The organism is Blastococcus capsensis (assembly GCF_030165005.1).
In the GTDB taxonomy this organism is placed as follows: domain Bacteria; phylum Actinomycetota; class Actinomycetes; order Mycobacteriales; family Geodermatophilaceae; genus Blastococcus; species Blastococcus capsensis.
In genome coordinates this window covers 1-115,343 of record NZ_JASNNW010000009.1, presented here as the reverse complement: position 1 = coordinate 115,343, position 115,343 = coordinate 1, and the positions used below count along the sequence as shown (strand labels likewise).

The 115,343-nt window shown below is 73.3% G+C and carries 105 protein-coding genes, 2 tRNA genes and 1 pseudogene (1 of these 108 running past the window's edge); 33 read left to right on the top strand and 75 right to left on the bottom strand.

Annotated features, from left to right (window positions below):
• The 18 genes from QOZ86_RS09840 to QOZ86_RS09755 form a co-directional block, all read right to left on the bottom strand.
• Positions 1-872, bottom strand: partial view of a DegV family protein gene (locus QOZ86_RS09840; RefSeq protein ID WP_284491785.1) — the 5' portion only. It extends 31 nt beyond the left edge of the window; 872 of the gene's 903 nt are visible here — the first part of the coding sequence; its start codon is at positions 870-872; the stop codon falls past the left edge of the window.
• Positions 873-933: 61 nt separating this feature from the next.
• Entirely contained in the window at positions 934-1,683 is a 750-nt protein-coding gene (locus QOZ86_RS09835) for a histidine phosphatase family protein (protein ID WP_284491784.1), read from the bottom strand.
• Positions 1,680-2,105, bottom strand: coding sequence for a ribosome silencing factor (gene rsfS / locus QOZ86_RS09830; RefSeq protein WP_284491783.1), 426 nt, complete (start codon positions 2,103-2,105; stop codon positions 1,680-1,682). The genes QOZ86_RS09835 and rsfS overlap by 4 nt, the downstream gene beginning before the upstream one ends.
• A complete protein-coding gene (gene nadD / locus QOZ86_RS09825; RefSeq protein ID WP_284491782.1) occupies positions 2,102-2,842 on the bottom strand; it encodes a nicotinate-nucleotide adenylyltransferase in 741 nt (246 codons plus the stop codon). The genes rsfS and nadD overlap by 4 nt, the downstream gene beginning before the upstream one ends.
• Positions 2,843-3,301: 459 nt before the next feature.
• Positions 3,302-4,921 carry a PQQ-dependent sugar dehydrogenase gene (locus QOZ86_RS09820; RefSeq protein WP_284491781.1) on the bottom strand — a complete coding sequence of 540 codons (1,620 nt, stop codon included), beginning with the start codon at positions 4,919-4,921 and terminating at the stop codon, positions 3,302-3,304.
• A 275-nt stretch (positions 4,922-5,196) separates the two neighbouring features.
• Positions 5,197-6,576 carry an alkaline phosphatase family protein gene (locus QOZ86_RS09815; RefSeq protein ID WP_284491780.1) on the bottom strand — a complete coding sequence of 460 codons (1,380 nt, stop codon included), beginning with the start codon at positions 6,574-6,576 and terminating at the stop codon, positions 5,197-5,199.
• A complete protein-coding gene (gene eboE / locus QOZ86_RS09810) occupies positions 6,573-7,742 on the bottom strand; it encodes a metabolite traffic protein EboE (RefSeq protein WP_284491779.1) in 1,170 nt (389 codons plus the stop codon). Before eboE ends, QOZ86_RS09815 begins: the two co-directional genes overlap by 4 nt.
• Before the next feature lies 1 nt (position 7,743).
• On the bottom strand, positions 7,744-8,610 hold the full coding sequence (locus QOZ86_RS09805; protein WP_284491778.1) for a TatD family hydrolase: 867 nt from the start codon (positions 8,608-8,610) through the stop codon (positions 7,744-7,746).
• Positions 8,610-9,320, bottom strand: coding sequence for an EboA domain-containing protein (locus tag QOZ86_RS09800; protein WP_284491777.1), 711 nt, complete (start codon positions 9,318-9,320; stop codon positions 8,610-8,612). The genes QOZ86_RS09805 and QOZ86_RS09800 overlap by 1 nt, the downstream gene beginning before the upstream one ends.
• Positions 9,317-10,180: a sugar phosphate isomerase/epimerase family protein gene (locus QOZ86_RS09795; RefSeq protein ID WP_284491776.1), complete on the bottom strand. Its 864-nt coding sequence runs from the start codon at positions 10,178-10,180 to the stop codon at positions 9,317-9,319. Before QOZ86_RS09795 ends, QOZ86_RS09800 begins: the two co-directional genes overlap by 4 nt.
• Positions 10,177-11,055 (bottom strand): SCO3242 family prenyltransferase, encoded by an 879-nt coding sequence (locus QOZ86_RS09790; RefSeq protein WP_284491775.1) that lies wholly within the window; start codon positions 11,053-11,055, stop codon positions 10,177-10,179. The genes QOZ86_RS09795 and QOZ86_RS09790 overlap by 4 nt, the downstream gene beginning before the upstream one ends.
• The gene (locus tag QOZ86_RS09785) at positions 11,052-12,230 is read right to left on the bottom strand and encodes an inositol-3-phosphate synthase (protein WP_284491774.1); all 1,179 of its coding nucleotides are present in this window, start codon (positions 12,228-12,230) and stop codon (positions 11,052-11,054) included. Before QOZ86_RS09785 ends, QOZ86_RS09790 begins: the two co-directional genes overlap by 4 nt.
• A gap of 179 nt (positions 12,231-12,409) precedes the next feature.
• Complete coding sequence (locus tag QOZ86_RS09780; protein ID WP_284491773.1) at positions 12,410-13,114, bottom strand: class F sortase; 705 nt, start codon at positions 13,112-13,114, stop codon at positions 12,410-12,412.
• 7 nt (positions 13,115-13,121) lie between these two features.
• Complete coding sequence (locus tag QOZ86_RS09775; RefSeq protein WP_284491772.1) at positions 13,122-14,000, bottom strand: spondin domain-containing protein; 879 nt, start codon at positions 13,998-14,000, stop codon at positions 13,122-13,124.
• Positions 14,001-14,288: 288 nt separating this feature from the next.
• Positions 14,289-15,752 (bottom strand): PQQ-dependent sugar dehydrogenase, encoded by a 1,464-nt coding sequence (locus tag QOZ86_RS09770; protein ID WP_284491771.1) that lies wholly within the window; start codon positions 15,750-15,752, stop codon positions 14,289-14,291.
• 501 nt (positions 15,753-16,253) lie between these two features.
• Positions 16,254-17,672 carry a vWA domain-containing protein gene (locus QOZ86_RS09765; protein WP_284491770.1) on the bottom strand — a complete coding sequence of 473 codons (1,419 nt, stop codon included), beginning with the start codon at positions 17,670-17,672 and terminating at the stop codon, positions 16,254-16,256.
• Positions 17,673-17,757: 85 nt separating this feature from the next.
• Positions 17,758-18,639: an AAA family ATPase gene (locus QOZ86_RS09760; protein WP_284491769.1), complete on the bottom strand. Its 882-nt coding sequence runs from the start codon at positions 18,637-18,639 to the stop codon at positions 17,758-17,760.
• Between the two features lie 49 nt (positions 18,640-18,688).
• The gene (locus QOZ86_RS09755; RefSeq protein WP_284491768.1) at positions 18,689-19,942 is read right to left on the bottom strand and encodes a glutamate-5-semialdehyde dehydrogenase; all 1,254 of its coding nucleotides are present in this window, start codon (positions 19,940-19,942) and stop codon (positions 18,689-18,691) included.
• A gap of 88 nt (positions 19,943-20,030) precedes the next feature.
• Between QOZ86_RS09755 and QOZ86_RS09750 the strand changes: the two genes are divergently transcribed.
• From QOZ86_RS09750 to QOZ86_RS09735, 4 genes are read left to right on the top strand one after another with little or no spacing between them, the layout of a single operon-like run.
• Positions 20,031-20,993 (top strand): metal ABC transporter substrate-binding protein, encoded by a 963-nt coding sequence (locus QOZ86_RS09750; protein WP_284491767.1) that lies wholly within the window; start codon positions 20,031-20,033, stop codon positions 20,991-20,993.
• Positions 20,990-21,820 carry a metal ABC transporter ATP-binding protein gene (locus QOZ86_RS09745; RefSeq protein WP_284491766.1) on the top strand — a complete coding sequence of 277 codons (831 nt, stop codon included), beginning with the start codon at positions 20,990-20,992 and terminating at the stop codon, positions 21,818-21,820. The genes QOZ86_RS09750 and QOZ86_RS09745 overlap by 4 nt, the downstream gene beginning before the upstream one ends.
• A 1-nt stretch (position 21,821) precedes the next feature.
• On the top strand, positions 21,822-22,850 hold the full coding sequence (locus QOZ86_RS09740; protein ID WP_284491765.1) for a metal ABC transporter permease: 1,029 nt from the start codon (positions 21,822-21,824) through the stop codon (positions 22,848-22,850).
• A complete protein-coding gene (locus QOZ86_RS09735) occupies positions 22,847-23,275 on the top strand; it encodes a Fur family transcriptional regulator (protein ID WP_284491764.1) in 429 nt (142 codons plus the stop codon). Before QOZ86_RS09740 ends, QOZ86_RS09735 begins: the two co-directional genes overlap by 4 nt.
• 7 nt (positions 23,276-23,282) lie before the next feature.
• Here QOZ86_RS09735 and QOZ86_RS09730 read toward each other — a convergent pair whose 3' ends face one another.
• The 12 genes from QOZ86_RS09730 to QOZ86_RS09675 all read right to left on the bottom strand — a co-directional run bounded on the left by QOZ86_RS09730 (position 23,283) and on the right by QOZ86_RS09675 (position 36,368).
• Complete coding sequence (locus QOZ86_RS09730; RefSeq protein WP_284491763.1) at positions 23,283-23,765, bottom strand: peptide deformylase; 483 nt, start codon at positions 23,763-23,765, stop codon at positions 23,283-23,285.
• 30 nt (positions 23,766-23,795) lie between these two features.
• Positions 23,796-24,932 carry a glutamate 5-kinase gene (proB, locus tag QOZ86_RS09725; protein ID WP_284491762.1) on the bottom strand — a complete coding sequence of 379 codons (1,137 nt, stop codon included), beginning with the start codon at positions 24,930-24,932 and terminating at the stop codon, positions 23,796-23,798.
• The gene (obgE, locus tag QOZ86_RS09720) at positions 24,929-26,449 is read right to left on the bottom strand and encodes a GTPase ObgE (RefSeq protein WP_284491761.1); all 1,521 of its coding nucleotides are present in this window, start codon (positions 26,447-26,449) and stop codon (positions 24,929-24,931) included. Before obgE ends, proB begins: the two co-directional genes overlap by 4 nt.
• A 127-nt stretch (positions 26,450-26,576) precedes the next feature.
• Positions 26,577-26,834 (bottom strand): 50S ribosomal protein L27, encoded by a 258-nt coding sequence (rpmA, locus tag QOZ86_RS09715; protein WP_014375373.1) that lies wholly within the window; start codon positions 26,832-26,834, stop codon positions 26,577-26,579.
• A gap of 7 nt (positions 26,835-26,841) precedes the next feature.
• Complete coding sequence (gene rplU, locus QOZ86_RS09710; protein WP_041775655.1) at positions 26,842-27,153, bottom strand: 50S ribosomal protein L21; 312 nt, start codon at positions 27,151-27,153, stop codon at positions 26,842-26,844.
• A gap of 213 nt (positions 27,154-27,366) precedes the next feature.
• Positions 27,367-30,564, bottom strand: a complete 3,198-nt coding sequence (locus tag QOZ86_RS09705; RefSeq protein WP_284491760.1) for an Rne/Rng family ribonuclease — start codon at positions 30,562-30,564, stop codon at positions 27,367-27,369.
• A gap of 319 nt (positions 30,565-30,883) precedes the next feature.
• Positions 30,884-31,651, bottom strand: a complete 768-nt coding sequence (locus tag QOZ86_RS09700) for a TIGR03936 family radical SAM-associated protein (protein ID WP_284491759.1) — start codon at positions 31,649-31,651, stop codon at positions 30,884-30,886.
• Entirely contained in the window at positions 31,651-33,573 is a 1,923-nt protein-coding gene (locus tag QOZ86_RS09695; protein ID WP_284491758.1) for a TIGR03960 family B12-binding radical SAM protein, read from the bottom strand. Before QOZ86_RS09695 ends, QOZ86_RS09700 begins: the two co-directional genes overlap by 1 nt.
• Before the next feature lie 144 nt (positions 33,574-33,717).
• Positions 33,718-34,128, bottom strand: a complete 411-nt coding sequence (ndk, locus tag QOZ86_RS09690) for a nucleoside-diphosphate kinase (RefSeq protein WP_284491757.1) — start codon at positions 34,126-34,128, stop codon at positions 33,718-33,720.
• A gap of 11 nt (positions 34,129-34,139) precedes the next feature.
• The gene (locus QOZ86_RS09685; RefSeq protein WP_284491756.1) at positions 34,140-34,547 is read right to left on the bottom strand and encodes a DUF4233 domain-containing protein; all 408 of its coding nucleotides are present in this window, start codon (positions 34,545-34,547) and stop codon (positions 34,140-34,142) included.
• Entirely contained in the window at positions 34,544-35,899 is a 1,356-nt protein-coding gene (locus tag QOZ86_RS09680; protein ID WP_284491755.1) for a bifunctional folylpolyglutamate synthase/dihydrofolate synthase, read from the bottom strand. Before QOZ86_RS09680 ends, QOZ86_RS09685 begins: the two co-directional genes overlap by 4 nt.
• A gap of 22 nt (positions 35,900-35,921) precedes the next feature.
• Positions 35,922-36,368 (bottom strand): YccF domain-containing protein, encoded by a 447-nt coding sequence (locus QOZ86_RS09675; RefSeq protein WP_284491754.1) that lies wholly within the window; start codon positions 36,366-36,368, stop codon positions 35,922-35,924.
• A gap of 113 nt (positions 36,369-36,481) precedes the next feature.
• On the opposite strand from QOZ86_RS09675, the gene valS reads away from it, so the two are divergent.
• Positions 36,482-39,091: a valine--tRNA ligase gene (gene valS, locus QOZ86_RS09670; RefSeq protein ID WP_284491753.1), complete on the top strand. Its 2,610-nt coding sequence runs from the start codon at positions 36,482-36,484 to the stop codon at positions 39,089-39,091.
• Between the two features lie 42 nt (positions 39,092-39,133).
• On the opposite strand, the gene QOZ86_RS09665 is transcribed toward valS, so the two are convergent.
• The 8 genes from QOZ86_RS09665 to QOZ86_RS09630 form a co-directional block, all read right to left on the bottom strand.
• A complete protein-coding gene (locus tag QOZ86_RS09665; RefSeq protein WP_284491752.1) occupies positions 39,134-40,045 on the bottom strand; it encodes a DUF559 domain-containing protein in 912 nt (303 codons plus the stop codon).
• Between the two features lie 201 nt (positions 40,046-40,246).
• Positions 40,247-41,521 (bottom strand): ATP-dependent Clp protease ATP-binding subunit ClpX, encoded by a 1,275-nt coding sequence (gene clpX, locus QOZ86_RS09660; RefSeq protein WP_284491751.1) that lies wholly within the window; start codon positions 41,519-41,521, stop codon positions 40,247-40,249.
• Positions 41,522-41,817: 296 nt separating this feature from the next.
• Positions 41,818-42,444 carry an ATP-dependent Clp protease proteolytic subunit gene (locus QOZ86_RS09655; protein ID WP_284491750.1) on the bottom strand — a complete coding sequence of 209 codons (627 nt, stop codon included), beginning with the start codon at positions 42,442-42,444 and terminating at the stop codon, positions 41,818-41,820.
• A 20-nt stretch (positions 42,445-42,464) separates the two neighbouring features.
• Complete coding sequence (locus QOZ86_RS09650; protein WP_431521210.1) at positions 42,465-43,103, bottom strand: ATP-dependent Clp protease proteolytic subunit; 639 nt, start codon at positions 43,101-43,103, stop codon at positions 42,465-42,467.
• A gap of 296 nt (positions 43,104-43,399) precedes the next feature.
• The gene (gene tig / locus QOZ86_RS09645; protein WP_284491749.1) at positions 43,400-44,860 is read right to left on the bottom strand and encodes a trigger factor; all 1,461 of its coding nucleotides are present in this window, start codon (positions 44,858-44,860) and stop codon (positions 43,400-43,402) included.
• Between the two features lie 133 nt (positions 44,861-44,993).
• Positions 44,994-45,067: transfer RNA gene (locus tag QOZ86_RS09640), tRNA-Pro, on the bottom strand.
• Positions 45,068-45,080: 13 nt separating this feature from the next.
• Positions 45,081-46,055 (bottom strand): UDP-glucose 4-epimerase GalE, encoded by a 975-nt coding sequence (gene galE, locus QOZ86_RS09635; protein ID WP_284491748.1) that lies wholly within the window; start codon positions 46,053-46,055, stop codon positions 45,081-45,083.
• Positions 46,056-46,096: 41 nt separating this feature from the next.
• Complete coding sequence (locus QOZ86_RS09630) at positions 46,097-47,110, bottom strand: glycosyltransferase family 2 protein (protein WP_284491747.1); 1,014 nt, start codon at positions 47,108-47,110, stop codon at positions 46,097-46,099.
• Between the two features lie 73 nt (positions 47,111-47,183).
• Here QOZ86_RS09630 and QOZ86_RS09625 point away from each other — a divergent pair, with 73 nt between their 5' ends.
• The 4 genes and pseudogenes from QOZ86_RS09625 to QOZ86_RS09615 all read left to right on the top strand — a co-directional run bounded on the left by QOZ86_RS09625 (position 47,184) and on the right by QOZ86_RS09615 (position 49,867).
• Positions 47,184-48,020, top strand: coding sequence for an ABC transporter permease (locus QOZ86_RS09625; RefSeq protein ID WP_284491746.1), 837 nt, complete (start codon positions 47,184-47,186; stop codon positions 48,018-48,020).
• A 3-nt stretch (positions 48,021-48,023) separates the two neighbouring features.
• Positions 48,024-48,542, top strand: a pseudogene (locus QOZ86_RS21165) (ABC transporter ATP-binding protein); the annotation flags it as partial.
• Positions 48,540-49,220: a Wzt carbohydrate-binding domain-containing protein gene (locus QOZ86_RS21160; protein ID WP_431521211.1), complete on the top strand. Its 681-nt coding sequence runs from the start codon at positions 48,540-48,542 to the stop codon at positions 49,218-49,220. The pseudogene QOZ86_RS21165 and the gene QOZ86_RS21160, both read left to right, overlap by 3 nt.
• Complete coding sequence (locus tag QOZ86_RS09615) at positions 49,217-49,867, top strand: polysaccharide deacetylase family protein (protein WP_284491744.1); 651 nt, start codon at positions 49,217-49,219, stop codon at positions 49,865-49,867. Before QOZ86_RS21160 ends, QOZ86_RS09615 begins: the two co-directional genes overlap by 4 nt.
• Here QOZ86_RS09615 and QOZ86_RS09610 read toward each other — a convergent pair.
• The 7 genes from QOZ86_RS09610 to QOZ86_RS09580 form a co-directional block, all read right to left on the bottom strand.
• Positions 49,864-50,865, bottom strand: a complete 1,002-nt coding sequence (locus QOZ86_RS09610) for a glycosyltransferase family 2 protein (protein ID WP_284491743.1) — start codon at positions 50,863-50,865, stop codon at positions 49,864-49,866. The genes QOZ86_RS09615 and QOZ86_RS09610 overlap by 4 nt on opposite strands.
• Positions 50,862-51,779: a glycosyltransferase family 2 protein gene (locus tag QOZ86_RS09605; protein WP_284491742.1), complete on the bottom strand. Its 918-nt coding sequence runs from the start codon at positions 51,777-51,779 to the stop codon at positions 50,862-50,864. The genes QOZ86_RS09610 and QOZ86_RS09605 overlap by 4 nt, the downstream gene beginning before the upstream one ends.
• Positions 51,776-52,549 carry a methyltransferase domain-containing protein gene (locus QOZ86_RS09600; protein ID WP_284491741.1) on the bottom strand — a complete coding sequence of 258 codons (774 nt, stop codon included), beginning with the start codon at positions 52,547-52,549 and terminating at the stop codon, positions 51,776-51,778. The genes QOZ86_RS09605 and QOZ86_RS09600 overlap by 4 nt, the downstream gene beginning before the upstream one ends.
• 11 nt (positions 52,550-52,560) lie before the next feature.
• Entirely contained in the window at positions 52,561-53,649 is a 1,089-nt protein-coding gene (locus QOZ86_RS09595; RefSeq protein WP_284491740.1) for a glycosyltransferase family 2 protein, read from the bottom strand.
• A gap of 119 nt (positions 53,650-53,768) precedes the next feature.
• The gene (locus QOZ86_RS09590) at positions 53,769-54,719 is read right to left on the bottom strand and encodes a glycosyltransferase family 2 protein (RefSeq protein WP_284491739.1); all 951 of its coding nucleotides are present in this window, start codon (positions 54,717-54,719) and stop codon (positions 53,769-53,771) included.
• A complete protein-coding gene (locus QOZ86_RS09585; RefSeq protein ID WP_284491738.1) occupies positions 54,716-55,402 on the bottom strand; it encodes a polysaccharide deacetylase family protein in 687 nt (228 codons plus the stop codon). The genes QOZ86_RS09590 and QOZ86_RS09585 overlap by 4 nt, the downstream gene beginning before the upstream one ends.
• Positions 55,396-56,367, bottom strand: a complete 972-nt coding sequence (locus tag QOZ86_RS09580; protein WP_284491737.1) for a UDP-glucuronic acid decarboxylase family protein — start codon at positions 56,365-56,367, stop codon at positions 55,396-55,398. Before QOZ86_RS09580 ends, QOZ86_RS09585 begins: the two co-directional genes overlap by 7 nt.
• Positions 56,368-56,444: 77 nt before the next feature.
• On the opposite strand from QOZ86_RS09580, the gene QOZ86_RS09575 reads away from it, so the two are divergent.
• On the top strand, positions 56,445-57,458 hold the full coding sequence (locus QOZ86_RS09575; protein ID WP_284491736.1) for a glycosyltransferase family 2 protein: 1,014 nt from the start codon (positions 56,445-56,447) through the stop codon (positions 57,456-57,458).
• Positions 57,459-57,619: 161 nt separating this feature from the next.
• Here QOZ86_RS09575 and QOZ86_RS09570 read toward each other — a convergent pair whose 3' ends face one another.
• The gene (locus QOZ86_RS09570) at positions 57,620-59,074 is read right to left on the bottom strand and encodes an amidase (RefSeq protein WP_284491735.1); all 1,455 of its coding nucleotides are present in this window, start codon (positions 59,072-59,074) and stop codon (positions 57,620-57,622) included.
• Between the two features lie 77 nt (positions 59,075-59,151).
• Here QOZ86_RS09570 and QOZ86_RS09565 point away from each other — a divergent pair.
• A tRNA-Gly gene (locus QOZ86_RS09565) sits at positions 59,152-59,225 on the top strand.
• A 103-nt stretch (positions 59,226-59,328) separates the two neighbouring features.
• On the opposite strand, the gene QOZ86_RS09560 is transcribed toward QOZ86_RS09565, so the two are convergent.
• Complete coding sequence (locus tag QOZ86_RS09560; protein WP_284491734.1) at positions 59,329-60,432, bottom strand: PDDEXK family nuclease; 1,104 nt, start codon at positions 60,430-60,432, stop codon at positions 59,329-59,331.
• An 81-nt stretch (positions 60,433-60,513) separates the two neighbouring features.
• Here QOZ86_RS09560 and QOZ86_RS09555 point away from each other — a divergent pair, with 81 nt between their 5' ends.
• Positions 60,514-60,996 carry a PD-(D/E)XK nuclease family protein gene (locus QOZ86_RS09555; RefSeq protein WP_284491733.1) on the top strand — a complete coding sequence of 161 codons (483 nt, stop codon included), beginning with the start codon at positions 60,514-60,516 and terminating at the stop codon, positions 60,994-60,996.
• Positions 60,997-61,015: 19 nt separating this feature from the next.
• Here the strand turns inward: QOZ86_RS09555 and QOZ86_RS09550 are convergent, their stop codons facing one another.
• The 4 genes from QOZ86_RS09550 to QOZ86_RS09535 form a co-directional block, all read right to left on the bottom strand.
• Complete coding sequence (locus QOZ86_RS09550; RefSeq protein ID WP_284491732.1) at positions 61,016-62,071, bottom strand: DUF4268 domain-containing protein; 1,056 nt, start codon at positions 62,069-62,071, stop codon at positions 61,016-61,018.
• A gap of 137 nt (positions 62,072-62,208) precedes the next feature.
• Positions 62,209-63,243 (bottom strand): PDDEXK family nuclease, encoded by a 1,035-nt coding sequence (locus QOZ86_RS09545; protein ID WP_284491731.1) that lies wholly within the window; start codon positions 63,241-63,243, stop codon positions 62,209-62,211.
• 551 nt (positions 63,244-63,794) lie between these two features.
• Positions 63,795-64,364, bottom strand: coding sequence for an IS5 family transposase (locus tag QOZ86_RS09540; protein WP_284491730.1), 570 nt, complete (start codon positions 64,362-64,364; stop codon positions 63,795-63,797).
• Between the two features lie 631 nt (positions 64,365-64,995).
• On the bottom strand, positions 64,996-67,419 hold the full coding sequence (locus QOZ86_RS09535; RefSeq protein ID WP_284491729.1) for a PP2C family protein-serine/threonine phosphatase: 2,424 nt from the start codon (positions 67,417-67,419) through the stop codon (positions 64,996-64,998).
• Between the two features lie 324 nt (positions 67,420-67,743).
• Between QOZ86_RS09535 and QOZ86_RS09530 the strand changes: the two genes are divergently transcribed.
• Entirely contained in the window at positions 67,744-69,120 is a 1,377-nt protein-coding gene (locus tag QOZ86_RS09530; protein WP_284491728.1) for an FAD-dependent oxidoreductase, read from the top strand.
• Positions 69,121-69,135: 15 nt separating this feature from the next.
• On the opposite strand, the gene QOZ86_RS09525 is transcribed toward QOZ86_RS09530, so the two are convergent.
• From QOZ86_RS09525 to QOZ86_RS09485, 9 genes are all read right to left on the bottom strand, one after another.
• Positions 69,136-69,954, bottom strand: coding sequence for a 3-oxoacyl-ACP reductase (locus QOZ86_RS09525; protein WP_284491727.1), 819 nt, complete (start codon positions 69,952-69,954; stop codon positions 69,136-69,138).
• Positions 69,951-71,459 (bottom strand): acyl-CoA reductase, encoded by a 1,509-nt coding sequence (locus tag QOZ86_RS09520; protein WP_284491726.1) that lies wholly within the window; start codon positions 71,457-71,459, stop codon positions 69,951-69,953. The genes QOZ86_RS09525 and QOZ86_RS09520 overlap by 4 nt, the downstream gene beginning before the upstream one ends.
• Complete coding sequence (locus tag QOZ86_RS09515) at positions 71,456-72,637, bottom strand: LuxE/PaaK family acyltransferase (RefSeq protein WP_284491725.1); 1,182 nt, start codon at positions 72,635-72,637, stop codon at positions 71,456-71,458. Before QOZ86_RS09515 ends, QOZ86_RS09520 begins: the two co-directional genes overlap by 4 nt.
• Entirely contained in the window at positions 72,634-74,031 is a 1,398-nt protein-coding gene (locus QOZ86_RS09510) for a sodium:solute symporter family transporter (protein WP_284491724.1), read from the bottom strand. Before QOZ86_RS09510 ends, QOZ86_RS09515 begins: the two co-directional genes overlap by 4 nt.
• A gap of 449 nt (positions 74,032-74,480) precedes the next feature.
• Positions 74,481-75,275 (bottom strand): DUF427 domain-containing protein, encoded by a 795-nt coding sequence (locus tag QOZ86_RS09505; protein WP_284491723.1) that lies wholly within the window; start codon positions 75,273-75,275, stop codon positions 74,481-74,483.
• A 120-nt stretch (positions 75,276-75,395) separates the two neighbouring features.
• Positions 75,396-76,412 (bottom strand): L-histidine N(alpha)-methyltransferase, encoded by a 1,017-nt coding sequence (egtD, locus tag QOZ86_RS09500; RefSeq protein WP_284491722.1) that lies wholly within the window; start codon positions 76,410-76,412, stop codon positions 75,396-75,398.
• Positions 76,413-76,454: 42 nt separating this feature from the next.
• Positions 76,455-77,687 carry an ergothioneine biosynthesis protein EgtB gene (gene egtB / locus QOZ86_RS09495; RefSeq protein WP_284491721.1) on the bottom strand — a complete coding sequence of 411 codons (1,233 nt, stop codon included), beginning with the start codon at positions 77,685-77,687 and terminating at the stop codon, positions 76,455-76,457.
• Positions 77,688-77,772: 85 nt separating this feature from the next.
• Positions 77,773-78,126: an SDR family oxidoreductase gene (locus QOZ86_RS09490; RefSeq protein ID WP_284491720.1), complete on the bottom strand. Its 354-nt coding sequence runs from the start codon at positions 78,124-78,126 to the stop codon at positions 77,773-77,775.
• Positions 78,123-78,788, bottom strand: a complete 666-nt coding sequence (locus tag QOZ86_RS09485; protein WP_284491719.1) for a TetR/AcrR family transcriptional regulator — start codon at positions 78,786-78,788, stop codon at positions 78,123-78,125. The genes QOZ86_RS09490 and QOZ86_RS09485 overlap by 4 nt, the downstream gene beginning before the upstream one ends.
• A gap of 115 nt (positions 78,789-78,903) precedes the next feature.
• Here QOZ86_RS09485 and QOZ86_RS09480 point away from each other — a divergent pair, with 115 nt between their 5' ends.
• On the top strand, positions 78,904-79,980 hold the full coding sequence (locus tag QOZ86_RS09480) for an alkene reductase (protein ID WP_284491718.1): 1,077 nt from the start codon (positions 78,904-78,906) through the stop codon (positions 79,978-79,980).
• Positions 79,981-80,153: 173 nt separating this feature from the next.
• On the opposite strand, the gene QOZ86_RS09475 is transcribed toward QOZ86_RS09480, so the two are convergent.
• Entirely contained in the window at positions 80,154-80,879 is a 726-nt protein-coding gene (locus QOZ86_RS09475; protein WP_284491717.1) for a Crp/Fnr family transcriptional regulator, read from the bottom strand.
• A gap of 252 nt (positions 80,880-81,131) precedes the next feature.
• On the opposite strand from QOZ86_RS09475, the gene QOZ86_RS09470 reads away from it, so the two are divergent.
• From QOZ86_RS09470 to QOZ86_RS09445, 6 genes are all read left to right on the top strand, one after another.
• A complete protein-coding gene (locus tag QOZ86_RS09470) occupies positions 81,132-81,542 on the top strand; it encodes a hypothetical protein (protein WP_284491716.1) in 411 nt (136 codons plus the stop codon).
• A gap of 13 nt (positions 81,543-81,555) precedes the next feature.
• Complete coding sequence (locus QOZ86_RS09465; RefSeq protein WP_284491715.1) at positions 81,556-81,864, top strand: glutaredoxin family protein; 309 nt, start codon at positions 81,556-81,558, stop codon at positions 81,862-81,864.
• A gap of 73 nt (positions 81,865-81,937) precedes the next feature.
• Complete coding sequence (locus QOZ86_RS09460) at positions 81,938-82,492, top strand: TlpA family protein disulfide reductase (protein WP_284491714.1); 555 nt, start codon at positions 81,938-81,940, stop codon at positions 82,490-82,492.
• A 6-nt stretch (positions 82,493-82,498) separates the two neighbouring features.
• A complete protein-coding gene (locus tag QOZ86_RS09455) occupies positions 82,499-83,356 on the top strand; it encodes a cytochrome c biogenesis CcdA family protein (RefSeq protein ID WP_284491713.1) in 858 nt (285 codons plus the stop codon).
• The gene (locus QOZ86_RS09450; protein ID WP_284491712.1) at positions 83,353-84,558 is read left to right on the top strand and encodes a DUF3179 domain-containing protein; all 1,206 of its coding nucleotides are present in this window, start codon (positions 83,353-83,355) and stop codon (positions 84,556-84,558) included. Before QOZ86_RS09455 ends, QOZ86_RS09450 begins: the two co-directional genes overlap by 4 nt.
• A gap of 359 nt (positions 84,559-84,917) precedes the next feature.
• On the top strand, positions 84,918-86,399 hold the full coding sequence (locus QOZ86_RS09445; protein ID WP_284491711.1) for an MFS transporter: 1,482 nt from the start codon (positions 84,918-84,920) through the stop codon (positions 86,397-86,399).
• Positions 86,400-86,839: 440 nt separating this feature from the next.
• Here QOZ86_RS09445 and QOZ86_RS09440 read toward each other — a convergent pair whose 3' ends face one another.
• A complete protein-coding gene (locus QOZ86_RS09440) occupies positions 86,840-87,823 on the bottom strand; it encodes a sigma-70 family RNA polymerase sigma factor (protein ID WP_284491710.1) in 984 nt (327 codons plus the stop codon).
• A gap of 288 nt (positions 87,824-88,111) precedes the next feature.
• Positions 88,112-89,788 carry a hypothetical protein gene (locus QOZ86_RS09435; protein WP_284491709.1) on the bottom strand — a complete coding sequence of 559 codons (1,677 nt, stop codon included), beginning with the start codon at positions 89,786-89,788 and terminating at the stop codon, positions 88,112-88,114.
• A 408-nt stretch (positions 89,789-90,196) separates the two neighbouring features.
• Here QOZ86_RS09435 and QOZ86_RS09430 point away from each other — a divergent pair, with 408 nt between their 5' ends.
• The gene (locus QOZ86_RS09430) at positions 90,197-91,441 is read left to right on the top strand and encodes a GNAT family N-acetyltransferase (RefSeq protein WP_284491708.1); all 1,245 of its coding nucleotides are present in this window, start codon (positions 90,197-90,199) and stop codon (positions 91,439-91,441) included.
• Between the two features lie 4 nt (positions 91,442-91,445).
• Here QOZ86_RS09430 and QOZ86_RS09425 read toward each other — a convergent pair whose 3' ends face one another.
• Positions 91,446-91,937, bottom strand: a complete 492-nt coding sequence (locus QOZ86_RS09425) for a ribose-5-phosphate isomerase (protein WP_284491707.1) — start codon at positions 91,935-91,937, stop codon at positions 91,446-91,448.
• A 26-nt stretch (positions 91,938-91,963) separates the two neighbouring features.
• Between QOZ86_RS09425 and QOZ86_RS09420 the strand changes: the two genes are divergently transcribed.
• Positions 91,964-92,629, top strand: a complete 666-nt coding sequence (locus QOZ86_RS09420) for a DUF429 domain-containing protein (protein ID WP_284491706.1) — start codon at positions 91,964-91,966, stop codon at positions 92,627-92,629.
• 99 nt (positions 92,630-92,728) lie between these two features.
• Here the strand turns inward: QOZ86_RS09420 and QOZ86_RS09415 are convergent, their stop codons facing one another.
• Positions 92,729-93,490: an SDR family oxidoreductase gene (locus QOZ86_RS09415; RefSeq protein WP_284491705.1), complete on the bottom strand. Its 762-nt coding sequence runs from the start codon at positions 93,488-93,490 to the stop codon at positions 92,729-92,731.
• Positions 93,491-93,625: 135 nt separating this feature from the next.
• Complete coding sequence (locus QOZ86_RS09410) at positions 93,626-94,291, bottom strand: mycothiol-dependent nitroreductase Rv2466c family protein (RefSeq protein WP_284491704.1); 666 nt, start codon at positions 94,289-94,291, stop codon at positions 93,626-93,628.
• A 143-nt stretch (positions 94,292-94,434) separates the two neighbouring features.
• Between QOZ86_RS09410 and pepN the strand changes: the two genes are divergently transcribed.
• Entirely contained in the window at positions 94,435-96,978 is a 2,544-nt protein-coding gene (gene pepN / locus QOZ86_RS09405) for an aminopeptidase N (RefSeq protein ID WP_284491703.1), read from the top strand.
• Between the two features lie 127 nt (positions 96,979-97,105).
• Here the strand turns inward: pepN and QOZ86_RS09400 are convergent, their stop codons facing one another.
• The 7 genes from QOZ86_RS09400 to QOZ86_RS09370 all read right to left on the bottom strand — a co-directional run bounded on the left by QOZ86_RS09400 (position 97,106) and on the right by QOZ86_RS09370 (position 102,882).
• Positions 97,106-97,567: a DUF5130 family protein gene (locus tag QOZ86_RS09400; RefSeq protein ID WP_284491702.1), complete on the bottom strand. Its 462-nt coding sequence runs from the start codon at positions 97,565-97,567 to the stop codon at positions 97,106-97,108.
• Positions 97,568-97,621: 54 nt separating this feature from the next.
• Positions 97,622-98,032, bottom strand: a complete 411-nt coding sequence (gene ctaJ / locus QOZ86_RS09395; protein ID WP_284491701.1) for an aa3-type cytochrome oxidase subunit CtaJ — start codon at positions 98,030-98,032, stop codon at positions 97,622-97,624.
• A gap of 29 nt (positions 98,033-98,061) precedes the next feature.
• A complete protein-coding gene (locus tag QOZ86_RS09390) occupies positions 98,062-99,495 on the bottom strand; it encodes an amidase (RefSeq protein WP_284491700.1) in 1,434 nt (477 codons plus the stop codon).
• Positions 99,496-99,819: 324 nt separating this feature from the next.
• Positions 99,820-99,978, bottom strand: coding sequence for a hypothetical protein (locus QOZ86_RS09385; RefSeq protein ID WP_284491699.1), 159 nt, complete (start codon positions 99,976-99,978; stop codon positions 99,820-99,822).
• A 34-nt stretch (positions 99,979-100,012) separates the two neighbouring features.
• On the bottom strand, positions 100,013-100,690 hold the full coding sequence (locus QOZ86_RS09380; protein ID WP_284491698.1) for a class F sortase: 678 nt from the start codon (positions 100,688-100,690) through the stop codon (positions 100,013-100,015).
• Positions 100,678-101,820 carry a hypothetical protein gene (locus QOZ86_RS09375; RefSeq protein WP_284491697.1) on the bottom strand — a complete coding sequence of 381 codons (1,143 nt, stop codon included), beginning with the start codon at positions 101,818-101,820 and terminating at the stop codon, positions 100,678-100,680. The genes QOZ86_RS09380 and QOZ86_RS09375 overlap by 13 nt, the downstream gene beginning before the upstream one ends.
• Positions 101,821-102,291: 471 nt before the next feature.
• A complete protein-coding gene (locus QOZ86_RS09370; RefSeq protein WP_284491696.1) occupies positions 102,292-102,882 on the bottom strand; it encodes an HNH endonuclease in 591 nt (196 codons plus the stop codon).
• A 222-nt stretch (positions 102,883-103,104) separates the two neighbouring features.
• Here QOZ86_RS09370 and QOZ86_RS09365 point away from each other — a divergent pair, with 222 nt between their 5' ends.
• The 9 genes from QOZ86_RS09365 to QOZ86_RS09325 all read left to right on the top strand — a co-directional run bounded on the left by QOZ86_RS09365 (position 103,105) and on the right by QOZ86_RS09325 (position 112,252).
• On the top strand, positions 103,105-105,189 hold the full coding sequence (locus QOZ86_RS09365; protein WP_284491695.1) for a prolyl oligopeptidase family serine peptidase: 2,085 nt from the start codon (positions 103,105-103,107) through the stop codon (positions 105,187-105,189).
• Between the two features lie 78 nt (positions 105,190-105,267).
• Positions 105,268-106,275 carry a mechanosensitive ion channel family protein gene (locus QOZ86_RS09360; RefSeq protein WP_284491694.1) on the top strand — a complete coding sequence of 336 codons (1,008 nt, stop codon included), beginning with the start codon at positions 105,268-105,270 and terminating at the stop codon, positions 106,273-106,275.
• On the top strand, positions 106,272-107,582 hold the full coding sequence (locus tag QOZ86_RS09355) for an MFS transporter (protein WP_284491806.1): 1,311 nt from the start codon (positions 106,272-106,274) through the stop codon (positions 107,580-107,582). Before QOZ86_RS09360 ends, QOZ86_RS09355 begins: the two co-directional genes overlap by 4 nt.
• Entirely contained in the window at positions 107,579-107,968 is a 390-nt protein-coding gene (locus QOZ86_RS09350; RefSeq protein ID WP_284491693.1) for a globin, read from the top strand. Before QOZ86_RS09355 ends, QOZ86_RS09350 begins: the two co-directional genes overlap by 4 nt.
• Positions 107,969-108,065: 97 nt before the next feature.
• Positions 108,066-109,655 (top strand): glycoside hydrolase family 13 protein, encoded by a 1,590-nt coding sequence (locus QOZ86_RS09345; protein ID WP_284491692.1) that lies wholly within the window; start codon positions 108,066-108,068, stop codon positions 109,653-109,655.
• A gap of 101 nt (positions 109,656-109,756) precedes the next feature.
• On the top strand, positions 109,757-110,320 hold the full coding sequence (locus QOZ86_RS09340; protein WP_284491691.1) for a biotin transporter BioY: 564 nt from the start codon (positions 109,757-109,759) through the stop codon (positions 110,318-110,320).
• Positions 110,317-111,051, top strand: coding sequence for an energy-coupling factor ABC transporter ATP-binding protein (locus tag QOZ86_RS09335; RefSeq protein ID WP_284491690.1), 735 nt, complete (start codon positions 110,317-110,319; stop codon positions 111,049-111,051). Before QOZ86_RS09340 ends, QOZ86_RS09335 begins: the two co-directional genes overlap by 4 nt.
• Positions 111,048-111,701, top strand: coding sequence for an energy-coupling factor transporter transmembrane component T family protein (locus tag QOZ86_RS09330; protein WP_284491689.1), 654 nt, complete (start codon positions 111,048-111,050; stop codon positions 111,699-111,701). Before QOZ86_RS09335 ends, QOZ86_RS09330 begins: the two co-directional genes overlap by 4 nt.
• 14 nt (positions 111,702-111,715) lie before the next feature.
• Positions 111,716-112,252, top strand: a complete 537-nt coding sequence (locus QOZ86_RS09325) for an MOSC domain-containing protein (RefSeq protein ID WP_284491688.1) — start codon at positions 111,716-111,718, stop codon at positions 112,250-112,252.
• Between the two features lie 121 nt (positions 112,253-112,373).
• Here the strand turns inward: QOZ86_RS09325 and QOZ86_RS09320 are convergent, their stop codons facing one another.
• A complete protein-coding gene (locus QOZ86_RS09320; protein WP_284491687.1) occupies positions 112,374-112,790 on the bottom strand; it encodes an acyl-CoA thioesterase in 417 nt (138 codons plus the stop codon).
• Positions 112,791-112,859: 69 nt separating this feature from the next.
• Here QOZ86_RS09320 and QOZ86_RS09315 point away from each other — a divergent pair, with 69 nt between their 5' ends.
• A complete protein-coding gene (locus QOZ86_RS09315; protein ID WP_284491686.1) occupies positions 112,860-113,291 on the top strand; it encodes a protein-tyrosine phosphatase family protein in 432 nt (143 codons plus the stop codon).
• Positions 113,292-113,562: 271 nt separating this feature from the next.
• On the opposite strand, the gene ettA is transcribed toward QOZ86_RS09315, so the two are convergent.
• On the bottom strand, positions 113,563-115,233 hold the full coding sequence (gene ettA / locus QOZ86_RS09310) for an energy-dependent translational throttle protein EttA (protein ID WP_284491685.1): 1,671 nt from the start codon (positions 115,231-115,233) through the stop codon (positions 113,563-113,565).
• Between the last annotated feature and the right edge of the window lie 110 nt (positions 115,234-115,343).

Sequence of the window (115,343 nt, the reverse complement as noted above, 5' to 3'; positions counted from 1 at the left end):
CCGTCCGCCGGCTGCGCGGGCGCAGGCACACCCGTGGAGACCACCACCCCGACGGACCCGGGCCCCACATGGGCCCCGATAGCGGCTCCCAGCTCGCTCACGTGCAGCTCCCGCAGGCCGGGCACCCGCTGACGGAGCTCGGTGACCAGCCGGTCGGCGCGCTCGGTCGCGGCGAGGTGGTGGACGGCGAGCGAGACCTCCCGCTCTCCCGCGTGGTCGACGACGTGCTGCACCAGCCGGCTCAGCGCCCGCGCCGACGTGCGCACCTTCTCCAGCGGCACGACCTTCCCGTCCACCACGTGGAGCACCGGCTTCACCGCGAGGGCCGACCCGAGGAAGGCGGCCGCGGAGCCGAGCCGCCCGCCCCGGCGCAGGTGCTCCAGGGTGTCCACGACGAACAGCGTGCGGGTGCCCTCGGCCGCCTCCCGCGCCACCCGCGCCACGGTGTCCCGGTCCGCGCCGGCCGCCGCCGCACGGGCGGCCGCGAGGACTGCGAACCCGGTGCCCATCGCCGCCGATCGCGAGTCCACCACGGAGACGATGTGCTCCCCGACCTGCGACGCGGCGACCCGGGCGGCGTCCCAGGTGCCGGACAGCTCCGCCGACAGGTGGATGGACACCAGCCGGTCGGCGCCGGCCTCCAGCGCGGCACGGTAGGCGGCCAGGAAGTCCCCCGGCGTGGGCCGCGACGTGGAGACCCGCTGGCCGCGCGACGACAGCGCCCTGGCCACGTCCGCCGACGAGATGTCCTCGCCCTCGCGGCCCGACCGGCCGGCCAGCACGACGTAGAGGGGGACGACGTGGATGCCGTACTCGTCGGCGAGTGCCCGGGGCAGGTAGGCCGTCGAATCGGTGAGGACGGCGACGCGCACGCGGCGAGGCTAGCCGTCGCCCCCGGCGAGAGGCCCGGCACCCGCCACGCGGGCGGACCGCTCAGCCCACGGCGTCGGCGTCCTGCGCGGGTCGGTTCCCGCCGTCGGCTGCGCCCACGCCCGGCGCCCGGTCGGCTCGGAGCCGCTCCGCGGGGGGCACGGAGAGGCCCTCCGGGAGCGGGCCGGCCGACGAGTTGTGCCGCACCAGCCGCCACCGGCCGCTCTGGCGCGCCAGCTCGCTCCAGGCGCAGTTGCCGAGCGGACCGAACACGCGCCGGTGGTCGGGGCCGAGTTCGAGCAGCAGCTCGAGCAACCGGCCGCTCGTGCCGCCATGGGTCACCACGACCGCCACGTCCACCGGCGGCAGCTCCACCAGGGCCGCGAGCACCCGATCGGCCACCGCCACGTGATCCTCGCCGCCACGGCCGCGCACCGGCCGGCCGGCCATCCAGTCGGCGTACTGCCCGGGGTACCGCTCGGCGACCTCCTCCCGGGTCAGCCCTTCCCATGCGCCCATGCCGTGCTCGCGCAGCCGGGCGTCCTGCCGCAACGGCACGTCGAGCAGGGCGGTCAGTGCTCGGGCGGTCTCCACGGCGCGCACCAGGTCACTGGAGATCACCGCCGTCGAGCGGCCCGCCAGTCCGGCCGCCACCAGGTGCGGTGCCGCCTGGGCTGCCTGTGCGCGGCCGACGTCGTCCAGCGGTGGGTCGAGCTGCCCCTGGAAACGGCCCGCCGCGTTCCACTCGGTCCGTCCGTGCCGCCAGACCACGAGTCGGGTCACCGGCAGCTCGGGCAGGGCCGGCGGGGTCACTGGCCGGTCGTCTCCGCGACGGACGGGGAGCCCGCGTCGGTCGAGCCCTCGGGGGCGGGGGCGGCCGCATCGACGAACGGGATGGTGGGACAGTCCTTCCAGAGCCGCTCGAGGGCGTAGTACGCCCGCTCCTCGGCGTGCTGCACGTGCACCACCACGTCGACGAAGTCCAGGAGCACCCAGCGCGCCTCGGCGACGCCCTCCCGGCGCACCGGCTTCACGCCGTGCTCCCGGAGCCGCTCCTCCACCTCGTCGACGATCGCCTGGACCTGCCGCTCGTTGGGGGCCGACGCGAGGACGAACGCGTCGGTGATGGCGAGTCGCTCGCTGACGTCGACGATCGAGACGTCGACGGCCAGCTTGTCCGCAGCCGCCTGGGCGGCGACGAGCGCGGTCTCCCGTGCTTCGGCCGAGGCGGTCATCGGGGTACCTCCTGGAGGTGAGAAGTCGTCGGTGATGGTGCAGCGCCGGTGCCCTCGGCGGTGTTCCCGGGCGCGTCGGGCGGGAGACGGTCGTACGTGGGTCGGTCGCCGGCCGGACGCCCGTCGGGAGCGGACGCGGGCCGCCGGGACGGCTGGCGGTAGAGCCCGCGCTTCTCGATGTACTGCACCACCCCGTCGGGGACGAGGTACCAGACGGGCATGCCTCTCCCCACGCGGGCGCGGCAGTCGCTGGAGCTGATGGCGAGGGCAGGGATCTCGACCAGGCTGACCCCGCCTTCGGGCAGGTGCGAATCGGCCAAGGTGTACCCGGGCCGCGTGACACCGATGAAGTGGGCCAGCTCGAAGCACCGGGCGCCGTCCCGCCAGGTCATGATCTGGGCCAGCGCGTCGGCGCCGGTGATGAAGAACAGCTCGGCGCCGGGCCGCTGGGCCTGCAGGTCGGTGAGGGTGTCGAACGTGTAGGTCGGTCCGCCGCGGTCGATGTCCACCCGGCTGACGGAGAACCGCGGGTTGGACGCTGTCGCGATGACCGTCATCAGGTAGCGGTCCTCCGCGGGGCTGACCGCCTGGTCGCTCTTCTGCCACGGCTCACCGGTGGGCACGAACACCACTTCGTCGAGACCGAACAGGCCCGCCACCTCGCTGGCGGCCACCAGGTGGCCGTGGTGGACGGGATCGAAGGTCCCGCCCATCACGCCGACTCGTCGTCCCGCCACCGTCCGAGCCTATCCGCAGGCCCCCGGAGCCGGCCCCGTGAGGACCGGGCCCCGGCCCGGCGGGCCGCCGTCCGGACCCGGGGGCCGGAGCGGCGGCGGCCGCTGCGACCGGCTCCCCCGTGCAGCCGGTCGCGATCCGGCCGCGGCGTCGCGGTCGGGCGGTGTCGACATGTCGACACCGCCGTGACCAACGGTTCCGAGCCCGATCGGTTACGGCCGCGCATGGGAACAGCGGGGTGCCGGGCGTCGCCGTGGCGCGTCGTCATGGCGACAGGTCGACAGGTTCCCGGGTTCGAGTACCGGCCGGTCGTCGATTCGCGGTGACCACGTCCCGATCCCGAGCAGGTCGTGGCCGGCCACGCCAGAGGTGCCCGGCGGCAAGCAGGCCCGTGGCCGCCGGCGCGAGAACGCGCCAGCGGCCACGGGTACTGCGCGTGCTCCGCGCGCCGACGGCTGGGGTCAGCCGTGCTCGGCGCGGCGGCGGACGACCACGGCGCCCGCGACGGCCGCACCGGCCAGAGCCGTGCCGCCGAGGAGGAACAGGCCCATCGACTCGACACCGGCGGTGCTGCCGCCGCCGGCGTCGACGCCGCCGACCGGCATCCGGGTCACCTTCCAGATGCCGCCGGTGCCCGGCTCATAGGCGTACGGGGGCTTGAGCTCCATGTCGATGTTCACGACGCCGTAGTCGACGATGTACATCGCGCCGTCCGGGCCGAACTGCACGTCGAACGGACGGGCGATGGGGTCGCCCTTCACGAACGGCGTGATCTCGCCGGTCTCGGTGTCGACCGCCACCACCTGGCGACCGACGTTCTCCTTGCGCAGCGGGTTGGTCGGCGGCGCGAGGTCCCCCCACTCGGCGACCATCATCTGCCCACCGAACTCCCCCCAGTCCTGCGGCGCGATGTCGGCCATGGACGGAGACGAGTTGACGGTGTGCCGTCCCAGGATCCACGCGGGATCGGGCGGGGTCAGGCCACTGGCCTCCACGTCGATCACCGATCCGAGGATCTTGCCCAGGGGCTCGTCGGTGCCGAGGAAGACCGGCACCTGGAACTCGTCCGGCGGCTCGAACTTCGGCTCGGTCAGCGGCTCACGGCTGGCGGAGTACTCGGGGATCCCGTACCAGCGGCCGGGCTCGATCCGCAGCGACGCGTCGATCTCGCCCTGCACCGGGCGGGACCCACGGATGTCGTAGCCGTTCTCGACGGCGAACATCTCGCCGTCCTCGGTCCAGGTGAGGCCGAGCAGGTTGCGGAAGCCCCAGGCGTGGGTCTCGATCGTCTCCTCGGCATTGTCCGGGTCGAAGGTCAGGATCGAGCCGCCGCACTTCTCCACGCCCTCGATCACCTGCCCGGGCTCGGTCGCGGTCCCGAACGGGACGTAGGCCCCCGTGAGCACCTTGTCGTCCGGGTCCTCGGTCAGGAAGTTCGGGGTCTCGAAGTTGTGCCCGGTGAGCACGATGTCCTCGCAGGGCGTGGTGTGCACGCCCGGGCTCTTCATGATCCAGGGAGCGGTCGAGGGACCCATCACCCCGGCGTTTCCGGCCGGTCCGACCGACACGTACATCCGGCCGTCCGGCCCGACGTCGATGTCGTTGATCTGGTGCTCCGCCTGGCTGTCGATGATCCCGTCGAACAGCAACTCCACCTCACCGTCGGGCGTCGCTCGCGACACCGCCCCGGTGAGGTCGTCGGCGCGGTGGGTGAAGTAGAAGGCGCCGTCGTGCCACTTCAGGCCGACCAGCGCAGGCTCGATCGCCTCGTCGAGCTCGATGACCGGCGTCGCCTGCCCGTTCGCGACCTCGAGGATCCGGATGGGCGCGAGCTGCTCGGGGAAGAGCCCGCTGCCGGCCTCGCCCACGTACATGCGCCCTTCGTCGTCCCAGGTCAGGGAGCTGGGCAGCTGCAGCCCGCCGACGACCTGCTCGATCTGGTACCCCTCGGGCAGGTCGAACTCACCACCCGCCGGCGACGCGGGCGCCGCCGCCGCCCCCGTCGCGCCTACGCTGCTCGCCGTACCCAGCAACCCCAGCGCCACTGCGGCGCTGAACCTTCTCGTCACGGTCCTGCTCATGTCGGACATAGCGCTCCTGCTTCCGTGGACCGTCGCTGGTCAGGGACGAGCCACCTCGACACCGGCCAGTGGGTTCACGGCCGGTTCGGCGCCTGCCCGCCGGCCCACACCAGAAAACCGGTCGCTGTGACGTGTCACACGACCGCAAGATTCGTCACGGAACGCAAGGAGCTGTGCCGCCGTGGTGTGGACAGGGCCTGCAGCAGAAGGGGACGGCGGCGTACCGCCGCGGAGATCGGCCGACGGAGCCTTCCGCCGCCACAGCAGCGGAGGGGTCACCGAGGAAAGCCGTTGAGCCGCAGGAGGAGGTCCCGCACGTCGGTGGCGGCCATGCGGTCGCGGGTGAGGGATGGGTCCGAGCAGAGCAGGACCGGGCCGTCCCGGGGGTCGTCGGGCAGCCGGCCGTGCGAGCCGCGGACCGGGGACGGGTCCAGCGGCACCACGTCCATGGTGTAGCGGAAGCCGAGCTTCTTGCGGGCCAGGGCGAGCCCGGCGCGGGCCTTGACCAGCGGGTCGGCGGGGTCGAGGAAGAGCTCGGCGGGGTCGTAGCCGGGTTTGCGGTGGATCTCGACCAGCTTGGCGAAGTCGGGGGCGCGGTCGTCGTCGAGCCAGTAGTAGTAGGTGAACCAGGCGTCCGGCGCGGCGACCGCGACCAGTTCCCCGGACCTCTCGTGGTCCAGCCCGGCCCGGCGCTTGCCCTCGGCGTCGAGCACCTCGGCCACACCCTCGAGCTCGGCCAGCAGCGCGGCGACCCGGGGGACGTCCTGCTCGTCCCGGACGTAGACGTGCGCGATCTGGTGGTCGGCGACGGCGAAGGCACGCGAGGCCATCGGGTCGAGGTACTCCATGCCCTGCTGGGTGTGCACCTCCAGCAATCCCTCGCGGCGCAGGGCCCGGTTGATGTCGACCGGGCGGGCGGCGTCGGTGATGCCGTACTCGGAGAGCACGACGACGGCCGCGCCGCGGTCCCGCGCCTCGCCGATCAGCCCGGCGAGCACCGCGTCGAGCTCCCGGGCCGCCGCGATCGCCTCCGGACCGGTGGGCCCGTGCCGCTGCAGCGCGTAGTCCAGGTGCGGCACGTAGGTGAGCAGCAGGTCCGGCTGCCGGGTGCGCTGCACCAGCTGCGCGGCCTGGGCGATCCACTGCGAGGAGGCGATCCCTGCCGTCGGGCCCCAGTAGTTGAAGAGGGGAAAGGTGCCGAGTTCGGACTCCAGCTGGTCGTGCAGCTCCGGCGGGCGGATGTAGAAGTCCGGGTCCTTGCGGCCGTCGGCGTGGTAGACCGGCCGCGGCGTGGCCGTGACGTCGGCGCGGGCGCCCATGGCGTACCACCAGAACAGGTTCGCCGTCCGGTGCTCCGGATCCAGGCGGCGGGCGGTGTCCCAGATCCGCTCGGCCTGCACGAGGCGGTCGTGCTGGCGCCAGAGCAGCACGTCGCCGAGGTCGCGGAAGTACCAGCCGTTGCCGACGATGCCGTGCTCGCGGGGCAGCGTCCCGGTCAGCAGGGTCGCCTGCGCACTGCACGTGACCGCCGGCAGGACCGTGCCGAGCTCGGCGGCGAACCCGTCGTCGGCCACGGCTCGTACCGCGGGCATGTGCTCGAGCAAGCGCGGGGTCAGCCCCACCACGTCGAGCACCACCACCGGGCGACGGCTCATTCCTCCTCCTTCGTCCAGCCGAGCGAGCGGAGCCGCCCGGCCACGTACCGCAGTTCCTCGGCGAGCGCGGAGACCAGCGAGTCGTCGCCGGCCGGCCGCCGGTCGGGCGGCAGGACCGTCCAGGTGTAGGTCTCCAGCTCCAGGTGCCGGGTCAGCACCCGGCCCGGCCCGACCAGCTGCTGCAGCGCCGTCTCCAGCTCGGACCGGGTGGTGCCCAGCGGCGGGAGGGCCGCGGCCTGCAGCGGCGCGTGGAAGTGCACCCGCCACTCCGCGTCGACGGGGACGGCGCCGGCGAGGGCCTCGCCCAAGTCGTCCGCGCGCGCCCGGATTCCGCCGTCCCCGCCGGCGCGGGTCTGGTGCAGGAAGCGGGCCTCGTCGAACCCGGCGAGCGCCGCCCGGACCGCAGGGTCGTCCGGATCCTCCGCCCGCAGCGCGCTGGACACCTGCACCTTGGCCACCAGCGTGCCGCGTTCCTGGAGCGCGGCGATCGCCGCGACCGGGTCCTCGAACTCGACGGCGAGGTGGCACAGGTCCACGCAGATCCCGACGTGCGGCCGGCCGACCCGCTCCGCGACCGCCGCCGCCTCGGCCGTGGTCTCCACCCGGCAGCCGGGCTCGGGCTCGATCGCCAGGAGGATCCGCTTCCCGGTCTCCTCCTCGAGGGCGGCCAGCGCGTCGCCGACCGCGCGGAGGTTGGCGATCGCTGCGACGTCGGCAGCGTCGTCCCACGGCTCCCGCCAGCCCAGCGGGAGCGTGGAGATCGAGCCGGTCGCGACGTCGTCGGGCAGCAGCCGGGCCAGGATGCGGGCGAGGTCGAGGGTCCACGTGACGCGGGCGTCCTCGGTCCAGTCCGGGCGGTAGACGCGGTGCTTGACGACCTCCTCCTGGAACCCCTGGTACGGAAAGCCGTTCAGGGTGACCACCTCGAGGCCGAGCTCGTCGAGCACCTCCCGCAGGCGGGCGCAGGCCGCCGGGTCGGCGAGCTCGGTCGCCGCGGTGCGCGGCAGCCACAGGCCCACGCCCAGCCGCGGCCATGTCAGCTCGGCGCGGACCCCCGCCGCCAGCCGGCGTAGCTGGTCGACGATCCCGGCGACGTCCTCGGCCGGGTGGACGTTCGTGCAGTACCCGAGGTGGATCGGCCCGTCCCCGGCGCGGCTCAGCCGCATGTCAGGACCCGGCCGGGGCGCCGCGCAGGATGCTGTTGCCGGCGAAGGTCGCCGCGGCGTCGGGCGCCGGCTCGTCGAGCTCCAGCCGCCCGCTCCGGCCGAAGAACTCGACCGGGTTGCGCCAGACGACCTTGTCGACGTCGTCGGCGTCGAACCCGGCGGCCGTCATCGCATCGGCCACCTTGCGCACCCGCAGCGGATCGCTGCGGCCCCAGTCCGCGGCCGAGTTCACCAGGATCCGGTCGGTGCCGTACTGCTGCAGGATCCGCACCATCCGGTCGACGTCCATCTTGGTGTCCGGGTAGACCGAGAAGCCGGCCCAGTAGCCGGAGTCGAGGGTGTCCTCGACGGTCAGCTCGTTGTTGTGGTCGATGACCGCCATCTCGCCGGGCACGCCGGCCGCGCGCAGCAGGTCGATGCTGCGCCGGGTGCCGGCGGCCTTGTCCCGGTGCGGGGTGTGCACCAGCAGCGGCAGCCGGTGTTCCTGGCCCATCGCGACCTGTTCCTCGAAGGCGGCGTCCTCGTCGGGGGTGGCCGAGTCGTAGCCGACCTCGCCGACGGCCACGACGCCGTCCTTGGCGAGGAACCGCGGCAGGATGCTCAGCACCTCCGTGCGCAGGCCGGGGTCGTTGGCCTCCTTGGGGTTGAGCGCGATGGTGCAGTGGTGCCGGATGCCGAACTGGCTCGCGCGGAACCGTTCCCAGCCGAGCAGCGACTGGAAGTAGTCGACGAAGCTGCCCACCGACGTCCGCGGCTGACCGAGCCAGAACGCCGGCTCGACGATGGCCCGGACCCCGGCCGCATACATCGCCTCGTAGTCGTCGGTGGTCCGTGAGCTCATGTGGATGTGCGGATCGAAGATGCGCATCAGGTCTCCTGTCCTCGTCGGGACGCCAGCGCGGCTCGTGCCGCGGCGCGGCGCTCCGGTACCGGGTGCTCCTGCTCGGCCTCGATCCGGGCGAGCGTGTCCTCGGGCGGGAACCGTTCGATCAGCGGCCAGACGTCCTCGGGGACGGGCCGCCCGGCGGCGATCCGCTCGTGCGCGAGCTCGGCCAGCATTCGCGACAGCCGGGGGGTGGCGCGCTCGGCCAGGCCGGGGAGCCCGGTCAGGGGAACCTCCTGGAAGACGCACTTGAGCACCGACTGGGCGACCGCCTCGTCGTCGAGGTGCGCCAGCGCCCACGGCCCCAGGGAGGCCGCGACCAGCCGCCGGTCGTTGGAGCGCGACGCCGCCGCCACCAGCTCGGCGGCCCCGGGCACGGGTGGCAGCAGGTGCAGCGAGCGGACGACGGCCCGCTGCTCGTCGGCGTCGCCGTAGCCGAACAGGTCGGGCACCTGCTCGCCGGCCGCGTCGCCCAGCGTGATCAGCAGCAGCGCACGCGCGGCGTCGTCGGCCGTCCACCCGGTGGGTGGATCGCCGGCCAGCAGCCGGCGGCCCACGGACCGCCCGGCGGCGGGAAAGGCCGTCTGGACGACGCGAGGATCCTTCCGGACCGCGGCCTCCGCCCCGGCGAGCCAGGCCCGGCCCGCCGGCTCCAGCTCCCGGTCCAGCAGCTGCCGGAGCTCGTCGCCGGTCATGCCACGCCCCGGGTCGCGCCGGCACGCTCCTCGGCCGACCGCAGGAACCGGATGGACGCCTCGGCCAGGTCCGGGCCCGCATGGCTGTGACGGGGCAGCTCCACACCCACGAGGCCGGAGTAGCCGACCTCGCGCAGCGCGGCCAGCACGGGCGGCACGTCGAGCTCTCCCTCACCGAACGGGAGGTGCTCGTGCACTCCGCGGCGCATGTCCTCGATCTGCACGTTGACCAGCCGGCCGGCGACCCGGCGCACGCAGTCGACCACCGGGTCGTCCTCGATGCACAGGCAGTGCCCCAGATCGAGGGTGATTCCCAGGCCGGCGGGGTCCCCCAGCTCGGCGGCGAGCCGTTCGAACCCGGTGATCCGGTCGACGAGCATGCCCGGCTCCGGCTCGAACCCGAGCCGGACGCCGTGCATCTCGGCATGGGGCAGCAACCCGGCCACCTCTTCCGTCAGCCGGGCCCAGGCCGTCGCGGGTGCCGTTCCCGCGGGCAGCGAACCGGACCAGAACGAGACCACCGAGGCTCCCAGGTTCGCGGCGATCTCGACGGCCCGCTGCAGGAACTCCCGGCGTAGCCGGGGATCCTCATCGAGCAGCGTCGGACGGTGCTTGCGGCGGGGGTCGAGGACATAGCGGCCGCCGGTCTCGACGACCACGGCGAGGCCGCGGGCCCGGAGCTGCTGCGCGACCCGTTGGACGTCCGCGTCCGACGTGGGGGAGAAGGGATCCAGGTGGTGCACGTCCAGGGTCAGCGCCACCCCGTCGTAGCCGAGATCGGCGAGCAGGTCCACGGCCTCGGGCAGCCGGTTGTCGGCCAGCCCGTTGGTCCCGTAGGCGAACCGCAGGGGCGCGGTCACGTCGTCGCCACCCGCCGGCCGAGCCGGCCGGCCAGCGGGTGCAGGGCGGCCACCGCCAGCCCGGTCCCGATGCGTCCGCGCGCGGCGATCAGCGCGCCGTCCAGGATCGGGAAGGCGCGGATCCCCCGGGCGACGAACTGCTGGAGCCGGGCGGCCGAGGGCATGCGGGTCGCGGCCAGCGCGGCGCCGCCCACGTCGACCGCGTAGCGGGCCACGCAGGCGAGCGCGACGGCGCGAGCCGCAGGCGCGTCCGTCGTTCTCCAGGCCCGCGCCGCCGTCATCCCGGCCAGGATGCCGGTGGCCGCACCCGCGGCCCGCCCCAGCGCAGGGGAAGCGCCGCCGACCTCCGACCGGCTGACCACCGTCAGGATGCCGGTGTGGGCGCCCACGGTGAGCGCGTCGGCCAACGCCCGCCGGGCGCCGTGCCCGCCGGCGCCGGCCAGGACGTTGAGCGACCGGGCCGCGGCCATCGCGACCGGCCCGGCCATCGTGTCCTTGAGGACGAGGTCGTAGGACCAGGCCACCGCCACCAGCGGCCCGAACACCGCCAGGGTGTCCCGTCCTCCCGCCGAACCTGCCGCGAGCAGGCCGGCGCCGGTCAGCCCGGCCGCGACTCCGAACGCGGAGGCGGGCGATATCCGGCCGGACGGGATCGGGCGTCCGGGGCGTTCCCGCGCGTCGACGTCCCGGTCGGCCCAGTCGTTGAGGGCCATACCGGCGAGGTAGACGCTGGCGGAGGCGAACACCGTCCCGGCCGTCGCGCGCGGCTCGCGCCGTCCCGCCGCCGCGGCGCCGGCCAGGACGTCGCCGGGGATGCTGAGCACGGCAGGTAGCCGTACCAGCTCGATGAGCGGCCCGGCAGCCCAGCGGGTCACCGGCCGCCCCCGAGGCCCTCGGCCCAGCGCACCAGCGTGGCGAACTGCTGCTCCACACCGTGGGTCGGCACCCGGCCGAGCGGATCCTTGAAGAAGAAGGCCAGTTCCGGGACCGGCCCGGACAGGCCGGCCCCGTGCGCGTGCGCGAGGAGATGGGCGAGGTCCAGGACCAGCGGCGCCGCCAGCGCGGAGTCGCACCCCTCCCAGGTCACCTGCATCCGCATCCGGGTACCGAGGAATCCCTCGAAGCTGACGTGGTCCCACGAGGTCTTCCAGTCGCCCATGTCCGGGACGTTGTCGATGTGCAGCGGCGCGACGACGTCGTAGCCGAGCAGAGCGCCCAGGACGCCGGACTTGGAGTCGAGCTTGGAGGCGGCGTGCGCGGGGTCGGCCAGGGTCTCGCCGTCCCCGCCCCCCAGCAGGTTGGTACCGCTCCAGGACCGCACGGTGAGGTTGCGGGTGGCGAACATCGGGGCGAGCGCAGTCCGGAGCAGGGTCTCCCCCGTCTTGCCGTCGGAGCCCGCGTACGGCAGGCCGCGTTCCTGGGCCAGCTCGTCCAGGGCCGGCAGGCGCGCCCCGGTGGACGGCGTGAAGGACACGTGCGGGCAGCCGGCCTCGAAGGCCGCCATGGCGTACAGGGAGCTCGGCGGAAGGACGTCCTCCCCCCGTTCGAGCGCCCGGCGGAGCCCGGCCAGGTCCCGGTGGGCCGGGTGGGCCGGTACGGGCGCCTCGGTGGAGGAGACGTCGACCACGACGACGCGGTCGAGCCCGTGGCGGTTCCGGAACGTGCGCAGGTCTGCGACGAGCCGCTCCAGTGCGACCGATGGTGGCGTTCCGGCGCCGGGAGCCGCCAGGATCTCCGCGTCGACCCGGTCGAGCTGCTCGGTCACTGCACGGACGGCGCCCTGCGGCAGCACGCCACCGTCCGTGAGGATCTCCGCGCGCTTCTGCAGCGGGACGGTCGCGATGTCGTGGCCGCCGAACACCACGTCCGTGGCGCGGCCCAGACCCGCCTGCTGGAACGGTTCGAGCGCCGTCACGAAGCCCGTCTGCGGCGACAGCCCGGCCTCGACGAGCGCCGCCCCCACGATCGCCGTCGTGGCCACCGAGCCGCGCCCGCCGATGAGCCATAGTCCGGTCCGACTTCTGCGATCCGGCTGCGGGGCGGTATGCATTGTCCCAGACTGACCTCTATCGGGCTTCGCTAAACCGATCCCGGCCGTGACCAGGCCCTGCGCCGGTGACCAGCCGCCGCCACGTGCCCCGGGAAGGTGCCGCGCGGCCGGCTCGGCGGATCCACGCGCCGGGTCGCGGCAGGGGCCGTGCCGGCCGGACTCGAGACCATGCTCAGGCATCAGCTCAGGTCCGCGAAGACGATCGTGTTGTTCAGGTAGCTGCGCGCGGTCCGGTCGAAGGGGCCTCCGCAGGTGATGAGACGCAGCGTCGGCCCAGGAGTGGTGCCGTAGACGGCCTCGGTCGGGAACTCGTCCTTCGGCACCTCCTGGGTGCCGGTCACCCGGTAGGACACCGACTCACCGCCCTCGACGGTGAGGACGATCTCGTCGCCGACCTCGAGGTCCCGCAGCCGGTGGAAGACGGCCGGACCCTGGTAGGAGTCGACGTGGCCGACCACGACCGTCGGTCCCGCCTCACCGGGCTCGGCTCCGCCTTCCCACCAGCCGGCGGCCGAGAAGTCGTCGGGCACCTCCAGGTGGCCGTCGGCATCGAGCCCGAGCGGCACGACTCGTGCGTCGACGTCGATCGCGTCGACGCGCACACCCACCGGCGGAGCCGAGGGCACGCCGGCAGGCGGGTGCTCGAGGATGGGCTGGGCGCGTTCGAGGGGCGAGCTGCGCGGGTTCCCGTCGGTCGTGTCGCGCCGGCCGTCCGGCTCGGCGACCGGTGCGGTGGCCGCCGGAAGAGGCGTGTGGACCGAGGCGTCGGGAAGGCCGGGAGGCAGCAGGAGGAGGACACCGGCAACGGCGAGGACCACGGCCATCCCGAACAGGAGCGCCGAAGACCACGGTCTCCGGAATCGCTCCTCCTGCTGCTTCAGCATCGCCGGGTCAGCGCGTCGCAGTGCGACGGCGCGTGACGCCGATGCCCGCCAACAGGGCCGCCCCGCCCAGCGCAGCGATCCCGGCCACCGTGCTGACGGTGTCGTCCTCGGCGGCACCCCCGGCACCGGCGGCGACGCCCCCGGCCGGAGCCGGTGCGATGGCCACGCGGATGACCTGGCCGACCTCCGGGTAGACCTGCGGCTGCCCCTCGATCTCCGCCACGGGCAGGACGACGGAATCCTCGGCGGTACCGAAGTCCGGCTGCGGCTGCATGGGCTTGGTGGCAGGCCCGAAGAACGGCTCGTTCACCTCGGTGCCCGCGTCGTACGTCGCGATCGCGCTGGTCACGTCCGCGCTGACGGGGTTGCCGCCGGAGTCGAACAGCTCGATGCCGTCGGCGGGGCCGTAGAAGGCGTCGTTGGACGGGACGAACATCGTCGCCAGCGTGAGCTTCTCGCCCGGCGACGCCGTGACGGTGAAAGAAGTGCTCATGCCGGGCTCCAAAGCCTTCTTCGGTCCCTGCGGATCGGCGAAGGTGCCACTGTCACTCACCATCGGCGCGTCCTTGAACTGCTGGGCCAGCTGCATCGGGAAGCCGTCCTCGGCGATGTTCTCCAGCCCCTCCCCACCGAGGGGCTGGGTTGCCTCGGCGCCGACCGTGAACGCCGGGTTGTCCTGACCGGAGTAGACGGCGAACGCACCGGGCGAAAGCGGGATCGGCATCGGCCCTTGCGGGGTCTCCACCTTCGTCCCGGTCTGCTTCGTGACGTTGGTGACCTCCACTCGGAACGTCGTCTCCCCGTCGGCGGCCAGCGCCGACGCCGGCGCCATCGCAGCGGCGCTGACGAGCGTCGCAGCGCCCGCTCCTGCAAGTTTCCTCAACACTTGGTCTCCTCTGGGTCGATTGGTCGAGCGGCGGCTGTCGCCTGACGGATCCGCCGCTCGGTCACCGGCGCCTTGGCGACGCCCCTGCTCAGAACAGCAGCGCCCGCAGATCACCGCTCGCGAGGTGCGGGTTTCGTCACACGGCTGACAACTTCTCCCCCCGATCCCGGCACAGTCGGCAGCAGGAGCGGCATATCCGTTCGACGTCCCAGAGGGCGCGTGGCCGCTCGCGCGAGGATGCGCCAGCGGCCACGGGGACTGCGCGCAGCCCTCCGGGGATCGGCTTCGTCAGCGCGTCGCGGTGCGACGACGCGCGATCCCCACGCCCACCAGCGCGGTCGCCCCGGCCAGCGCGGCGACCCCGGCCACCGTGGCCGCGGTACCGTCGTCGGCGGCACCCCCGGCGCCGGCCGCGACACCGCCGCGAGGGACTGTGACCATGCCATCGGTGCCGGCCGGGACGATCCGCTCGATGCGACCACTGCCCTCGTGCGGGGATCCCATCACGTAGAGCTCGCCGTGCGCGTCCTCGGCGAAGGCCGTCAGCGAGAACCCGAGCTCGTTGTTCTCGGAACCGGCGATCCTGAGCTGGCGCGCCGGATCCTCGGCGGAGTGGACGAGCAGCTTGCCGCCGTGGTGGTCGCCGAAGACGTACTGCCCCTGCAGGGCCGGCTGGTCCGGGCCGCGGTAGACGTAACCGCCGATGACCGCCACACCCCACTCGTGGTCGTACTGGGCGACCGGGTCCACCAGCTCCGGCGGAACCGGCTGTACGGGCTCCTCGACGACCGTGCCGCTGCCCTGCTCGAAACCGCGGGGGGCGAACCAGAAGGCGCCCTCACGGACGTTCCAGCCGTAGTTGCCGCCGCGCTGGATCACGTCGATCTCCTCGACGTCGCCCTGCCCGACGTCACCGACCCAGTAGTCACCGGTCGCGCGGTCGATCGACCCCTGGAAGGGGTTGCGCAGGCCGTAGGCCCAGATCTCGCCCAGGGCTCCGTCGACGCCGACGAACGGGTTGTCCGCGGGGACGCCGTACTCCCCGTGCGGGGCGCCGCGCCCGTCGACGTCGATGCGGAGGATCTTGCCCAGCGGGACGCTCAGATCCTGGGCGTTGCCGCCGTCCAGGTGCCCGGCGATCGGCCCGAGGGTGTAGGTGCCGTCGTCGTCGGGGTCGATCCACCAGAGCTGCTCGTTCTGGTCGTCGGCGCCACCGCCGTCACCGAGGTGGACGTAGAGCATCCCGTCCGGTCCGAAGAGGAGCTCTCCTCCGTTGTGGTTCCACTGCGGCTCGGCGATGCTGAACAGCACCCGTGAGCTGTCCACGTCGAGGCTCGGCGTACCGTCCGCGGACCTCTGGACCGTCCACTCCCGTAGCACGGCGCGGTGGTCGGCGCGCTCGCCGGGCGGCAGTGTCGAGGGGAAGGTCGGCTCGCCGCTGTCCGACGGCTCGGAGGTGTGCGTGTAGAGCAGGCCGTTGCTCTCGAAGTCCGGGTGGAAGGCCACCCCCAGGAAGCCGCGCTCGTCGGGGACGTGGTGCGCTCCGCTCTCGATGGTCAGCCCGACCGGCACCAGCAGGCCGGACAGGTCCGCGACCATCGTCTTGCTGCCGTCCCGCACATCCACCCGCCACAGCGGGCCGAACTGGTCGGAGACGTACAGGGCGTCCGGGTCACCGGGCGCGACGGCGCTGTTCGTCGGCTTCTTGAAACCCTCGGCCACCAACTCGACCCCCACCTGGAGATCGCTCAACGGTGGTGGCGGAAGCGGATCCTCGATCGGTTGCAGGCCGTCGGTCGCAGCCGGCGTCTGCGGGGCGTCACCCGCTGGTTCTTCTGGGTGGGCAGCGGCTCCTGCGCTCTCCGTCGCGTGGTGCCCGTCCTCGCCGGCCGACGGCGGGCTGTGCGTGTCAGCGGCTGCCACACCCGCACCGCTCGCCGCACTCAGCAGCGCGAGCGCCAACGCGAGGCTGGACCTCTTCCCGGGCTTTCCGACCATGGAGGACATGCGTGGGTCCCATCTCGTGGAGCCCACCTCGCCGATCGGCTGCGGACTCGCCGGCAGAAGCCCGGGACTGCCCGGCGGCACGTGAGCGAAAACTGGCCACCGCACACCGTCACGGCGCCGCAACACTGTCTCAGCGTTTCCATGTGCGCTCGTCGAGCACTGCATCTCGTGACCGGCCGCATGCCTGTGGTTCATTGGCGCCCGAGGCTGCGGGTGCAGGGCTCGGTCGCCCGGATCGAGAACCTGTTACAGCGTGGTGACGAAGTCGGCCAGCTGCGCGGCGTTCCGGCACTCGACCATGTCGATGACCTCGCCGTAGCGGTCGGCCGCGGAGTCACCGCTCCCCCACAGCCGGTGCGGCTCGGGGTTCAGCCAGTGCGCCGACCGGGCCTTGGACACCAGGCCGGCCAGCACCGGGACACCCGGCTGCCGGTAGTTCGTCCGCCCGTCGCCGAGCACGAGCAGCGACGTCTTCGGCCCGATCGCCGACGCCCACCGGTCGGCGAACACGTCGAAGGCGTTGCCGTAGTCGCTGTGCCCGTCGAAGGCGACCACCTGCGCCTCCCGGCCGATGCGGACGATGGCGTCGGCCACGTCGACGCCGGGGCGGAAGAAGCGGGTCACCTCGTCGGTGGAGTCCACGAAGGCGAAGGCGCGCACTCCGGTGAAGTGCTCGCGCAGGGCCTGGGTGAGCATCAGGGTGAAGTGACTGAACCCGGCCACCGAGCCGCTGACGTCGCAGAGCACCACCAGCTCCGGCTTGTGCACCTTGCGCGGCCGGTGGTGGGTGACCACGGGTACCCCACCGGTGCCCAGGGAGGCGCGGACGGTCTTGCGGAAGTCCAGCCGGCCCTCCCGGCCCAACCGGCGGCGGGCGGAGAGCCGGACCGCCAGGCGCCGGGCCAGCGGTGCCACCGCACGGCGCAGCTCGGCGAGGTCGGCGGACTGCGCCCGGAGGAAGTCCACCTGGTCGACCAGCGGCCGGACGGCGTTCTTGGCGACGCGGTCGCGCCCCTTCTCGGCCGCGGTCCGCCGCCGCACCTCGGCCTCCACGGCGCCCCGGAAGGCGGCCAGCCGGTCGCGCACGGTCTGCCGGGCCACCTGCTCGGCCAGCCCGCCCCGGCCGGCGTCGCCGAGCAGCCCGGCCAGCAGCTGAGCCACCAGGGTGTCCGGCGACAGTGCCCGCATGACCCGGTAGCTGAAGTACGACTGCCCCGACGGCGCCGGCTGACCGCGGCCCAGCAGGTCGACGGCGTCCCGGGCGAACCGGCGCAGGGCTTCCGGATCGCCGTCCTCGAGCAGCCGGAGCAGCTCGGCGCGCATGTCCTCGGCCAGCGCCTCCCCGTCGGGGACGTCGAGCGTGGACTCCCCCGGCTCGCCCGCCCCGTCCTCGCCCTCGGCCGCCGGCCGGTCGCCCAGTGGCCACCACAGGTCGAACAGCACGTCGTAGGCATCGCGCTGGGCGGCCCGCTGCAGCAGCACCGCCGCGAGCCCGTGGCGCAGCTGCTCCCGGTCGAGCAGGTCGACGACGGTGAGGATCTCGGCGGCGTCGACGGCCTGGCTGATCCCCACGGGGATCCCGGCCTCCCGCACGGCGCGCACGAACGCGTCGAGGTGCCCGGCGAGCCCGCCGTGCCCGACCGTCGACCCCGACGGCGCGGTCAACGCCGCTCCGCCAGGAGGACGGCAGCGCCGCAGGCACCGATCACACACCGGAGGTGTGTCCGGTTCCCCTGCGGAGCAGCGTTCATCAGTTCAGCCGCAGCTCGGCGGCGGCCCGGGTCTGGTCGCTGGCGTGCTTGAGCACCACCCCGAGGGTCGAGGCCATCGCCGGCTCGTCGAGGGTGTCCAGCCCCAGCTCGAGCAGGGTCTGCGCCCAGTCCAGGGTCTCCGAGATCGACGGCGACTTCTTGAGCTCCAGGCCACGCAGGGCCCGCACCGTGCGCACGAGCTGGTCGGCCAGCCCGGGCGCGAGGTCGGGCACCCGGGAGAGCACGATCTCCCGCTCCCGCTCGGCCGACGGATAGTCCAGCGCCAGGTAGAGGCAGCGTCGCTTGAGCGCCTCGGAGAGCTCGCGGGTGGCGTTGGAGGTGAGGACGACGGTCGGCCGGCGGGTGGCGGTGATCGTGCCGAGCTCGGGGATGGTCACCTGGAAGTCGCTCAGCACCTCCAGCAGCAGCCCCTCGACCTCGACGTCGGCCTTGTCGGTCTCGTCGATGAGCAGCACCGTCGGCTCCGCGCGCCGGATCGCGGTGAGCAGCGGGCGGGAGAGCAGGAACTCCTCGCCGAAGATGTCGTCGTGGACGGTGTCCCAGTCGGCCCCGCCGTCGGCCTGTGACGCCTGGATGCGCAGCAGCTGCTTCTTGTAGTTCCACTCGTACAGCGCCCGGGCCTCGTCCAGACCCTCGTAGCACTGCAGCCGGATGAGCTCCGACCCGGTGGCCGTCGCCAGCGCCTTGGCCAGCTCGGTCTTGCCCGTGCCGGCCGGCCCCTCGACGAGCAGCGGCTTGCCGAGCCGGTCGGCGAGGAAGACCGTCGTCGCGATCTGCGCGTCGGGCAGGTAGCCGGCGGTGGACAGCCGCTTGCTCACGTCCGCGACCGACGAGAAGTTCGGGGACTGCTGGCGGGGCATCGGGCTCCTGCTCGGGGCGGTGGGATGGGTGGCTGCTCGACGGAAGGCGTCAGCGGGTGTGGCCGGACCCCGTGACGACGTAGGTGGTCGAAGTCAGTTCGGGCAGGCCGAGCGGGCCGCGGGCGTGCAGCTTCTGGGTGGAGATGCCGATCTCGGCGCCGAAGCCGAACTCGCCGCCGTCGGTGAACCGGGTGGAGGCGTTGACCAGCACGGCGGCGGCGTCGACGCCGGCGGTGAAATCGGCGATGGCACCGGCGGAGTCGGCGACGATCGCCTCGCTGTGCCCGCTCCCCCAGGTCGCGATGTGCTCCAAGGCCTGCGGCAGGTCGTCGACCACCCGCACCGCCATGTCCATCGACAGGTACTCGGTCGCCCAGTCCTCGTCGGTGGCGGGGACGACGGACCCGTGGGCCGCCTGTGCCGGCTCGTCGCCGTGCAGGGTCACACTGGCCTCCACCAGCGCCGACAGCAGCCGGGGCAGGAACGGCACGTCGCGGTGCACGAGCAGCGTCTCGGCGGAGTTGCAGACGCTCACCCGGTGGGTCTTGGAGTTGAGCACGATCGCCTCGGCCATCGCCGCGTCGGCGGAGGCGTCGACGTAGACGTGGCAGTTGCCGACGCCGGTCTCGATGACCGGCACGGTCGACTCGCGGACGACGCGCTCGATGAGCGAAGCCCCGCCGCGCGGGATCACGACGTCGACCAGGCCGCGAGCGTTCAACAGCTCCCCCACCGACGCGCGGTCGGCCGGCAGCAGCTCCACGGAACCGGCCGGCAGCCCGGCCTTCTCCGCGGCCTCGGTGAGGACGGTGACCAACGCGGTGTTGGTGCCGAACGCCGAGGCCGAGCCGCGCAGGAGCGCGGCGTTGCCGCTCTTGAGGCACAGCCCCGCCGCGTCGACGGTGACGTTGGGCCGGGCCTCGTAGACGATGCCGACCACCCCGAGGGGCACCCGCACCTGGCGCAGCTGCAGGCCGTTGGCGAGCCGGGAGCCGCGGACGACGTCGCCGACCGGGTCGGGCAGCGCGACCAGCTGGCGGAGCGCGTCGGCCACGCCCGCCACCCGGCCGGCGTCCAGGCGCAGCCGGTCGAGCACCGACGCCGGAGTGCCGGCGGCCGCCGCGGCCGCCACGTCCTCGGCGTTCGCGGCGAGGATCTCGTCGGTGCGCCGGACCAGCGCGTCGGCCATCGCGGTCAGCGCGGCGTCCTTGGTCTCGGTGGGCAGGGTGCGCAGCACCCGTGCGGCCGCCCGCGCACGCAGGGCGGCGGCACCGATGAGCGGCAGGCCGGAGACGTCGGTCACGCACGGAAGGGTACGCGTGGAACTCCGCTCGATCCCGCGCCTGCGACCCCGTCGCCGCCACACCACCGGCTATGCGAGAATGATTCTCATGAACACTTCGGGTCTGCGTCGATCTGCCACCGCCTCTGCCGCAGCGACCCTGCTCCTGCTCGCCGGCTGTTCCGGCTCGGGCTCCCCCGCCGCGGAGGACGACCAGGTGGACGTCGTCGCCGGCTTCTACCCGCTGGAGTGGGCCGCGGAGCGCGTCGGCGGGAACCTCGTGTCGGTCTCGTCCCTGACCACCTCCGGCGCCGAGCCGCACGATCTCGAACTCACCCCCCAGGACGTCGCCGCCGTCTCCGACGCCGACCTGCTCGTCTACCTCAGCGGCTTCCAGCCGGCGGTGGACGACGCGGCCCGGTCGCAGGCCGGCGAGGCCGCGTGGGACGCCGCCGAGGCGGCCGACCTCTCCCTGTCCTCGGGCGGCTCGGAGCACGCGGAGGAGGAGGAGGACGAGCACGCCGAGGAGGAGCACGCCCACGACGAAGGCGCGGCGGACCCGCACTTCTGGCTGGACCCGCTGCGGCTGGCCGCGGTCGGCGACGCGCTGGCCGACCGGCTGGCCGAGCTCGATCCCGACGACGCGCAGGCCTACGCCGAGAACGCCGCCGCCCTGCGTGCCGACCTCGAGACCCTGGACGCCGAGATGGCCGAGGGCCTCGGCGACTGCCGGGTGGACACCCTGGTCACCAGCCACGACGCCTTCGGGTACCTCGCCGACCGCTACGGTTTCGACGTGGTGGGCATCAGCGGGCTCAGCCCCGACCAGGAGCCCTCGGCCGACCAGATGGCCGAGATCTCCGCGCTCGTCGGCGAGCGGGACGTGACCACCGTCTACACCGAGACGCTGGTCGACCCCTCTGTGGCCGAGACGGTCGCCGACGAGGCCGGCGTCCGGACCGCCGTCCTGGACCCGATCGAGGGCCTGACCGACGAGTCGGCCGGCGAGGACTACCTCGAGGTCATGCGCAGCAACCTCGCCACGCTGGCCGAGGGCCAGTCCTGCTCGTGAACCGACCGGCCACGGCACCGGCCGTCATCCACCTGCGGGACGCCACGATCGGCTACGGCGACGTGCCGATCGTGCGCGGTGCGGATCTGACGGTCGGCCCCGGGGAGGCGGTCGCGGTCCTGGGCTCCAACGGCTCGGGGAAGACCACGCTCGCCCGGGGGCTGCTGGGACTGGCGGCGGTGCTCGGCGGGGACGTCGAGCTGCTCGGCGCGCCGGTCGGGCGGCTGAGTCATCGCCCGCCCGCCCAGCGCGGCCGGGTGGGCTACGTCCCCCAGCGCCACTCGGTGACCGGGGCGGTCCCGGCCACGGTCCGCGAGGTGGTGGGCGTGGGCCGCCTGGCCCACCTCGGCCTGTTCCGCCGGCTCGGCGCCGCCGACCGGGCGGCCGTCACCGACGCCGTGGCCGCGGTCGGTCTCGCCGACCGGCTGGACGACCCGGTCGCCGCGCTGTCCGGTGGCCAGCAGCGGCGGGTGCTCGTGGCCCGCGCGCTCGCCGCCGAACCCGAGCTGCTGATCATGGACGAGCCGACCGCCGGGGTGGACGCCGCGAGCCAGGAGGCGCTGGCCGGCGTCCTCGCGCGGGTCTCGTCGGGCGGCACCACGCTGGTCGTCGTCACGCACGAGACCGCCCCGCTGGCCGGCGTCCTCACCCGGGCGGTCGTGGTCGACCACGGCCGGATCTCCTACGACGGCCCCCTGCTGCCGGGCCACACCCTGGACGAACCGGACCCCCACCACCACCCGCACGACACGGCGCCGCGCGGCTACCGGATGGACCAGCCGACCGTGACCACCCGGCGCGGCGGCTCCGCCGAGCAGGGACGCTGACGTGGACATCCTCGACTACGACTTCATGCAGCGGGCGCTGCTGGCCTCCCTCATGGTCGGGCTCGTCGCCCCCGCCGTCGGCGTGTTCCTCGTGCAGCGGCGGCTGTCCCTGCTGGGCGACGGGCTCGGGCACGTGGCGCTCACCGGCGTGGCCGTCGGCGTCCTGACCGCCACCAGCCCGGTGTGGACGGCGCTGGTGGCCGCCGTCCTCGGCGCGGTGCTCATCGAGCTGGTCCGGGCCCGGGGGCGCACCAGCGGCGACGTCGCCCTCGCCGTCCTCTTCTACGGGGGCATCGCCGGCGGCGTCGTCCTGCTGAGCCTCGCCCCCCGCGGGCAGGCCACCAACCTCGACTCGTACCTCTTCGGCGCCATCACCACGACCAGCACCGAGGACGTGGCGGTGTTCGCCGGCATCGCGCTGGTCGTGCTGGCCACCGTCGCCCTGCTCGGCCACCGGCTGTACGCGGTGAGCGACGACGAGGAGTACGCCCGCGCGGTCGGGCTCCCGGTGCTCGCGCTCAACGTCGTGCTGGCCGCCCTCGTCGCCGCCACGGTCGTGCTCTCCATGCGGGTCGTCGGCCTGCTGCTGATCAGCGCCCTCATGATCGTGCCGAGCGCCATCGCCCAGCTCCTGGCCCGCAGCTTCCGCACGACCCTGGCCCTGGCGTGCGTGGTCGGGCTGGTCGTGAGCGTCGCCGGGACGACCACGTCCTTCTACGCCGGAACACCCTCGGGCGGGACGATCGTGCTGCTGGCCATCGCGCTGTTCCTGCTCGTCACCACCGGGGTGACCGTTCGGGACGCGACGGCCCGCCGCCGGCACCGGCGCAGGACCGACGTGCACGACGCACACCCCCACGAGCACGGCGAGGGCTGCGGGCACCAGCCGGTCTTCCACGGCGACCACGTCGACTACGACCACGACGGGCACCTGCACGCCCCGCACCTGACCGGCACGGGCATCCACTACGACGAGCACGGGTCGGACGCCGCCCCCGTGCACCGGCCCGGGAAGGGAGCCGCCCGGTGAGCGGAGCCGACCAGCCGGAGGGGACGGCGCGGCGGCCGAGCCGGCAGCGCAGCGCGGTGCTCGCCCTGCTCGACGACCTCGACGGATTCAGCAGCGCGCAGGATCTGCACGCGCTGCTGCGCGAGCGCGGCGACGCGGTGGGGCTGGCGACGGTCTACCGGGCCCTGCAGGCGCTGGTGGACGACGGCCAGGTCGACGTCCTGCGGGGAGCGGACGGGGAGGCGGCCTACCGGCGGTGCTCGCCGGTCCACCACCACCACCTGGTGTGCCGATCGTGCGGCACGACCGTCGAGGTCGCCGACCCGCCCGTCGAGCGGTGGGCCAGGCAGATCGCGGCCGAGCACGGCTTCGCCGACGTCCAGCACCAGGTCGAGGTCTTCGGCACCTGCCGCGCGTGCACCACGGCCGGCCCCGTCGTGAGCTGAGGAGGCGTCAGCGGTCGCGCAGGGCGCGCAGCGCCGACTTCCGCGCCTCCCCGGTGAGCCGGTCCAGGAAGACCTTGCCGTCGAGGTGGTCGACCTCGTGCTGCAGGGCCCGGGCCATCAGCCCGGTCCCCTCCAGCCGCAGCGGCGTGCCGTCGACGTCGAACCCTTCGGCGACGCAGTGCATCGCGCGGACGGTCGGCGCCCAGATACCGGGCACCGACAGGCAGCCCTCGTCGCCGTCCTGGATCTCCTCGGACCGCTCGACGATCACCGGGTTGACCATGTGCCCGATCACCCCGTCGACGTTGTAGGAGAACGCACGGACCCCGACGCCGATCTGGGGCGCGGCCACGCCGGCCCGGCCGGGGTGCTCGACGGTGTCCTCCAGGTCGCGGATCAACGCGGCCAGCCAGCCGTCGAAGGCCCGGACCGGGTCGGAGGGGGTGCGGAGCACGGGGTCACCGAGTTCGCGGATGGGACGGATCGTCACCGGGCCAGTCTTGCAGCCCCGCCCCAGCGCTCAGCGCAGACGTCCGACCAGCACCATCTCGTCGCGGTGCACCACCTCGCGGCGGTGCTCGGGCGGCAGGTCGCCGGTCTTGCGCCCGAGCAGGCCCGGCATCTCACGGGCGTCGTAGGCCACCAGGCCACGGGCCACCACCGCGCCGTCGGGCCCGACCAGCTCGACCGGGTCGTCGGCGAGGAACTCCCCCGCGATGCCGGTGATGCCGGCGGCCAGCAGCGAGGCGTGCCGCTCCCGCACCGCGGTGACCGCGCCGTCGTCGAGGATCAGCCGGCCGCGCGGCCGGCTGGCGTAGCGCAGCCAGAACTGCCGGGCGCTGGGCCGCTTGCCCATGGCCCCGAAGAGCGTGCCCACCCGGTTGCCGGCCAGGGCGTCGGCGGCCTGCGGGGTGGAGGTGATCACCACGGGGACGCCGGCGTGCGCGGCGATGAAGGCGGCCTCGACCTTGGTGGCCATGCCTCCGGTGCCCACGCCGTTGCGGCTGGCCGAGCCCAGGCTGACCGCCGCGAGGTCGCCGGGCTCGCGCACCGTGTCGACCAGCTGGGCGGGGCCGGTGCGCGGGTCTCCGTCGTACACGCCGTCGACGTCGGAGAGCAGCACCAGCGCCCCGGCCTGCGCGACGTGCGCCACCAGCGCGGCCAGCCGGTCGTTGTCGCCGAACCGGATCTCCTCGGTGGCGACCGTGTCGTTCTCGTTGACGATCGGCAGCACGCCCAGCGACAGCAGCCGCTCGACCGTCCGGTGGGCGTTGCGGTAATGGCTGCGACGGGTCAGGTCGTCGGCGGTGAGCAGCACCTGTCCCACGGTGATCCCGTGCCGGGCGAAGGCGTCGGCGTAGGTCTGGGCCAGCCGCAGCTGACCCACGCTGGCCGCCGCCTGCGCGGTGGCCAGGTCACGCGGGCGCCCGTCGATCCCCAGCGGGGCCAGTCCGGCGGCGATCGCGCCGGAGGACACCAGCACGACCTCCCGGCCGGACGCCCGCACGGCGGCGAGCACGTCCACCAGCGCCGTCAGCCGCTCGACGTCCAGACCGCCGGGGAGGGTGGTCAGCGACGAGGAGCCGACCTTGACCACGACCCGACCGGCGCCGGCGATCTCCGGGCGGGCGGTGGTGGTGGCCGGCGCGCCGGTCACCGGGCGCCGTCCGCTTCGTCGTCCTCCGCACCGTCGTCGAGGCCGGCGAGGTCCTCGTCGGTCCAGCCGCCCTCGGTGACCTCGAACGGCACCCGGCGGGCGCGCTTCGCAGCGAGCCGCTCGGTGGCGCCGACCCGCTCGGTGGTCTCCAACCGGTTGTCGGTGCCGCGACCGCCGAGCCCGGCGGACTCCTCCGCGGTGAGCGTGCCGGCCGGCAGCGTCGGGGCCCAGTCGAAGGTGACGTCGCCGATGGTGACCGCGTCGCCCTCGCGGGCGCCGGCCTCGGCCAGCTTCTCCTCGACCCCGAGCCGGTTGAGCCGGTCGGCCAGGTAGCCGACGGCCTCGTCGTTGGTGAAGTCGGTCTGGCGGACCCAGCGCTCGGGCTTCACGCCGCGGACGACGAACGCCTCGTCGTCGTCGGGATCCCGCTCGACGGTGAAGCCGGTGTCGTCGACCGCCCGCGGGGTCAGGGTCACCCGCACCGGTTCGGGCGCCGGGAGCGAGGCCCGGTGCTCCTCGACCGCCGCGGCGAGCGCGTAACCGAACGCGGCCAGCCCCTCGCCGGTCGCGGCGCTGACGGGGAAGACCTGCAGGCCGCGTTCCTCGAGCGAGGCCCGCACGAGGTCGACCAGCTCCCGGCCGTCCGGGACGTCGATCTTGTTGAGCACCGCGATCCGCAGGCGCCCGACGAGGTCCAGCTCGTCCCCCCCGTACTCGGCGAGCTCGTGCTCCAGTGCCTCGATGTCGCTCTCGGGGTCCCGGCCGGGCTCCATCGTGGCCATGTCGACGACGTGCACCAGGACGGCGCAGCGCTCCACGTGCCGGAGGAACTGCAGGCCGAGCCCCTTGCCGGTGGACGCGCCGGGGATGAGCCCGGGGACGTCGGCCATCGTGTAGACGGTGTCGCCGGACCGGATCACACCCAGGTTGGGCACCAGGGTGGTGAACGGGTAGTCGGCGATCTTCGGCCGGGCCGAGGACATGGCGGCGATCAGCGACGACTTGCCGGCCGACGGGTACCCGACCAGGCCGACGTCGGCGATGCTCTTGAGCTCCAGCACCGCGTCGAACGCCTCGCCGGGCTCGCCGAGCAGCGCGAAGCCGGGCGCCTTCCGCCGGGGGTTGGCGAGTGCGGCGTTGCCGAGCCCGCCCTTGCCGCCGTGCGCCAGCACGACGCGGGTGCCCGCACCGACGAGGTCGGCGATCACGCGGCCGTCGGGGGCGCTGACCACGGTGCCCTCGGGGACCCGCAGCACGCGGTCCTCGCCCCGGGCGCCGTGCCGGTTGCTGCCGGCGCCGGGGCGGCCGTTGGCCGCCTTCTGGTGCGGGCGGTGGTGGAAGTCGAGGAGGGTGTGCGCGCTGGGGTCGACCTCGAGGACGACGTTGCCGCCGTCCCCGCCGTTGCCCCCGTCGGGGCCGCCGAGCGGCTTGAATTTCTCCCGGTGCACCGAGGACACGCCGTGCCCGCCGTTGCCGGCGGAGACGTGGATGGTGACGCGGTCGACGAAAGCGGCCATGTGTTCCGAGCGGACGAGGTCCGCGCCGCCTCCTAGCTACCTGTCAAGCGCCACGAGCGCACGGGCCGCCGGCCCGTGCGCTCGTCGCGAAGCGAATGTGCGGTCCCCTGCAGGGCAGGGGCGTTGTTCAGGCCTCGACCGCGGTGATGGAGACGGTCTTGCGTCCCCGCCGGGTGCCGAAGGTGACCGAGCCGGGTGCGAGCGCGAACAGCGTGTCGTCGCCGCCGCGGCCGACGCCGAGGCCCGGGTGGAAGTGGGTGCCACGCTGGCGGACGATGATCTCGCCGGCCTTGACGACCTGCCCACCGAAACGCTTCACGCCGAGACGCTGGGCGTTCGAGTCACGACCGTTGCGGGACGACGAGGCGCCCTTCTTGTGTGCCATGTCGGCGTCAGCCCTTCGAGATGTCGCGGACCACGACGCTGGTCAGGGGCTGACGATGCCCCTGCCGCTTGTGGTAGCCGGTCTTGTTCTTGAACTTGTGGATGTGGATCTTCGGGCCCTTGCCGTGCTCGACGATCTCGCCGGTCACGGTCACCGTGGCCAGGGTCGCCGCATCGCTGGTGACGGTGTCCCCGTCGACCAGCAGGATGGCCGGGAGGGCAACGGTGTCGCCCGCCGCGCCCTGCAGGCGGTTGATCGTGAACGTGTCGCCCACGGCCACCTTGTGCTGGCTGCCGCCGGCCTTCACCACTGCGTACACCACTGACTCCTCGTTCGCTTCTTCACGTCAAGCTCTGTGTCCGGCGCGCACGACCGGAACGGGCGCCGGGTGCTTGGACGGGTTGCGCACACCTTCCCGGCGGCGCCCGAGGGCGCCCGCGCGGTGGCGCAGCAACCCGTCCAGCGTACCCGAGTTGAAGGACCCCGTCCCACTCACCCCTCGCACGCTCGGGGCGAGCCTCCGGACGGGGCCTTACGCGGGCGGACCTGCCGGGCGGCTGGCGGCCCGGCGACGCCGCGGCCGGGTGCTCGTGGCCGGCGGCTCCTCGTCGCCCACGGAGCCGTCCTGGGCGGGCTGATCGTCCGCCTCGGCACCGGCGTCGGGCGTGTGCGCCACCGCACCGGGGAGGACGTCGGCCGTCGTGGTCGCCGGGACGACCGGCACCGCGTCCTGCTCCGGCACCTCGACGGCACCGACCTCACCGGCCGGCAGCACGTCCTCGGCCTCGGTCTCCGGCGGTGACGATGCCGGTGCCGGCACGGTCTCGGGCAGCGGCTCGACGGTCGCGACCGACCCGCTGCGACGGCGCACGGGCGCCACGACCGGCTCGCCGTGGATCTCGCCGTCGTCCGGCTCCTGCGCCACGGGCACCGCCTCCGCGGTGGAGGTTCCGCCGGCCCCCTCCCCGGAGCCGGCCGCGCCCGCGAGCACGGCGGCGTCCTCGGCCGCGCGCTCCTCGCCCGACTGGCCGCGGTTGCGGCGGCCCCGGTTGCGACGCCCGCCGCGACCGCCCTCGGAGGCCTCGCCGTCACCGGTCGGGGCCTCGGCCTGACGACCCTGGGCGCCGTCCTCGGCAGTCTCCTTGTCGGACGTCTCCTTGCTGCCGCCCCCGCGGTTGCGGCCGGGGTCCTTGCCGCCGCTGCCCGACTGGCCGGAGTCCTTGCCGCCAGGGTCCTTGCCACCGGAGTCCTTGCCGCCGGAGTCCTTGCTACCGGACTCCTTGCCACCGCCGCCGCCACCGCCGCTGCTGCCACCGCCCCGGCGCTTCTCGTCCACGGGGTCGAGGTGCACCAGGATCCCGCGGCCGCGGCAGTGCTCGCAGGACTCGGAGAAGACCTCCAGCAGGCCCTGGCCGACCCGCTTGCGGGTCATCTGCACCAGGCCCAGGGAGGTGACCTCCGCGACCTGGTGCTTGGTGCGGTCGCGGCCCAGGCACTCGGTGAGCCGGCGCAGGACGAGGTCCCGGTTGCTCTCCAGGACCATGTCGATGAAGTCGATGACGATGATGCCGCCGATGTCGCGCAGCCGGAGCTGGCGGACGATCTCCTCGGCCGCCTCCATGTTGTTGCGCGTGACGGTCTGCTCGAGGTTGCCACCGGAGCCGGTGAACTTGCCGGTGTTGACGTCGACGACGGTCATCGCCTCGGTGCGGTCGATCACCAGCGAGCCACCCGAGGGCAGCCACACCTTGCGGTCCAGCGCCTTGGTCAGCTGCTCGTCCACCCGCAGGTCGCGGAAGGCGTCGCCCTCCCCCGTGTAGCGGGTCAGCCGCTCGGTCAGCTCCGGGGAGACGTGCGCGACGTAGGCCTCGACGGTGTCCCACGCGTCGTCGCCCTGGACCACCAGCTCCTTGAAGTCCTCGTTGAAGACGTCGCGGATGACCCGGATGGCGAGATCGGGCTCGCCGTAGAGCAGCGACGGGGCGCTGGAGGTGGACTCCGCCTTCTTCTGGATGACGTCCCACTGCGCGGTCAGCCGGTTGACGTCGCGGGTGAGCTCCTCCTCCGAGGCGCCCTCCGCGGCGGTCCTGATGATGACGCCGGCGTCCTCGGGGACGATCCGCTTCAGGATGTCCTTGAGCCGCTGCCGCTCGGTGTCGGGCAGCTTGCGGCTGATGCCGGTCATCGAGCCACCCGGCACGTAGACCAGGAACCGGCCGGGCAGGTTGATCTGCTGCGTCAGCCGGGCACCCTTGTGCCCGATCGGGTCCTTGGTGACCTGCACGAGGATCTTGTCGCCGGACTTGAACGCCTGCTCGATGGAGCGCTGCTTGCCGGACAGGCCGGCGGCGTCCCAGTTCACCTCACCGGCGTAGACGACGGCATTGCGCCCCTTGCCGATGTCGACGAAGGCCGCCTCCATGCTGGGGAGGACGTTCTGCACGCGGCCGAGGTAGACGTTCCCGGCGAACGACGTCGCCGTCGCCTGGGTGACGTAGTGCTCGACGAGGATGTCGTCCTCGAGGACGGCGATCTGGGTGCGCTCGCCGCGCTGGCGGATGACCATCTTCCGGTCCACCGCCTCGCGACGGGCGAGGAACTCCGACTCGGTCAGGATCGGTGTGCGCCGACGCCCGGTGTCCCGGCCGTCCCGGCGGCGCTGACGCTTGGCCTCGAGCCGGGTGGAGCCGGCGATGCCACGGACGTCGTCGTCGCTGGTGCTCCGGCCGTTGCGACCGGCCCGCTCCGGACGGTCGTCGTCGCTCTCGTCGGCGGAGTCATCGGCGGCCGAGCCGCTGCTGCGCCGGCGACGGCGCCGCCGGCGGCGGGTGCCCGAGCCGGTCGAGCCCTCGTCGTCGCCGTCGTCCTCGGTGTCCGTGGTCCCGTCCGCGGTGTCGGTTTCCTCGTCGGTGTCGGAGTCGGCGTCCTCGACGCCGGGGCGCTCGTCACCGTTGTCGTCGTCCGAGTCCGAGGCGTCCTCGCCGCTGCGACCGCGTCCGCGCCCGCGACGACCACGACGCCGGCGCCGACTGGCCGACGAGCCCCCCTCCTCGGAGTCCTCGTCGGAGGCGTCCTGGTCCTCGGCGTCCTCGTCCTCGGCGGTGGTCTCGGCCGTTTCCTGCTGGTCGTCGGCCGGGCGGCGGCGAGAGCGGTTGCGGCGGGAGCGGGGCGCCTCCTCGGCGACCTCCTCGTCGCCGCTCTGCCGTGTCTCGGCCGGCTCCTCCAGCGCGTCGGGGTCGGGCGACTCCGCCGGGCGGCGACTACGCCGGCGAGGGGCCGGCGGCACGTCGGCCGGCGGGGCCATGAAGCTGATGAAGGCCGGGACCGGCGCCGCGGGGGCGGGGGCGACCGCCTCGACGGAGTCCGGGTCGGCCGCGCCCGCCGGGCGGGTCGCCCGGCGGCGGGAGCGGGCGACGACGGCGGTCGGTTCCGGCGAGCTGAACTGCGCCCCGAACGGGGACCGCACCGATTCGTGCTCCGCGTCGTCGGAGCCGGCGTCCACGGAGGGCTGGGCGGGCGGCTGCGGCTCGGCGGGCGATCCGGAGGAGGCGTCCGTCTCCGTCTCGGCGTCCGTCTCCGTCTCGGCGTCCGTCTCCTCGTCGGCCGGTGCCCCTTCCTCGGGGGTCGCCGGCATGCCGGTGGCCTCGGCCTCGGCAGGCTGCGAGGCGCCCGCCGGGACGTCGTCGCCCTGGATGTCGTCGTGCGCGGTGGTGTGGTCGGTGTCAGCCACGAGGGCTCGCCTCCTGTGTGGTGCTCCCGGGCGCCGATCGGTTCGACTGGCGGCCGCGCAGGAGCACGGGTTGGGCGGGGCGAGCCGCCGCGCGGGGTACGACGGACGGGCTCGCCCTGCGAAGTCTGTGGGCGGCTCCCGCGCGACGGTTGCCGCGGCGAGGAGCCGAACTGCGGTGGTGCGCGCCTCCGGTGACGCCGGGTGCGGTGGTGCTGGTCCTGCGGTGGTCTGGGCGTCCGGGGCCGGGTGGCCCGGATCGGGCGCGTCACGTCTGGCAGCCGTGCCGCTCGACGGCGCGCAGCCTCCGGGCATCCGCCGGTCAGACCGTCGCGTGCTCCCCCTGGCAGCGGGTGCGCGCCGCACGGTCAGGACCGAGCGGATCGGCCACGGTCCCGGTGTCGTCGAGCCGGCCCTGCGCCTCACGCACGGCCCGTGGGGGCAACGGCGGGCGCAGGTCGGCGACGGCAGCCAGGGCGGCCAACACGTCATCGGGTCGTACAACGGGCGTTCCCTGCCGGACGACCATGTGCAGTATGGCACAACCTGCCCCCTCGATCGCCGACGCGCTGACGACGGAGGGGCGGGCGTCGATGTCCTTGAGCCCGTTCTTGGTGCGCTTGGCGACGGTCACCACATCGCTGGCGAGAAACTTCTCGACGGCCGGGGCCAGCTCCGCGAGGGGAACCCCGGGCAGCTCGACGCGCCACACGGAGGTGTCGATCCGGTCGGCCAGCGAACCGGTTCCCTCCCCCGCTTCCACGACCTCGAGGACGGCGACGTCGGGCGGCAGCGCGGTGTCCAGCGCGACCCGCACCGCCTCGGGGTCGCAACGGATCGCGACCCCGATCTCCAGGTACTCCGCCTCGCTGGCGGCCCCGGTGGGCGCGGCACCGATGTAGGAGATCTTCGGGTGCGGGCTGAATCCCGCCGAGAACGCCATGGGCACCTGCGCGCGCCGAAGCGCCCGCTCCAGTGCCCGCGCGAGGTCGCGGTGCGAGGCGAACCGCAGCCGGCCCCGCTTGGCGTAGCGGATGCGCAGCTTCTGCACGGTGGGCGGCGGGGGCGGGCCCTCGGGCTGGCGGGCCATCAGACGACGGTGAGCGGCAGCAGGCTGCGGCCGGTCGGGCCGATCTGGATCTCGGTGCCCATGGTCGGGCAGACACCGCAGTCGTAGCAGGGGGTCCACCGGCAGTCGGCGACCTCCTCCTCGGAGAGGGCCTCCTGCCAGTCCTCCCAGAGCCACTCCTTGTCCAGCCCGGAGTCCAGGTGGTCCCAGGGCAGGATCTCGTGCTCGGTGCGCTCCCGGGTGGTGTACCAGTCGACGTCGACACCGAAGGGCGCCAGCTCCTCGGCCGCGGCCTGGACCCACCGCTCGTAGGAGAAGTGCTCGCTCCAGCCGTCGAAGCGGCCGCCGTCGCGCCACACGCGCTCGATGACCCGGCCGACCCGGCGGTCACCGCGGGAGAGCAGTCCTTCGATGACACCCGGCTTGCCGTCGTGGTAGCGCAGGCCGATGGACCGGCCGATGCGGCGGTCGGCGTTGATCGCCTGGCGCAGCGCCCGCAGGCGGTGGTCGATCGTCTCGGCGCTGGCCTGGGCGGCCCACTGGAACGGGGTGTGCGGCTTGGGCACGAAGCCACCGATGGAGACGGTGCAGCGGATGTCCTTGCGGCCACTGGCCTCGCGGCCGGCGCGGATCACCTCGACCGCCAGCTCGGCGATCTCCAGCACGTCGTCGTCGGTCTCGGTGGGCAGACCGCACATGAAGTAGAGCTTCACCTGCGTCCAGCCGTTGGCGTAGGCCGTCGTCACCGTGCGGACGAGGTCCTCCTTGGACACCGTCTTGTTGATGACCCGGCGGATCCGCTCACTGCCGCCCTCGGGGGCGAAGGTGAGGCCGCTGCGCCGGCCGTTGCGGGACAGCTCGTTGGCCAGCGTGACGTTGAAGGCGTCGACGCGGGTCGACGGCAGGCTCAGGCCGGTGTTGGTGCCCTCGTAGCGGTCGGCCAGCTCCTTGGCCACCTGGCCGATCTCGGAGTGGTCGGCGCTGGACAGCGAGAGCAGCCCGACCTCCTCGTACCCGGTCGCCTTCAGCCCCTGCTCCACCATGGAGCCGATGCCGGTGATCGTCCGCTCGCGCACGGGACGGGTGATCATCCCGGCCTGGCAGAACCGGCAGCCGCGGGTGCAGCCGCGGAAGATCTCCACGCTCATCCGCTCGTGCACGCTCTCGGCCAGCGGCACCAGCGGGGTCTTCGGGTAGGGCCACTCGTCGAGGTCCATGACGGTGCGCTTGCCGACCTTCGCCGGGACGTCGTCGCGGGTGCGGGTGACCGCGGCGATGGCGCCGTCGGGCCCGTAGGAGACGGCGTAGAAGCGCGGCACGTAGACGCCGTCCACGCGGGCGAGCCGGGCCAGCAGCTCCTCGCGGCCGCCCGGGCGCCCCTGCGCCTTCCACGCGGCGACGACGTCGGTGATGTCGCCGACGGCCTGCTCGCCGTCACCCAGGACGGCGCAGTCGACGAAGTCGCTGACCGGCTCAGGGTTGAAGGCGGCGTGCCCGCCGGCGACGACGACCGGGTGGGTCTCGTCCCGGTCGACCGCGTGCAGGGGGACGCCCGCGAGGTCCAGCGCCTCGAGCAGGTTGGTGTAGCCGAGCTCGGTGGCGAAGCTGACGCCCAGCAGGTCGAAGTCGCGCACCGAGCGGTGACCGTCGACGGTGAACTGCGGAACGCCGTGCTCGCGCATGAGCGCGGCGAGATCGGGCCAGACGGCGTACGTGCGCTCGGCCAGCGCATCGGGGCGCTCGTTGAGCACCTCGTAGAGGATCATGAGGCCCTGGTTGGGCAGCCCCACCTCGTAGGCGTCCGGATACATCAGCGCCCAGTGGACGGTCGCGGACTCCCACGGCTTCACCTGGGCGTTGAGTTCACCGCCGACGTACTGGATCGGCTTCTGGATCTGGGCCAGCAGCGGTTCGAGGCGGGGGTACAGGGTCTCACCAGTCATGACCGGTCCAGGGTAGACCGCGACCGGAGTGCCACGTCCCGGCTACGCCGAGCGCCCGTCGCCCCTCACCCAGGCATAGGAGGCCATGCCTACGGTTTCGGTGCCGATTCCGTATGCGAAGCCTCCTATGCCCGGGGAGGCGGGTCAGCCCAGGTCGAGGAAGAACAAGCCGATTTCGCGCGCGGCGGACTCGGGCGAGTCGGAGCCGTGCACGATGTTGTTCTGCACCTCGAGGGCGAAGTCGCCGCGGATCGTGCCGGGTGCGGCCTTCACCGGGTCGGTGGCGCCGGCCAGGGCGCGGAACGCCTCGATCGCGCGCGGACCCTCCACGACCAGGGCCATCAGCGGACCACTGGTGATGAACTGCACGAGGTCGGCGAAGAAGGGCCGCTCGCGGTGCTCGGCGTAATGCGTCTCGGCGACGTCGGCGGTCAGCGTGCGCAGCTCGGCGGCGACCAGCCGCAGGCCCTTGCGCTCGAGCCGGGTGATCACCTCGCCGACCAGGCCGCGGGAGACGCCGTCGGGCTTGACGAGGACAAGGGTGCGTTCGGTCACGGGGCCGGAGCCTACGGGGTGGCCGCGCCCTCGCCGTCGGCGTCGCCGGTCCGGGGCGCCGCCACCGGGCCGAACGGCGTGCCGATCAGCTGCTTGCGCACCTGCAGCAGGTAGCTCCAGATGAGCACGAATGCCCCGGCCACGACCCACATGACGCTGTTGAGCAGGCCGGTGAGCAGCAACGGCAGCTGCAGCGCGGTGCCGATCAGCAGGCCGCGCTCCCGCCGCTGCAGGCCCGACGCCAGGATCAGCAGGACCGCCAGGACGAGCAGGACCGTCAGGCGGCCGGCGCCGAGCCCCTCCTCGGTCTGCGCGATGCCGCGCGGCACGAAGAGGACGGCGATGCCCTCCAGCACGAGCACCGCCGCCGCGGCCCCGCGCAGCGCCTTCGCCGCGCGGGCCGGGTCGGGAGCGGTCACCGCCGGCTCCCGGACAGCAGGGTGCGTGCCTCACCTGCGGTGATGACGCTGCCGGTGACCAGCACCCCGGAGCCGCCGAGCGCGTCGTCCGGGCCGGCCTCGGCCAGCTCGATCGCCTCGGTGATCGCCTCGTTCAGCCGCGGCGAGACGCTCACCCGGTCGGCGCCGAAGACGTCGACCGCCAGCGCGCCCAGCTCGTCGGCCGGCATGGCGCGCGACGAGCTGTTCTGGGTGACGACCAGCTCGGCGCAGACCTCTTCGAGGGCGGCGAGCATCCCGGCGACGTCCTTGCCGTGGACCGCGCCGACGACGCCGACCAGCCGGGTGAGGTCGAAGGACTCCCGGATCGCCTCGACGGTCGCGGCCATGCCGGCCGGGTTGTGGGCGGCGTCGACCAGCACCGTCGGGCTGGTGCGCACGCGCTCGAGGCGGCCGGGAGAGCGGACGGCCGCGAAGGCGGCGCGGACGGTCTCCTGCTCGATGGGGCCGGTGGCCGCCCCCGCACCCAGGAACGCCTCGACCGCGGCCAGCGCGGTGGCCGCGTTCTGCGCCTGGTGGGCGCCGAACAGGGGGAGGAAGACCTCCTCGTACTCCCCACCGAGGCCTTGCAGCCGGATCTGCTGCCCTCCGACGGCCACCTTCCGGTCGAGCACGCCGAACTCGGTGCCCTCGCGGGCGACCACGGCGTCGGCCTCGACGGCCCGGCGGATCAGCGCGTCCAAGGCCCCGGGCTGCTGGTGCGCCAGCACGGCCACGGCGTCGGGCTTGATGATGCCGGCCTTCTCGCCGGCGATCGTGGCGACGTCCGGGCCGAGGTACTCCGCGTGGTCCATCGCCACGGGGGTGACGACGGCGACCCGCGCGTCGGCGACGTTGGTCGCGTCCCACGTGCCGCCCATGCCGACCTCGATGACCGCGACGTCGACCGGCGCGTCGGCGAAGAGCGCGTAGGCCATCCCGACCATGACCTCGAAGAAGCTCATCGGGATCTCGCCGGCGGCGTCGACCATCTGCACGTACGGCGCGATGTCGTCGTAGGCCTCGACGAAGCGCCCGGCGTCGACCGGCTCGCCGTCGAGCACGATCCGCTCACGCATGGTCTGCAGGTGCGGGCTGGTGAACCGGCCCACCCGCAGCCCGAAGCCGCGCAGGATCTCGTCGATCATCCGCGCCGTCGTCGTCTTGCCGTTGGTGCCGGCCACCTGGATGACCGGCATCGCCCGGTGGGGTGAACCGAGCAGGTCGACCAGGGCGCTGATGCGGGCGAGGGACGGCTCGAGCCGGCTCTCGGGCCACCGGGCCAGCAGCTCCTGCTCCACCCGGGCGAGGTCACCGGTGCTGCTGTTGCTCATCCTGCTCAGGATGCCAGGCCGGTCACCGGACCAGCGCGGTCTCCCGGGCGCCACCGTGCACGACGGTGCCGCCGGCGTGCCTCCAGCCCCGCGGAGGAACCGCCGGCACCACCCGCTTGCCGAGCGGGAAGAGGCCCACGGCGGCGAGTTTGAAGGAGGCCACGCCGAACGGGATACCGACGATGGTCAGGCAGAAGCCGATGCCGGCCACGACGTGGAGCAGCGCCAGCCACCAGCCGGCCAGCAGGAACCACAGGAGGTTGCCCAGGACCGACGGCGCACCGGCGCCCGGGGCCCGCACGGTGGTGCGCCCGAACGGCCACAGGACGAAGAAAGCCAGGCGGAAGGCGGCGATGCCGAACGGGATGGTCACGACGAGGAGACAGGCCAGCACACCGGCCAGGGCGTAGGCCAGCGCCAGCACCCAGCCCTGCAGCACCAGCCAGACGACGTTCAGGAGCAGACGCATCGTGGTCACACCTGTTCCACGAAGGGCCGCGTCCGCCGGTTCCCCTCTCGACCGTGGGTCCGGCCACAGCGCCGACTGCGATCGCGTTGCCACGCCTTCCTAGGATGCGGGGCATGGATCCCCGCATCGCGACCCCGGACAATGCCGCCCCGGGAGTCCTGAGCGGCGTACCGGACAAGCCCTCGGTCGACGGCCTCGAGGAGAAGTGGGTCGCCCGCTGGGCCTCCGAGGACACCTACGGCTTCGACCGCGACGCCGCCCTGCAGGCGCCGCGCGAGCAGATCTACTCGATCGACACTCCCCCGCCGACCGCCAGCGGCTCGCTGCACGTGGGGCACGTGTTCAGCTACACCCACACCGACATCGTCGCCCGCTACCAGCGGATGCGCGGCAAGCACGTGTACTACCCGATGGGCTGGGACGACAACGGGCTGCCGACCGAGCGGCGGGTGCAGAACTACTACGGCGTCCGCTGCGACCCGGCCCTGCCCTACGACGCCTCGTTCGAGCCGCCAGGAGACGCAGCGGCAGCGAAGTCGGACAGAGCCCAGCTGCCGCTCTCCCGGCGCAACTTCGTCGAGCTGTGCATGCAGCTGACGGAGGAGGACGAGGCCGAGTTCGAGAAGCTCTGGCGCCGCGTCGGGCTCTCGGTCGACTGGTCGAACGTCTACCGGACCATCTCGGAGTCCTCCCGGGCCACGGCCCAGCGGATGTTCCTGCAGAACCTGGCCCGCGGCGAGGCCTATGCCCAGGAGGCCCCGACCCTCTGGGACGTCACCTTCCGCACCGCCGTCGCGCAAGCCGAGCTGGAGGACCGCGAGCGCCCCGGCGCCTACCACCGGATCGCCTTCCACTCCGCCGACGGCCCGGTCTTCATCGAGACCACCCGTCCGGAGCTCCTGCCGGCCTGCGTCGCGCTGGTCGCGCACCCCGGCGACGAGCGCTACCAGCCGCTGTTCGGGAAGACGGTGCGGACGCCGCTGTTCGACGTCGAGGTGCCCGTGGTCGCCCACCGCCTCGCCGAGCCGGACAAGGGCTCGGGCATCGCGATGATCTGCACCTTCGGCGACCTCAACGACGTCACCTGGTGGCGCGAGCTGCAGCTGCCGACCCGCGCCATCGTCGGCTGGGACGGCCGGATCCTGGCCGACCCGCCGCCCGGCGTGCCCGCGCACCCCTACGACGAGCTGGCCGGCAAGACGATGTTCAGCGCGCAGGCCCGCATCGTGGAGCTGCTGCGCGAGTCCGGCGACCTCGAGGGCGAACCCAAGCAGATCACCCACCCGGTGAAGTTCTTCGAGAAGGGCGAGCGCCCGCTGGAGATCGTCACCACGCGGCAGTGGTACATCCGCAACGGCGGCCGGGACGCCGACCTGCGCGATGCCCTCATCGCCCGCGGCCGGGAGATCCAGTGGGTGCCCGAGCACATGCGGCACCGCTACGACAACTGGGTCGAGGGCCTCAACGGCGACTGGCTGATCAGCCGCCAGCGCTTCTTCGGCGTCCCGTTCCCGGTCTGGTACCGGCTGGACGAGTCCGGTGAGCCGGTTCACGACGAGCCGATCCTGGCGCCCGACGAGGCACTGCCGGTCGACCCGTCGTCCGACGTGCCCGAGGGGTTCACCGAGGACCAGCGCGGCAAGCCGGGCGGGTTCATGGCCGACCCCGACGTGATGGACACCTGGGCGACGTCGTCGCTGTCGCCGCAGGTGGCCTCTGGCTGGGACACCGACCCGGAGCTGTTCGCCAAGGTCTTCCCGATGGACCAGCGGCCGCAGGCGCACGACATCATCCGCACCTGGCTGTTCTCCACGGTCGTCCGGGCACACTTCGAGCACGGCACCGTGCCGTGGTCGCACGCCACCATCTCCGGCTTCGTGGTCGACCCCGACCGCAAGAAGATGTCGAAGTCCAAGGGCAACGCGACCACGCCGATCGACGTCCTCGAGCGGTACGGCACCGACGCCGTCCGCTGGCGCGCCGCCGGCGCCCGGCCGGGTGCCGACTCGCCGTTCGACGAGGCGCAGATGAAGGTCGGCCGGCGGCTGGCCATGAAGATCCTCAACATCGGCAAGTTCGTGCTCGGGCTGGGCGCCGGCTCGGTCGACCTGTCGTCGGCGGCAACGCAGATCACCGAGCCCATCGACCGCGGGATGCTCACCGCGCTGGCCGCCGTCGTGGACGAGGCCACCGCGGCGATGGAGGCCTACAACTACACGCGCGCGCTCGAGGTGGCCGAGACGTTCTTCTGGTCGTTCTGCGACGACTACGTCGAGCTGGTGAAGTCCCGGGCCTACCGCAGCGACGACGCCGCGGCCTCCGCGCAGGCCGCGCTGGCGCTGGCGCTCTCGGTGCAGCTGCGGCTGTTCGCCCCGGTGCTGCCGTTCGTCACCGAGGAGGTCTGGTCGTGGTGGCAGACCGGCTCCGTGCACCGCGCCGCATGGCCGTCGGCCGGCGAGCTGCCCGCAGAGGGCGACCCCGCGGTGGTGACCGTGGCCGCCGCGGCGCTGTCGGCGGTGCGCAAGGCCAAGTCCGACGCGAAGCAGTCGATGCGCGCCGACGTGGAGACCGCGACGGTCACCGCGACGGCCGACCAGGTGCCGCTGGTGGAAGCGGTGCGCTCGGACCTGGTCGACGCCGGTCGCATCCAGCTGCTGACGATCGTGCCCGGCGAGGGTGACCTGCGGGTCGACGTCGTCCTGGCGGAGACCCCGGAGGCCTGACGGTGTGCGCTGGTCCGCAGATCGGGCGCTCCGTTCTGCCGATCAGCGCCCGCGCATACGGCCCGACCGGGCGGCTCGGACGGCGAGGATCTCGCGGCGGCAGCCGTCCGGTGAGCGCGTCAGCCGGTCGAAGCTGAAGCGCAGCGTCTGCCAGCCCACCGTGGCCAGCAACGCGTCCCGCTGGATGTCCCGCTCCCGCTGAGAGCGCGACCCGTGCCACGCCGCGCCATCCATCTCGACGGCCAGCAGCACGTCCTCGTACGCCGCGTCGAGGATGAAGGTCCGGCCACCGACGCTGACCGGACGCTGCTGGACGAACGCGGGCATGCCGGGGCCGCGGAGGACGTGCAGGCACCCCCAGACTTCCAGCTCGCTCCGACAGCCGTCGGCGAGCAGGCCCACCAGCCGCGCCAGTTCGGCACGCCCGGTGAGCCTCGGTTGCCGAGCCAGTTCGACCTGGAGATCGCGCGGCGAGCACAGCCGCTGCCGCACGGCCTCGATCGCGGCAGCACGGACAGCCGGACGCTCCAGCAGGCCGGGCCGACCCCAGGTGTCGACGACGGAGCGCTCGGCGGACGTGACGGCGAGGCCGGCCACCCGACGGCGGTCCTCGAAGGCGCCAGGCGCCCGGTGCACCCTGACTCCGGCCGACCCTCTGCCGCTCCGGCCGCTCTCCACCGTCAGGTGCACCGGTCCGGGTGGATGCGGGCTCAGTTCCCAGAGGGCCAGGGCCGTGACATGACTGGCGACGGCCTCGCGACCCTCGAGTGCAGCAGCGATGCGAGTGCGCCAATTCCTGGCTGCGCTCGGGAGCGCGAAGACACCGGGGCGCAGGCGGATGATCTTCCCGTCGGCCACCCACGACCCGACGGTGCGGGGGCTGGCCCGCACGAAGAGCTCCTCCGCCGCCACCCAGCCATCCGGACCGACGGCCTTCGTCACGTCGATCGCCACGGGCCCAGGCTGCTGCGGGGCAGAGCGCCGTGGGTCGGTAGCGGCGAATCTGTGGACGGCGCGGGTGACGCTGTGCAGCGACCGGCAGGGACCCGCGCCAGACCTGCTGCTTCGCGCACACGCTCAGGTCCCGGAACCGGGCCCCGGAACGGCAGCGAGCCCGCCCCCGGAGGTGGGAACGGGCTCGCTGTCAGCTGAGGATTACGCCGACTTCTCGCGGGGGGCACGGGACGGCTTGCGCGGGACGATCGTCGGGTTCACGTGCTCCAGGACGACCTCCTTGGTGATCGTCACGGCGGCGATGTCCTCCCGGCTGGGGATGTCGTACATCACCGACTGGAGCACCTCCTCCATGATCGCGCGGAGGCCGCGGGCGCCGGTGCCGCGCAGGATCGCCTGGTCGGCGACGGCCTCGAGCGCGTCGTCGGTGAACTCCAGCTCCACGCCGTCGAGCTCGAACAGCTTCCGGTACTGGCGGACCAGGGCGTTCTTCGGCTGGGTCAGGATGTTGATCAGCGCCTGACGGTCCAGCTTGCGGACGCTGGTGATGACCGGGAGGCGGCCGATGAACTCGGGGATCATGCCGAACTTCAGCAGGTCTTCGGGCATGACCTCGGCGAAGGCGTTGGCGTCCTCGATCTCCTGCTTGCCGCGGATCTCGCCGGCGAAGCCGATGCCCTGCTTGCCGGCCCGCGCCTCGATGACCTGCTCCAGCCCGGCGAAGGCGCCACCCACGATGAACAGCACGTTCGTCGTGTCGATCTGGATGAACTCCTGGTGCGGGTGCTTGCGCCCACCCTGTGGCGGAACCGATGCCGTCGTCCCCTCGAGGATCTTCAGCAGCGCCTGCTGCACGCCCTCGCCGGAGACGTCCCGGGTGATCGACGGGTTCTCGCTCTTGCGGGCGATCTTGTCGACCTCGTCGATGTAGATGATGCCGGTCTCGGCCCGCTTGACGTCGTAGTCGGCGGCCTGGATCAGCTTGAGGAGGATGTTCTCGACGTCCTCACCCACGTAGCCGGCCTCGGTGAGCGCGGTGGCGTCCGCGATGGCGAACGGCACGTTGAGCATCCGGGCCAGCGTCTGCGCCAGGTGGGTCTTCCCGCAGCCGGTGGGGCCGATGAGCAGGATGTTGGACTTCGCCAGCTCGACGGCGTCCTCGCGGGAGGCGCGGTCACCGCCGGCCTGGATCCGCTTGTAGTGGTTGTAGACCGCGACCGAGAGCGTCCGCTTGGCCTTGTCCTGGCCGATGACGTACTGGTCGAGGAAGTCGTGGATCTCCTTGGGCTTCGGCAGCTCGTCGAACTTCAGGTCCGACGACTCGGAGAGCTCTTCCTCGATGATCTCGTTGCAGAGGTCGATGCACTCGTCGCAGATGTAGACCCCGGGGCCAGCGATGAGCTTCTTGACCTGCTTCTGGCTCTTGCCGCAGAACGAGCACTTGAGCAGATCACCGCTCTCACCGATTCGTGCCACCTGCTGACCTCCACCTCGACAGTCGCCGGTCCTGGTGCCAGGTACCCGCGGGTTGGATGTGCGCTGCTTGCTACCCCTGCTCGACCCCGCTGACAAGCTGTCCCGCGAGGCTCTTCTCCCGGCACTGTCGGCCGGGGATCGGGTGTTCGCCGAACGTACCTGCCGCCGTGGACGAGGTCGGGCAATGACTCACCCGGTTCCGCCCCGGCCGTCCCACTCGTGTCCCGCCGTGCCCTCAGACCTCCGACGGTACGGGCCGAACACGCGTCACGCGCGTCCCGGCCCGTACCGGCCGGTCAGGTCGCGAGGGCGTTGAGCTTGCGGCTCTGGATCACCTGGTCGACGATCCCGTAGTCCTTGGCCTGGGCGGCCGTGAGGATCTTGTCGCGGTCGATGTCGGTGCGGACCTGCTCCTGGGACCGGCCGGTGTGCCGGGCCAGGATCTCCTCCATCTGCACCCGGACCCGCTCGATCTCCGCGGCGTGGATCTCCAGGTCGGTGACCTGACCGCCGGCCTCGCCCGAGGGCTGGTGGATCAGCACGCGGGAATAGGGCAGCGCCAGGCGCTTGCCCGGCGTGCCGGCCGCGAGCAGGACGGCGGCAGCCGAGGCGGCCTGGCCCATGACCACGGTCTGGATGTCGGGCCGGACGAACATCATCGTGTCGTAGATCGCCATCAGCGAGGTGAACGAGCCACCGGGCGAGTTGATGTAGATCGTGATGTCCCGGTCCGGGTCGGCGGACTCGAGCGTGATGAGCTGGGCCATCACGTCGTTCGCCGACGCGTCGTCGATCTGCACCCCGAGGAAGATGATGCGCTCCTCGAAGAGCTTGTTGTACGGGTTGGACTCCTTCATGCCGTAGCTCGTGCGCTCCACGAACGAGGGCAGGATGTAGCGGCTGGAGGGCATCTGGAAGCTCATCGTCGTCTGTCCTCGGGAGCTCAGTTGTCGGAGACCGGGTTGGCGCTGTCGGTCATGGCCGCGCGGCTGACGACGTGGTCGACGAAGCCGTACTCGAGGGCCTCCTGCGCGGTGAACCAGCGGTCGCGGTCGGAATCCTTCTCGATCTGCTCGATGCTCTGCCCGGTGTGGAAGGACTGCAGCTCGTTCAGCTCCTTCTTCGTCCGGCGGAACAGGTCGGCCTGGATGGCGATGTCCGCCGCCGTACCACCGACACCCGCCGACGGCTGGTGCATCATGATCCGCGCGTGCGGCAGGGCGTAGCGCTTGCCACTGGCGCCGGCGGTGAGCAGGAACTGGCCCATCGAGGCGGCCAGGCCCATCCCGTAGGTGGCGACGTCGCAGTCGATGAACTGCATCGTGTCGTAGATGGCCATGCCGGCGCTGACCGAGCCGCCGGGCGAGTTGATGTAGAGGTGGATGTCCCGCTTGGGGTCCTCGGCGGAGAGCAGCAGCATCTGCGCGGCCAGCTGGTTGGCGATGACGTCGTCGACCTGGGTGCCGAGGAAGATGATCCGCTCGCGCAGCAGGCGCTCGTAGACCGAGTCGCCGAGGTTCATCATTCCGCCGGCACCACGCATCATCGGTGCGCTCGCCAGGTTCGGGTCGGTGGTGCTCACGGGTGCGGTGACCTCCGTAGGACGCGTCGTGGCATGTCGGTCGAGGTGGTGCGGGGCCCGGAACGGCCCTCCGGGAGGCGGTACCCCCCGGCGATCGCCTGAGTCCTGTCGACCCTAACCCGCAGGTGCGACGGGACAGTCCCCGAGCGGGCGGTGTTCGCCGTCGGCGCAGCGCCGGCCCGGGAAACGCGGCGACGCCGCCCCACCCGGGTGGGCGGAACGGCGTCGTCGGCGGCTCGGCCCCGTCCCGGGCCCCGCGGCGAGCCTGCGAATCGTGGGGAGGACGGGGTCCTTTCTCAGGCCTTGTCGGGATCCTCGGTCGGCGTGTCCTCGACCGGGACCTCGTCGGCGGCCTCGGCCGGCGAGTCGGTGTCCTCGGCCGGGACCTCGTCGGCGTCCTCGCCCGGCGCCTCGTCGGTTGCCGGCGCCTGGACCGTCTTCGGGCGCAGCGCCTCGAGGTCGACGGTGTTGCCCGACGCGTCGGTGATCGTCGTCTGCTCGAGCAGCTGGGCCAGCGTCTTGGTGCGGCGCACGTCGGCGACGAACTCGGCGATGTTGCCGCCCTGCTGGAGCTGCTGGGCGTACTGCTCCGGGCTCATCCGGTTGCGCTGGGCCTGGGCCATGACCTGCGCCGAGAGGTCCTCGTTGTCGACGGTGACCTCACGGGCGTCGGCGATCGCGTCCAGGATGAACTGGGTCTTGACCGCTTCCTCGACGTTCTTCTTCTGGTCGGCCTCGTAGGCCTCGCGGTTCTCCACGCCCGACATCTGGAGGAACGTGTCCCAGTCCATGCCGGCCTGCTGGAGCTCTCGCTCGAAGGCCTGGTTGCGCCACTCGACCTCGCGTTCGACGAGGTTCTCCGGGATCGGCACCTCGATGGTCTCGAGCAGGTGCTCGACCAGCTCGTCGCGCGCCTGGGCGCCCTGCTGGATCACCTTCGAGCGGGCCACCCGGGACCGGACATCCTCGCGGAGCTCCTCCAGGGTGTCGAACTCGCTGGCGGTGGAGGCGAACTCGTCGTCCAGCTCCGGCAGCTCCTTCTCCTTCACCGAGCGGACGGTGACGGCGACCTCGGCCATCTCGCCGGCGTTCGGGCCGGCGAGCAGCGCGGTCTCGAAGGTCTTCGACTCGTCGGCGGACAGCCCGCGGACGGCGTCGTCGAGGCCCTCCATGAGGTTGCCGGAGCCCACCTCGTAGGACATTCCGGTGGTGGAGCCGTCCTCCAGCACCTCGCCGCCGAGCGTGGCCTCGAGGTCGATGGAGACGAAGTCGCCGTCCTGCGCCGGGCGCTCGACGCCCGTGAGCATGGAGAAGCGCTCGCGCATGACCGAGACCTGCTGGTCGATCTCCTCGTCGGTGACCTCGACGTCGTCGACGGTCACGGCGAGGTTCTCCAGGCTGGGGAGCTCCAGCTGCGGGGCGACGTCGACCTCGGCGGTGAAGGCGAGGGTGTCGCCGTCGTCGAGGCGGGTGACCTCGATGTCGGGCTGGCCGAGCACCCGCACCTGGTTCTCGCGGATGACCTCGGAGTAGACCTCCGGGACCGCGTGCTGGACGACCTGCTCCAGGACGACGGGGCGGCCGATCCGCTGGTCGAGCACGCGGTTGGGGACCTTGCCGGGGCGGAAACCGGGAACCCGGACCTGCTTGCCCAGCTCCTTGTAGACCTCACCGAAGGCGTGGTCCAGGTCCCCCCACGGCACCTCGATCGCCATCCGGACCCGCGTGGGGCCCAGTTCCTCGATGGTGCTCTTCACAGCGGCAGTGCTCCTCGGTAAGACAGCGGTTGTGGGCGCCCGCGGGGTCCGGTGACGCCGGGTCGACCCCCGAGTCTAGAGACGTCGGGGGCACGCGCACGGTGGCGGGATGCGCCGCAGCGCGCTCGCCCGGTCGGGGTGACAGGATTTGAACCTGCGGCCCCCTGCTCCCAAAGCAGGTGCGCTACCAAGCTGCGCCACACCCCGTGGCCGCCCGAGTCTAGGCGCCCGGGGCGGGCCGGCCGCCGGCCCGGCCCGCCAGCGCCGACCGGACCATCTCCCGGACCTCGCGGCGGGGGTGCCACCCCAGGAGCCGGCGGGCGCGGTCCACGTCGGCGACCACGGCCGGTGGGTCACCCGCCCGGCGCTCGACCACCCGGGGGGCGAGGTCCGAGGAGGCCTCCGCGGCGATCAGCCGGCACATCTCCAGGACCGACACCCCGGCGCCCCGGCCGATGTTGACCGCCAGTCCCGGCGCCGGGCCCGACGCCAGGAGCTCCGCCGCCGCGACGTACGCGTCCGCGACGTCCCGGACGTCGACGAAGTCCCGGACGCAGCTCCCGTCCGGGGTGGGGTGGTCCCCGCCGAACACCAGGGGGGCGACGCCGGCGTCGAGGCGGTCGGCCACCTGCTGGAGGAGGTCCTGCCCGTGCGTGTCGGCCAGCAGCCGCGACGCGGCGCCGGCCACGTTGAAGCACCGGAGGTTCAGGAACGACATGCCCGTCGTGCGCGCGACGTCGGCGACCAGCCATTCGCCGACCACCTTCGTCTCGCCGTACGGGTTCACCGGCCGGCACGGGGCGTCCTCCCCGACCGGGGAGGCCTCCGGCGTCCCGTACACCGCGGCGCTGGAGGTGAAGGCGAAGGCCCGCACCCCCGTCGCGGCCGCGGCGGCCAGCAGGCGGCGCAGCCCCTCCACGTTCTGTCGGTAGTAGTCCAGCGGCCGGGCCAGGGACTCCGGCGCCGTCTTCTTCGCTGCCAGGTGGACGATGCCGGTGATCCCGGCCCCGGTGAGGGCGTCGGCCACGGCGTCCTGGTCGAGGACGGAGGACACGACCAGCGGGTGGCCCGCCACCCGGTCCGGCACCCCCGTCGAGAGGTCGTCGAGCACCACGACGTCCTGACCGGCGGCGGCCATCGCCGCGACCACGTGCGCCCCCAGGTAGCCGGCCCCACCCGTCACCAGCCAGCGCACCAGGCCACCCTAGGGCCGGCCGGCGCCGCGACCACCCCGGTTCACCCGTGGGAGCGGTCCCCCGCCGTGCCGCCGGCCCGCTCCTCGGCCAGCAGGTCGGCCAGCCACGGCGGCGTGGGGAGCGGCACCGAACGCCGGTTCTTCACGCGCCGGGCCAGGGCCCGTCCCCGGACCGGGACGGTGAGGGAGACCAGTGCCCGCAGCAGCGGCGCCGGGCGCCGGAGGCTCGCGGCCCGCCAGAAGGCGCCGGCCGCTCCCCGGCTGTCGCCGCCGCGCAGCATCGAGGTGGCCATCCAGTAGTGGAACCAGCCCGGGTCCAGCCGCCGCCCGTCGCGCAGGTCGGCCGAGAGGGTCTCGACCAGGCGCAGCTCCTCCAGGACCCCCTCGGACGAGGTGGACATGTTCGACCCGTGCATGCGGTACCCGACGACCGCGGCGGGCAGCGAGGCCGGGGCGCCGTGCCGGGCGAGGCGGATCCACAGCTCCCAGTCCGCGAGCACCCGGAACCGGGGATCGAAGCCGCCGGCCTCCTCGAGGAGGCGTCGCCGGGCCACCACGTTGGAGCACCCACCCGGGACGGCGTTGCGCCAGGGCAGCTGCGCGGCCAGCTCGTCGTCGGGCGCCGGGGTCGTGGCGTAGAGGACCGCGCCGTCGGACTCGAAGCCCACGGCGCCTCCGACCGCCCACGCGCGCCCGGACCGGGCGGCGGCGGCGAGCTGCTGCACCAGCTTGTCCGGGGCCCAGAGGTCGTCGTCGTCGCAGAACGCGACCCAGTCGCCGGTCGACGCGGCCAGCCCCCGGTTGCGCGCCGCCACGACCCCCTGCGAGGCCGGGTGGCGCAGGACCCGCACCCGGGGATCGCCCATCGCCGTGAGCGCGTCGGCGGTGCCGTCGGTGGAGCCGTCGTCCACGACGACCACCTCGAGGTCGACGTCCCGCTGGGCGAGCACGCCGGCGAGGCTGGTCCGGAGGAGCATCCGGCGGTTCTTCGTGGGGATCACCACGCTGACCGAGGGGACGGCGTCCGTCCCGCTGCTGGTGGAGTCGGGCGACATCGGCGCAGTATGCCGACCGCTGCCGCCGGCCCGGACACGGCGGCGCGACCGCGCGGGCGTTCTAGGCTTCGGCGTGCGCAGAACCGACACGTCGGCGGAGTGGGTCGACAACGCCCCCGGTTCGCGCGCGCGGACGCCGGCCTGGACGGAGCTGTGGCAGGCCCGCGAGCTGGTGGGCTTCTTCGCCCTCCGGGACCTGACGTCGCGGTACAAGCAGGCGGCGCTGGGCGCCGCCTGGGTGCTGGTGCAGCCGCTGGCGACGGTGGCGGCGTTCACGCTGGTCTTCGACGAGCTCGCCGGGATCGCCAGCCAGGGGATCCCCTACCCGCTGTTCGCGCTGACCGGGCTGGTCACGTGGACCTACTTCTCCAGCGCGGTCTCGCGGGCGAGCAGCGTGCTCGTCGGGGACTCCTCGCTCATCACCAAGGTGTACTTTCCCCGCATCGCCGCCCCGGTCGGCGCGCTGCTGCCGCCCGTGGTCGACCTCGCGGTCTCGCTGGCGCTCGTCGTCGTCTTCATGCTGCATTACGCCGTCCAGCCGTCCTGGCGGCTGCTCGCCGTCCCGGTGTGGCTGCTGCTGCTGGTCCTGACCGCCGGCGCGGTCGCGCTCTGGCTGTCGGCGGTCAATGTCCGCTACCGGGACGTGCAGCACGCGATCGCGCCGCTGCTGCAGCTGTGGCTGTTCCTCAGCCCGGTCGCCTACCCGAGCACCCTGCTGTCGGGCTGGCAGGAACTCGCCTTCGCGCTCAACCCGCTCACCGGGGTCATCGGCCTGGGCCGGTGGTCGCTGCTCGGTGCGCCCTGGCCCGGGTGGTCGCTCGCCGTCTCCACGGCGACGGTGGCCCTGCTGCTGATCGGCGGCGTGCGCTACTTCCGGCGCGCCGCGCGCGGCTTCGCGGACGTGATCTGAGGGATGGACCGCATCGAGCTCGACCGGGTGAGCAAGCGGTACGTCCTGGGCGAGCAGCGCAACGCCCGGGAGGCGCTCGGCGCCGCGGCGCGGCGGCTGCTGCGCGGGGAGCGCGAGGAGATCCGGGAGCTGTGGTCCCTGCGGGACGTGAGCTTCACGGTCGGCGACGGCGAGGCGCTGGGCGTCGTCGGGCGCAACGGTGCCGGGAAGAGCACCATCCTGAAGATCCTGGCCGGCATCACCGAACCCACGCTGGGGGTCTCGAGGACGCGCGGGCGCGTCGCCGCGTTGCTGGAGGTGGGCACCGGCTTCCACCCCGAGCTCACCGGCCGGGAGAACGTGTACTTCAACGGCGCGATCCTGGGCATGACGCGACGCGACATCGTCGCCCGGTTCGACCGGATCGTGGAGTTCGCGGGCACCGAGCGGTTCCTGGACACCCCGATCAAGCGCTACTCCACCGGGATGCAGCTCCGGCTGGGGTTCGCCGTCGCCGCCCACCTGGAACCGGACGTCCTGGTGGTCGACGAGATCCTGGCCGTCGGTGACGCCGAGTTCCAGCGCAAGTGCATCGGGCGGATCGCCGCGGCCGGGCAGGAAGGGCGCACCGTGGTGTTCGTCAGCCACGACCTGGAGACGCTGGCCACGATCTGCCGGCGGTCCGTGTGGCTGGAGGCCGGCCGGGTCCGGGGCTCCGGCCCGACGGCCGACATCGTCCGCCGCTACCTCGGCTCGGGGCTGTCGGCGCCCGGGGCGCAGTGGACGCCGCTGCGCTCGGGACCGGTGACGGTCGGGAACGTGCGCGTGCTGGCGGCCGACGGCCGGGCCGGGACGGCGCTGCTCCGCGACGAGCCGGTCCGCGTCGAGGTCGACTTCTCCCTCGACGAGGAGGTCCGGGGCCTGGTCGTCAACGTCTTCGTGACCACCGGCCGGGGCATCACCGTGCTGGACCTGTTCGCCGATCGGAGCAGCCTGGAGCGGGTGGGTCCGGGCCGCTACTGCGCCCAGGTCACGATCCCTCCGGTGCTGAACGCCGGCGACTACGCCCTGGGGTTGTGGATGGGCAGCGCGCACGAGAAGTTCATCGACGAGCGGGCGGCCGTGTCGTTCGCCCTGGACGGCGCCGCGCCCGACGATGCGGAGGGGTTGCTGGTGCTGGACCTGCCGTTCACCGTCCGGCCGCTCCCGGAGCACCGGTGAACCGGGAGCGCCTCGCCGGGATCCGCTCCCGCCTCCCCGGGGGCCGGGCGGCCGCCGCCCTGACCTTCGACGACGGGCCCGACCCGCGCTTCACGCCGGCGGTGCTCGACGTGCTCGCCGACCACGGCGTGGTGGCGACCTTCTTCCTCGTCGGCCGGCGGGCCGAACGGCACCCCGGCCTCGTGTCGCGCATCCTGCGCGACGGTCACGCCATCGGCTCCCACTCGTGGAGCCATCCCGACCCCAGCGGCCAGAGCTTCCCCCGGCTGCTGCGTGAGTACCGGCGCGGCCGGCGCGCCGTCGAGGCGGCCGCCGGGGCCCCGGTCCGGCTGTTCCGCCCGCCGATGGGCGACGTGGCGCTCCCGTCCACCGCCGCGGCGGCGCTCTCGGGGGTGCGCCCGTGGCTGTGGACGCGCGATCCCCGGGACTGGCTTCCCGGGCGGACGACGGCGGACATCCTGGGCGCGGTGCCCGCCCTCGAGGCGGGTGACGTCGTCCTGCTGCACGACGGCATCGAGCTCCCGGTGTCCGACGAGGCCCTGGACCGCTCCGCCACCGTGGCCGCCGTGCCCGCCCTCGTCCGCCGCGCCGAGGCGGCGGGACTGGCCCTCGTGACGCTCCCGTCGGGCCGGGCGCCGCGTTCCTAGCCGCCGGCGTCCCGGAGACGGCGGCGCAGCGCCCGGGCCTTCCCGGCCACCCGGCTGCGGGCGCCGCCGGCAACCACGAGCGCGCGGCTGAGCGCCGGCCGCCGGTAACGCAGCGACGCCCGTCGCAGCGCCCGCGTCAGCGCGGCGTCCCGCACGCCGCGCGCCCGGACGTAGCCGTGCAGCCAGCGCAGGTAGGTCTCCTCGGCCGGGTTGGGCCGGACGGGGTGGTACTCCCCCGCCGCGATGGCCCGCGTGGACGACGACGCGTCGTGCTGGCGGTAGAGGTCGCCGCACCGGCCCTCCACGTAGACCCGCTCCTCGAGGCAGATCTTGGCCAGCAGGACCTGGTCCTCGAAGAGGTGCTCGATCTCCCGGTCGAAGGCACCCAGCCGGCGGACGACGGCCGTCCGCGCGAGCAGGCCGCAGGTGCACGGGACCACGCCGGGTTCGCACAGGAACCTCGTCAGCAGCGTCGGCGGGGGGTGCTCGGCCTCGGGGCGCACCCCCAGGCCGGCCAGCCGGTCGCGCGCGGCGTCCTGCGGCCGGCCGGTCCACCCGTACCAGTACCGGGTGGGGCCGTAGACCATGGCCGACCGGGGGTGCTCGTCGAGCAGCCGCACCTGCCGGCGGAGCTTGTCGGGGAGGTAGACGTCGTCCGCGTCGAGCAGGGCCAGGAACTCCCCGCGCGCGGCGGAGATGCCCAGGTTGCGCGACGTGCTCTTGCCGCGGGTGACGCCGCCGGGATGGTGCAGGTAGCGGATCCGCTGCGGGTCCTGCGCGGCCCACTCCCGCGCCAGGTCGCCGCTGCCGTCGACCGAGCCGTCGTCGACCAGCAGCAGCTCCCAGGCCCGGTGCTCCTGGGCCCGGACGCTGTCCACCGCCTCGGCCAGGAACGCCCCCGGGTCCTTGAAGATCGTGACCACCGAGACGAGCCCGGGCACGAGGTCGGCGCCGTCCCCGCCGGCGTCGGCCGCCGGAGCGCCGGGCGGCGGGGTCACCGGTCGCCTCCTCCGCGCCGGGCCCGCAGCCGCGCCCCCAGGCCGTGCCGCACCCGCGCCCCCACGCCGTGCCGCAGCCGGGTCAGCCGCGGGTGCCGCGCGGCGGAGAGCTCCCGCCGCAGCGACCGCCACACCTCCGGGTCGGTCGTCCCCGTCGCCGCCAGGTGGTCCTCCGCCCAGCGGAGGTAGACCAGCCGGCCCACGTGGTAGGGCACGGCGTCCTCGAACCGGGCGCTGAGGCTGTCCGGACGCTGCCGGTACCGGGTCCAGCACCGGCCGGAGACGTACGTCGCGGAGACGGCCAGGAGCTTGGTGAACAGCACCTGGTCCTCGTACATCCCCCGGAAGCGGACGTCGACCCCGCCCACGCGGTCGACGACGTCGCGCCGGAGCATCGAGCCGGACGTGGTCGGCGACTGGTACCGGTTCTCGATCAGCTGCGGGAGGAGCCGGGGAGCCGGGACGAGCGTCTCCGGCGGCACCCCGAGGTCGACGAAGTGGTCGTGGACGGCGGACGCCGCCGACCAGCTGTGCCACAGCTGCACCGGCCCGTAGACCAGCCCCACCTCCGGGTGCGCGCGCATCAGCGCCGCCTGGTCGCCGAGCTTGTCGGGCAGCCACACGTCGTCGCCGTCGAGGAAGGCCACGAAGGAGCCGTGGGCGGCGTCCATCCCGAGCTTCCGCGAGGCGCTGATGCCGAGGTTGGCGCCGTCCGGGTGCTGCAGGTAGCGCACCGCACCGGGTCGCCGGCCGACCTGCTCCCGGGCGATCTCGGCGCTCGCGTCGCTGGAGCCGTCGTCGACGAGCAGCAGCTCCCACCCGTCGAACCGCTGGCCGAAGACGCTGTCCACCGCTTCGGGGAGGAAGCGCTCCTCGTCCTTGAAGACCACGACGACCGACACCGGAGGGGTCACGGCTGCCGCGCCTCCTCTCCCGGCTTCACCGCGCGGACCGTGATCAGCACCTCGTAGGCCGGGTCCTTGATCGCGAGCTCCTCGGCGCTGAGCTCCTCGGCGGCGATGCCCTCCAGGAACGAGACGGCGGCGAGCACGTTGCCGTGGCTCTCCACCGTCACCCCGGCCGGGGGGAAGCTCTCGTGGAACAGCCGGGTGGCCGACAGGCTGGTGAACGACCAGCACCAGAAGGCGGCCCACTCGTCGTCGCTGCGCTGGCTGATCCCCGGGAAGGTGGCCAGCAGGACGCCGCCGGGACGCAGCACCCGGTAGGCGGTGCGCAGCGCGGCGGGGACGTCGTACACCAGGTGCAGCGTCTGGGTCAGCAGCAGGCAGTCGAAGTGCGCGTCCGGCAGGCCGTCCCCCGAGGCGAGGTCGGCGACGTAGGTGGCCAGCGGGTTGCCGCCGTGCAGGTGCAGCACGTCGGCGGCGGTGACCGCCTCCCCGCCGAACCGGCGGGTGTAGCTGTCGTCCCCCACCTCCAGCACCCGGCCGCGGATATCCGTGCCCCGCTTGGCCAGCCACTGCTCGATGTAGTGACGGTCCACGGGCAGCCCGCGGTCGTAGCCGAAGTGCCGGCTCAGCGGGGCGGTCCGGCGCAGGTCGCCGAAGTCGACCTGCCCCACGGGCGGCCGGTGGTGCCGGCCGAGCACGGCGGCGCGCAGCCGGCGCTGCAGCGGCGCGGGGAGGAGGCGAGCGACCCGGCGCGGCCACCGGCGGGCGTCGGACATGGCAGCTCCCGTCATGGGCGTCGGTCCGCCCGCAGGTAGAAGAGCACTCCGGCCACCGCGCCCCGCAGCTGGGGGCCGAGCAGCGCGTCGGCCGGCCGGGGACGGCGCAGCAGCCGGCGTTCGAGGAACCGCGGCACCCGCCGGCCGTAGTACCGGGGCAGGCTGAGCAGCAGGCGGCGGAGGTTGCCCCCGTCCCGGTGCCGCTCGAACTGCACCAGGAGCGCGCAGACGTGCCCCCGCATGTAGAAGTACATCTGCCGGCGGAGCCCCTCGAGGTCGCGCCGGTGGTGGTGGTGCACGACCGCGGTGGGCTCGTAGCGGCAGCGCCCCCCGGCCCTCAGGAGCCGGTACCACATCTCGGAGTCCCCGCTGCAGCCCGCGGCCCCGACGTCGAGCCGCTCGTCGAAGCCTCCGACCGCCTCGACGGCGGCCCGGCGGAAGGCCATGTTCGCCCCGGCGCCGATCTCCCAGACCGGCGCGCCCCACCGCCGGTGGCGGCGGAGGAAGCCGGCGTCGAAGTCCCGCCGCGCGTACCCCCGTCCGAACCCGGCCTCGTCCTCGAAGAGGACCTGCGCCTCGGTCTCGAGCTCGGCGGGCAGCACCAGGCCGGTGACGCCGAGGACCGGGGCATCGTCGTCGAACGCCCGGCGGATCCGCCAGGTCCAGTCCGCGTGCGGCCGCGCGTCGTCGTCGGTGTAGGCGACGAACTCCGTCGTCGCGGCGCGCAGCCCCGCGTTGCGTGCGACGTCCAGACCCGGCCGGGGCTCGCGGACGTAGCGCACGCCGGGGAACTGCTCGACCAGCAGGCGGGTGGCCTCCGAGGACGGCGCGTTGTCGACCACGACCACCTCGTGCGGGGGCGCGGTGGAGCGGCCGAGGGCGGCCAGGCAGCCCGCGAGCTCGTCGGTCCGGTCGCGCGTGCAGATCACGACCGTGACGTCGTCCGCCCGGCCCGTGCCCCCCGCCGGGCCGGGCCGGGGCAGCGGGGCCACGCCGCACCGGGCGGCGAGGAGCGCGGGGTCGGCCGGCAGCGACCGCAGGTCCGCGGCCGGGACGACCGACTGCCCCACCGGGACGCCGCCGGACCAGAGGACGAGCATGACCCCGCCGGCGGTAGCACCGGTCCCGGCCGGGAGGACGTGGTCCGACCCCGCGTCCAGGTCCCGGTGCACGACCGGCCGGGGGGCCGGCGGGGTGCGCGGACGACGCCGCCGGGCGCTCACCTCCGGGCCCCGGTCCCGGCGCGGCCGCGTCCCGCGGTCAGCCGTCGGCGCCACCGTCCGGCTCGCGACCGGCCCCGGTGCACCCACCGGCGGGCCCGGGCGCGCAGCGGGTGGCGATAGGGCCACAGCGCCGCCGCCATCGCCGCCGTCACCTCGGGCCGGCGCTCACCGGCGCGCCGCAGGTACCCGTCGAACCACTCCAGGAAGACGCGGTGCGCCGGGCTCAGCTCCACCGGCGAGAACGTCCCGGCCCGCACCGCCCGCGCCGAGGCCGAGTCCGCGTGCTGCCGGTACCGGTCGTGGCAGGCGCCGGCGACGTACACCGGGACGGTCCGGTAGACCTTGGCGAAGAAGGCGCGGTCCTCGAACATGCCGCGGAAGGACTCCTCGAACCCGCCGACCCGCTCCACCGTCTCCCGGCGCAGCAGGGCGGTGCAGGTCGCCGGGGCGTTGACCTCCTCGCGCAGCAGCCCGGGAAGCAGCCGCGGCGGGTCGATGAGGGTGTCGGTCGGCACGCCGAGCTCCCGGAGCTCGTCGGCCCGGCCCGCGGCTGCCCGCCAGCTGTGCCAGTAGAGCGTCGGTCCGCAGATCATCCCGGCCTCCGGGTGGTCGCCGGCCAGCTGCACCTGGGCGGCCAGCTTGCCCGGCAGCCACACGTCGTCGGCGTCGAGGAAGGCCACCAGGTCGCCGCGCGCGTGGGCGACGCCGAGGTTGCGGGCGGCGCTCATGCCGCGGTTGGCGCCCCCCGGGTGGGCGAGGTACCGCACCCGATCGGCATGCCGCCGGGCCCACTTTCGGGCGATGGCGGTGCTCCCGTCCGAGGAACCGTCGTCCACCAGCAGCAGTTCCCAGTGCGGATAGGTCTGCGCGAACACGCTCTCGACGGCCTCGTCGAGGAAGCGCTCGGCGTCGAGGAAGATGGTCACCACCGACACGACCGGCGTCACGTGGGCAGCCTCTCCAGCCGCAGGCCCCGCTCCCGGACGGCTCGGACGACCGCGGGCAGCGCCGCGACGGTGGCCGAGCGGTCGAGCGCCTCGGGGGCCTCGGGCTGCTCGACCCAGTCGTGGAACAGCACGACGTCACCCGAGGAGGCGCGTGCGGCCACGGAGACGATGCCGTCCACCGTCGCTCCCGGCCGCCAGTCCTGCGGGTCGACGGTCCACAACCAGGTGCTCACCGCCAGGCGCCGGACCAGCACCGAGCCGGCCGGTCCGAGGTGGCCGTGCGGCGGGCGGAACAGCCGGATGTCGGCTCCCAGCACCCCCGCCACGGCGCGCCTGCCGTGGACGTACTCCCGCCGGAGGTCACCGAGCGAGGTCTCCCGGGGGTGCGGGTGGGTCAGGCTGTGCGAGCCGACGGCGTGGCCCTCCGCCCTGATCCGCCGCACGAGCTCGGGATGCTCGCGCGCGTTGGCCCCGACGCAGAAGAACGTCGCCCGGACGTCGAGCTCGGCCAGCACGTCCAGGACCCGGTCGGTCGAGCCTGGCTGCGGGCCGTCGTCGAACGTCAGGGCCACGCTGCCCTCCGGGGCCCGCCGGTGGACCTGCGCCACCGCGTCCTTGACCCGCCAGAGGGCCCGTGTCCCCCGGGTGGTCACCGCGGCCGACAGCCTCGCCGGGGTCAGCACCCGCTGACGTCCGTCGTCCGGGCCGGCAGTCGTCCCCGGAACCAGTCGATGGTCCTGAGCAGGCCCTCGCGCAGCGGCACCTCGGGCTGCCATCCCAGGGCCGTGCGCGCGAGCGTGATGTCCGGCTGGCGCACGGTGGGATCGTCCTCGGGCCGGGGGACGTAGGTGATGTCGACGTCGGCGCCGCAGAGCTCCCGGATCTGCTCGGCGAGCGCCCGCACCGACAGCTCGTGCGGGTTGCCGATGTTCACCGGCCCGGCGAGGTCCGACCGGAGCAGGCGGACCAGCCCCTCGACGAGGTCGTCCACGTAGCAGACCGACCGGGTCTGGCTGCCGTCCCCGGCGACCGTGAGCGGCGCGCCGGTCAGCGCCTGCCAGATGAAGGTGGGGATGGCCCGGCCGTCGTCCGGGCGCATGCCGGGGCCGAAGGTGTTGAAGATGCGGGCAATGGCCGTGTCGACCCCGTGCGTGCGCCGGTAGGCCATGGTGAGCGCCTCGGCGAACCGCTTGGCCTCGTCGTAGACCCCGCGCGGGCCCACCGGGTTGACGTGCCCCCAGTAGGTCTCCGGCTGGGGGTGGATCTGCGGATCCCCGTAGGACTCGCTCGTCGAGGCCAGCAGGAACCGGGCGCCCTTCTCCCGGGCCAGCCCCAGCGCGTGCAGCGTTCCGGTGCTGCCCACCTTGAGGGTCTCGATCGGCAGCCGCAAGTAGTCCACCGGGGACGCCGGCGAGGCGAAGTGCAGCACCGCGTCGACGGGCCCGGCGACGTGCACGTAGTCGGTCACATCGGCCCGGACCAGCCGGAACCGCTCCGAGGGCAGCAGGTGCGCCACGTTGTGCGCCCCGCCGGTGACGAAGTTGTCCAGGCAGACGACCTCGTAGCCGTCCGCCAGCAGGCGCGCGCAGAGATGGCTGCCCAGGAAGCCGGCCCCGCCCGTCACGACGGCTCGCCCACCCGTGGTCATCCCTCTAGCTAACACGTACGGGGTTGGTGCAGGGGGCGGGCCGGGCTCCGGTCACCGGGTGCGCCGACAATGTTCCGATGACCATCCCGCGCACCGGCCTGCCGATGGTCACCGTCGTCGTCCCCACACGTGACCGGCCGCAGATGCTGGCCCGCGCGCTGACCACCATCCTCGCGCAGGACTACGGGGGCCCGATGGAGTGCGTGGTGGTCTTCGACCAGTCGGACCCGGCGCTCCCCCCGGATCTCGTCGTACCCGCCGGCCGCTCGCTCCGGGCCATCCGCAACGGACGCACGCCGGGGCTCCCGGGCGCCCGCAACTCCGGGATCCTCGGCAGCCGTGGCGAGCTGATCGCCTTCTGCGACGACGACGACGAGTGGCTGCCGTCGAAGCTCCGGTTCCAGGTGGCGGACCTGGTGGGCTCGCCGGCCCACTTGGTCGCCTCGACCGGGATCATCACCGTGATGCAGGGGCAGCCCCGGGAACGAACGCTGGGGCTGCGCGAGGTGCCGCACGAGATGTTCCTGAGGTCGCGGGTCATGGAGGTGCACTCCTCCACGCTGCTCATCCGCCGGACGGCGCTGCTGGACGTCGTCGGCTTGATCGACGAGGCCATCCCCGGCGGGTACGCCGAGGACCACGAATGGCTGCTCCGGGCCACCCGGCACGCTCCCGTCCTGGTGACCGAGGCGCCCCTGGTGAAGGTCCACATCGACCGGCACTCGTACTTCGCCGAGCAGTGGCAGCTGATCGCCGACGCCAGCCGGTACCTGCTCGAGCGACACGTGGACCTGGCCACGTCGCGCGAGGGGATGGCGCGGATCAACGGCCGCCTGGCGCTGGCCGAGGCGGCCCTCGGTCACCGGCGGGCCGGGCTGCGGTACGCGGTGCGCAGCCTCCGCCTCCAGTGGCGGCAGCACCGCGGGTACACCGCCGTCCTGATGGCACTGGGGCTGCTGACGCCGGAGAGCGCCCTGCGGCTGGCGAACCGGCTCAAGGCGGCGCTCTGGTGGTGGTCCCAGCGCGCGGCACCGCTCCTTCAGCGTGGTTCGGGCGGGCCGGCCTCTCGCGGCCGGTCGCCCGGGAGATAGTCAGTCGATTCCCGACGTGGGCGACCGGCCGGCCCTGGCTCACGAGCCGACGGATGAACTCGGCGCGGCCGCACACGGCCGGGCGGGCGTCAGAGCGGGACACGAGACCGCCGGGCTTCCAGGGGTGGCGTCAGCTCTCCGACGGAAGCCCCGGGTGCGGTTCAGGCCGACAGCGGCGGACGGCGGTCCGCCCACGGCGCCGCCTGCTCGAGCGCGGCGGCCACGCGGACGAGCACGTCCTCCCGACCGAAGGCCGCGACGAGCTGGACGCCGACGGGCAGGCCCTCGTCGGTCCAGTGCAGCGGCAGGCTGATCGCCGGCTGGCCGGTGACGTTGAACTGGGCTGTGTAGGGCATGAGGCTGTTGATCCGCCGCCCCTCCTCCCCGGTCCCCGCGGCGGTGAACCAGCCCAACTCGGGTGGCGGGGCGGTGATCGTGGGCGTCACCAGCAGGTCGAACCCCTGCCCGCCCAGCTCCCGCGGCGCCCACCAGCCCGCCATCCGGCGCGTCCAGGCGCCGAGCCACGTCCGCGCCCCGACGTAGTTCTCCGCGGACAGCTTCCGGCCGACGGCGCGGTACATGACGTTGCGGGGCTCGAGCTCCTCGTCCTCGACCGCTCGGCCCAATGCCCCGCGCTCGAGCGCGGAGAGGGTGAGGGCGATGTCGGCCGAGATGGTGGTGGTGAAGAACCGCGGGAACTGCGGGTCGAACATCGCGCCCGGCGTCCCCGCCTCGACGTCGCAGCCCAGCTCCGACAGCAGCCGCCCGGCCCGCTCCACCGCGGCCCGGCAGGCGGGGTCGTCCAGGTACTGCTCCCCCGGGTCGGCGTCCAGCAGGCCCACGCGCAGCCGGCCCACCGGTGCCCCCACCTCCTCGGCCAGCGCCCGGGGCAGCGGCGGGGCGACGTAGGGGTCACCGGGCATCCGCCCGCTGATCAGGTCGAGGACGGCGGCGGTGTCGCGCACCGAGCGGGTGACGACGCCGTCGGTCGTGGCGCCGGCCCAGCTCTCCCCGACGTCCGGGCCCTGGCTGATCCGGGCCCGCGTCGGTTTGAGCCCGACCAGCCCGCACTCGCTGGCGGGGATGCGGATCGATCCGCCGCCGTCGCTGGCGTGCGCGACGGGCACCAGGCCGGCGGCGACCGCGGCGGCCGAGCCACCGCTGGATCCCCCGGTGGAGCGGCTGGTGTCGTACGGGTTGCGGGCCGGTGGGTTCGCGGCCGGCTCCGTGGTGATCGTCGTACCGAACTCCGGCACGTTGGTGCGGCCGAGGACGACGAATCCCGCCGCCCGGAACCGCTGGGCGAGGTAGCTGTCACCCGGCCACCGGAACCCGGCGTCCCGCAGGAAGGAGGTGCCGTAGTTGGTCTCCTCGCCGGCGACGTGGCAGCCCAGATCCTTGAGCAGCAGGGGCACGCCGCGGAAGGGCCCGTCCGGGAGGTCGCCGCGGGCCTCCGCGCGGGCGGCGTCGAAGCGGTCACGGATCACTGCGTCCAACCGGGGGTTCACCCGCTCGATGCGCTCGATGGCGGCGTCGACCAGATCCGCGGGGGTGGCCTCCCCGCTCCGGACGAGGTCGGCCTGGGCGGTGGCGTCCAGCCAGGTGGTGTCGGTCACACCTGGACCGTAGCGGCGAGCCCGCGGGCCGTTTGCGCGGGTGGCCACGGTCGCCGGTTAGGCTGTTCGGGCACCTCGCGGGTGTAGCTCAATGGTAGAGCCCCAGCCTTCCAAGCTGGCCATGCCGGTTCGATCCCGGTCACCCGCTCCACCGCGGCGTCGCGGCGTCGCGGCGTCGCGGGCACCGTTCACAGGTGTCCCGCGACATCGTCTACGGTCCGACGAAGCCCTCGACGTCGTACAGCTACGGGCAATCAGCGGGTGGCCGCCACGATCGCCGCCATCGCCCGCTCGTCGCCCGCTGCGCGGGCGAGCGGTAGGGACGGCCACCCGCGCCAGCCGCCCACCCGCATCTGCGCCACCTTGGCGGCCAGCTCGGGAATCCGGGCGACGGCGTCCGCATACGCCTCGACGCGCTCCGGATGCCTCGCCGAGTACTCAGAAAGGACGTGGTAGAGCCAGCCGGCCGTCGTCGCGTCTCCCACATTGACGTTCCACACCGGAGTGTCCTCGCCGTCGACCCGGTACCAGCCGGTCACCCCTGCTGTGCTTCCGGCCCCCCAGACGAACCGGCCGCCGCGCTCCTTGACGTCGTTGATGAGCCGCCGGACGAGCGCCATCTCCTCGGCCGTGCGTGCCTCCGTCCCAGCGTCGAGCAGTGTCTGCTCCGTCCATGGCGCCCGCGTGCCCCGGTGCTGTTTGGCCTCCACGGCCGCCGCCGTGCGACCGACGACCCTCGGTACGTAGACGACCTGCCCCTCCGGGGCCGTGTACTGGGGCATCTCGATGCCGAGCACCTCGACGTCGCGCATCTGCTCGTTGAGGAACTCGATGATCCGGACCAGGCCCGGCGCGAGCCGGTCGGCCAGAAAGATGAGCCGGATCTTGCCGGCGCGCAGGTTGTCCTCGACCGTCGTCCAGAACTCCTCGACGTCCTCCACGCCCAGCTGCTCTTGGAGGTAGGTGCCGAGGTCCGTCGCTCCGGCCGTCTGCGCGACGGTGTCGCGCAGATCGTTCTGCCAGGTGGCCACGCCGTTGGCCGCGTAGTCGAGCATCTGCGCGACGACCTCGCGTCGAGCCCGGGTGTCCGACGCCCGCTTGACCTCGACGAGCACGGGCACGCCCGACTGGTCGAGGAACAAGTGGTCGAGGGACAGGCCGACGCTGTCCGCGGCCACCACCGGCATCTCGCGCCGGACGAGCAGCAATTTCGCGCTCTCCCCCGCAGTGCCCACGCCGGCGACGAGCTCGGGGAACTGCGCGAGCACCTGCTGGAGAACTGCCTCGCTGCTGTAGTCGGCCTTGCGGAGTGCGGTCAGCTGCTCGCCGACCGCGAGAAAGATGGCGTCGTCGGTCATACCGCCCATCACACCCGCCAGCCACATCGTGACGACGGCGCGACACGACAAAGCCAAGTCCTGACAGGCATTCAGTCGCCCGTGCCGCTTCGCTTGAAGGCCCACAGCGCGTGTCGCGGGTTCTTGCCATCGGAGTCCCGCGACCTCGTCTACGTTCGGGCGGTTGCGGTGCCGCCAGGACCCTCGGCCCTTGCGATAGATGAGAGCCTCGATCATGTGCCGGCGCGCACGGTGGGCTGCCACCTCAACGCTGACACGCGCCGCGCCGGCGTTCGCCGCTTCCTCGAGCTCGTCGCCGCGCACGGCGCAGACGTCGGCACGGTGCAGGACGACGGCACGGTGCTCGAGGGCTTCGTCGACCTTGTGTACCGAGTGGACGACGGGTCGCTGGTGATCGTGGACTACAAGACGGATGCCATTCCGGCGGAGGCAGTAGCCGCCCGCACGCAGCACTACGCGCCTCAGGTGGGCGCATACGTTCACGGCTTCACATCAGCGACAGGAAACGATGCTGCGCCGGTCCTCATCTTCCTCAACTCGGAGGCCGCCGTCGTAGCCACGTGACCCGAGCGACGTCATGTGATCATGGCTGATCGTCGCTGGATAACGTGCCGTCCGTGGCCTCCGGCCCGAAGACTTGCTCTTGTGCATTGATGGCGTCGCGAAGCTGACGGGCGCGGGTACGGAGGCAGTCGTTCATCGCGTCGTACAACCCGAGGATGGTGCCGAGCGTCCAAGCCTTCAATGTGGCCCGCTCGGCGGGGTCTGACAGGTCGGTGACGGCGCGGTACGCCGCGATGCGGCTGGCCCGCTTGTCGTCCAGCCGCTCCCAGCTCAGGGCCTGGCCGACCTTTTCCTCCCAGATTTGGGCGTTCCCGCGCAGCTCGTCGAAGAGCGCCTTGTTGACCGAAGCATCACCGGTGTCGATGTAGGCCTCGATGCGCAGCCGCCCATCCAGAGCGACGGAGAGAGACCAGTAGCCCCACGGGCCGGCGGCGAAGCTAATCCAGTTCTGGGTGCCGCGCGTTGGCATTCTGACGGCCGGACGCGCCGCGACGACGCTGGTCAGAACCTCGGCGTAGAAGTCTTGGCGAAGGGCATTCACCCCTCCGGCCTGCGCGCCAGAAGCCGCGCTTCCTCCGACTCCCTTGACGCCCTTCTGCCAGCCATTCGGCCGGGCGACCACCTCGAAGACCGGCGCGCGGGGCCCGGTCTCGCCGATCTGGACGACCGAGACCTCGACACCGAAGAAGTCCACACCGGTGTCGGTGCGCTCGTTGAGCCAGTCCAGCGTGCGTCGGTGATCGTCCCGGAATTGGGGTGCCACCCACACCACCGCGGCGGCCTCGAGTCCCGAGGCGTAGACGAGCAGCTGCCCGAGGTGGCCATGATCGGTCCGCTCGAGCTGGTTCTCCACGATGACGACGCGGCCATCCGGAGTCCGCGCCTCGATGTCGAGCCGGAACTCCCCCACCGGCACCTCGGTCACCACCGAGGTAAACGACAAGCCCAGCTCGTCCGCGAGAACGTCGAGGTTCTCAGCCAGCCAGGGTGTGAAATCGCCAGACTCGGAGGTCCACACATCACGGGCATTGGCCACCCGGCGCAGCCGCCCCAGGCCCTTGCTGTCGAGCTCCATACCTCGTTGTACCTCATGCCCATGGTGTGCCCTAGCAACGGCGATGGGTCAGCAGGCTCGGCATCCGGCGGGGCGGTGGCCAGTCACGACACCATCGCGAGCCGCGTCTGACGCCTGGGCCGACCGGCGGGCTGGGCTCAGACCGTGTCGACTGCCGCGACCGACCAGGAGGCCGGCACATGGCCCGGGGCGGCCGCGACCAGATCGGACAGATAGTGCTCTGTCTTCGTCCCGCCCAGGCGCGGCATGACCCAGGAGCCCTGCTCGTCACTGATGCCGAGGTCGAACCAGTAGCCGGTGCCGCGGCCCGGGAACTGGCGCTCGAAGGCGGCCTGGACGGACTCGCCCTCGAGGGGCTGAACGGCGTGCCAGCGCTTCGGCGCGGTCGCTCCCTGGATCGCAGTCCGCGGCAGGCCGCTACCGGACAGGCCGACGACCATCGTCTTGATGGCGGTCTGTTTGCTGAGCCCGGTCGAGGTCGTCCCGCCGACCGTGACGTCGTACTTGGTGTAGTCCCTGCCGTCCAGTGCAGCTGCCTTCTCAGTCTCCTTGCGACGCTGCTGAATCTGAAAATCCACGGCCTCGGGGAGTGGGATGATTTGCTGGACGTCGATTAACTTTTCCGCCCCCAGCTGGTAGGGCACCAGCCGGACGCACGCGATGTCGAGCGCGTACTGCTGCGTCAGCCAGAGCACGGTGCTGGTGATCTCCGTGCTGAAGTCGGCCGAGGCGAGGATGATCCGCACCCGGTCGGCCAGTTGGCGGTCCTCGTCCGGCTCGCCACCGGTCCACCGCTCCAGGGTCTCTCGGGCCACGTCGGCGTCCACGTCATGCTGCTCGGCATAGACGGCGACCAACTGGTCCCAGGTCATCGTGGAGACCATCGCGGCGTAGCGCAGCGCCTGCAGGTCCATGTGACCGCCATCGGCGGTTCTCTTCAACTCGATGACGACCAGCTGTCCGGTCGTGTCCATCGCCAGAAGGTCGATGCGGCGTTGCGAGCCGTGAAATGCGCCGTACTCCTCCGCGACGAACAGGAGGTCGTCACCGAGGACATCAAGCCTTTGTCGGAGAAGGCGCTGGAGGTCCTGCCGCTCCTTCATCTCGGCCATCGCGAAGGTCGTCTTCATGACCGGTTCGAGCGCTTCGCCGGCGACACGGAACAGCACCATGCCTCGATCGTGCCGTACCGCGCCGTCCCGATCGCGCCGTATCCCGCCCGGGGCTCCGCACGGTACGGCGGGCCTGTGGTGGAGGCGGACCGAGGTCCAACTTGTGCTCGTCGAAGAGGAGCCGTGCCGTGTCACGCGCACTGGGCCAGTGGTCACCCCCGCCACCGCGCCGCCGCTTCGACAACTTCTGCGCAGCAGACGCATTGCTCCCGTCGACGCGCTCGCGACTGTCGCCGGTGCCTCTACAGGCTTCGTGGAGGACGTGGTGGCCGACGCCCTGAGCGGCCCCACTACGGGACACCCGAGCGCGGGTCTGTCCCGGATGTCACCGGGCTCCCGGTGCAGGCTCAGGCCAGCCTCGCGGGAGGGTGGCATGTATAACGCCTGAAGTCCGACCGAGGCGGACTTCGGAGCACTTCTACCTCGTCGGCGAGGTTGAGTGGCTCCCAACTCCACAGGGCGGTCGCAGGGTCAGCCTTCCTCGTAGCCGTCGGCGTACTCGCGGAGGACGGCGAGGACTTCGAAACCGAGGGCCGTGACGCGAAGGACCGTCAAGCCACCGAAGCCCGTTGCGTTCTCCACGAGACCGCGAGTGTGGTCCCCCGAAATCGTGGAGGGGTTCCTATGCCGCTTCTCGGGGGAACCACACGGTCCTGGATGCCGGCGATGGTGACGATCACCGCCAGCAGCAGTCCGTTGGTGTCCACGGCGATGTGTCGCTTGCGGCCGTTGATCTTTTTGCCGGCGTCGTAGCCGCGCGAGGAGCCTGCGACGGTGTCCGCCGCGCGCACAGATTGGGAGTCGATGATCGCCGCGCTCGGCTGTGGCCGGCGCCCCAGGCGTACCCGTAGCTGGTCACGCAGCGCGTCGTGGACACGAGCCCAGGCTCCGCTGCGCACCCAGCGGGTGAAGGCGTCCCAGACCGTGGAACGGGGTGGGAACTCGCGGGGCAGTTCACGCCAGGTGACCCCGCCTCTGACCAGGTAGAAGATGGCGTCCACGAGCAGGCGGCGGTCGTGCTTCTCCGAGCGACCACCGCGCCCGGCGGCGTTGCCCGGCGGCGGCAGCAGCGGCTCGATGAGCGCCCACTGGGCGTCGGTGGTCGCCGAGGACGGATACACCTGGCAGCGCGGAAGCCCCGATCGCCGGTCGCTACCGGTGATGCTGTTGGCCGGGCAGGACGCACACGTGCAAGTCGGGGAAGATGACACCAGGACTCCTGGTAGGTGGTGGCGTAGACACCTACCGCCCTACCAGGAGTCCGCCTGCCTGCCCGCGCGGACACGCCCAATTCCCGGACACGCTCTGAGACATGCAGAGGCCCTCGGGTCCGTGGCCAGGCATTGCACCGGGACTCCTCACTGAGACACCTGCTCGGCGGCCAAGGGACATGGTGTAGGCCGGTGCTGGTGCCACATGCGGTCCTAAGGCACGTGCAAGGCACGGCATCCGCCTGACTTGGCATTAACCAGCAATTATGGTGCTCGGAGTCCCAAGTCTTCCAAGCTGGCCATGCCGGTTCGATCCCGGTCACCCGCTCCACGCAGGATCACAGGCCACCTTCGTGTCAGACCTTCTGGAGAAGGTCTGGGGGACCTCCGGAAGGCCCGTTGCAGCCACGGGACCCCTGTTCTCCGCTCCATCGGTCAGGGACCGGTCACGCGGTGAGTTCCAGGCCGTGCCCCGGACGGCGATCCGCCAGGCCGTCGCCTCCACAGGGTGCCGCCGGCCGCCCGCGTCTCGACTCCGGCGTCATGCCGGTCGACGACCCGCCCGCGCCGCAGGAAGCCTAACGGCCACGACAGCGACGTCGTCCTCGTTGGCGTCCGGGACCATCTTGCTCAAGACCGCATCGCAGAGCCCCTCGAGGTCGTCATGGGCATGTTCCTCGACGGTGGAGAGCAGCCTGTCCAGCCCGTCGTCGAGGGACTGCCCGCGGCGCTCGACCAGGCCGTCGGTGTAGAGCAGCAGGGTGGAGCCGGCGGGCAGCGTGGTCTGTTCCGTGCGGCGTGGTGCGGTGGGGTCGATGCCCAGCAGCAGATCCGCCTTGCCCGTGCTGGGTCCGAGGAGGCGGGTGCGACCCTCTGCGTCGAGCAGCACCGGCGGCGGGTGCCCGGCGTTCGACCAGCGCAGACTGACGCCGTCCGGGCCGTGGTCACCGCTGTGCGGTGTGAGCTGGGCGAGGACAGCGGTGGCGATCGTGGCCAGCTGCAGTCCGTCGATGGCTTCGTCGACCGAGGTCAGCACCTGACCTGGTTCCGCTGCCGTGGTGAAGCTGATTCCCCGCACGAGTGCTCGCAGTTGCCCCATCGCCGCGGCGGCGCGGGTGTCGTGGCCGACCACATCGCCGATGACCAGCAGGAGGTCTCCGCTCCGCTGGCAGAAGGCGTCGTACCAGTCCCCGCCGACCTGCGCCTCCTGCGCCGCAGCGACGTAGCGCACGGCGATGTCGGCGAACGAAGGCGCTGGTGGAGCCGTGAGCAGGCTCTGCTGGAGCTCGGTCGCGACGTGCCGTTGGCCGGCGTAGAGCCGGGCGTTGTCCAGTGCGATACCGGCGCGCCGCCCGATCTCGGCAGCGAGGGCCTGATCCGTCTCGCCGAAGCCGCCACTGCCCGAGGCGTTCGCCAGCAGCAGTGATCCCAGGACGCCGACCCGTCCGGGGATGGGAACGGCGAGCGCGCTGCACATGCCGAGCTGCTGCACCAGTGATCGCAGCTCGGCGTCGGGGATCTGCGTGATCAGCTCCTCGGCGTCCACCGAGGGAAGCAGCACGCTGTGACCGCCAGCTGCCTGCCGGCTGGGTTCGGTGAAACAGCCCCGCCCCCTCTTGAGCTGCTCGGCCTCCCGGGTCACGACCGCCAGGCGGGGGTCGCGGTGCTTCATGGCGATGTCGTAGAGCTGGTTGTGCTCCAGGCGGACCTGGATGCTGACCCAGTCCGCGAGCGCCGGCACCAGGGCATCGGCCAGCCGGGACAGCGACTCGGAGAGATCCAAGGACTCCATGAGCGCCTCGGAGACCCGCCCGAGCAACTCCACATGACCCGCGAACCGGTCGCGTTCCCGCTCGGCCTCGATGAGGCGCTGGGAGAAGTCCCGCTCGTGGAGGAGGGACTGCTGCGCCTCGCGCTCCAGTTCGGCGAGGGCGATGCGTTCGAAGGCGAGGTCGAGCAGGGTGGCCAGCGACCGCACCCGGTGGAGTTCGTCCTGCCCGAAGAAGGGTGTGTAAGGGCTGACCCACAGGGACAACCGGCCGGACCGGAGGCCGAAGTCGATGCGCTGCGGCGAGACGGTGGCCTCAGCCTCGTCGAACCTGAGGCCGCCGCCCGGCGCCGTGGGAAGACGTACGTCGCCGTAGGTGGCGAGCACGCCCTGCTCCTCGTCGGTCAGGGCGGCGCCGCGGGCGCCCACCACCCGTACCAGGTGGGGCAGGAGGGCCTCGCTGATCTCGTCGCGGCTGGTGGCCGCCACCAGGCTCTCCACGGCTCGGTCGAGGTGGGCCTGATCGGGTCTGCGCCAGGACGCCAGCAGGAATCGAGGCGGTGTCAGCCCCGCCCAGAACAACCCGGCGCTGGCCAGGGTGAAGCCCTGCACGGCCAGGCTGGGCCACTCGCTGGCGAGGCTCCGGGTCGACCCTGCGATGAGGATGGCGAAGCTGAGGCCGACCGATGCGTACGCGAGCAGCCGCATGCGGCGGCGCACCACGCTCGCCTGGCCCTGGCCCGACCACCAGAGTCTCGCTGCTGCCAGCAGCGACAGCGTCATCCACACGACGAGGACCGCCCCGATGTACCACCTGAAGGACGTCGGTACGGGCTGGCCTGCCTGGGGAAGCGGGGGCAGTGCCAAGGTGGCGGTGGCGAGCAGGAGCGTCGCTCCCGCGGCCAGCCTGTGCACCGGCTTCGATCCCCCGGTGAAGGCGGCCGCGAACCGGTACAGGAAGTACGGGAAGATCACCAGCGCGGCGATCCGCACCTTCCGGGCCCACTCCACGGCCTCCCCGCCCACGTCGGGCAGGAGTAGTCCCGAGGCGTTCGACCCCACGAGCAGCGCGAAACTGATCGCCGCCCACTTCGCCGGCTCCGCACGCCGGCGGCGCCACAGCACGATCGCCGCTGCGGCCAGGCCGAAGAACAGGATCGACCTCAGGGCGCGCAGCAGATCGACGAGGGCCTCCATGTCCTCCTCCGCCGCCTTCCCCCGCGTTGCCTGCACGCCTTCGAGGCGGCCTGCTGAGAATCCACCGACGGCGTGCGCAATCGGTGATCACATCGACCGCCCCGACAGCCCGCCGAGCCGCCGCTTCCTCCGCCGATACACCAGTTACCGCCGATTGCCGTGGGCTTCGGCGGATGGCGCTTGACGTGAAGGATGCCATGGCGATGTCGCGGCTGTGACCATGCACGACGACACGTGAACCAGCGCTCGATCGAGCGGCGGACTCCCACGCCTCGACGCCCCTTCCCTCCCGGGCAGTGGGCGGGCGGGCCTATGGTCCGCGGCATGCGACGACGTGTGATCGTGATCGGTGGGGACGCCGCGGGCGGTAGCGCCGCGGCACAGGCCAAGAAGCGGCAGCCCGACCTGGACGTGGTCATGTTCGAGCGCGGCCGGGCGACCTCGTACTCGGCCTGCGGCATCCCCTACTGGATCAGCGGCGTGGTGGGCAGCGAGGCCGCGCTGATCGCCCGCACGCCCGAGCAGCACCGCGCCATGGGCGTCGACGTGCGGATTCGCACCGAGGTGACCGGCATCGACCTGGACCGGCGGGAGGTCAGCTGGCGGGACCTCGACGCCGGTGACGAAGGCCGCGAACCGTTCGACGAGCTGGTCTACGCAACCGGGAGCGTGCCCATGCGCCCGCCGGTGCCAGGCATCGACGCCGCCGGCGTCCACGGGGTGCAGATCCTCGACGACGGCGTGGCGCTGCGCGCCGAACTCGACAGCGGCCGGGTGCGCGACGTCGTCGTGGTGGGCGGTGGCTACATCGGCCTGGAGATCGCCGAGGCCTGCCGGGTCCGCGGTCTGGGCGTCACGGTGGTGGACCGCTCCCCCACCCCGGTCGGCACCTTCGATCCCGACGTCGGCGAATTCATCGCGGACGCGGTGCGCGGTGAGGGCATCGAGCTGCTGCTCTCCGAGGAGGTCGTGGCCATCGACGCCGGCTCTGACGGCCGGGCCCGGGCGGTGGTGACCGCCGGCGGCCGGGAGCTGCGTGCCGATCTCGTCGTCCTCGGCCTCGGGGTGCGGCCGAACGTCCGACTCGCGCAGGAGTCCGGGATCCCGCTCGGGATCTCCGGCGGGATCGCGGTGGACGCCCGCATGCAGACCCAGGTCGAGGGCGTGTGGGCGGCCGGGGACTGCGTGGAATCCCGCCACCGCCTCTCCGGGCAGCGGCTGGTGGTGGCCCTCGGCACGCACGCCAACAAGCAGGGCCGGGTGGCGGGGATCAACATCGGCGGCGGTTACGCCACCTTCCCCGGCGTCATCGGCACCGCGATCACCAAGATCTGCGACCTGGAAGTCGCGCGGACCGGGCTGTCCAGCGAGGAGGCGGGCGACGCCGGCTACTCCTTCGTCACGGCCTCGGTCGACTCCTCCACCAAGGCCGGCTACTTCCCCGGCTCCGGGCCCATCCGGGTCAAGATGATCGCCGAGCGGCGCAGCGGCCGACTGCTCGGCGCGCAGGTCGTCGGACGGGAGGCCGCCGCCAAGCGCATCGACGCCCTGGCCATCTGCATCTGGAACGAGATGACCGTCGACCAGATCCTGTCCCTGGATCTGGCCTATGCGCCGCCGTTCGCCCCGGTGTGGGACCCGGTCCTGATCGCGGCCCGCAAGGCCTTCGAGGCGGTGGAGGTCGACGTCCGGAACCTGTGAACGGCTCGTCGGAGCTCAGCGCATGACCAGGCCGCCGTCGACGAAGAGGCAGGCGCCGGTCACGAAGGCGGCCCAGTCACTGGCGAAGAAGAGCACCGCCCCGGCTACGTCTTCCGGGGTGGCCAGCCGACGCAGTGGCGTGGCCTCCTCCAGGGCATCCCGCTGCTCGTCCGTCGCCGCGCGGCTGGAGTCCGTGGGGTGCACCAGCCCGGGTGCGACGCAGTTGACCGTGATCCCGAAGGGCCCGAGCTCGGCGGCCAGGTTCCGGGAGAAGCCGAGCAGGGCGGCCTTGGCCGTCGTGTAGTCGTGGTAGGGCACGCTGGGCCGCTCGACGAGGTCGGTGACCATGGTGACGATCCGGCCACCGCCGCGGGCCTGCATGCCGGGGAGCGCCGCGCGGCAGACGTTCACCGCCCCTCCGAGGCTGCCCGCCAGCTGGTGCTGGTAGTCCTCCCACGTCGTCTCCCACGCCGTCCGGCGGGCCAGCGGGTCGAAGGTGTAGCTGCGCAGCGCGTTGTTGACCACGATGTCCGCGGGTCCGAAGCGGTCCTCGACCTCGGCGAGCATCCGCTGGACGGCAGCGGGGTCGGTGACGTCGGCGCGGAAGGCACGGGCCCGCCCTCCGGAGCCCTCGATGTCGGCGACGACGCGCTCGGCGGACGCCGCATCGCGCAGGTAGTTCACGACGACGGCAGCCCCGTGGGCGCCCAGCGCACGGGCGACGGCGGCGCCGATGCCGCGACTGGCGCCGGTGACCAGCGCCACACGTCCGGCCAGGAGGTCGCTGCGTCCCAGGCCGCCCGCGTACCCGCCGGCCCCGGGGACGGCGCTCACCGCGGCCCCCCGTCCGACGAGCCCGAAGGCCGGGTCCACTCGGGGTCGTACCGCTCCACGTCGGCCTCGGCCGCGCCCTCGATGTCGGTCCACCGCACGAGAGAGGCCAGGCTGCCCAGGCCGTCGTGGTGCCACCCCGCCGCCGGCTGCGGCATCTGCCCCACCGCGCAGATGCGGTCCGCGCCGCAGCGGCCGAGCAGCGAGGCCCAGGCGTCGAGGCGCTCCGGGGCGCACGCGATCCCGGCTGTCTGCAGGTAGCGGCGCAGTGGGAGCAGGTGGGGCACGACGTCCTCGATGCCGTCGACCGGGTGCACCCGCACCACCCGGTTGAGGGGAGAGGGCTCGAACCGCTCGGGGCGCTCTTCGAACAGCACCGTCCAGGCGTTCCCGTGCCGGCTGCTGAAGACCTCCACCCCCTGGTCCTCGTCGTAGGAGCGGAACTCGTACCGCGCACGCACCCCGGCGATGGCGGCGCTCTCCTCGAACCGGAGACCGGCCCGGGGCCTGGACCGCTCGTAGCGCTCCATCTCCGCGGCCAGGGCCGCGGAGAACGCCCGCGGATCCACCGCTCCCCCGCGCTCGACGAACACCGCGTGCGGGGACAGGCAGCCCTGCTGGTCGTACTGGGACACGTCCCGGGCCACCCGGCGGGCCGTGTCGGCGAACCGGGTCAGCGCCAACGCCTCGTGCCCGACCACGGCGAAGCTCACCTTGTGGCCGTAGGGGACGAACGGCATGCCGACGGGCACGCGCTGGGCCAGGCTCTCCGTCGCGCGCAAGCCCGCGGTCGCCATCACCGCGTCCGAGCGGGCGAAGGCGGTCTGCTCGACGTCCTCCTGCCCGCCGGGCCAGTGCAGGACGGCCAGGCACCGGGCCAGGCCCGGGTCCTCCTCGGCGATCGTGTGGGCGAACAGGACGGGGAACAGCGGCTCGGCGCCGGCGGATTTGCCCAGGGTCGCCGACTTCACCAGGAAGGCGCAGACCAGGTTCCAGGCCGGCAGCCCGGGCACGTTGCCCGCGAAGAACTGGGTCGTCAGGCGCGGGCCGTAGGCGCGGGAGCGGCCGCCGGCCCGGTTCGGGTGGAACCCGTCGAGCACCAGCGGGTTGTCGAAGTCCTGAGCGAGGAACCGCAGCAGCCGGTCCCGGCGGAAGGTCCTCAGGTGTTCCTTCAGCCCGCGGCGCACCATCTCGGGGGCGTAGCCGGTGATCCCGGGCAGCAGCTCCTCGGCTCGGCGCCGCTGCGGGCAGGACGGGTCGTACCACCGGGCCACCGCCCTGCCCAGGACTTCGAGCACCTCCATCACCGGGCGCTCGGCGAGCTCGTCGGCCTGGGCCTGCAGGAGGCGATCGCACAACTGCTCGACCAGCTCCGGCGTCACGACCGGGAACCGCAGCGGCACCGTGCCCACCGGCCTCGTCGTCCACTCCAGGACGGCCAGCTCCGCGGCGTCGAGCTGGGGCAGGAAGAAGGCATCCACCGCATCGGACGCCGGGAGCCGGGTCACCGCCGGCGTCCCTCGTTGGCCGCCAGCAGCTCGTCCAGGGCGATGGAGCAACCGCGCGCCTCGCTGCCCTGCGCCCGCCCCAGGAGCACGAACTCGTTGCTGCCGCGTGTGCCTGTGGCGGGATCAGGTGCGAGGTGCCCGACGTCCTCGGCCAGCACGGCGAGGCAGGAGCCGCGGTTGGCCAGGTCGTAGTGGACCAGCAGACCGCGCTCCCCCTCGGGCACCGGCCCGCCGGTGCCCGGGTCGACCACGAGCAGGCGGGCCCACGGTGGCACGGCCTTGACCCGGGGACCGCGGTCCTGCCCGAGCCAGGCGCGCCGCAGGCTGGTGTCGTAGTACTGGGTGCTGATCTCGGTCATCCCGTAGTAGTTGACGCACCAGTCCTCGGGGATGCCGAGCCGGGTCCCGAACGCGGCGCGCAGGGCTTCGGCGGAGATCTCCCGGGACCGGCCCTTGAACCCGCCGGTGTCCAGCAGCCGGCTCCCGTCGGGGAGGGTGAAGGAGGCGCCGGTGGCCTCCAGCGCGTCGAGCAGGTGGACGTAGGCGAACGACGTGCCGAGCAACCCGACCGCCACCCCGTCCCGCTCCGCCTCTGCCAGGGCGGCGGTGAGTGCGTCGACGTCCAGGCCCTCCTCGTCGACGAAGGAGCCGCTGCCGGGCGCGCCGAAGGACTCGACCAGCTGCCCGAGGAAGTAGGCGAGGGAGGAGTGCGGCTGCTGTGCGGACGGGGGGTTGAGGACCAGCAGCCGGAGCTGCTCCCGGTCGGGCAGGAACCAGTGCCGGAAGCTCGCCCGGAGCGAGGCGTCGTACAGCCGCAGGTGTGGATGATGGTTACGCCCGCGCCGGCCCGGGTCCGTGCTCCCGCTGGTCATGAAGACGGCGGCTGCGCGCTCCGGCGGGTCGCAGGACAGGGTGAGCTCCTTGAAGGCGCTCAGCGGCACGGGCGGGATCTGCTGCCACCGCGCGATCCGCCCCGGCTCCGCCCCGCGGGCCCGGCAGAAGCGCCGGTAGGGAGTGTTGCGCTCGTACTGGTCGGCGAACAGCTCCAGCGCCAGGCGGTCGAACTTCGCCTCCTCGTCGTCGCCCGGGCCGGCGTCGTCCCACCGCTGCGCCGCCCGCTCGATCCAGGTCAGCAGCCGGGCGTCCAGAGCGGGCAGCTCCGGCTCGGAGCCGATCATCGCGTTCCCGTGGTGTCCAGCGACAGCACCCGGTCCGACAGGTCCCGCAGGTCGGTGCTGCGCCGGCCCAGGAGGCTGACGAGGACCGTGACCGCGGTGGACGCCGCGAGCGCCGCAGCGAAGGGAGGCAGCGACAGGCCACCGGCGAACGTGGCCAGCGCCAGGGCGGCGCTCAGCGACCCACCGGCCACCAGGCCGTAGGCGAGCGCGCCGACCAGGCCCGCCACGGCTCCGGAGATCGCGGCGGTGGGGGTCGCCCGGCGCCACAGCCCCAGGAAGGCCGGCGCGATGGTCGCCGCGCACAGCAGGTCGGCGATCAGGAACAGCCGCAGCACCGAGAAGCCCTGGAAGGCCACCAGCGTCGGCAGCACGGTGAGCAGCACCACCAGCACGCGCGCTCCGCGGAGCCCCATCCGCGGCGCCTCGATGACCACGGCAGCGGCCAACCCGTTCTGCAGGGTGTCGACGGTGGAGGTGACGAGGGCCAGGGTGAACAGCAGGACGACGACGAGCACCCACTGCGACGAGCCGGCCAGCAGCGCGAAGAACGGTGCGGGCGGAGTGCCCAGGTCGACCGCTGCGGCGGCGGCGAGCAGCCCCACCAGGCCCGCCGGTAGCACCACCAGGAACCGCATCGCGGCGCCGATCACCGCACCGCGGGTCAGGGCCCGCTGGTCGCGGGCTGACCACACGCGCTGCCAGTAGCCGTTGTGGAACAGGCTCGTGGCCAGCACCGCCACTACCAGCGTCGCGGCGCCTTCCAGGCCGGCCAGGTCGATCTGCAGCAGCCGCCCGGCGTCCTGCGGACCGGTGTCCGGGAGCGCCCGGACGAGCACGATCCCCACCACGGCCAACAGCAGCAGGAGCAGCCAGCCCTGCCACCCGTCGGTGCGGATGGAGGCGCGCAGCCCGCCGTAGGCGGTGTAGACGGTGGTGACCACGGCGATGGCCGCGACGCCGACCCGCGGGTCGAGATCGCTCAGTCGACCCAGCACCGCCGCGGTGGCCGTCAGCTCGGCGGCCAGGGCCACCAGCATGTAGACCAGCGAGATCCCCAGCACGTACAGGTGCATCCCGCGTCCGAAGCGCAGCCGCACGAATTCCACGAGGTTGTGCCCGGCCGGCACGAGAGCACGCAGCCGCCGGCCGACCAGTGCCAGTGCCGCCAGCGGCAGGGTGATAGCCACCGCGTAGCCGAGCACGCCGGCCAGGCCGACCTGGGCGCCCACCTCCGGGGGCGCGAACAGCACCCACGCGCCCACGCCCGAGGCGAAGAACGACAGGCCGAGTGCTCCACCGCCCTGCGTGCCCCGGGCGACGGCGAACTCCTCCAGGTCGCGATCGCGGCCGACCGCGAGACCGACCGCGGCGAACAGCAGGAGCACGGCAGCCACGGCAGCCACTGTCAGGGGGATGCCTACCACGCCGAGTCCCTTCGCCGGCATTACCCGGTCAGGTTCATGCGGTCGGCGGCGCCTTGTGCCGCCCTCTCAGCCCGGTGCGCCCGAGCTCCCGCTCTTCACCGCGGACTGTACCGGCGCGCCCGTGAACTCTGTCTCGCCGTTCCCACCGCAAGTCCCCCGGCACGGCCGCCCTGACCCGTGCTGGCGTGCATGCCCTCCGAGGCGCTGCTGCGCCCGGTTCACCCATTGGCCGCCGCGCGACGGGTCCCGGGCACGCAGTGCCGTCATTCCCGACCATCAGCAAGATCTGGTTGCGTCTGCTCGAGGCATCCGGCCTGTGAGCTGTCGCGTGCCGATGTCCGCTGCCGGGGAGGGATGCCCGGTTGAACGGTCGAGGAGGGACATGGCGTCCTCCTGGCCGGTCGCGCATGCCGCACCGCTCAACCGGGCTGCTCCACCTCCAGGTCCACCCGGTCGTCGACGAAGCACAGCAGCCCCCGCACCGCCTCGGCGTCGTGGAACGGCTCGGGGTAGGTCCAGATCAGGTCCTTCTCCAGCCGCTCGCCCAACCGCAGCGACCAGTAGTGGGCGATGCCCTTGTACGGACACCGGGTGGTGGTGTAGCTGGGCTCGAGGAGATCGGTGCGCACGTCCTCGCGCGGCAGGTAGTAGCGCACCGGCAGCCCGCTCTCGAGGAGCATCCGCGGCCGGGTCGACCGGGCGACCACGGTGCCGTCGATGCTCACCCGCACCTGGCGGGAACTCCTGAGCACGTCGATGCGGGTGTAGGGATCGCGGGGGTGGACGAAGACCTCCTCGTCCTCCTCGAACACCCCGTCCACGGAGTCCCAGTCGAAAGCCACCAGCCCGGCCACCTCGGCCGCCGACGAGGGTGGCCGCTGGAACGAATAGGCCGCATCGACCGCCCGCCGGTCCCCGGCCTGCACGCTCCAGTACGTCCCCTCCCCCATCGCCGGGTCGGACCTGCGGCGTTCGCTGGGCTCGAACAGGTCGGTGCGCACGTGCTCGCGGGGGAACAGATACGTGGGCGTTCGGCCCGGCGGGTGCAGCAAGCGGACGTCCGTGCTGTCCGCGACCGTCTCCCCGCCGAGAACGACCCGCACGCGCCGCGGCGACCGTTCCAGGTACATGACGTGCTCGGGCGGCCGCGGATCGAAGTTGAACGATCCCGCGGGCGCCGCACCGAACGGCCCGCTGCCCTTGGTCAGACTCATGCATCGGCGGCTACCCGAGCCGCTCCAGCCGACACCTCGTCGCCCGCCTGCACGGCGGCACCCTTCTGATCGCCACCGGTTCCGGCGGCTACCTCCTCCGCAGCACGAGCAGCCGAGCCGTCAGGGCCCCGGCTTGCAGGCCAGGGACAGTGCGTAGTCACCGCTCCGGTCGGTCCACCAGCGCACCAGCTCCAGTCCCGCGGCGGTGAGCTCGGCCTCGACCACGGGACGACGGAACTTCGCGCTGATCTCGGTCCGCAGCTCCTCGCCCTCCGCGAAAGGCACCTCGAGGTCCAGCACGCGTACCACCTGGGCGCGGACCGACCGCAGCCGCATCTCGATCCACTCCTGCTCGGCGTTCCACACCGCAACGTGCTCGAACGCCTCTGGATCGACCTGCGCATCCAGCTCACGAGCGAGCACCCGCAGCACGTTGCGGTTGAACTCTGCGGTGACCCCCGCTGAGTCGTCGTAGGCGCGCACGAGGCGGCCGGGGTCCTTGACCAGGTCGGTGCCGAGCAGCAGCGCATCACCCGGGGCCATGCCGGTCGAGAGGGTGCGCAGGAAGTCTGCGCGCTCGGCGGGGAGCAGGTTGCCGATGGTGCCGCCGAGGAAGGCGAACAGCCGGCTGCCCCCGGTCGGCAGCAGGGGTAGGTGGTGCTCGAAGTCCCCGACGAGGGCGTGCACCACCAGCTCGGGATACTCCTCGAGGACGGCCGCACCCGCCTGCCTCAGCACCGACTCGTCGACGTCGAAGGGCACGAAGCGGCACAGACTGCCGGCCTCGCGCAGGGCGTCCAGCAGCAGCCGGGTCTTCTCCGACGTCCCGCTGCCGAGCTCGACGAGGGTGTCGGCGCGGGTGAGGGACGCGATCTCGTGCGCGTGCTCGACCAGCAGGGCGCGTTCGGTCCGGGTCGGGTAGTACTCCGGCAGCCGGGTGATCGCATCGAACAACTGCGAGCCCCTGGCGTCGTAGAACCACTTCGGCGGAAGGGTCTTGGGGGACGCGGTGAGCCCGGCGCGGACGTCGTCCTCCAGGGCCCGTCGCATGGCGGTGGGGTGCAGGTGCCGCTCCAGCTGCAGCGCGGCAGTGCTCGAGACCGGGGTCCCCGGGTCGGGCGGGCAGGCGGTCGTCACAGGCGTCCTCGGGTCAGGCGGGTGGGGAAGGCAGGTGCGGGATCAGGACCTGGCGAGCCGGAGACCCGAGAAGGCCCACCGGGCGGAGGCCGGGAAGAAGTTGCGGTACGTCAGCCGCTCATGCCCGGCAGGCGTGGCACAGCTCGCCCCCCGGAGCACGTGCTGGTCGGACATGAACTTGCCGTTGTACTCACCGATCGCGCCCTCGACCGGCACGAACCCCGGGTAGGGCAGATAGGCGCTGGAGGTCCACTCCCACACGTCCCCGATCATGTGCTGCCCCGCCGGGCCCGGGTGCAGCCGCTGCGGATCGAGCAGCTGGCCGCGCAGGTGGGCCACCGGCCGGGCGGCGGTCTCCCACTCGAACTCGGTGGGCAGACGGGCGCCGGCCCAGCGGGCGTAGGCGTCCGCCTCGTAGAAGGAGACGTGGCACACCGGCTCCCCGGGCACCAGCGGCCGCTGTCCGGCCAGCGTCCACGTCGTCCACTCCCCGTCCTGCTGGCTCCAGTACTCCGGGGCCCGCCAGCCGGTGCGGCCGATCGCCTGCCAGCCGTCGGAGAGCCAGAACTCCGGCCGTTCGTAGCCGTCGTCGGCCATGAACGCCAGCCAGTCCTCGTTCGTCACGGCCCGTTCGGCGATCTCGAACGGTTCCAGCCACACCCGGTGCGCCGGCCCCTCGTTGTCGTAGGCGAAGCCGGTGCCGCCGTGGCCCACCTCCACGAGCCCGCCCTCGACCGCGCGCCAGGTCAGGGCCGGCGACGGGGTAGCGGGGTCCGCGGGGCGGGCGGCGTAGACCTGCCCGAACGGCTGGCCGCCCAGCAGGTGCTTGGCGTCCATGACGAGCAGCTCCTGGTGCTGCTGCTCGTGGTTGAGCCCCAGCACCACCACCGCGGCCTGCTCCTCGTCCAGCCCGTTCGACACCAGGTCGGCCAGCGCGGCGTCGACGTGGGCCCGGTACCGGCCGATCTCGGCGGCGCCCGGCCGGGTGATCAGCCCTCGATGCGGGCGCGGGTGCCGCGGCCCGACGGCCTCGTAGTAGGAGTTGAACAGGTACCCGAACGACGGGTCGTAGGGCGCGCGGCCGGCGGGGCCGAGCAGGAATTCCTCGAAGAACCAGGACGTGTGCGCCCGGTGCCACTTGGTCGGACTGGCATCCGGCATCGACTGCACCGTCTGGTCCTCCGCAGACAGCGGCGCGGCCAAGGCCTCGGTCAGCGACCGGACGGCGAGGATCCGGGCGCGCAGATCAGAGACGGGAGGGGCAGTCAGGGTCATCGGGCCTCCAGGCCGTCGAAGGGATGTCGCCGGCAGGGCACAGGCGCGATCGTCGATGGCGCCCTGTACCCCGGCCGGCGGAGGATCATTCCTGGTGCTGGGTCGGGCGCCCTGGCCCGACATCCGCATCGGGCCCCCGCCCATGACCGTAGGTGGCGCCGGTGACGTGCTCAGCTTCGCTGGAGGCGAGGAGCACCGCGAGGCGTCCGACCTCCTCCGGCAGCGCGGGCCGCTTGCGCGGGATGCTCTGCACCTGCTCCTCCCGGAAGTCCGGGTCGTCGATCGCCTTCTGGTTCACCGGGGGCAGCACCATGCCCGGGGCGATGTCGTTCACCGTCACACCCATGTCGGAGACCTCCAGCACCAGGGCCGCTCGGTCGGTGCCACCGGGGCGTGCGACCCGGTCGTGGACGGGGAGCGGCCCGGAACCGCGGATCACGACGGATGCGGCCTCCCGGGCACCGGTCCGGGACGGGCCGCCGGCACCAGGTGCGCTGCCACCCCGGCGAGTGCGAGGTCGAGTGCCGCTTCCAGCGGACGCACCGAGCGAGTGGCCTGAGCGAGCAGCAGCCCGCCCTGCAACGCGGCGAGCAGACCCGCGGCCAGCGCGTCCGGATCGGCATCGAGCTCACCGCGTCGGTGCATCCGGCCCAGGCCGTCGGCCAGTCGTCGCTGCCAGGTGGCGAATCCGTCGACGAGCTCGACCGGCGCACCTCGCTCGCTGTCCGCGAGCTCGGCGACCAGCCGGCCGATGGGGCATCCACCGACGGCACCGGCCTGCCGCTGCATCGCCACCACGCGGTCGCGCCACCGCCGTAGAGCGATCATCGAATCGATGCCGTCGAGCTCCGGCTGCTGGGCCTGCAGGACCTGCTGCACCTGCCGCTGGATGACCGCGCCGACCAGTGCCGACTTGTCGGCGAAGTAGTGGTACAGCTGGGACTTGCTGGTGCCGGTCGCGGCTCGGACCTCGTCGAGGCTGGTCCCTGCCACGCCGTACTGGTGCATCAGCGCCGCGGCCGCCGTGACGATCCGCTCCCGGGTGGCCCTTCCCCGCGCGGTCGACGGCGCCTCGGAGATCAAGGGCGGGCCCTCGTGCATGTGGATCATGCTAGTGGGAATTGGACCCACCAGTCCACTGTTCGGGCTGGCAGTGGACCGTCCAGTCCAACCGCTGATGACCGCGACCGACCGATTCCCGGGAGAGAACCACCTCGTGAGCCCGACCCTCTTCACCCCGTACACCCTCGCCCGCACCGAGCTGGGCAGCCGCCTCGTCATGGCCCCGATGACCCGCAACCGGGCCGGCGCCGACGGCGTCCCCACCGACTCGATGGTCACCTACTACGCCCAGCGCGCCGGTGCGGGGCTGATCGTCACCGAAGGCACCCAGCCCATCGCGGCCGGCCAGGGCTATCCGAACACCCCCGGCATCCACACCGCCGAGCAGGCCACGGCCTGGCGCCGGGTGACCGACGCCGTGCACGCCGACGGCGGCCGCATCTTCCTGCAGCTGATGCACGCCGGGCGGATCTCCCACCCGTCGCTGCAGCCCGGTGGCGGCCTGCCGGTCGCGCCGTCCGCCGTCCGCCCCGCCGGGCAGGTCTTCACCCCCGAGGGCCTGCAGGACTTCGTCGAGCCGCGCGCGCTGGAGACCGGGGAGGTCGAGCAGACCGTCCGCGACTTCGCCGCGGCTGCCCGGCTCGCGGTCGAGGAGGCCGGGTTCGACGGCGTAGAGGTGCACGGCGCCAACGGCTACCTGCCCCACCAGTTCCTCGCCGAGGGCACCAACCAGCGCACCGACCGCTACGGCGGCTCCGCGGAGAACCGCGCCCGCTTCCTGATCGAGGCCACGACCGCGGTCGCCGAGGCCGTCGGCGCGGAGCGGGTCGGCGTCCGGGTGTCCCCGGCCAACAGCTTCAACGACATCGTCGAGCACGAGACCGAGGACGTCTACGCCGCCGTCGTGGCCGGGCTGGAGCCGCTGGGCCTGGCCTACCTGCACGTCGTCGAAGGGCCGCCGTCGGTCACCGAGAAGATCCGCAGCAACTGGTCCCAGACGCTGATCGTCAACCCGGCGTTCAGCCTGGAGACGACGACGGGGAACCTCGAGGCCCTCCTCGCCGACGGGCGGGCCGACCTCGTCGCGGTCGGCCGCGCCTTCATCGCCAACCCCGATCTGGTCCGCCGCCTCGAGCGGGGGGCGGAACTGAACGCGGCCGATCAGTCGAGCTTCTACGGCGGCACCGACGCCGGATACATCGACTACCCCACGCTGGAGCAGGTCGCCTGATCCGCCCGTCCCCGCGGATCACCGTCCGCGGGGACGGCCGGGCACCCGACCCACCGTGTCCGATCCAGATGCTGAGGCCGGCAGCTGGCCCAGGGACCCGTTCCCCGCAGCGGCGCGGAGCACCCGCCGGAGTGACAGCTGACGCCTACCGACGTGCGGGAGGCCCGGGGTGATCAGCCATGGTCGGCGACGGCCTGGAGCCGGTACCGGTCGAGGACGACGACCCCGCCACGGCGCAGCCTGACCAGGCCCGCTTCACGCAGCTCTCCCAGCAGCTTGGTGGTCGTCGCCCGGGTGGTCCCCACCAGGTCCGCGATCTGCTCGTGGGTCAGCCGGATCTCCGGCCCGCGGTTGGAGAGCACCCCACCCTGCGGAGCGGTCTCGACGAGCTGGCACAGGACGGCCGCCAGCCGCTGGGGAACCGGCTTGAGCACGGTGTCGGCCAGCCGCTGCTCCACCTCGGCCACCCGCCGCCCGAGGCCGCAGATGATCCGGGCGGCGATGCGGCCGTCGGCCAGCAGCATGCTCCGGACGTCGTGCTCGCTCATCAGGCACAAGACGCTGGGCTCGAGGGCCTCGGCGAACCCGTCACCCATGCGCTGGCCGACGAGTTCCATCTCGCCGAAGAGCGCGCCCGGGCCGAGGACTGCCAGCGTCAACCGCCTGCCCTCCGGCGACAACCGGTAGAGGCACACCGACCCGGCCTTCACGATGAACAGCACCGTGCGGGAGTCGTGCGGCGACCACAGCAGCGTGCCGGCCGGCACGGTGCGCATCGGGGCGGCTGCGGCCAGATCCGCCATCTCCTGCGGGCTGAGGTCCGCGAAGATCTCCACCTCGGACAGGCAGAACACCGGGGCGGTCGGCGCCCGTGAACGGTCCGCTGCTCCCACGCTCATGGCACGTCCGTGTCCTGCCCGCCGGCCCTTCCCGACGCGCAGGCTCCGGCCTCTCCTTCCCGCCCGCTCCGGGAGCAACTGTCGCACGACCGGTCGCCGAGAAGTGTGTCCTGGAGCACAGAAGTGCCGGCGTCACGCCCCTACGTTCGAGCCGCGGCGGACCATGGGTGCCCGCCGCGGAGGGAGCCCACGATGCGGACGACGACGAACGAGACGCGCGGAGCGAGTCCGACGACCACAGGTCAGGTCCTCGTGCGGCGGGCAACCGCGGGGCTGGCCGGTGGACTGGCCGGTGGGGTGGTCTTCGGGCTGATGATGCAGGCCGGGGGCATGATCCCGATGGTCGCGGGGCTGGTCGGCAGCGACTCCCCCGCGGTGGGCTGGGTCGTGCACCTGCTGATCTCCGCCTTCTTCGGCATCGCCTTCGCGGTGGTGCTGGGCCCGGTCCTCCGTGGCGTGGTCGGCGCGACGCTGCTCGGCGTGGCCTACGGCGCCGTCCTGTGGGTGGTCGGACCGCTCCTGCTGATGCCGGCTCGCATGGGGATGCCGCTCTTCGTGGTCGACGGCATGACCCTCCAGAGCCTCCTGGGACACCTCGTCTTCGGCCTGGTGCTCGGCGCGGTCGTCGGGGCCATGCTCCGCGACCGGTCCGCGCGGTCGTAGACCGGGCCGTCCGGTGACCGATCCGACGCGGCCGTGGCGGGAGCCGGAGATCGACCACCCGACGCCGGAGCCGGTTCTGCAGGTCTACGTCGCCGGCGGCTGCGGCAGCTGCCGACGGGCCGAGGAGCTCGTCGCGCAACTGCTGCTCCGGCACCCCGGCGCCGCCGTCGAGGTGGTGGACCTGAGCCGGAGCCCGGCGGGGCGGACGCTCCCGGCCGGGCTGGTCGGAACCCCGACGTACACCGTCGACGGCCGGGTGCGCTGGCTGGGCAACCCCTCGCCGGAGGAGCTCCTCGACCTGGTGGAGAGGCGCCACGGATGACCGCCGGCCGGCCGGTGGCCACCGGGTGCCCACGTCGTTCCAGCAGTCGGGCGCCGAGCGAGGGGAGGACGTCATGAGCCGGGACCGACGGGCGCCAGGGCGGTTGATCTGCTTCCTCGCGGCGCTCGCCCTCGTGTCGGCGGGGTGCACCCCGGGCACCGGGAGCAGCCCGGCCTCGCCGGGCGGAGGAACGGTTGCGGACGGTCGGCAGCAGGGGGCTGCCACGGTCCTGGCCCTCTCGGGCACCACGGTGGACGGCGGGAAGCTCGACGCGGCCGAGCTGGCCGCCACGCCGCTCGTGCTCTGGTTCTGGGCGCCCTGGTGCACCGTCTGCCGGGCGGAGGCGCCGGAGGTGGCCGAGGTGGCGGCCGAGTACGCGGGCCGCGTCGAGGTGCTGGGCGTGGCCGGCCGGGGCGACCTCGAGGCCATGCGGGCCTTCGTGGACGAGACCGGCACCGGGGGTTTCCGGCACCTCGTCGACGAGGACGGCAGCCTGTGGCAGCGCTTCGGGGTGATCGCCCAGCCGGCGTTCGTCTTCGTGGCCGGCGACGGCACGACGGAGAGCTTCCTCGGCTCGCTGGGTGGCGACCAACTGCGCGCCATGGTCGAGGAACTGGACCGGGAGTAGACCGTCATGGACCCCGGACTGCTCACCCTGGCCCTGCTGGCTGGAGCGGTGGCTGCCCTCAATCCGTGCGGCTTCGCGCTGCTGCCCGCCTACCTCGGCCTGCTCGTGGCCGCCCCCCAGCGCGACCGCGTGGCAGCCACGGGCAGGGCGGTGCGCTTCGCCCTGGGGATGACCACCGGCTTCGTCCTCGTCTTCGGCACGGTCGGCCTCGTCCTGATGCCCGTGCTGTCCTCGCTGCAGCAGTACCTGCCGGTGCTCACGGTGGTGATCGGCCTCGTGCTCGTCGTCGTCGGGCTGTGGCTGGTGGCCGGCCGGAGCGTGGCCGTGCCGGGGTTGGCCGGTCGCGGCAGACCACCGACGTCGCGGTGGACGACGCAGGTCGGCTTCGGGGTGTCGTTCGCCCTGGCCTCCCTGTCCTGCACGCTGGCGCCCTTCCTGGCCGTGACCGCCGGTTCCCTGCGGGCCGGCGGCCCGCTCGGTGTCGGGCTCACGTTCGTCAGCTACGCGGTCGGCATGGGGACGGTGGTCCTCGCCCTGAGCGTCGCCGTCGCGCTCGCCCGTACGTCCGTCGTCCGTTCGATGCGACGTACCGGGGCGCTGATCAATCGAGGCAGCGGCCTGCTGCTCGTGCTGGCCGGTGGCTACGTCGCCTGGTACGGGTGGTTCGAGATCCGGGTGCTCTCCGGCGGGTCGGCCACCGACCCGGTGGTGTCGGCCGCCGTGCAGGTGCAGGCCGCGCTCAGCCGCTGGGTCGCCGACCTCGGCGCCCCGGGGCTGATCGCCGTCGCTCTGGTCACGGCCGTCGTGCTGCTCTCGCTGCTCCGCCGATCCTGGAGCCGCCGGACCGTGGAGTCCCTCCCGTGAGCCGCCGGACGTCCTTGTTCGCGACGGTGCTGGTGCTGCTCGCTGCCTGCGGCGCACCCGCCGACGTCCGCACGGATGCCGGCGCCGGTACGGGAGCGGGCATCGTGTCTCCGGACTCCGCACTGCTCGAGGAGGTCACCGGCTCCCCGCCGGAGGACGTCCCCTCCGCACTGGAACGCATCGACGACCCCGCACTGCCCGACCCGCTGGTGGACGAGTCGGAGGTGATCAGCGGGGGCCCACCGCCGGACGGGATCCCGCCGATCGACACGCCCCGCTTCGTCCCGGCCGCGGACGTCAACTGGCTGACCCCGGACGAGCCCGTGCTCGCCCCCGCCATCGGGGAGACGGCCCGGGCCTATCCCGTGCGGATCATGATCTGGCACGAGATCGTCAACGACAGCATCGACGGCCGGCCCGTCGTCGTCACGTACTGCCCCCTGTGCAACTCGGCGTTGGCCTTCGACCGTCGGCTCGGCGACCGGGTGCTGACGTTCGGCACCTCGGGCCTGCTCTACCGCTCGGACCTGGTGATGTACGACCGGCAGACCGAGTCGCTGTTCTCCCAGATCGAGGGGCGGGCGATCGCTGGGGTGCTCGCGGGCGCCGAGCTCGAGCGGATCCCCGTGCAGACCGTCACCTGGGCCCAGTGGCAACAGGCCAACCCGGACGGATGGGTGCTCAGCCGGGAGACCGGGGTCTCGCGTGACTACGGCGCCAACCCCTACACCGGCTACGACTCCCCCGACGGGTCCCCGTTCCTCTTCGAGGGGGAGCCCGACCCCCGGCTGCCGGCCATGCAGCGGGTCGCCGGGCTCGGTTCGGCGGAGGACCCGGTCGCGGTGCCGCTGGCCGATGTGGTCGAGGGCGGCGTGGTGGAGCTGATCGTCGGCGGCGGTCCCGTCGTCGTCTGGGCCGTCGAAGGCCTGCGCTCGCCCCTGGACGAACAGCGGGTGCACCAGGGCCGCCCGGTCGGGGCCACCGGGGCGTTCGATCCGGTCGTGGACGGGAACCACCTGCGGTTCAGCCGGGACGGCGACCACTTCGTCGATGCCGGGACCGGTTCCCGGTGGAACGTCCTGGGCCAGGCGGTCGACGGCCCCCTGGCCGGCACCCGGCTGGAGCCGGTGGAGCACCTGGACACCTTCTGGTTCGCCTGGGCCGCCTTCCATCCCGCGACCCGGATCGCGGACCTCGGTTGAGGCCGGTGAGTTGCCCGCTCCGCTGTTGGTCATGGAGCCCGTGCGGAGGGGTGTCGCAGGTGTCTTCGAGTTGACCGATGCCGGGCTGCCCGTGCCCGACGGGATCCGTGCGGCGCTGCGCCGCGAGTGGGTGCGACTGGCACGGCCCGGGACGTGGCGGTCAGGACGCGAGCGGGTGGCCGTGGCGCGGGAGGCGCGGGCTGCGCGCTCGTTCACCGACGCCGACACGGATCTCCCGCCGCTGCTGACCGAGGCCGCGCGCACCACCGGGCGGCCGGGGAATGGCTCGCCACCGCAGGCGTTGGACAGCGGCGACCAGCGTGCTGATGCTGTCCGGCGCCGGCGGAGGAGGTTCGCTCATGGCTGTGCCGCCCGCGGCCGGCACGGGTCTGCGCATGGGCACGCCTCAGGCGCGCTGGGTGCTGCTCGCCACCGTCCTGGGCTCCGGCGTGGCCATGCTGGACGCCACGGTCGTCAACGTGGCCTTGGAGCGGATCGGCGCCGATCTCGACGCCGACTTCGCCGGGCTGCAGTGGACGGTCAACGCCTACACCCTCACCCTGGCCTCGCTCATCCTGCTCGGCGGTTCGCTCAGCGACCGCTACGGCCGCCGCCGGATCTTCGTCGTCGGAGTGTGCTGGTTCGCGCTCGCCTCGCTCCTGTGCGGCTTGGCGCCCGACATCGGCACCCTGGTGGCCGCCCGCGGGTTGCAGGGCGTCGGCGGGGCGCTGCTCACACCGGGCAGCCTGGCCATCATCTCGGCCTCGTTCTCCGGAACCCACCGCGCGGCAGCGGTCGGTGCGTGGTCCGGGCTGGCCGGAGTCGCCGGCGCGATCGGCCCCTTCCTCGGCGGCTGGCTGGTGGAGTGGAGCTGGCGGGCCATCTTCCTCGTCAACCTCCCCCTGGCAGTCCTGGTCGTCGCCGTCGCGGCCCGGCACGTGCCCGAGTCCCGCGACCCGGCGGCCGCCCGGCAACTGGACTGGACCGGTACGGCGCTGGTGGGTGCGGGGCTGGGCGCCCTCACCTACGCCCTCACCGCCGCCGGGGACCCGGCGGCCGGGCGGGAGGTGTGGCTGTCCGGCGCGGCCGGGGTCCTCGCCCTGGTCGCCTTCATCGGGGTCGAGCGGCGGTCGCGGCACCCCCTGGTCCCCCCGGCGCTGTTCGCCGACCGGCAGTTCTCCGCCGCCAACGCCGTCACCCTGTTCGTCTACGCCGCGCTCGGGTCCATGTTCGTGCTGCTGGTCCTGCAGTTGCAGGTGGTCTCCGGGTTCAGCCCGCTGCTGGCCGGCACCGCGCTGCTCCCGGTCACCGTGCTGATGCTGCTGTTCTCCGCCCGCGTCGGGGCGCTGGCCCAGCGGATCGGGCCCCGCGCCCTGCTCACCGCCGGCCCGCTGGTGGCCACCGGGGGCGCGCTGCTGATGCTCCGGATCGGCCCGGGGGCCTCCTACCTGTGCGACGTGCTGCCCGCCGCCGTCGTCTTCGGTGCGGGTCTCACCCTGCTGGTCGCCCCGCTGACAGCCACCGTGCTGGACTCGGCCGAGGACCGTCACGCCGGTGTGGCCTCCGGCGTGAACAACGCGGTGGCGCGTGCCGCCGGGTTGCTCGCGGTGGCCGTCGTCCCGGTCGTCGCCGGTCTGGGCGGGGACGACTACACCGACCCGACGGCCTTCGCCGACGGCTTCCGCACCGCCCTGCTCGTCCTGGCCGGGCTCCTGGCCGCCGGGGCGCTGATCGCCGTGGTCTTCGTCCGGCGCCCGCTGGGCGATGGTGCGCCGGCACCGGCCGATCGGTCCGGGCCCGGGCGGGTGCCACCCCGCACCGAGCCGGTCACCGGCTCCTGACCTCGTCGCCCCCGGCGGGCCGCCTTCCGCACCGCCCAGCCACCGGCCGCATCGGCTACCCGGCGCCACAGCGGCTGCCCATGGCGCTCCAGATGCGCCAACCGGGCCTCCAGGTCGGCCACCCGGGTGGCATCCGGGCCGACCACCCGCGGTCGGGCGGCCAGCGTGGCCAGGCCCTCGGTCAGCCCGGTGACGAGCCCCGCCACGTCGTCGGGAGCGAGCCGCACCGTGCCGACACAGGTCTCGCCGCGCCACAAGCTGAGGTTGACCAGCCCCTGCTCGACGTGCGTGGAGACCCGGACCGCTCGTCCCTCACCACGCGCATCCCACGTCCATCGCCCGTGAACGGGCAGCACAACCGCCGTCATCGCCCCAGGCTGGCCGCGCAGCGGTTCCGGGTCAAGCGGAAGCGGAACGCGGCGGACTCGCCGGTGGCCCGGTCAGTTCAGCGCAGTCGGCAGCCCGAGCGCGGCGAACAGCTCGCAGTCGAGGTTGAGGAAGCTGGAGATGTGGGCGATCCGCCCGTCCTCGATCTCCAGCACGTGCAGGCCCCACGGCACGTGACCACCTCCCTCGGCCGGCCGGTACTGCGCGACCGCCGGCGTCCCGTTGGCCGAGGTCTGGATCAGCCGCGACCCGCGGCAGCCGGCTCCGGGGCCGAGCATCCAGGTGGCCAGGTCGTCCCGGCCCCGCAGCCACATCTCGAACGGCGGCATGTGCTGCGTCGCGTCCTCGTGGAGGAGCCGCACGAACGCGTCGATGTCGTAGCGCTCGAAGGCGTCGAGGTAGCGGGCCAGCAGCGCCCGGTCGTCGTCGTCGAGGGTGCGCGGTGCGGGGCGGCCACCGACCTCGGCGAGCGTGGCCCGCGCCCGCTGCAGCGCGCTGTTCACCGACGCCACCGTGGTTTCGAGCAGCCCGGCGACCTCCTCGGCCTTCCAGCGCAGGACCTCGCGCAGGATCAGCACGGCCCGCTGCTTCGGGGGCAGGTGCTGCAGCGCGGCCACGAACGCCAGCCGCACCGATTCCCGTGCCACTGCCTGGTCGGCCGGGTCGCCGTCCTCCGGGAGGACCTGGCGGTCCAGCACCGGCTCGATCCACGCCGTCGCCGGGCGACGCCCGGCCAGCGACGCCTCGACCGGCGGGTAGGGCGAGCCGGCGAGGTCCATCGGCAGGGCCCGGCGCTGCCGGCCGGACAGCTGGTCGAGGCAGACGTTCGTGGCGATGCGGTAGAGCCAGGACCGCACCGCCGACCGGCCCTCGAAGTCCGCCAGCCCGCGCCAGGCGCGGACCATCGTCTCCTGGACGGCGTCCTCGGCGTCGAACACCGACCCGAGCATCCGGTAGCAGTAGCCGGTCAGCTCGCGGCGGTGCTCGAGCAACCGCGGATCGAGCTGGTCGGTCGGGCCGAGCGCGACACTGGTCACCTGGGGATCCCCTTCCCGGGTCGATGTGCGGTCAGGAGACCACAGTCCACCGACAGAACGGGAGCCCCCGGAGCGGTGGGCTCCGGGGGCTCCCGGTCGGGCGCCCGCATCCGCGGGTCGGTGTCAGCGCGTCACGGCACCAGCGGCTCGCCGTCGCGGACGAGCTACCAGTTCTCGATCGTCCCGCCCCCGTGACTGTCTGCAGGGGACCGGGGATCGACTGTGACGGCGACCACGGAGCCAGCCGTGGGCACGGTGACCGACGGGGCGGGTACGACCGCCCCGCCGCTACTGGTACGTGATCAGCTCCGGGTCGGGTTCCACGTCGGAGATCGTCTGCTCCGGGGTGAGCATCGGGATGTCCTCGTCGTAGAAGTTCTTCCACCCCCACCGCAGGCCCTCGGGTGCATCCCGGCGCAGCGTCGCCCAGGTGCTCTGCTTGGCGCCCTGCCCGCCCTGGCCGTCGGCGTGGACCATGATCGCCAGCTCGTCGCGGCTCATGTCCAGCCGCTCGCGGCCGGGGATCATGTCCAGCCGGAACTGGTGCAGCACCAGCAGCTTCTGCGGCAGCTCGTTCTCCCGCGTCAGGTCGGCCAGCCAGGTCACCACCCGGTTCACCTCCTCGATGTCCACCGAGCCGATCTGCACCAGGTGCACCTCGTTCGGCCCCAGCCGCCACTCGGGGTCGAGCGCGAGCCCGACGTGCGGCAGCTCCAGCAGCGGCCGGTACAGCTCGGCCTGGGTGACGAAGTCGGTGCGCCCGGGCTGGAGGTCCAGGACGACGTACATCCCGGCCTCCCCGGCCGCCTCGACCCAGGGCCGCAGCACCTCGATGTCGGCCTCGTTCGAGTAGTCGCCGTCGGCGCCGGCCGACGACGAGGCGATGGTCGCGATGATCTCGAAGGCCGGCACGACGGTCTCGTCGACCAGCGGTTCGTACGGGGCGGCGTGCGCCCGGGCCCGCTCGATGGCCGCATCCACGGGCTGCTCACCCATCAGCCCCAGGGCGCCGGTGCCGGGGTGCCCGTAGAGGGCGACGAGCAGCCGGCCGGGGAAGAGCACCTGCCCGCCGCCCGGGAGCTCGACGCCGGTGGCGGCCGTCGCGACCTTCCAGTCCAATCCGTCCTCGGCGGCGAAACCCGCTCCGAGCGCGACGACCGCCTCGGGCGACGCCTCCGCCATGGCCTCCACGACGGCCTCGGACGCACGCGGATCGGTCGTCCCCCCGGTCAGCAGCACGCGCGCGCCCGCCGCCCGGGCGGTCGCGATCCCGGCGACCGACTCCGGGACGCCCGTCGCCAGCACCACCGTGTCCTCGAGCGCGTCGGGACGGTCGATCTCCGGCAGGACCTCGTCCGTGGTGCCCGGCTCGGTCTCGTCGGCCTCGGTCTCGGCCTCGGTCTCGGCCTCGGTCTCGGTCTCCGGGGCCCCGGCGTCCGGCTGCAGCGCCACGAGGGCCTCCGCATCGAGGGCCGCCACGGCCCCCGCCTCACCGTCGGCGGGTACCGGTTCACCCGCTGCGAGGTCGGTTCCGATCACGGCGGCGACGGCGTCGGGGTCGGCGTCGACGGTGACCACCACGGGGCCGCTCTCGGGCACCGCACCGGCCGCCTCGCCGACGACGAGGACGGTCTCGGTGCCGAGGCGCTCGAGCTCGGCCGAGACCGCCTCGGACGCAGTCTGATCCGTCACCAGCAGCGGGACGCCGAGCGCCACCGCCGCCGAGGCTCCCAGCAGCATCCCCGGACGGTCGTCGTCGGCCGCGAGGACCGCCACGTCCGCGGCGTCGAACAGCGCCCGGCTGGTGCCGATGGCCGAGCCGACCGGATCCGTGTCGGCGACGACGGTCAGGGCTTCGTCGGGCGCGGAGACCGCGGCCTCGGCGACCGCGGCCTCCTCCGGCTCGTCGGCCTGATCCCCCGCAGGAGAAGAAGTGCAGGCGGCGAGCAGGGTAGCGCTGAGCACGAGCGGGAACGCGCGAGAGCGCACAGGAAGCCTCCGTCGGTCGGGCACGCCGACGGTGCGCGGAGCACGGCGACGACGGCGTCGGAGCGTCCGACCCTAGCGCGGGAAGCCAACCGACCCGGCCGCCGGACACCGCGGCCGCGCGGCGGGGACCATGCGCGCCGAGCTGACGACGGAGCGGCAGCCGGGCCAGCCCGACCAGGAACCGGCCGGCCACCGGGATGGGTCCGCCGCCCACCGGCGCCCGCCTCGACGTCGTGACCGCCACACCCAGCACGACTCCGCCACGCTGGGGCCGGCTCCCGACGAGGACCAGCACCGCCGCGTCTCGGCCACGCCGGCCCACCTCCGGGGCTGAACCCGGGAACTCGTTGGCGCGCTGTCGGACCCGGGCGGTAGACACCACCCGTGGCCGACGACGTCTCCTCCCAGCTGCGCCCGATCACCGTCGACGAGTGGCCGGCTTTCACCCAGGCCATGCACTCGGTCTTCGCCGAGGATCCGCCGGCCGACTTCGCCGATCGCCCCGCGCCGGTCGCCGAGCTGGACCGGTCGCTGGCCCTGTGGGAGGGCGACCGGGTGGTCGCGACCTCGGGGATCTACAGCCGCACGCTCACCGTCCCAGGCGCCGTGGTGCCCTGCGCCGGGATCACCTGGGTCAGCGTCGCGCCGACCCACCGCCGCAGGGGCGTGCTCACCGGGATCATGCGCCGCCAGCTCACCGAGCTGCACGAGCAGCAGCGGGAGCCGGTGGCCGGGCTGTGGGCGGCCGAGTACCCGATCTACGGCCGCTTCGGATACGCGCCGGCGACCGTGGAGGCCCGCTTCTCCGGACGCACCGAGCGACTGCGGCTGCGGCCGGACGTCGACCTGGGCACGGGCCGGGTGGAGCAGGCGACCGCCGAGGAGTACGGCGCCGCCGCGATGGCCGTGCACCGGGCGGTGCACCGGTTCGTGCCGGGGAACATGGCGCGCGACGACCGCTGGTGGAACCGGCAGCTGCGTGACGATCCTTCGCAGCGGAAGGGCGCCACTGCCCGGCGGTACCTGCTGCACCGGGAGGCCGACGGCGCGGTCACCGGGTACGCCGCCTACCGGGTGAAGGACTCCTGGACCGACACCGGCGAACCCGACGGCACGCTGACCGTCGAGGAGGTGCGGGCCACGAGCGCCCCGGCCTACGCGGCGCTCTGGCAGCTGCTGCTGTCGATCGACCTGATGCGCACCGTGAAGTACCCGGCGTCCTCCCCCGACGACCCGCTGCGCTGGCTCGTGACCGACGGTCGCGCGCTGCACAGCAGGCCGGTCGACGGGCTGTGGGTGCGGCTGGTCGACGTCGACCGGGCGCTGGCCACCCGGCGCTACCCGACACCGATCGACCTGGTGCTCGAGGTGCGCGACGCGTTCTGCCCGTGGAACGACGGGCGCTGGCGGCTGTCCGGCCACCCGGCCGGCGGGTACTGCGGCCGCACCGACCGCGACCCCGACATCGTGCTCGGCATCGAGGAGCTGTCGGCGGCCTACCTGGGTGGCTTCTCGCTCGCCACGCTCCAGGCGGCCGGCCGCGTCACCGAGGTCAGCCCCGGAGCGGTCACGCTGGCCAGTGCGGCGTTCGGCTGGCCGGTCACGCCGTGGTGCCCGGACTCGTTCTGACGGGTCAGGGATGCGCGGACCGGGTGGGCAGGCCGCCGGCCGGACGGTGCCGGTCGCGCTCGTAGTCGCTGATGATGCCGATCCGGCGGACGTGCCGCTCGTCCCCGCTGAACGGCGTCCTCAGGAACTCCAGCACCAGCGCCGCGGCCTCCTCGTCGCTGTGCTGGCGGGCCCCGATGGAGACCACGTTGGCGTCGTTGTGCTCACGGGCCAGCTGTGCGGTGGCGGTGTTCCACACCAGCGCGGCGCGGACCCCGGGCACCTTGTTGGCGGCCATCTGCTCGCCGTTGCCCGAGCCCCCGATCACCACGCCCAGCGAGCCGGGCTCGGCGACCGTCCGCTCCCCCACCTCGAAGCAGAACGGCGGGTAGTCGTCCTGGGCGTCGTACTCGAAGGCGCCGCAGTCGACCGGCTCGTGACCGGCATCGGCGAGCACCTGCTTCAGGTGCTCCTTGAACTCCAGGCCGGCGTGGTCGGTGCCGATGAAGACGCGCATGCCGGCGAGTCTGACAGGCTCCCGTCGTGGCGGTCCTGGGGGTCGACGGCTGGCGCGGTCGCTGGGTCGGTGCGGTCCTGGACGGCCGCCGGGTGACCCTGCTCGACCTGGACGACGCAGCCGCCGTCCTCGCCGTGCCCGATGTCGAGGTCGTGGGGATCGACATGCCGATCGGGCTGTCGGACGGCGGGATCCGCGGGTGCGACGTCGCGGCGCGCCGGCGGCTCTCCGGTGCCGGTGCCACGGTGTTCCCGGCGCCGGTGCGGCCCGTGCTCGCCGCGTCGTCCTACGCGGAGGCCCGGAGGCTCGCCGTCGCCGCCTCCGGACGGTCGATCTCCGCGCAGACCTGGAACCTGGTCCCGGCCATCCGGTCCCTGGACGACGCACTGGGCGACCCGCCGACCCACCGGGTGCTCGAGGTGCACCCGGAGCTGGCGTTCCGGGCGCTCGACGATCGGGTGCGCGACCGCAAGGCCCGTCCGCGGGGGCAGGCCCAGCGGATCCGGGCGCTGGCGCCGGTCATGGACGTGCTCGACGCCTTGGCCACCGCTCCGTCACAACTTCCGCTGGTCGACGCGCTGGACGCCTGCGCGGTGGCGTGGTCGGCGCAGCGGATCGCAGCGGGGACCGCCGAGTGCGTGGGTGACGGCGCCCGGGACGCCCGGAGCCGGCCGATGCGGATCAGCTGGTAAGGCCCCGTCCGGAGGCTCGCCGCGAGCCTGCGAGCGGTCCAGTGGCCTCGTCCAGGGCACCGCCCTGGGCTTGCGAAGAATGGGGAGGACGAGGTCCTTTCAGGAACCGGTGACCCGGCGGAGCACCGACAGCGGCAGCACCCGGAGCAGGCCGGCCACCGGGCGCCACGGGAACTCGGGCACGTAGCCGCGCACCGGCTCGCGCTCGATGACCTGGACGAGCGCGTCGACGCCCTTGTCCAGGCCCACGGTGAGCGGCCCGCGACGGCCCACGTTGATGTCGGTCGCGATGTAGCCGGGCAGGATCGAGGAGACCACGATCTGCGCGCCGTAGACATCGGAGCGGATGCCCTCGGCCAGCGCGTTCAGTGCCGCCTTGCTCGCCCCGTAGGCGGTGCGGCTGTCGGGCATGCCACGGACCGAGGCCACCGAGGAGATGAGCACCAGGTGACCCATCCCCTGGCGGCGGAACAACTCCATCGCCGCCTCGCACTGGGCGTGGGAGCCGAGCACGTTGGTGTGCAGGACGGCGCGGTTGCCCGCCGCCCCGCCGGTGCCCACCGAGGCGCCCTTGCCGATGCCGGCGTTGACGATCACCCGGTCGAACCCGCCGAGCCGGTCGGCCAGCTCGGGGAACACGGTGGCCACCGATCCGGCGTCGTCGACGTCCATGGCCGCGACCTCCACCCGCACCCCTGGGTGCGCCGAGCGCAGTTCCGCCTGGAGCGCCTCGAGCCGCTCGACGCGTCGGGCGCACAGGGCGAGCTCGCGGCCCAGGGCGGCGAACCGGCGGGCCATGCCCTCACCCAGGCCGGAGCTGGCCCCGGAGATGAAGATGCGCTGGCGGGTGGGGTGCGGCACGCCGACAGCATGCCGCACGCCGTGGCCCGGCGCGGTCCCGCCGCAGCCCCCTAGTAGCGGTCAGGCCCCGCTGCAGGGCCCCGCCGCGAGCCTGCGAGTGGCGGGGGGCAGCGGGGCCCTTCGAGGGGTCCTCCCTCAGCGGGAGCGGGTGAGCTCCAGGGCGTCGGCCGGGACGGAGTCCATGTCCGGGCCGGAGGTGCGGGTGCGCTTGAGCTCCCAGAAGTCGGGCAGGTTCGCCAGCAGAACCGCGCCGTCGAACGCCTTGCCGGCCTCCTCGCCGGTGGGCACCTTGCTGATGACCGGGCCGAAGAAGGCGACCCCGTCGATGTGCATGACCGGCGTGCCGACGTCGTCGCCGACCGGGTCCATGCCCGCGTGGTGGCTCTTCTCCAGCACCTCGTCGTACTCGGTCGAGGTGGCGGCCTCGGCCAGCGACGCCGGCAGACCCACCCGCTCCAGGGCGGGGGCGATGATGTCCGCCAGCTCGCGGCCCTCGTGGTGCCGCAGCGTGCCCATGGCCGTGTAGAGGTCGCCGAGCACCTCGTCGCCGTGCTGCTGTGCGGCGGCGGTCGCGACGCGGACCGGCCCGATCGCCTGCTTCATCATCTCCAGGTAGTCCTCGGACAGGTCCCGCCCGCGGTTGAGGACGGCGAGGGACATGACGTGCCAGTGCAGGTCGATGTCGCGCACCTTGGCCGCCTCCAGCACCCAGCGGCTGGTCAGCCAGGCCCACGGGCACAGCGGGTCGAACCAGAAGTCCACGCGGGCCTTGGTGGGGGCGCTCTGCACTGCGTCGGTCATGCGTTCTCCTCGTTCCGTGGCCCGGGCTGGGAGCGCCCGGGGCCGTCTCTGCTGGTGGGAAGCCAGCTGGGGGTGGGCTTGTTCCCCGGGGGGTCCTGCGCACGGGCGGGCGGACCGTCGTCCCCGCATGACAAGCTGCCGCTGTGGCCGTACCGAACCTGACCCGCACCGATGCCGCCGCGCGCGCCGAGCTGCTCGCCGTCCAGAGCTACGACATCTCCCTCGACGTCACCGACGGCGCCGGGCATCCCGGCGAGCACACCTTCCGGTCGACGACGACCGTCGAGTTCGCCTGCCGCCGCCCGGGCGCCGACACCTTCGTCGACCTGGTGGCCGAGACCGTGCTCTCGGCGACGCTGAACGGTGCCGAGCTGGACGTGCGCGCCTACACCGAGGACGGCGGGCTGCCGCTGCCCGGGCTGGCGGAGCAGAACACCCTCGTGGTGACGGCGGACTGCCGCTACTCCAACAGCGGCGAGGGGCTGCACCGCTTCCTCGACCCGGTCGACGGCCAGGTGTACCTGTACACCCAGTTCGAGCCGGCGGACGCCAAGCGGATGTTCACCTGCTTCGACCAGCCGGACCTGAAGGCGACGTTCGCCCTGCACGTCACCGCCCCCTTCGACTGGCAGGTCGTCTCCAACACCGGCGGCCGCACCATCGAGGCCGGCGAGGGCGGGTCGCAGCTGGCGCACTTCGAACCCACGAAGCGGATCTCCACCTACCTGGTGGCGCTGATCGCCGGCCCCTACGCCAAGGTCACCGATCTGCACGAGGGCATCCCGCTCGGCCTGTACTGCCGCGCCTCGCTGGCGGAGTTCCTCGACCCCGACGAGATCTTCCGGGTGACCAAGCAGGGCTTCGACTTCTACCACCGGGTGTTCGACTACCCGTACCCGTTCGACAAGTACGACCAGCTCTTCGTCCCGGAGTTCAACGCCGGCGCCATGGAGAACGCCGGGGCCGTGACCTTCCTGGAGGACTACGTCTTCCGGTCGAAGGTCAGCCGGGCGCGCTACGAGCGTCGCGCGGAGACGATCCTGCACGAGCTCGGGCACATGTGGTTCGGCGATCTGGTGACCATGCGCTGGTGGGACGACCTGTGGCTCAACGAGTCGTTCGCCACCTACATCAGCACGCTGGCCCAGGCCGAGGCCACCGAGTACACGACGGCGTGGACGACCTTCGCCAACACCGAGAAGGCGTGGGCGTACGCGCAGGACCAGCTGCCCTCCACCCACCCGATCGCCGCTGACATCCCCGATGTCGCCGCGGTCGAGGTCAATTTCGACGGCATCACCTACGCCAAGGGCGCCTCGGTCCTCAAGCAGCTGGTGGCCTACGTCGGACGCGAGGAGTTCCTCACCGGCGTGCAGCGGTACTTCCGCCGGCACGAGTACGGCAACACCACGCTGGCCGACCTGCTCGGCCCGCTGTCGGAGAGCTCCGGGCGCGACCTGTCCGAGTGGGCCGACCAGTGGCTGCGCACCAGCCAGGTGAACACGCTGCGGCCGGTGTACGAGCTCACCGACGACGGCCGGTACGCCTCCTTCACCATCGAGCAGACGGCGGTCGCCGAGCACCCGGTGCTGCGCAACCACCGGCTGGCCGTCGGCCTCTACAACGAGGGCCCCGACGGGCTGACCCGCGGCCACCGGGTGGAGCTCGACGTCGCCGGAGCCCGCACCAAGGTGCCCGAACTGGTCGGGCACCCGGCCGCGGACCTGGCGCTGGTCAACGACGACGACCTCACCTACGCCAAGCTGCGGCTCGACGAGCGGTCGCTGGCCACGCTGCGCACCCGGATCGGCGCCCTCCCCGACCCGCTCGCCCGCGCGCTGTGCTGGTCGGCGGCGTGGGACATGACCCGCGACGCCGAGCTGCCCGCCCGCGAGTGGGTCCAGCTGGTGCTGGCCGGAATCGGTGCGGAGATCGAGAGCAGCGTTCTCCAGTCACTGCTGGCCCGGGTGCAGACGGCGCTGTCCTCCTACGCCGACCCGGCCTGGGCCCCCACCGGCTGGGCGCAGCTGGCCGACCACGCGCTCGCCGCGCTGGAGGCGGCCCCGGCCGGCAGCGACCAGCAACTGCTGTGGTCGCGCACGCTGGCCAGCGCCGCGCGCTCCGACGAGCACGCCGCCGCGCTGCGCGGCCTGCTCGACGGCTCTCGGGTCGTCGAGGGCCTGCAGGTGGACACCGACGCCCGCTGGGCGTTCCTGCACGGGCTGGTGGCCATCGGTGCCGCCGGTGACGCGGAGATCGACGCCGAGACGGGGCGGGACGCCACCGCGACCGGTATCCGGCGGGCGGCCACGGCACGTGCGCTGCGGCCCTCGGCGCGATCGAAGGAGGCAACCTGGCGGCAGGCCTTCCACGACGAGACCATCCCGAACGCCGTCCACGAGGCTGTGGTGGCCGGCTTCTGGCACCCGGCGCAGCGAGAGCTGACCGCTGGATACGTCGAGCGCTACTTCGCCGAGGTGCGGCCCGTGTGGGAGCGCCGTCCGGGCGAGATCGCCAAGAACACCGTGCAGTACCTGTTCCCGCCGGTGATCGAGCCGCGCACCATCGCGGCCGCCGACGCGTGGCTGGCCGACGCCGAGCAGCCCCCCGCGCTGCGCCGGCTGGTGTTCGAGGGCCGGGACGGCATCGCCCGGGCGCTGCGCGCCCGTGAGCGGGACGCCATGTGATCCGTCGGCCTACCCGGCCGACACCGCGACCAGGTGCCGTCCCCGCCCGCCGCTGAGCCTTACCCGCTCCTCCTCGCGGAGACCTCCGGCTCCCACTCGTCGGAGCGCCTCGCAGGGCGCCTCCGGCTCAGTGGGTTGGCCGCAGCCCCGCCGGGTGGCCGGCCTGGTCGGACAGCTGGCGCAGCCCGTTGACGATCCCGCCCACCAGGTCACCGGCGCCGAAGGCGCTGGTCATGGAGAGGACGGCAAGGGCGCAGGCACGGTCGGGCAGCCGCCGGGCCGCCCCCGCACCGGTGACGACCTCCACCACCCGCTGCCCCGGCGAGACGGCGATCAGCACCGCATCGGCCGGGCTGACGCCGGAGCGGGCGTGCAACTCCTCGGCGTGCGCGCGGGTGGGCGTGCGCAGCTCGCCGACGTAGAGCGTGAACCGCAGCCCCGTCTCGCGCGACGACATGGTCAGCGCCTCGTCCAGCCGAGCCAGTTCCTGGTAGCTGAACACCCGGTCGACGGGCGCCTCCTCGTTGCGGGAGGGCGCCGTCGCCTCGGTGGCGGTGTCGTAGGAGGAAGTGTCGAGCGCGCTGCTCATCGCCGGTCTCCGGAGGGGGTCGTCGGAACGTCAGGAAGGTTCACCGGGGCCTCGTCACCAGGTCCCACGGGCGCCGCCCAGCGGACCGGCGGGCGACGGGATGCGGGCGGCGGTGGCGCCACCGTGCGGCCGGTCGGCACCGGCGGAGGCGACGGCCGGGCCGGCGCCGCCCTCGGTCTCCAGCGGTCGTTCCCCGGGCTGCTCGGGGTACATGGAGGACCCCAGAGCGGAGGTGCCGCTGCCCGGGACGGACGCCGGCCCGTGCGTCGGCGCGGGACCGTGCTCGGAGCCCCCGCCGACGTGCGCCGGGTGCGGCTCGTACCAGACCGGGCCGTAGTTCCAGGGCTGGCCCGGCTTGTACCGGGGGCGCCGGTCCTTGCCCGGCCGGAGGGTCAGCAGCGCCAGCACCGCGGTGATGGCCAGGGGGATGCCGGCGAAGACGAGGTACCACTCAGCGTCGAACACGGGGACAACCTACCGGCAGTCGCTCGTGATCATCGGGTGTCGCCCCAGACGGCGGGGCGGCGGTGCACCCAGGGCCGGGCGGCCTCCAGCTGTGCCGACAGGGAGACCAGCGTCGCCTCGTCCGCCGGGCGGCCGACCAGCATCGTCCCGACCGGCAGGTCATCGGCCGTCCAGTGCAGCGGCACGCTGACCGCGGGCTGGCCCGTGACGTTGAACAGCGCGGTGAAGGCGGCATAGCGCTTCTGCCGCTCGAAGTCGGGCGCGCCCTCCCCGTCGGCCTGGAACCAGCCGATCGGCCGCGGGGTCATGGTGAGCACCGGTGCGAGCAGGACGTCGAACCCGGCGGTGGCGCGGATGAATCGCCGCGAGAACAGCCGCAGGGCGAACATCGCCTCCATCGCGTCCCGGGCCGACATCGCCAGCCCGCGGTCGCGCATCCACCGGGTGAGCGGCCGCAGCTGGTCGACGCGGTCGGGCGGCACCGGCAGGGTCGTCGCGCTCAGCGCCCACACCCGCTCGAAGGACGGCAGCACCGTCGGGTCCAGCAGGCCGGACGGGGCGTCCTCGACGGTGTGGCCCAGGCCCTCCAGCAGCCGGGCGGCGTCATCGAGGGCCTCCGCGACCTCCGGCTCCAGCTCCACCCCGGGCACCGCCGACTGCACGAACCGGCCGACCCGGAGCCGGCCCGGCTCCCGGTCGGCCCACCCGAGGAAGGTCTCCCCCGCCGGCAGCGGCGGGGCCCAGAACGGATCACCGACCTCCGGGCCGGCCATCGCGTCGAGCATCGCGACGGCGTCCCGCACGGTGCGGGCCAGGGGCCCGTTGGTTCCCAGACCGGTCGTCTCGCTGCCGTAGGGCGCGTTGCTGATCCGGCCGCGGGTGGGCTTGATGCCGAACAGCCCGTTGATGCTCGCCGGGATGCGCACGGAGCCGCCTCCGTCGCTGCCCTGGGCGAACGGCACGAACCCGGCCGCGACGGCGACCGCGGCCCCACCGCTGGAGCCGCCGGCCAGCCGGGAGGTGTCCCACGGTGAGCGGGCGGGGCCGACCAGGTCGTTGTCGGTCCAGCAGGGGAAGCCGAACTCCGGCGTGTTCGTCTTGCCGACGCTGATCGTCCCGGCGCCGGCCAGCCGGATGACGACGGCGTCGTCGACCCGGGGAACGAAGCCGGCCATGGCCGAAGAGCCGAACGTCGTACGGACGCCGGCGGTGTTGTTGAGGTCCTTGATCGCGGTCGGGACGCCGAGCAACGGGGGCAGCTCCCCGCCCTCGCGCAGCCGCACCTCCGCGGCGGCCGCGGCAGCGCGCGCCCGCCCGGGCGTCACGGTGATGAACGCGCCGAGGTCGGCGTCGAGGGCGTCGATCCGGTGCAGCGCGTGCTCCACCAGCTCGGTGGGGCTCACCTCCTTCGCGCGGACGGCGGCGGCCTGCTCGAGTGCGGTGAGGTCGTGCAACTGCGTCACGCTCCGCACGCTATCGGGGCCTGCGGACGCCAGCCTCCGGCCGCGTCCCTGGGCCGGCCGTCCCGGATCTTCTGGTCGCCGGCGCGCTGGCCGACCTCGGCGACGGCATCCGGGCATGGCTCGCCTCCGCACCGGATCGGGGCACGGCCACGACGCCGGCTGCGTAGGGGACGACGACGTGAACCCCGGTCGCCCACGCGGCCGCCGAGCAAGTCGACACCGGCGACGCGCTGGCCGGCTTCCGCCACCGGTTCGTCGGCACCGACGACGACGCCGACCGGCTGCTGCCCCTCGACGGGAACCCGTTGCGCTGCGTGCATCTCGCTACCCCGCCGGCGTGGCCCGGGTGGTGGAGCAGGCGAGGGCCGGCAGCTCGTCGACTCGTGGCAGGACTGGATCGAGCAGTCGCGGCGGACCGGCGGCGTGCTGGCCACCGGCGTATCCGTCGGCCGCCTCGGCGAGGTGCCGGCGAGCGGGGCGCACGAGGGGAACCCAGCGTGCGCCCCGCGTCACCCGATCAGGATTCGGCGAAGATCACGAGGTTCTCGGTCGAGGCGCGGCCGCCACCGCGCTGGAAGCAGGTGATCAGCACCAGCCGCCCCGGCGCCGCCTCCCACACCTCGGTCGCGCCGGGCAGCTCACCCTTGGCGTAGCGCTTCGTGCGCTCGACGGTGTAGCTGACCGTCCCCTGGGGGGTGCTGACCTCGACGACGTCCCCCGCGGCGAGCGTGCTGCCCCCGCCGTCGGTCTCCATCAGCGGGTCGAAGCCGTACTCGCCGGTGCCGGTCGAGTGCGCGGCGAGGTAGAGCGTGTTGTCGCTCTCCCCTGCCGCGCCGACCGGATCGCCGTACGGCTCGATCCAGTAGGCGGCGGTGAGGGTGGGCGGGTCGATCGCCCCGCCGCGAGGGGTCAACGGCAGCACCGGCAGGTCCATACCGAGCGCGGGGACGGTCACGTGCACGTCCGAGGACGGCGTCGGCAGGACGATCCCCGCCGGCGGCAGCGCCGGCTGCGGGGCCTCCTCACGAGGCGGGGCCGCGGTGGCCGCGGCCACCGGGTCGACGGACCCGATGGCCGCGGCCGGCTGGTCGCCGTCGGCCAGGCCGACGGCGAGCACCGTGCCCCCGGCGATGCCGAGGGCGGTGATCGCCGCGACGGCAGCGGCGCGCCGGCCCGGCCGCGTCAGACCCCGCACGTCCCGCCCTCGACCGCCGGACGACGCCGGCTGCGGGCGACGGTGATGCCACCCGCCCCCGCGAGCAGCAGCATCCCGGCACCTGCGGCGACCGCGACGGTCCCGGTGGAGCCCGCCTCGACCGCCTCGACGCCGGTGTTCGAGTGCAGCCCGGGGTTGACGACCGGCTCGGCCGCCGGCGGGGCGACCGCGACCTCAGCGACCACGGTGAGCTCCACGATGACGACCGAGACGCCGCCCGACGGGGTCGCCTGAGCGACCACGAGGCCGTACGAGCCGGCTGCCGTGTCGGCCGGGAGCACGAAGGTCGCCGTCGACCCCGTGACCTGGGCCGGGAGCTCCGCCGCGGCACCCGTCTGGACGCCGTCGGCGTCCAGCGGCGCGATGCCGACCTGCACACCGGTGAGGTCGGTGAGCCCGAGCTCACGCAGGGCCGAGGCCGCGGTCAGGTCCAGCGTGACGGTCGAGCCGGCTGTCACCGGGGTCGGGAAGGCGCAGCGCGTGCTGGACGAGATCCCACACGGCACCTGCGACACGGCGAGCAGTTCGGGGGCGACGTTCTCCGCAGGGAGGGCGGAGACGTCGAACGCGAGCTCGTAGAACACCGGGTCGTAGTAGGTGAACGCAGGAGACAGGTCCGCCGGGTCCGTGGTGAGCGGCTCGAGGAACAAGGTGGCGGCGTCGCCGGCAACCGGGTCGTCGGCCGGCAGGGTCACCTGGATGCTGCCGGTGCCCTGGCCGCTGATGGTGAGGTAGTAGGGGTCGGTGGACGCCACGCTGGAGGAGTACGTCGCCTCGGGGATGCCGTCACCGTCGTCGTCGAAGACCAGTTCGGCCCCGACGGCGGAGTCGTCGAGCTCCGTGGGCAGATCCACGGTGATCGTGCCGCTGTACTGGACCAGCACGGGCGTCACGGCGGGCGCGGTGGCCGGGTCGGCCATGGGGTCCATCGCGCCGAAGTTCTCGACCGGGAAGGCGCCCAGCTCGACCTCGGTGGGCTCGAGCGGGATGGTGACGTCGGTCGCCGCGCCGGCGGGGGACGCGATCCCGACGAGGAGGAGGGCGGTACCGATGCCGACGAGGCCGAGGCGCTGCACCGGCGGCCGGCGGGACAGGGTGGAGCTGGACATGGGGGACACCTTCCGGCGACCGCAGCGCCCCAACGGCGCTGACTGCCGCGGGAACGTAACGTCACCGGTCAGTCCATCTGCGTGCATGACGCGCGCCGCGATACGGATGAGACCCGGCGTGACCTGAGTGTGACATGAGACGTGGCCACAGCCATCAGTTCCTGCCGAGCAACCGGGGGCCTGACATGCGTATTGATGTCACGAACGCGCGCACGAACCACGCCTGGTCGGCACTTACTGCTGGGCGTCGTCCCACCCGCAAGCGCGCGTCAGCCACTCCTGCGCCGTCCGTCACCGCGGCGGCCAGCACGTACGTCGACCAGTAACCGGCCAGCCCGGCCGACCCGGCCGCCGCCCGGCACTCGTCGGCTGAGCAGGTCGACGCGCGGTGACGTCACCTGAGCCCATGACCGCCGCGCCATCTCCGACGAGGTCGCGCCATCACCGGAGGCGCCGGACTCCTGCGGTCCCCTACGCCACCTCCTCGCCGGCGCTCGTCGGCCGCGCCGCTGCTGTGCCGATCGGTGAGGTCGCACGCTCGCCCACCTTCTCCGGCATGCTCAGCCAGTTCCGCCAGCGGGGGTCCACCGTGCGGTGGCCGAGCAGCCGCCACGCCGCTCCGCTCGGCGTGCTCGGCGGGTGCGGCAGCTTCCAGCCCAGCTCGGCCAGGGACCGGTCGGCCTTGGTGTGGTTGCACCGGCGGCAGGCGGCGACCACGTTGTCCCAGGTGTGCGTACCTCCGCGGCTGCGGGGCACCACGTGGTCGATGCTCGTGGCCGAGCCACCGCAGTAGACGCAGGTCTGCCCGTCGCGGGTGAACACCGCGCGCCGGGACAGCGGCACCGACGCCGGGTACGGCACCCGGACGTAGCGGGTCAGGCGGACGACCACGGGGACGGGGACGCTCAGGCTCTCGGCGTGCACCAGCTCGGCGGTGACGTCGACCGACTCGGCCTTCTCGGCGAGGACGAGCACGATCGCCCGCCGGCTGGACACCACGCACAGCGGCTCGTACGTGGCGTTGAGCAGCAGGGAGGCGCCCGTGGTGGCAGGTGAGGGCACGGGGACGAGCGGCGGGACGGGGTCGCGCCGCGGGCCTGGGTGACCCGCCGACGTCGACCCGGGCGCGGAACGCGGCACGGATCACCTCCGGACGCCCCGGACCGCTGGGTGCTGCACGACCCGCGGGCAGGCCCATTCTGACCCGTGACCGCGTCGTCGGCGCACTCGAGTTTCGCGCTCCGCGCCCGGCAGGCACCCCGGACCGCCGCTAGCGTGCCGGGAATGCGCTACCCGGAGGCACCGCGCCTGGACCTCGTCGACGACCTGCACGGGCACCGCGTCGCCGATCCCTACCGCTGGCTCGAGGACCCGGACGATCCCCGCACGCAGGAGTGGTCACGGGTGCAGGACGAGCTCGCCGCCCAGCTGCTCCCGTCCCTGCCCTTGCGGGAACGGTTCGCCGCGAGCCTCGGCGACCTGGTGCGCTCCGGCGCCGTCGGCGTGCCCGTGTGGCGCGGGGAACGCGCCTTCTCCACCCGCCGCGACCCCGGCCAGGAGCACGCCGTCCTGCGGGTGCGCGAGGCCGACGGCAGCGTCCGGGTGCTCGTCGACCCGATGACCCTGGACCCCGCGGGGACGACGACCCTGGACGCCTGGTCGCCGTCCTGGGAGGGCGACCGGCTGGCGTACCAGGTCTCCACCGGCGGCGACGAGGAGTCGCAGCTGTTCGTCCTCGACGTCGCCAGCGGCGAGCTGCTCGACGGCCCGATCGACCGGTGCCGCTACTCCCCCGTCGGCTGGCTGCCCGGGGGTGAGCAGCTGTTCTACGTGCGCCGCCTGGCCCCGGGTCTGGTGCCGGCCGGGGAGGAGCAGTTCCACCGCCGGGTCTGGCGCCACCGGGTGGGCGCACCGGCCGACGACGACGTCCTCGTGCACGGGGAGGGCAGCGACCCGGCCAGCTACTTCGGGGTGCGCACCAGCCGGGACGGCCGCTGGCTGGTCGTCTCCCGGTCGGTGGGCACCGCGCCGCGGGACGACGTCTGGCTGGCCGACCTCTCCGGCTCCACGCTCGAGCCCCACCCGCCCCTGCGCGAGCTCCAGCTGGGCGTCGACGCCCAGACCGCCGCCTGGGTGGCTCGCGACGGCCGGCTGTGGCTGATGTCCGACCGCGACGCCCCGCGCTGGCGGCTGGCCGTCGCCGACCCCGCCGATCCCGCGACCTGGGTGCCGGAGCGCTGGCGCGACGTGATCCCGCAGCAGGAGGGCGCGGTGCTCTCCGACGTCGCGCTCGTCGACGGGCCGGACGGCGGCCTGCAGGTGCTCGCCGTGCACGCCGTGGACGCCACCGACCGGCTGTCGCTGTGGGCCGGGGACGGCGGCGGCCGGGTCGCCGAGGTGGTGGCTCCGGGCGCCGGCAGCATCTCCGGCGTCAGTGCGCCGCCCGAGGGCGGCCCCAGCGCCTGGGTCGGCTACACCGACTACGGGACGCCGCCGTCGGTGCTGCGCTGGGACGCCGGCTCGTCCACGGAGCTGGCCCCCTGGGAGCAGGCCGACGTGGCCGGCGAGGTGCCGGCACTGACCGTCGTCGAGACGCATGCGACGTCGGAGGACGGCACCCCCGTGCACCTGTTCGTCCTCTCGGGCGCGGGCACGCCCGACCGCCCGCGCCCGACGGTGCTGTACGGCTACGGCGGCTTCAACGTCTCGCTCACCCCCGCCTACTCGGCGCAGGCCCTGGCGTGGGTCGCCGCGGGCGGGATCTGGGTGGTGGCGAACCTGCGCGGCGGCTCGGAGCACGGTGAGGAGTGGCACCGCGCGGGGATGCGCGAGCGCAAGCAGAACGTGTTCGACGACTTCGCCGCCGCCGGGGAGCACCTGGTGGCGGGCGGCTGGACGACGCACCAGCAGCTGGCGGTCATGGGCGGCTCGAACGGCGGGCTGCTCGTCGGTGCCGCGCTGACCCAGCGCCCCGATCTGGCCGCCGCCGTCGTCTGCAGCGCGCCGCTGCTGGACATGGTCCGGTACGAGCGGTTCGGGCTGGGCCGCACCTGGAACGACGAGTACGGCACCGCCGAGGACCCGGTGGAGCTGGGCTGGCTGCTGGGCTACTCGCCGTACCACGCGGTACGCGAGGGCACGGCCTACCCGGCCGTGCTGTTCACGACCTTCGAGTCCGACACCCGGGTGGACCCCCTGCACGGACGGAAGCTCGCCGCCGCGCTGCAGCACGCCACCGCCTCCGACGCCCCGGTCGTGCTGCGCCGCGAGACGTCGGTCGGGCATGGCGCACGGGCGGTGAGCCGGACCGTGGGCCTGGCCGCCGACCAGCTGGCGTTCCTGGCCGCGCACACAGGACTCGCGCGGTGACCTTGCGCTAGGTGAGTCTTCGGACACACATCGTCGCCTCCCGGAAGACTGTCACCGGCACCTGCGAAGATTCCGGTGATGACCGGATCACTCGCTGTGCTCGCCGTGGACGACGGCGCGTCCGTGCCCGACTGCGCCGACTACTGGCTCTGCCAGAAGGTCTACGACTGGTCCGGCCTGGACTGGCTCGCGGAGAACGCGAACACGCTCATCGCCACCCCGGCGCGGATCCTGCTGGTCGTCGTGCTGGCCGTGGTCGCCCGTGCGCTCGCCCACCGGGCCATCCACCGGCTGACCGATCGCACGGCGACCGGCGCGATGCCCACGATCCTGCGCCCGCTGCGCAACCGGGTTCCCCAGCCGGGCGACCCGGTCGACCAGATCACCGCCCGGCGCACCCAGCGGGCCGAAGCCATCGGCTCGGTGCTGCGCAGCTTCGCCTCCATCGTCGTCCTGGGCATCGCCGTCGTCCTGGTGCTGGGCGAGCTGGGCATCAACCTGGCGCCGATCGTGGCCAGCGCCGGCGTCGTGGGCGTCGCGCTCGGCTTCGGCGCGCAGAACCTGATCAAGGACTTCATCGCGGGGATCGGCATCATCCTCGAGGACCAGTACGGTGTCGGCGACGTCGTCGACCTCGGGGAGGCCATCGGCACCGTCGAGGCCGTCGGCCTGCGGATCACCCGGCTGCGCGACGTCAACGGCGTCGTCTGGTACGTGCGCAACGGCGAGGTGCTCCGCGTCGGCAACAAGAGCCAGGGCTACGCCCAGGTGGTGATCGACATGCCCGTGGCGCACGACACCGACCTGGAACGTGCCCGGACGGTGATGCAGGAGGTCGCCGACGCCATGTACGCGCAAGCCGAGTGGACCGGCGTGCTGCTGGCCGAGCCGGAGTCGCTGGGCGTCGAGCAGATCACCACCGAGGGCGTCTTCCTGCGGCTGATGGTCCGCTCCACCAACACCGACCAGTGGCGGGTCGGGCGGGAGCTCCGGATGCGGCTCAAGGAGCGGTTCGTCGCCGAGGGGATCCGCACACCCCTGCCCCTGCTCGGCAGCGTCTCCGCCACCGGAACGGGGCCCCGCTGACCGCTGGGGCGCCGGAGGGACCTCCCGAGGGCGCGACACTGCGGCAGGCGACGTTCCGCGAGGTCTTCGCCGTCCGCGAATTCCGCCCGCTTTTCGGCACGTTCCTGCTCTCCGCGGCCGGTGACGAGCTGGCCCGGGTGGCCCTGACCGTCCTCGTCTACGACCGCACCTCCTCCCCGCTGCTGGCGGCGCTGACCTTCGCGATCAGCCACCTGCCCTGGCTGGTCGGCGGTCCGCTGCTGTCCACCCTGGCCGACCGGCTGCCCCGGCACCGGGTGCTGATCGGCGCCGACGCCGCGCGCGCCGGCCTGGTCGCGATCATGGCCATCCCGGGAACGCCCCTGCCGGTGCTGCTGGCGCTGCTGTTCGTGGTGGGCCTGTGCGCACCGCCGTTCGAATCGGCCCGCTCGGCGCTCATGGCCGACGTCCTCGACGGCGACCGGTACGCCGTGGCGACCTCGCTGACCGGCATCACCCTGCAGCTGGCCCAGGTCGCCGGCTTCCTCGCCGGTGGGGCGCTGGTGGCGGTGCTCAACCCCTCGGCCGCACTGCTCGTCGACGCGGCCACGTTCGTGGTCTCCGCCGTCTGGCTGTGGGCGCGGTTGCAGCCACGCCCGGCACCGATCGCCGAGAGCGGCGGATTCCGAGGATCCCTGTGGCGCGACACCGCCTTGGGGGTGCGGTTCATCCGCCGCAGCCCCCGGCTGCTGGCCATCGTCGCCGTGCTCTGGGTGACCACCGGGTTCGTCTACGCCTCGGAGGGGATCGCTGCCCCGCTGGTCGACTCGCTCGGCCAGGGGGCGACGGCGGTCGGCGTGCTGCTGGCCGCGAACCCGCTGGGCGTCACGATCGGTGGGCTGGTCATCGCCCGGCTGGTCCCTCCGGACCGGCGCGAACGGCTGGTCGTCCCCCTGGTCCTGCTGTCGCTCATCCCGGTGCTCGTAGGCGGGCTGGTCGCGGCGGTGACCGGACCAGGCGCGCTGCCGTTCTGGGTGCTGGTCGGGATGCTTTTCTTCTCCGGGCTGGGCGCGGCCTGGTCCATCCCGCTCAACGTGGCCTTCGTGCAGGCCGTCCCGAGTGCCTACCGCGGGCGGGCGTTCGGCGTCGCGGCCAGCGGGCTGGCCGGCGTGCAGGGCCTCGGCGCCCTGGCCGCCGGGCTCGCGGCCGAGGGACTCTCGCCGGGCGTCGTGGTCGCGCTCTCCGGCGGGCTCGGAATGATCGCCGTCGCTCCGGCGCTGTCGGCCTATCGGCGGACACGGAGCGGGACGGACGCCGCGGTCGGGAGCGAGGGAGGATCCGGGGCATGAGCGAGTCGAGGCGGTCGGCGCGGACCTTCTACGACGAGGTCGGCGGCGAGCCCACGTTCCGTCGCCTGGTCGGCCGCTTCTACGCGGGCGTGCGCACCGATCCGGTACTGGTCCCGATGTACCCCCAGGACGACTGGGAGGGCGCCGAGACGCGGCTGCGCGGCTTTCTCGAGCAGTACTGGGGCGGGCCGACGACGTACTCCCAGGAGCGGGGGCACCCGCGGCTGCGGATGCGCCACGCGCCGTTCGCCATCGGTCCGGCCGAGCGGGACGCGTGGCTGGCGCACATGCGCGACGCCGTCGACTCCCTGGAGCTCCCGCCCGAGCAGGACGCCACGCTGTGGGGTTACCTGGAGATGGCGGCGCACAGCATGCAGAACCGCTGATCAAGGACGTCCTGCCCCCATCATCCGACCCCCTCCGGGGCACCGCCGCGAGCGTGCGAGCGGTGAGGAGGAGGGGGTCCTTCCACCGAGGAGCCCGGTGAGCCCGGAGCCGACGCCCACCCCGTCCACCACCGACGCCGACTGGTGGCGGGACGCGGTCTTCTACCAGATCTACATCCGCAGCTTCGCCGACGGCAACGGCGACGGGGTGGGTGACCTGGCCGGCATCCGCTCGCGCCTCCCCTACCTGGCCGACCTCGGCGTCGACGCGCTGTGGATCACGCCGTTCTACCCCTCGCCGATGGCCGACCACGGCTACGACGTCGCCGACCCGCGGGACGTCGAGCCGGTCTTCGGCGACCTTGCCGAGTTCGACGCCCTGCTCGCCGAGGCGCACGCCCTCGGCATCCGGGTGACCGTCGACCTGGTGCCCAACCACAGCTCGCACGACCACGAGTGGTTCCAGGCGGCCCTGGCCGCGGCTCCGGGCTCCCGGGAGCGGGCGCGCTACCACTTCGTGGACGGCCGCGGAGCCGACGGCAGCCGGCCGCCCAACAACTGGCCGTCGGTGTTCGGCGGACCGGCGTGGACCCGCCTGCCCGACGGCCAGTGGTACCTGCACCTGTTCGCACCGGAGCAGCCGGACCTGAACTTCGCCAACCCCGAGGTGGTGGCCGACCTCGAGGAGACGATGCGCTTCTGGCTCGACCGCGGGGTCGACGGGTTCCGCATCGACGTCGCCCACGGCATGGCCAAGCCCGACGGGCTGCCGGACATGGTGCCTCTCGACGACACCGGTCTGCTGGCCGACCACGCGCCGGGCGACGAGCGGTTCGACTCCGAGGGCGTGCACGAGCTGCACCGACGGATCCGGACGGTGATCGACGAGTACCCCGGTCGGATGGCCGTCGGCGAGGTGTGGCTGCGCGACGACCAGCGGCTGGCCCGGTACCTGCGTGCCGACGAGCTGCAGCTCGCGTTCAACTTCAAGCTGGTCACCGCCGGGTGGACGGCGAAGGAGATCCGCACCGCGGTCGAGGACTCGCTGGCCACCGTTGCGGGATCGCCTGCGCCGGCCTGCTGGGTGCTGTCCAACCACGACGTCCCCCGGCACGTGACCCGCTACGGCGGGGGCGAGCTGGGCATCCGGCGGGCGCGGGCGGCGGCGCTGCTGCAGCTGGCACTGCCCGGGGCGGTGTACCTCTACAACGGGGACGAGCTCGGCATGCCGGACGTCGACCTGCCCGACGAGGCGCTGCAGGACCCCATCTGGGAGCGGTCCGGGCGCACGGAGCGCGGCCGCGACGCCTGCCGCACCCCGATGCCGTGGTCGGGCGCCGAGCCCTCCTACGGCTTCTCGTCCGGGGCGGAGACCTGGCTGCCCATGCCCAGCGGCTGGGGGTCGCTGACCGCCGAGGCCCAGCGCGTGGACGCCTACTCGATGCAGTCGCTGTACCGAACTGCGATTGCGCTGCGCAGCTCCTCGCCCGCCTTCGCGGGCGAGGAGGTGCACTGGTTACAGGCACCCGACGGATGCGTCGCCTTCCGCCGTCCCGGTGGGCTGGTCTGCCTGCTCAACCTCTCCGGCGAGCCGGTGCCCCTGCCCGATGGCCAGGTGCTGCTCAGCAGCGTCCCGGTCGACCGCGGGACCCTGCCGGACGACGCCGCGGTGTGGCTGCAGGCCTGAGGGCACCGGCCGGTACCCGGGAGCTTCCCGGCGGTCGGGTACGTTGCCGCGGGTGACGCGGGACGGCGGCGCCTGACCGCCGGCGCACGCAGGAGACGCACATGAAGACTCGGGACCTGGCCTACATCGCCCTCTTCGCGGCCATCATCGCCGTGCTGGGGACCCTGCCGGCGGTCAACATCGGTCCGGTGCCCATCACCGCGCAGACCCTCGGCGTGATGCTGGCCGGCAGCGTCCTGGGCGCCCGCCGCGGCTTCCTGTCCGTGCTGCTGTTCCTGGTGCTGGTGGCGATCGGGCTGCCGCTGCTGGCCAGCGGCTCCGGTGGGCTCGCGGTCTTCGCCGGGGCGACCGCCGGCTACCTGTACAGCTGGCCGATCGCGGCGTTCGTCATCGGTTGGCTGACCGAGCGGTTCTGGTCCCGCTACAACGTGGCGTGGGGCGTGCTCTTCAACGTTCTCGGCGGGATGGTCGTCATCTACCTGATCGGCGTACCGGTGCTCGCCGCCGTCGCGAACCTCTCGCTGGGCGCGGCGGTCGTGTCCGGGGCCCTGCCCTTCCTGATCGGGGACGCGATCAAGGCCTTCCTCGCCGCCGCGATCGCCGCCCAGGTCCGCCGCAGCTACCCGGTGATCGAGCGACCGCGGCAGGCGCTCGCCACCCGGTGAGGTTCGGTCGGCTGGAGCCGCGGTCCGCTGCGGTCGCCGACCCCGCGCGCGGCATCGAGCTGCGGGGGGTGTCGCACCGCTACGGCGACCGTCCGGTACTCCGCGACGTCGACCTGCACCTGACCGAGGCGCGCATCGGTGTCGTCGGCGCGAACGGCTCGGGCAAGAGCACCTTCGCCCGGCTGCTCAACGGCCTGGTCGTGCCCACCGCCGGCCAGGTGCTGGTCGACGGTCTCGACACCGCCACGCAGCTGCGCGAGGTGCGCCGGCGGGTGGGCTTCGTGTTCCAGGACCCCGACGCGCAGATCGTGTACCCGACAGTGGCCGAGGACGCCGCCTACGGACTGGAGAACCAGGGCGTGCCGGCCGACGAACGCGCCGAGCGGGTGGCCGAGGTGCTGGCCCGCTACGGGCTCTCCGGGCACGCCGACCACCCGGCACACCTGCTGTCGGGCGGCCAGAAGCAGCTGCTGGCCATCGCCGGGGTGCTCGTCATGCGCCCGGCCCGTGTCGTCTTCGACGAGCCGACGACGCTGCTGGACCTGATCAACGCCCGGCGGGTCGCGCGGGTGATCGGCGAGCTGGAGCAGCAGGTGATCGTGGTGACCCACCAGCTGGACCTGCTCGACGGCTTCGACCGCGTGCTGGTGGTGGACGGCGGCCGGGTGGTGGAGGACGCCCCGCCCGGCGCCGCGGTCGCGGCCTACCGCGTGCTGATGGAGCGACGGTGACCCTCTCCCTCTACGTGCCGCGGCGCAGCGTCGTCCACCGGCTCCCTGCGGGCGCCAAACTGCTCGCGCTCGCCGTGCTGGCCGTCGTGCTCTTCGCCCGGCCGAGCCTCCCCGTGGTCGGCGCCGCGCTCGCCGGCGTGCTCGCCGTCGGCCTCCTGCTCGCCCGGTTGCCGGTGGCCACGCTGGCCCGGCAGGCCCGGACCGTGCTGTGGTGGCTCGTGGGCCTGTTCGTGTTCCACGCGCTGTTCAGCGACGTGGCGACCGCCGCGGTGACCGTGCTGCGGCTGCTCGCCCTGGTGCTGGCCGCGGCGGTGGTGACCTCGACGACCCGGGTAACCGAGATGGTCGCCGTCATCGAACGGCTGTGCGCGCCGCTGCGGCTGGTCGGCGTGCGGCCCGCCCGGATCGGGCTGGTGATCTCGATGGCGCTGCGGTTCATCCCGGTGCTGGCCGAACGGGCCGACCGGATCCGCCAGGCACAGGCCGCGCGCGGTGGCTCCGCCCGGGGCGTGCGCGGGCTCCGCACCACGGTGACCCCGCTGCTGGTGCAGCTCCTGCAGATGGCGCACACGGTCAGCGAGGCGCTCGACGCCCGTGGCGCCGACGACGTCCCTCCGGCCGGGGGCCGCCGCGCCCCGGCTGCCGGCTGACCGTGGAGGCTCCGGTGGACACCGGTTCGCTGCTGGAGATCTGGACGACGCCCGCGGCCGCGGCACCCATGCGCCGCCGGCCGTCCGCGCGGCTGCTGCCCGGGACCGGGCTGGAGGGCGACCGCTACGCGCTGGGCGGCGGGACGTGGGCGCAGTACCCCGCCCTGGAGAAGCAGCTCACGCTGATCGACCGGGACGACGTCGCCGCCGTCGCCGCCGAGGTGGGTGCGGCTTTCACCACCGCGGACACCCGGCGGAACCTGGTGACCGCCGGGGTCGACCTCGCCTCCCTGGTGGGCCGCTGGTTCGCCGTCGGCGATGCGCTGCTGTTCGGGATGAAGCGCTGCCCGCCGTGCACCCACCTGGAGCGGCTGACCGAGCTGAAGCTGGTCAAGGCGATGGTGCAGCGGGGCGGGATCAACGCGGCGGTGTTCGGCGGGGCGCTGGTGACCGAGGGCGCGGCGGTCCGGCCGGTGTCGGAGGAGGAGGCCGCCCGCCGGGGCGCGCCCACCGGCGCCGACCGCCCGGTCTTCCGGATCGTCAACGGCTGAGCCCAGCCCCACCGGTTGACACGTAGGGCTTCTGCGAAGCTCTGCCGCTGAGTGCCCAGGTACTAGAGCCAGAGCTTCCCGGAGCCCTGCCCCGTGCCCGACGGTACGGCCGATCGAGGCGTCAGGCGCCGATCGGTTCGTCGGTCCATCGGCCGAGGAACGCCTTCTCCTCGGGGGTGAGCCGGCGCGGCCGGTTCAGCGCGAAGTCGAAGGGCACGAGGAGCGTGCTGCCGGTGACGGCGAGGGCGCCGTGGTCGAACAACTCGTAGTGGCAGGTGAACGCTGCGGCCCGGATACCCGACACCCACAGCTGGACCTCGAGCGGCTCGGCGTCGTAGACGACCGACCGCTTGTAGGCGATCTCGTGGGAGGCGACGACCAGGCCGCGGCGCATGCCGGTCCGCTGATCGTGCGTCGGCTGGTCGAAGAAGAGTTCCACCCGTGCCATCTCGAAGTAGCCCAGGAAGGCAACGTTGTTGATGTGCTGGTAGGCGTCCATGTCCGACCAGCGCATGGGGACCTGCACCGTGTGCCTCACGCCGCCACCCTGCCGTATCCGGCTGGGAGGACGTGACGGGCCCCGGGCCGCGCGCTCCAGCCTCGGAGCGTGGACGATCCGTGGGGCGCCACGGCACCGGGTGTGCTGACGCTTCCGTCCGGCCGCCTGGTCCGCGGACGCGGGCTGCGGGCCGCGCGTCCGCCGGGGCCCCTCCCCCAGTTCGGCGTCTACCTGTCGGGCCGGCCACCGGGCCCGTTGGCCTGGGAGAGCCGGTGGGTCCGTTGGCCGGACTTCCGGCTGCCGCGTGATCCGGCGGGACTGCACCGCGCCCTGTCGGAGGCCTGGGAGCGGGCCGCGCTCGAGCGGGTGGAGGTGGCGTGCGGGGGCGGTACCGGCCGGACGGGCACGGCGCTCGCGTGCCTGGCCGTGCTCGACGGCGTCCCCGCCTCCGAGGCGGTGGCCTACGTCCGCGATCGCCACCGCCCACGGGCGGTCGAGACCCTCGGACAGCGCCGGTTCGTCACGACCTTCGACGGCTGAGGGCGGGTCCGGACGGCGTGACGCGGCTCAGCGGGCAACTCGCCGGGCGACGCGCTCCTGGCCCGGTCCGGACAGTTCGTCGGCGACTCCCCGGCGTCCCGCGTGCCACGGGCCACCGCGCGGTGACCTCGGCACCCCGCACCGGCCGCGAGACGCCGACGGCCGGCCCGGAGCGGGTGCTCCGGACTGGCCGCAGGTGACGTGCTGGAACGGCCCCCTCGCAGGGCCCCGGCACGAGCTCGCGAGTGCCGGGGGGCGAGGGGGTCCTTTCTCAGTCGCGGGCGAGCTTGCGGTACGTCGCGCGGTGCGGCCGGGCCGCGTCCGGGCCGAGCCGCTCGACCTTGTTCTTCTCGTAGTCGGCGAAGTTGCCCTCGAACCAGAACCACTTCGAGTCGCCCTCGTACGCGAGGATGTGCGTCGCGACGCGGTCGAGGAACCACCGGTCGTGGCTGACGACGACGGCGCAGCCGGGGAACTCCAGCAGTGCGCCTTCGAGGCTGGTCAGCGTCTCGGTGTCCAGGTCGTTCGTCGGCTCGTCGAGCAGCAGCAGGTTGCCGCCCTGCTTGAGGGTGAGCGCCAGGTTCAGCCGGTTGCGCTCACCGCCGGACAGCACGCCGGCCGGTTTCTGCTGGTCCGGGCCCTTGAAGCCGAACGCGGCGATGTAGGCGCGCGAGGGCATCTCGACGTTGCCGACCTTGATGTGGTCGAGGCCGTCGGACACGACCTCCCACAGCGTCTTCTTCGGGTCGATGCCACTGCGGTTCTGCTCGACGTAGGAGAGCTTCACGGTCTCGCCGACCTTGATCTCGCCGTCGTCGGGCTTCTCCTCACCGACCAGCATCTTGAACAGCGTGGTCTTGCCGACGCCGTTCGGGCCGACGACGCCCACGATGCCGTTGCGCGGCAGCGTGAACGACAGGCCGTCGATCAGCATGCGGTCGCCGAAACCCTTGGTCAACTTGTTCGTCTCGACGACGACGCTGCCCAGCCGCGGGCCCGGTGGGATCTGGATCTCCTCGAAGTCCAGCTTGCGGAACTTGTCCGCCTCCGCGGCCATCTCCTCGTACCGGGCCAGCCGCGCCTTGCTCTTGGCCTGACGCGCCTTGGCGCCGGAGCGCACCCACTCGAGCTCGTCCTTGAGCCGCTTGGCGCGCTTGGCGTCCTTGGCTCCCTCGACCTGGAGCCGGGCGGCCTTGGTCTCGAGGTAGGTGGAGTAGTTGCCCTCGTAGGGGTAGGCCCGGCCACGGTCGAGCTCGAGGATCCACTGGGCGACGTTGTCGAGGAAGTACCGGTCGTGGGTGACGGCGACGACGGTGCCGGCGTACTTCTCCAGGTGCTGCTCCAGCCACGCGACGCTCTCGGCGTCGAGGTGGTTGGTGGGCTCGTCGAGCAGCAGCAGGTCGGGCGCCTCGAGCAGCAGCCGGCACAGCGCGACGCGGCGGCGCTCACCACCGGAGAGCACGGTGACGTCGGCGTCGCCGGGCGGGCAGCGGAGGGCATCCATGGCCTGCTCGATCCGGGCGTCGAGCTCCCAGCCGTCCTGGTTCTCGATGGTCTCCATCAGCTCGCCCTGCTCGGCCATGAGCGCGTCGAAGTCGGCGTCGGGCTCACCCATCGCGGCGCTGACCTCTTCGAACCGGGTCAGCGCGTCGCGCAGCGGCTTGACCGCCTCCTCGACGTTGCCCCGCACGTCGAGGTTCTCGTTGAGCGGCGGCTCCTGCAGCAGGATGCCGACCGTCGCCTCCGGCGCCAGCGTGGCGTCACCGTTGGAGGGCTGCTGCATGCCGGCCATGATCTGCAGCACGGTCGACTTGCCGGCGCCGTTCGGTCCGACGACACCGATCTTCGCGCCGGGCAGGAAGGACAGGGTGACGTTGTCGAGGATCACCTTGTCGCCGTGCGCCTTGCGCGCGCGGACCATCGTGTAGATGTACTGAGCCACTGGGCCTCGGAGCCTTCCGTCGTCTTGCGAGCGGGGAGTGGGGGCGCGGGGGCGCGGCCCCCCACCCGACGGGCTGGGCACCGATACACCCAACCCCGCCCCACCACGCG

Excerpts from the sequence above, each read along its gene's own strand:
- rsfS (WP_284491783.1), bottom strand. The coding sequence starts at position 2,105 with ATGACCGCCTCGGCCGAAGCACGGGAGACCGCGCTCGTCGCCGCCCAG.
- QOZ86_RS09820 (WP_284491781.1), bottom strand. The coding sequence starts at position 4,921 with ATGAGCAGGACCGTGACGAGAAGGTTCAGCGCCGCAGTGGCGCTGGGG.
- QOZ86_RS09815 (WP_284491780.1), bottom strand. The coding sequence starts at position 6,576 with ATGAGCCGTCGCCCGGTGGTGGTGCTCGACGTGGTGGGGCTGACCCCG.
- eboE (WP_284491779.1), bottom strand. The coding sequence starts at position 7,742 with ATGCGGCTGAGCCGCGCCGGGGACGGGCCGATCCACCTCGGGTACTGC.
- QOZ86_RS09805 (WP_284491778.1), bottom strand. The coding sequence starts at position 8,610 with ATGCGCATCTTCGATCCGCACATCCACATGAGCTCACGGACCACCGAC.
- QOZ86_RS09800 (WP_284491777.1), bottom strand. The coding sequence starts at position 9,320 with ATGACCGGCGACGAGCTCCGGCAGCTGCTGGACCGGGAGCTGGAGCCG.
- QOZ86_RS09785 (WP_284491774.1), bottom strand. The coding sequence starts at position 12,230 with ATGCATACCGCCCCGCAGCCGGATCGCAGAAGTCGGACCGGACTATGG.
- QOZ86_RS09780 (WP_284491773.1), bottom strand. The coding sequence starts at position 13,114 with ATGCTGAAGCAGCAGGAGGAGCGATTCCGGAGACCGTGGTCTTCGGCG.
- QOZ86_RS09760 (WP_284491769.1), bottom strand. The coding sequence starts at position 18,639 with ATGCCCCGCCAGCAGTCCCCGAACTTCTCGTCGGTCGCGGACGTGAGC.
- QOZ86_RS09750 (WP_284491767.1), top strand. The coding sequence starts at position 20,031 with ATGAACACTTCGGGTCTGCGTCGATCTGCCACCGCCTCTGCCGCAGCG.
- obgE (WP_284491761.1), bottom strand. The coding sequence starts at position 26,449 with ATGGCCGCTTTCGTCGACCGCGTCACCATCCACGTCTCCGCCGGCAAC.
- rpmA (WP_014375373.1), bottom strand. The coding sequence starts at position 26,834 with ATGGCACACAAGAAGGGCGCCTCGTCGTCCCGCAACGGTCGTGACTCG.
- QOZ86_RS09700 (WP_284491759.1), bottom strand. The coding sequence starts at position 31,651 with ATGGCCCGCCAGCCCGAGGGCCCGCCCCCGCCGCCCACCGTGCAGAAG.
- QOZ86_RS09695 (WP_284491758.1), bottom strand. The coding sequence starts at position 33,573 with ATGACTGGTGAGACCCTGTACCCCCGCCTCGAACCGCTGCTGGCCCAG.
- QOZ86_RS09680 (WP_284491755.1), bottom strand. The coding sequence starts at position 35,899 with ATGAGCAACAGCAGCACCGGTGACCTCGCCCGGGTGGAGCAGGAGCTG.
- QOZ86_RS09675 (WP_284491754.1), bottom strand. The coding sequence starts at position 36,368 with ATGCGTCTGCTCCTGAACGTCGTCTGGCTGGTGCTGCAGGGCTGGGTG.
- valS (WP_284491753.1), top strand. The coding sequence starts at position 36,482 with ATGGATCCCCGCATCGCGACCCCGGACAATGCCGCCCCGGGAGTCCTG.
- QOZ86_RS09655 (WP_284491750.1), bottom strand. The coding sequence starts at position 42,444 with ATGAGCTTCCAGATGCCCTCCAGCCGCTACATCCTGCCCTCGTTCGTG.
- QOZ86_RS09630 (WP_284491747.1), bottom strand. The coding sequence starts at position 47,110 with ATGTCGCCCGACTCCACCAGCAGCGGGACGGACGCCGTCCCCTCGGTC.
- QOZ86_RS09600 (WP_284491741.1), bottom strand. The coding sequence starts at position 52,549 with ATGTCCGACGCCCGCCGGTGGCCGCGCCGGGTCGCTCGCCTCCTCCCC.
- QOZ86_RS09595 (WP_284491740.1), bottom strand. The coding sequence starts at position 53,649 with ATGCTCGTCCTCTGGTCCGGCGGCGTCCCGGTGGGGCAGTCGGTCGTC.
- QOZ86_RS09580 (WP_284491737.1), bottom strand. The coding sequence starts at position 56,367 with ATGACCACGGGTGGGCGAGCCGTCGTGACGGGCGGGGCCGGCTTCCTG.
- QOZ86_RS09575 (WP_284491736.1), top strand. The coding sequence starts at position 56,445 with ATGACCATCCCGCGCACCGGCCTGCCGATGGTCACCGTCGTCGTCCCC.
- QOZ86_RS09560 (WP_284491734.1), bottom strand. The coding sequence starts at position 60,432 with ATGACCGACGACGCCATCTTTCTCGCGGTCGGCGAGCAGCTGACCGCA.
- QOZ86_RS09550 (WP_284491732.1), bottom strand. The coding sequence starts at position 62,071 with ATGGAGCTCGACAGCAAGGGCCTGGGGCGGCTGCGCCGGGTGGCCAAT.
- QOZ86_RS09545 (WP_284491731.1), bottom strand. The coding sequence starts at position 63,243 with ATGGTGCTGTTCCGTGTCGCCGGCGAAGCGCTCGAACCGGTCATGAAG.
- QOZ86_RS09535 (WP_284491729.1), bottom strand. The coding sequence starts at position 67,419 with ATGGAGGCCCTCGTCGATCTGCTGCGCGCCCTGAGGTCGATCCTGTTC.
- QOZ86_RS09530 (WP_284491728.1), top strand. The coding sequence starts at position 67,744 with ATGCGACGACGTGTGATCGTGATCGGTGGGGACGCCGCGGGCGGTAGC.
- QOZ86_RS09515 (WP_284491725.1), bottom strand. The coding sequence starts at position 72,637 with ATGATCGGCTCCGAGCCGGAGCTGCCCGCTCTGGACGCCCGGCTGCTG.
- QOZ86_RS09505 (WP_284491723.1), bottom strand. The coding sequence starts at position 75,275 with ATGAGTCTGACCAAGGGCAGCGGGCCGTTCGGTGCGGCGCCCGCGGGA.
- egtB (WP_284491721.1), bottom strand. The coding sequence starts at position 77,687 with ATGACCCTGACTGCCCCTCCCGTCTCTGATCTGCGCGCCCGGATCCTC.
- QOZ86_RS09485 (WP_284491719.1), bottom strand. The coding sequence starts at position 78,788 with ATGCACGAGGGCCCGCCCTTGATCTCCGAGGCGCCGTCGACCGCGCGG.
- QOZ86_RS09475 (WP_284491717.1), bottom strand. The coding sequence starts at position 80,879 with ATGAGCGTGGGAGCAGCGGACCGTTCACGGGCGCCGACCGCCCCGGTG.
- QOZ86_RS09460 (WP_284491714.1), top strand. The coding sequence starts at position 81,938 with ATGAGCCGGGACCGACGGGCGCCAGGGCGGTTGATCTGCTTCCTCGCG.
- QOZ86_RS09455 (WP_284491713.1), top strand. The coding sequence starts at position 82,499 with ATGGACCCCGGACTGCTCACCCTGGCCCTGCTGGCTGGAGCGGTGGCT.
- QOZ86_RS09445 (WP_284491711.1), top strand. The coding sequence starts at position 84,918 with ATGGCTGTGCCGCCCGCGGCCGGCACGGGTCTGCGCATGGGCACGCCT.
- QOZ86_RS09425 (WP_284491707.1), bottom strand. The coding sequence starts at position 91,937 with ATGCGCGTCTTCATCGGCACCGACCACGCCGGCCTGGAGTTCAAGGAG.
- QOZ86_RS09410 (WP_284491704.1), bottom strand. The coding sequence starts at position 94,291 with ATGACCGACGCAGTGCAGAGCGCCCCCACCAAGGCCCGCGTGGACTTC.
- QOZ86_RS09400 (WP_284491702.1), bottom strand. The coding sequence starts at position 97,567 with ATGAGCAGCGCGCTCGACACTTCCTCCTACGACACCGCCACCGAGGCG.
- QOZ86_RS09375 (WP_284491697.1), bottom strand. The coding sequence starts at position 101,820 with ATGTCCAGCTCCACCCTGTCCCGCCGGCCGCCGGTGCAGCGCCTCGGC.
- QOZ86_RS09365 (WP_284491695.1), top strand. The coding sequence starts at position 103,105 with ATGCGCTACCCGGAGGCACCGCGCCTGGACCTCGTCGACGACCTGCAC.
- QOZ86_RS09360 (WP_284491694.1), top strand. The coding sequence starts at position 105,268 with ATGACCGGATCACTCGCTGTGCTCGCCGTGGACGACGGCGCGTCCGTG.
- QOZ86_RS09350 (WP_284491693.1), top strand. The coding sequence starts at position 107,579 with ATGAGCGAGTCGAGGCGGTCGGCGCGGACCTTCTACGACGAGGTCGGC.
- QOZ86_RS09340 (WP_284491691.1), top strand. The coding sequence starts at position 109,757 with ATGAAGACTCGGGACCTGGCCTACATCGCCCTCTTCGCGGCCATCATC.